This window comes from Geomonas sp. Red32, from assembly GCF_023652955.1.
In the GTDB taxonomy this organism is placed as follows: Bacteria; Desulfobacterota; Desulfuromonadia; order Geobacterales; family Geobacteraceae; genus Geomonas.
Genome location: NZ_JAKLOY010000012.1, coordinates 1 through 112089, shown reverse-complemented (window position 1 = coordinate 112089; position 112089 = coordinate 1). Strand labels below are relative to the sequence as shown.

The 112089-nt window shown below is 61.8% G+C and carries 116 protein-coding genes and 1 other annotated feature (1 of these 117 only partly in view); of the genes, 35 read left to right on the top strand and 81 right to left on the bottom strand.

Annotated features, from left to right (window positions below):
• The 4 genes from L4X63_RS22480 to L4X63_RS22465 all read left to right on the top strand — a co-directional run.
• On the top strand, positions 1 to 357 hold the 3' portion of the coding sequence (locus L4X63_RS22480; RefSeq protein ID WP_250680913.1) for a cytochrome c3 family protein. It extends 120 nt beyond the left edge of the window; 357 of the gene's 477 nt are visible here — the last part of the coding sequence; its start codon lies beyond the left edge, outside the window; the stop codon is at positions 355 to 357.
• Positions 354 to 1139: a 4Fe-4S dicluster domain-containing protein gene (locus L4X63_RS22475; RefSeq protein ID WP_250680912.1), complete on the top strand. Its 786-nt coding sequence runs from the start codon at positions 354 to 356 to the stop codon at positions 1137 to 1139. Before L4X63_RS22480 ends, L4X63_RS22475 begins: the two co-directional genes overlap by 4 nt.
• A 2-nt stretch (positions 1140 to 1141) precedes the next feature.
• On the top strand, positions 1142 to 2395 hold the full coding sequence (gene nrfD, locus L4X63_RS22470) for an NrfD/PsrC family molybdoenzyme membrane anchor subunit (RefSeq protein WP_250680911.1): 1254 nt from the start codon (positions 1142 to 1144) through the stop codon (positions 2393 to 2395).
• Positions 2396 to 2589: 194 nt separating this feature from the next.
• Positions 2590 to 4422 (top strand): hypothetical protein, encoded by a 1833-nt coding sequence (locus tag L4X63_RS22465; RefSeq protein ID WP_250680910.1) that lies wholly within the window; start codon positions 2590 to 2592, stop codon positions 4420 to 4422.
• A 183-nt stretch (positions 4423 to 4605) separates the two neighbouring features.
• On the opposite strand, the gene L4X63_RS22460 is transcribed toward L4X63_RS22465, so the two are convergent.
• The 6 genes from L4X63_RS22460 to rnc all read right to left on the bottom strand — a co-directional run bounded on the left by L4X63_RS22460 (position 4606) and on the right by rnc (position 12109).
• Positions 4606 to 6609 (bottom strand): proton-conducting transporter transmembrane domain-containing protein, encoded by a 2004-nt coding sequence (locus L4X63_RS22460; RefSeq protein WP_250680909.1) that lies wholly within the window; start codon positions 6607 to 6609, stop codon positions 4606 to 4608.
• Between the two features lie 2 nt (positions 6610 to 6611).
• A complete protein-coding gene (locus tag L4X63_RS22455; protein ID WP_250680908.1) occupies positions 6612 to 7286 on the bottom strand; it encodes a PTS sugar transporter subunit IIA in 675 nt (224 codons plus the stop codon).
• 258 nt (positions 7287 to 7544) lie between these two features.
• Entirely contained in the window at positions 7545 to 9077 is a 1533-nt protein-coding gene (locus tag L4X63_RS22450; protein WP_250680907.1) for a NapC/NirT family cytochrome c, read from the bottom strand.
• A gap of 302 nt (positions 9078 to 9379) precedes the next feature.
• The gene (gene era, locus L4X63_RS22445) at positions 9380 to 10273 is read right to left on the bottom strand and encodes a GTPase Era (RefSeq protein ID WP_250680906.1); all 894 of its coding nucleotides are present in this window, start codon (positions 10271 to 10273) and stop codon (positions 9380 to 9382) included.
• Positions 10274 to 10385: 112 nt separating this feature from the next.
• Positions 10386 to 11411, bottom strand: coding sequence for an elongator complex protein 3 (locus L4X63_RS22440; protein ID WP_250680905.1), 1026 nt, complete (start codon positions 11409 to 11411; stop codon positions 10386 to 10388).
• Positions 11408 to 12109: a ribonuclease III gene (gene rnc, locus L4X63_RS22435; RefSeq protein ID WP_250680904.1), complete on the bottom strand. Its 702-nt coding sequence runs from the start codon at positions 12107 to 12109 to the stop codon at positions 11408 to 11410. Before rnc ends, L4X63_RS22440 begins: the two co-directional genes overlap by 4 nt.
• Positions 12110 to 12262: 153 nt before the next feature.
• On the opposite strand from rnc, the gene tmk reads away from it, so the two are divergent.
• The 6 genes from tmk (at position 12263) to L4X63_RS22405 (ending at position 17827) form a co-directional block, all read left to right on the top strand.
• Positions 12263 to 12937, top strand: coding sequence for a dTMP kinase (tmk, locus tag L4X63_RS22430; protein ID WP_250680903.1), 675 nt, complete (start codon positions 12263 to 12265; stop codon positions 12935 to 12937).
• A complete protein-coding gene (holB, locus tag L4X63_RS22425) occupies positions 12938 to 13909 on the top strand; it encodes a DNA polymerase III subunit delta' (protein WP_250680902.1) in 972 nt (323 codons plus the stop codon).
• A gap of 73 nt (positions 13910 to 13982) precedes the next feature.
• Entirely contained in the window at positions 13983 to 14930 is a 948-nt protein-coding gene (locus tag L4X63_RS22420; RefSeq protein ID WP_250680901.1) for a PSP1 domain-containing protein, read from the top strand.
• Entirely contained in the window at positions 14927 to 16456 is a 1530-nt protein-coding gene (metG, locus tag L4X63_RS22415; RefSeq protein ID WP_250680900.1) for a methionine--tRNA ligase, read from the top strand. Before L4X63_RS22420 ends, metG begins: the two co-directional genes overlap by 4 nt.
• Before the next feature lie 252 nt (positions 16457 to 16708).
• Positions 16709 to 17032, top strand: coding sequence for a hypothetical protein (locus L4X63_RS22410; RefSeq protein WP_250680899.1), 324 nt, complete (start codon positions 16709 to 16711; stop codon positions 17030 to 17032).
• A 210-nt stretch (positions 17033 to 17242) separates the two neighbouring features.
• Positions 17243 to 17827, top strand: coding sequence for a hypothetical protein (locus tag L4X63_RS22405; protein WP_250680898.1), 585 nt, complete (start codon positions 17243 to 17245; stop codon positions 17825 to 17827).
• 193 nt (positions 17828 to 18020) lie between these two features.
• Here L4X63_RS22405 and L4X63_RS22400 read toward each other — a convergent pair whose 3' ends face one another.
• Positions 18021 to 18911, bottom strand: coding sequence for an SDR family oxidoreductase (locus L4X63_RS22400; RefSeq protein ID WP_250680897.1), 891 nt, complete (start codon positions 18909 to 18911; stop codon positions 18021 to 18023).
• Positions 18912 to 19066: 155 nt separating this feature from the next.
• Between L4X63_RS22400 and L4X63_RS22395 the strand changes: the two genes are divergently transcribed.
• Positions 19067 to 19885: a helix-turn-helix transcriptional regulator gene (locus L4X63_RS22395; protein WP_250680896.1), complete on the top strand. Its 819-nt coding sequence runs from the start codon at positions 19067 to 19069 to the stop codon at positions 19883 to 19885.
• An 18-nt stretch (positions 19886 to 19903) separates the two neighbouring features.
• On the opposite strand, the gene L4X63_RS22390 is transcribed toward L4X63_RS22395, so the two are convergent.
• Positions 19904 to 20494 (bottom strand): YdcF family protein, encoded by a 591-nt coding sequence (locus L4X63_RS22390; protein WP_250680895.1) that lies wholly within the window; start codon positions 20492 to 20494, stop codon positions 19904 to 19906.
• A gap of 111 nt (positions 20495 to 20605) precedes the next feature.
• Between L4X63_RS22390 and rpmB the strand changes: the two genes are divergently transcribed.
• On the top strand, positions 20606 to 20797 hold the full coding sequence (gene rpmB / locus L4X63_RS22385) for a 50S ribosomal protein L28 (protein WP_250680894.1): 192 nt from the start codon (positions 20606 to 20608) through the stop codon (positions 20795 to 20797).
• A 92-nt stretch (positions 20798 to 20889) separates the two neighbouring features.
• Here rpmB and L4X63_RS22380 read toward each other — a convergent pair whose 3' ends face one another.
• From L4X63_RS22380 to L4X63_RS22350, 7 genes are all read right to left on the bottom strand, one after another.
• Positions 20890 to 21273: a RidA family protein gene (locus L4X63_RS22380; RefSeq protein WP_250680893.1), complete on the bottom strand. Its 384-nt coding sequence runs from the start codon at positions 21271 to 21273 to the stop codon at positions 20890 to 20892.
• Positions 21274 to 21288: 15 nt separating this feature from the next.
• Positions 21289 to 23439: a RelA/SpoT family protein gene (locus L4X63_RS22375; protein WP_250680892.1), complete on the bottom strand. Its 2151-nt coding sequence runs from the start codon at positions 23437 to 23439 to the stop codon at positions 21289 to 21291.
• A 264-nt stretch (positions 23440 to 23703) separates the two neighbouring features.
• Complete coding sequence (rpoZ, locus tag L4X63_RS22370; RefSeq protein ID WP_250680891.1) at positions 23704 to 23910, bottom strand: DNA-directed RNA polymerase subunit omega; 207 nt, start codon at positions 23908 to 23910, stop codon at positions 23704 to 23706.
• Between the two features lie 55 nt (positions 23911 to 23965).
• Complete coding sequence (gene gmk, locus L4X63_RS22365) at positions 23966 to 24574, bottom strand: guanylate kinase (protein WP_250680956.1); 609 nt, start codon at positions 24572 to 24574, stop codon at positions 23966 to 23968.
• A 23-nt stretch (positions 24575 to 24597) separates the two neighbouring features.
• Entirely contained in the window at positions 24598 to 25476 is an 879-nt protein-coding gene (locus L4X63_RS22360; RefSeq protein WP_250680890.1) for a YicC/YloC family endoribonuclease, read from the bottom strand.
• A gap of 17 nt (positions 25477 to 25493) precedes the next feature.
• A complete protein-coding gene (gene galE / locus L4X63_RS22355) occupies positions 25494 to 26486 on the bottom strand; it encodes a UDP-glucose 4-epimerase GalE (RefSeq protein WP_250680889.1) in 993 nt (330 codons plus the stop codon).
• Between the two features lie 257 nt (positions 26487 to 26743).
• Positions 26744 to 26953: a hypothetical protein gene (locus tag L4X63_RS22350; protein ID WP_250680888.1), complete on the bottom strand. Its 210-nt coding sequence runs from the start codon at positions 26951 to 26953 to the stop codon at positions 26744 to 26746.
• A gap of 62 nt (positions 26954 to 27015) precedes the next feature.
• Between L4X63_RS22350 and L4X63_RS22345 the strand changes: the two genes are divergently transcribed.
• Together L4X63_RS22345 and L4X63_RS22340 are read left to right on the top strand one after the other, a co-directional pair.
• Positions 27016 to 27171, top strand: a complete 156-nt coding sequence (locus L4X63_RS22345; RefSeq protein WP_250680887.1) for a hypothetical protein — start codon at positions 27016 to 27018, stop codon at positions 27169 to 27171.
• Positions 27172 to 27399: 228 nt separating this feature from the next.
• Positions 27400 to 28326 carry a CHAD domain-containing protein gene (locus L4X63_RS22340; RefSeq protein WP_250680886.1) on the top strand — a complete coding sequence of 309 codons (927 nt, stop codon included), beginning with the start codon at positions 27400 to 27402 and terminating at the stop codon, positions 28324 to 28326.
• Here L4X63_RS22340 and L4X63_RS22335 read toward each other — a convergent pair.
• The 7 genes from L4X63_RS22335 to L4X63_RS22305 all read right to left on the bottom strand — a co-directional run bounded on the left by L4X63_RS22335 (position 28319) and on the right by L4X63_RS22305 (position 35486).
• The gene (locus L4X63_RS22335) at positions 28319 to 29218 is read right to left on the bottom strand and encodes a M28 family peptidase (RefSeq protein WP_284694776.1); all 900 of its coding nucleotides are present in this window, start codon (positions 29216 to 29218) and stop codon (positions 28319 to 28321) included. The two genes, L4X63_RS22340 and L4X63_RS22335, sit on opposite strands and share 8 nt — an antisense overlap.
• 76 nt (positions 29219 to 29294) lie before the next feature.
• Positions 29295 to 31358 (bottom strand): elongation factor G, encoded by a 2064-nt coding sequence (fusA, locus tag L4X63_RS22330; RefSeq protein WP_250680885.1) that lies wholly within the window; start codon positions 31356 to 31358, stop codon positions 29295 to 29297.
• 200 nt (positions 31359 to 31558) lie between these two features.
• On the bottom strand, positions 31559 to 32965 hold the full coding sequence (locus L4X63_RS22325) for a DHA2 family efflux MFS transporter permease subunit (RefSeq protein ID WP_250680884.1): 1407 nt from the start codon (positions 32963 to 32965) through the stop codon (positions 31559 to 31561).
• Complete coding sequence (locus L4X63_RS22320; protein WP_250680883.1) at positions 32966 to 33532, bottom strand: cysteine hydrolase family protein; 567 nt, start codon at positions 33530 to 33532, stop codon at positions 32966 to 32968. It lies immediately after the preceding gene.
• A 57-nt stretch (positions 33533 to 33589) separates the two neighbouring features.
• Positions 33590 to 33931, bottom strand: coding sequence for a hypothetical protein (locus tag L4X63_RS22315; RefSeq protein WP_250680882.1), 342 nt, complete (start codon positions 33929 to 33931; stop codon positions 33590 to 33592).
• Positions 33932 to 33940: 9 nt separating this feature from the next.
• A complete protein-coding gene (locus tag L4X63_RS22310; protein ID WP_250680881.1) occupies positions 33941 to 34381 on the bottom strand; it encodes a MarR family winged helix-turn-helix transcriptional regulator in 441 nt (146 codons plus the stop codon).
• 148 nt (positions 34382 to 34529) lie between these two features.
• On the bottom strand, positions 34530 to 35486 hold the full coding sequence (locus L4X63_RS22305; protein WP_250680880.1) for a YbgA family protein: 957 nt from the start codon (positions 35484 to 35486) through the stop codon (positions 34530 to 34532).
• A gap of 268 nt (positions 35487 to 35754) precedes the next feature.
• Here L4X63_RS22305 and L4X63_RS22300 point away from each other — a divergent pair, with 268 nt between their 5' ends.
• Positions 35755 to 37632, top strand: coding sequence for an aldehyde ferredoxin oxidoreductase N-terminal domain-containing protein (locus L4X63_RS22300; protein WP_250680879.1), 1878 nt, complete (start codon positions 35755 to 35757; stop codon positions 37630 to 37632).
• Here L4X63_RS22300 and L4X63_RS22295 read toward each other — a convergent pair.
• Positions 37604 to 39001: a C13 family peptidase gene (locus L4X63_RS22295; protein WP_250680878.1), complete on the bottom strand. Its 1398-nt coding sequence runs from the start codon at positions 38999 to 39001 to the stop codon at positions 37604 to 37606. The two genes, L4X63_RS22300 and L4X63_RS22295, sit on opposite strands and share 29 nt — an antisense overlap.
• 142 nt (positions 39002 to 39143) lie before the next feature.
• Between L4X63_RS22295 and L4X63_RS22290 the strand changes: the two genes are divergently transcribed.
• The 8 genes from L4X63_RS22290 (at position 39144) to L4X63_RS22260 (ending at position 45750) form a co-directional block, all read left to right on the top strand.
• Positions 39144 to 40499, top strand: a complete 1356-nt coding sequence (locus L4X63_RS22290; RefSeq protein WP_250680877.1) for a class II 3-deoxy-7-phosphoheptulonate synthase — start codon at positions 39144 to 39146, stop codon at positions 40497 to 40499.
• A 127-nt stretch (positions 40500 to 40626) separates the two neighbouring features.
• Positions 40627 to 41088 carry a pyridoxamine 5'-phosphate oxidase family protein gene (locus tag L4X63_RS22285; RefSeq protein ID WP_250680876.1) on the top strand — a complete coding sequence of 154 codons (462 nt, stop codon included), beginning with the start codon at positions 40627 to 40629 and terminating at the stop codon, positions 41086 to 41088.
• Between the two features lie 21 nt (positions 41089 to 41109).
• A complete protein-coding gene (locus L4X63_RS22280; RefSeq protein WP_250680875.1) occupies positions 41110 to 41922 on the top strand; it encodes a substrate-binding domain-containing protein in 813 nt (270 codons plus the stop codon).
• 129 nt (positions 41923 to 42051) lie between these two features.
• Positions 42052 to 43296 (top strand): MFS transporter, encoded by a 1245-nt coding sequence (locus tag L4X63_RS22275; protein ID WP_250680874.1) that lies wholly within the window; start codon positions 42052 to 42054, stop codon positions 43294 to 43296.
• 262 nt (positions 43297 to 43558) lie between these two features.
• Positions 43559 to 43831 carry a hypothetical protein gene (locus L4X63_RS22270; protein ID WP_250680873.1) on the top strand — a complete coding sequence of 91 codons (273 nt, stop codon included), beginning with the start codon at positions 43559 to 43561 and terminating at the stop codon, positions 43829 to 43831.
• A 64-nt stretch (positions 43832 to 43895) separates the two neighbouring features.
• Positions 43896 to 44105, top strand: coding sequence for a hypothetical protein (locus L4X63_RS22265; RefSeq protein ID WP_250680872.1), 210 nt, complete (start codon positions 43896 to 43898; stop codon positions 44103 to 44105).
• A gap of 228 nt (positions 44106 to 44333) precedes the next feature.
• Positions 44334 to 44711 carry a lipase maturation factor family protein gene (locus L4X63_RS24040; protein WP_502799941.1) on the top strand — a complete coding sequence of 126 codons (378 nt, stop codon included), beginning with the start codon at positions 44334 to 44336 and terminating at the stop codon, positions 44709 to 44711.
• 184 nt (positions 44712 to 44895) lie between these two features.
• Entirely contained in the window at positions 44896 to 45750 is an 855-nt protein-coding gene (locus L4X63_RS22260; RefSeq protein ID WP_250680871.1) for a protoglobin domain-containing protein, read from the top strand.
• Between the two features lie 108 nt (positions 45751 to 45858).
• Here L4X63_RS22260 and L4X63_RS22255 read toward each other — a convergent pair whose 3' ends face one another.
• From L4X63_RS22255 to L4X63_RS22215, 9 genes are all read right to left on the bottom strand, one after another.
• Complete coding sequence (locus tag L4X63_RS22255; RefSeq protein WP_250680870.1) at positions 45859 to 47127, bottom strand: M16 family metallopeptidase; 1269 nt, start codon at positions 47125 to 47127, stop codon at positions 45859 to 45861.
• Between the two features lie 234 nt (positions 47128 to 47361).
• A complete protein-coding gene (locus L4X63_RS22250; RefSeq protein WP_250680869.1) occupies positions 47362 to 47838 on the bottom strand; it encodes a cytochrome P460 family protein in 477 nt (158 codons plus the stop codon).
• A 29-nt stretch (positions 47839 to 47867) separates the two neighbouring features.
• Positions 47868 to 48284 (bottom strand): HI0074 family nucleotidyltransferase substrate-binding subunit, encoded by a 417-nt coding sequence (locus tag L4X63_RS22245; protein ID WP_250680868.1) that lies wholly within the window; start codon positions 48282 to 48284, stop codon positions 47868 to 47870.
• A 60-nt stretch (positions 48285 to 48344) separates the two neighbouring features.
• Positions 48345 to 49229 carry a carotenoid biosynthesis protein gene (locus tag L4X63_RS22240; protein ID WP_250680867.1) on the bottom strand — a complete coding sequence of 295 codons (885 nt, stop codon included), beginning with the start codon at positions 49227 to 49229 and terminating at the stop codon, positions 48345 to 48347.
• Positions 49230 to 49467: 238 nt separating this feature from the next.
• Entirely contained in the window at positions 49468 to 50538 is a 1071-nt protein-coding gene (locus tag L4X63_RS22235; RefSeq protein ID WP_250680866.1) for an MlaD family protein, read from the bottom strand.
• A gap of 79 nt (positions 50539 to 50617) precedes the next feature.
• The gene (locus L4X63_RS22230) at positions 50618 to 51394 is read right to left on the bottom strand and encodes an MlaE family ABC transporter permease (protein ID WP_250680865.1); all 777 of its coding nucleotides are present in this window, start codon (positions 51392 to 51394) and stop codon (positions 50618 to 50620) included.
• Positions 51391 to 52878: a hypothetical protein gene (locus L4X63_RS22225; protein ID WP_250680864.1), complete on the bottom strand. Its 1488-nt coding sequence runs from the start codon at positions 52876 to 52878 to the stop codon at positions 51391 to 51393. The genes L4X63_RS22230 and L4X63_RS22225 overlap by 4 nt, the downstream gene beginning before the upstream one ends.
• Positions 52879 to 53166: 288 nt before the next feature.
• Positions 53167 to 53694, bottom strand: coding sequence for a 3-isopropylmalate dehydratase small subunit (locus tag L4X63_RS22220; protein ID WP_250680863.1), 528 nt, complete (start codon positions 53692 to 53694; stop codon positions 53167 to 53169).
• Positions 53695 to 53713: 19 nt separating this feature from the next.
• On the bottom strand, positions 53714 to 54997 hold the full coding sequence (locus tag L4X63_RS22215) for a 3-isopropylmalate dehydratase large subunit (protein ID WP_250680862.1): 1284 nt from the start codon (positions 54995 to 54997) through the stop codon (positions 53714 to 53716).
• Between the two features lie 166 nt (positions 54998 to 55163).
• Between L4X63_RS22215 and L4X63_RS22210 the strand changes: the two genes are divergently transcribed.
• Both L4X63_RS22210 and L4X63_RS22205 read left to right on the top strand, forming a co-directional pair.
• Positions 55164 to 56192 carry an LOG family protein gene (locus L4X63_RS22210; protein WP_250680861.1) on the top strand — a complete coding sequence of 343 codons (1029 nt, stop codon included), beginning with the start codon at positions 55164 to 55166 and terminating at the stop codon, positions 56190 to 56192.
• Positions 56193 to 56424: 232 nt separating this feature from the next.
• On the top strand, positions 56425 to 56628 hold the full coding sequence (locus L4X63_RS22205; RefSeq protein WP_199393895.1) for a cold-shock protein: 204 nt from the start codon (positions 56425 to 56427) through the stop codon (positions 56626 to 56628).
• 444 nt (positions 56629 to 57072) lie between these two features.
• Here L4X63_RS22205 and L4X63_RS22200 read toward each other — a convergent pair whose 3' ends face one another.
• The 16 genes from L4X63_RS22200 to ilvY form a co-directional block, all read right to left on the bottom strand.
• A complete protein-coding gene (locus L4X63_RS22200) occupies positions 57073 to 58617 on the bottom strand; it encodes a 2-isopropylmalate synthase (RefSeq protein ID WP_250680860.1) in 1545 nt (514 codons plus the stop codon).
• A 136-nt stretch (positions 58618 to 58753) separates the two neighbouring features.
• Positions 58754 to 58985 (bottom strand) — a binding site (T-box leader).
• 110 nt (positions 58986 to 59095) lie between these two features.
• A complete protein-coding gene (gene pssA / locus L4X63_RS22195; RefSeq protein ID WP_250680955.1) occupies positions 59096 to 59860 on the bottom strand; it encodes a CDP-diacylglycerol--serine O-phosphatidyltransferase in 765 nt (254 codons plus the stop codon).
• Between the two features lie 32 nt (positions 59861 to 59892).
• Complete coding sequence (locus tag L4X63_RS22190; protein ID WP_250680859.1) at positions 59893 to 60552, bottom strand: phosphatidylserine decarboxylase family protein; 660 nt, start codon at positions 60550 to 60552, stop codon at positions 59893 to 59895.
• A gap of 34 nt (positions 60553 to 60586) precedes the next feature.
• Complete coding sequence (ilvN, locus tag L4X63_RS22185) at positions 60587 to 61078, bottom strand: acetolactate synthase small subunit (protein ID WP_250680858.1); 492 nt, start codon at positions 61076 to 61078, stop codon at positions 60587 to 60589.
• Positions 61079 to 61115: 37 nt separating this feature from the next.
• On the bottom strand, positions 61116 to 62816 hold the full coding sequence (gene ilvB / locus L4X63_RS22180) for a biosynthetic-type acetolactate synthase large subunit (RefSeq protein ID WP_250680857.1): 1701 nt from the start codon (positions 62814 to 62816) through the stop codon (positions 61116 to 61118).
• Between the two features lie 163 nt (positions 62817 to 62979).
• The gene (gene ilvD, locus L4X63_RS22175) at positions 62980 to 64641 is read right to left on the bottom strand and encodes a dihydroxy-acid dehydratase (RefSeq protein WP_250680856.1); all 1662 of its coding nucleotides are present in this window, start codon (positions 64639 to 64641) and stop codon (positions 62980 to 62982) included.
• A 430-nt stretch (positions 64642 to 65071) separates the two neighbouring features.
• Positions 65072 to 65773, bottom strand: coding sequence for a tRNA (adenosine(37)-N6)-threonylcarbamoyltransferase complex dimerization subunit type 1 TsaB (tsaB, locus tag L4X63_RS22170; RefSeq protein ID WP_250680855.1), 702 nt, complete (start codon positions 65771 to 65773; stop codon positions 65072 to 65074).
• A 52-nt stretch (positions 65774 to 65825) separates the two neighbouring features.
• On the bottom strand, positions 65826 to 66893 hold the full coding sequence (rseP, locus tag L4X63_RS22165; RefSeq protein ID WP_250680854.1) for an RIP metalloprotease RseP: 1068 nt from the start codon (positions 66891 to 66893) through the stop codon (positions 65826 to 65828).
• Between the two features lie 104 nt (positions 66894 to 66997).
• Entirely contained in the window at positions 66998 to 68152 is a 1155-nt protein-coding gene (locus L4X63_RS22160) for a 1-deoxy-D-xylulose-5-phosphate reductoisomerase (RefSeq protein ID WP_250680853.1), read from the bottom strand.
• Positions 68153 to 68336: 184 nt separating this feature from the next.
• Entirely contained in the window at positions 68337 to 69125 is a 789-nt protein-coding gene (locus tag L4X63_RS22155) for a phosphatidate cytidylyltransferase (protein ID WP_350339212.1), read from the bottom strand.
• 95 nt (positions 69126 to 69220) lie between these two features.
• The gene (gene uppS / locus L4X63_RS22150) at positions 69221 to 69964 is read right to left on the bottom strand and encodes an undecaprenyl pyrophosphate synthase (protein WP_250680852.1); all 744 of its coding nucleotides are present in this window, start codon (positions 69962 to 69964) and stop codon (positions 69221 to 69223) included.
• 115 nt (positions 69965 to 70079) lie between these two features.
• Positions 70080 to 70637, bottom strand: a complete 558-nt coding sequence (gene frr / locus L4X63_RS22145) for a ribosome recycling factor (protein WP_250680851.1) — start codon at positions 70635 to 70637, stop codon at positions 70080 to 70082.
• A gap of 2 nt (positions 70638 to 70639) precedes the next feature.
• Entirely contained in the window at positions 70640 to 71362 is a 723-nt protein-coding gene (gene pyrH / locus L4X63_RS22140; RefSeq protein ID WP_250680850.1) for a UMP kinase, read from the bottom strand.
• A gap of 101 nt (positions 71363 to 71463) precedes the next feature.
• On the bottom strand, positions 71464 to 72114 hold the full coding sequence (gene tsf, locus L4X63_RS22135; protein ID WP_250680849.1) for a translation elongation factor Ts: 651 nt from the start codon (positions 72112 to 72114) through the stop codon (positions 71464 to 71466).
• A gap of 89 nt (positions 72115 to 72203) precedes the next feature.
• Positions 72204 to 72971 (bottom strand): 30S ribosomal protein S2, encoded by a 768-nt coding sequence (gene rpsB, locus L4X63_RS22130; RefSeq protein WP_250680848.1) that lies wholly within the window; start codon positions 72969 to 72971, stop codon positions 72204 to 72206.
• 288 nt (positions 72972 to 73259) lie between these two features.
• Positions 73260 to 74153, bottom strand: coding sequence for an HTH-type transcriptional activator IlvY (gene ilvY, locus L4X63_RS22125; RefSeq protein WP_284694773.1), 894 nt, complete (start codon positions 74151 to 74153; stop codon positions 73260 to 73262).
• A 280-nt stretch (positions 74154 to 74433) separates the two neighbouring features.
• Between ilvY and ilvC the strand changes: the two genes are divergently transcribed.
• Positions 74434 to 75906: a ketol-acid reductoisomerase gene (gene ilvC / locus L4X63_RS22120; protein ID WP_250680846.1), complete on the top strand. Its 1473-nt coding sequence runs from the start codon at positions 74434 to 74436 to the stop codon at positions 75904 to 75906.
• Positions 75907 to 76065: 159 nt separating this feature from the next.
• Here the strand turns inward: ilvC and L4X63_RS22115 are convergent, their stop codons facing one another.
• A complete protein-coding gene (locus tag L4X63_RS22115) occupies positions 76066 to 76893 on the bottom strand; it encodes a hypothetical protein (RefSeq protein ID WP_250680845.1) in 828 nt (275 codons plus the stop codon).
• A 381-nt stretch (positions 76894 to 77274) separates the two neighbouring features.
• On the opposite strand from L4X63_RS22115, the gene L4X63_RS22110 reads away from it, so the two are divergent.
• Entirely contained in the window at positions 77275 to 78081 is an 807-nt protein-coding gene (locus L4X63_RS22110; RefSeq protein ID WP_250680844.1) for a DNA-binding protein, read from the top strand.
• Here L4X63_RS22110 and L4X63_RS22105 read toward each other — a convergent pair.
• The 9 genes from L4X63_RS22105 to L4X63_RS22065 all read right to left on the bottom strand — a co-directional run bounded on the left by L4X63_RS22105 (position 78071) and on the right by L4X63_RS22065 (position 84234).
• Entirely contained in the window at positions 78071 to 78460 is a 390-nt protein-coding gene (locus tag L4X63_RS22105; RefSeq protein WP_250680843.1) for a hypothetical protein, read from the bottom strand. The two genes, L4X63_RS22110 and L4X63_RS22105, sit on opposite strands and share 11 nt — an antisense overlap.
• Before the next feature lie 137 nt (positions 78461 to 78597).
• Positions 78598 to 79041: a 50S ribosomal protein L9 gene (rplI, locus tag L4X63_RS22100; protein ID WP_250680842.1), complete on the bottom strand. Its 444-nt coding sequence runs from the start codon at positions 79039 to 79041 to the stop codon at positions 78598 to 78600.
• Between the two features lie 24 nt (positions 79042 to 79065).
• Complete coding sequence (locus L4X63_RS22095) at positions 79066 to 80013, bottom strand: YybS family protein (protein WP_250680841.1); 948 nt, start codon at positions 80011 to 80013, stop codon at positions 79066 to 79068.
• A 15-nt stretch (positions 80014 to 80028) separates the two neighbouring features.
• Positions 80029 to 80310, bottom strand: a complete 282-nt coding sequence (gene rpsR, locus L4X63_RS22090) for a 30S ribosomal protein S18 (RefSeq protein WP_250680840.1) — start codon at positions 80308 to 80310, stop codon at positions 80029 to 80031.
• Positions 80311 to 80313: 3 nt separating this feature from the next.
• Positions 80314 to 80703 carry a 30S ribosomal protein S6 gene (gene rpsF, locus L4X63_RS22085; protein WP_250680839.1) on the bottom strand — a complete coding sequence of 130 codons (390 nt, stop codon included), beginning with the start codon at positions 80701 to 80703 and terminating at the stop codon, positions 80314 to 80316.
• A gap of 188 nt (positions 80704 to 80891) precedes the next feature.
• Positions 80892 to 81986 (bottom strand): redox-regulated ATPase YchF, encoded by a 1095-nt coding sequence (ychF, locus tag L4X63_RS22080; RefSeq protein WP_250680838.1) that lies wholly within the window; start codon positions 81984 to 81986, stop codon positions 80892 to 80894.
• 65 nt (positions 81987 to 82051) lie between these two features.
• Positions 82052 to 82615: an aminoacyl-tRNA hydrolase gene (pth, locus tag L4X63_RS22075; RefSeq protein ID WP_250680837.1), complete on the bottom strand. Its 564-nt coding sequence runs from the start codon at positions 82613 to 82615 to the stop codon at positions 82052 to 82054.
• Positions 82616 to 82636: 21 nt separating this feature from the next.
• Entirely contained in the window at positions 82637 to 83215 is a 579-nt protein-coding gene (locus L4X63_RS22070; protein ID WP_250680836.1) for a 50S ribosomal protein L25, read from the bottom strand.
• Between the two features lie 68 nt (positions 83216 to 83283).
• Positions 83284 to 84234, bottom strand: coding sequence for a ribose-phosphate pyrophosphokinase (locus L4X63_RS22065; RefSeq protein ID WP_250680835.1), 951 nt, complete (start codon positions 84232 to 84234; stop codon positions 83284 to 83286).
• Positions 84235 to 84453: 219 nt separating this feature from the next.
• On the opposite strand from L4X63_RS22065, the gene L4X63_RS22060 reads away from it, so the two are divergent.
• Complete coding sequence (locus tag L4X63_RS22060) at positions 84454 to 84837, top strand: PilZ domain-containing protein (protein ID WP_250680834.1); 384 nt, start codon at positions 84454 to 84456, stop codon at positions 84835 to 84837.
• Between the two features lie 179 nt (positions 84838 to 85016).
• Here the strand turns inward: L4X63_RS22060 and L4X63_RS22055 are convergent, their stop codons facing one another.
• The 8 genes from L4X63_RS22055 to L4X63_RS22020 form a co-directional block, all read right to left on the bottom strand.
• The gene (locus L4X63_RS22055; protein WP_250680833.1) at positions 85017 to 85154 is read right to left on the bottom strand and encodes a hypothetical protein; all 138 of its coding nucleotides are present in this window, start codon (positions 85152 to 85154) and stop codon (positions 85017 to 85019) included.
• Positions 85155 to 85364: a hypothetical protein gene (locus tag L4X63_RS22050; RefSeq protein WP_250680832.1), complete on the bottom strand. Its 210-nt coding sequence runs from the start codon at positions 85362 to 85364 to the stop codon at positions 85155 to 85157. It lies immediately after the preceding gene.
• A 643-nt stretch (positions 85365 to 86007) separates the two neighbouring features.
• A complete protein-coding gene (locus L4X63_RS22045; RefSeq protein WP_250680831.1) occupies positions 86008 to 86652 on the bottom strand; it encodes a hypothetical protein in 645 nt (214 codons plus the stop codon).
• Between the two features lie 632 nt (positions 86653 to 87284).
• A complete protein-coding gene (locus tag L4X63_RS22040) occupies positions 87285 to 88439 on the bottom strand; it encodes a glycosyltransferase family 2 protein (RefSeq protein ID WP_250680830.1) in 1155 nt (384 codons plus the stop codon).
• A 59-nt stretch (positions 88440 to 88498) separates the two neighbouring features.
• Positions 88499 to 88966 carry a hypothetical protein gene (locus L4X63_RS22035; protein WP_250680829.1) on the bottom strand — a complete coding sequence of 156 codons (468 nt, stop codon included), beginning with the start codon at positions 88964 to 88966 and terminating at the stop codon, positions 88499 to 88501.
• Positions 88959 to 90221: a TraB/GumN family protein gene (locus L4X63_RS22030; protein WP_250680828.1), complete on the bottom strand. Its 1263-nt coding sequence runs from the start codon at positions 90219 to 90221 to the stop codon at positions 88959 to 88961. The genes L4X63_RS22035 and L4X63_RS22030 overlap by 8 nt, the downstream gene beginning before the upstream one ends.
• A 257-nt stretch (positions 90222 to 90478) precedes the next feature.
• Positions 90479 to 90901 carry a cytochrome c3 family protein gene (locus L4X63_RS22025; RefSeq protein ID WP_250680827.1) on the bottom strand — a complete coding sequence of 141 codons (423 nt, stop codon included), beginning with the start codon at positions 90899 to 90901 and terminating at the stop codon, positions 90479 to 90481.
• 220 nt (positions 90902 to 91121) lie between these two features.
• Positions 91122 to 91412, bottom strand: coding sequence for a hypothetical protein (locus tag L4X63_RS22020; protein WP_250680826.1), 291 nt, complete (start codon positions 91410 to 91412; stop codon positions 91122 to 91124).
• 221 nt (positions 91413 to 91633) lie between these two features.
• Here L4X63_RS22020 and L4X63_RS22015 point away from each other — a divergent pair, with 221 nt between their 5' ends.
• Together L4X63_RS22015 and L4X63_RS22010 are read left to right on the top strand one after the other, a co-directional pair.
• Entirely contained in the window at positions 91634 to 92053 is a 420-nt protein-coding gene (locus tag L4X63_RS22015) for a DUF309 domain-containing protein (RefSeq protein ID WP_250680825.1), read from the top strand.
• A gap of 514 nt (positions 92054 to 92567) precedes the next feature.
• A complete protein-coding gene (locus tag L4X63_RS22010; RefSeq protein ID WP_250680824.1) occupies positions 92568 to 93119 on the top strand; it encodes a hypothetical protein in 552 nt (183 codons plus the stop codon).
• A gap of 65 nt (positions 93120 to 93184) precedes the next feature.
• Here the strand turns inward: L4X63_RS22010 and L4X63_RS22005 are convergent, their stop codons facing one another.
• Positions 93185 to 94132 (bottom strand): DMT family transporter, encoded by a 948-nt coding sequence (locus tag L4X63_RS22005; protein WP_250680823.1) that lies wholly within the window; start codon positions 94130 to 94132, stop codon positions 93185 to 93187.
• A gap of 217 nt (positions 94133 to 94349) precedes the next feature.
• Positions 94350 to 95282, bottom strand: coding sequence for a hypothetical protein (locus L4X63_RS22000; protein ID WP_250680822.1), 933 nt, complete (start codon positions 95280 to 95282; stop codon positions 94350 to 94352).
• Between the two features lie 210 nt (positions 95283 to 95492).
• On the opposite strand from L4X63_RS22000, the gene L4X63_RS21995 reads away from it, so the two are divergent.
• The 3 genes from L4X63_RS21995 (at position 95493) to L4X63_RS21985 (ending at position 100763) form a co-directional block, all read left to right on the top strand.
• Positions 95493 to 96869 carry a PAS domain-containing protein gene (locus L4X63_RS21995; RefSeq protein WP_250680821.1) on the top strand — a complete coding sequence of 459 codons (1377 nt, stop codon included), beginning with the start codon at positions 95493 to 95495 and terminating at the stop codon, positions 96867 to 96869.
• A complete protein-coding gene (locus tag L4X63_RS21990; protein WP_250680820.1) occupies positions 96866 to 100252 on the top strand; it encodes a PAS domain S-box protein in 3387 nt (1128 codons plus the stop codon). Before L4X63_RS21995 ends, L4X63_RS21990 begins: the two co-directional genes overlap by 4 nt.
• A 70-nt stretch (positions 100253 to 100322) precedes the next feature.
• Complete coding sequence (locus L4X63_RS21985) at positions 100323 to 100763, top strand: response regulator (protein ID WP_250680819.1); 441 nt, start codon at positions 100323 to 100325, stop codon at positions 100761 to 100763.
• A 10-nt stretch (positions 100764 to 100773) separates the two neighbouring features.
• Here the strand turns inward: L4X63_RS21985 and L4X63_RS21980 are convergent, their stop codons facing one another.
• Positions 100774 to 101229 (bottom strand): bacteriohemerythrin, encoded by a 456-nt coding sequence (locus L4X63_RS21980; protein WP_250680818.1) that lies wholly within the window; start codon positions 101227 to 101229, stop codon positions 100774 to 100776.
• Positions 101230 to 101703: 474 nt separating this feature from the next.
• Between L4X63_RS21980 and L4X63_RS21975 the strand changes: the two genes are divergently transcribed.
• Positions 101704 to 102123, top strand: a complete 420-nt coding sequence (locus L4X63_RS21975; RefSeq protein ID WP_250680817.1) for a bacteriohemerythrin — start codon at positions 101704 to 101706, stop codon at positions 102121 to 102123.
• A 28-nt stretch (positions 102124 to 102151) separates the two neighbouring features.
• Here the strand turns inward: L4X63_RS21975 and L4X63_RS21970 are convergent, their stop codons facing one another.
• Together L4X63_RS21970 and L4X63_RS21965 are read right to left on the bottom strand one after the other, a co-directional pair.
• Positions 102152 to 102421, bottom strand: a complete 270-nt coding sequence (locus L4X63_RS21970) for a hypothetical protein (RefSeq protein ID WP_250680816.1) — start codon at positions 102419 to 102421, stop codon at positions 102152 to 102154.
• A gap of 289 nt (positions 102422 to 102710) precedes the next feature.
• Complete coding sequence (locus L4X63_RS21965; protein WP_250680815.1) at positions 102711 to 103037, bottom strand: hypothetical protein; 327 nt, start codon at positions 103035 to 103037, stop codon at positions 102711 to 102713.
• A gap of 361 nt (positions 103038 to 103398) precedes the next feature.
• Between L4X63_RS21965 and L4X63_RS21960 the strand changes: the two genes are divergently transcribed.
• Positions 103399 to 103755: a hypothetical protein gene (locus L4X63_RS21960; RefSeq protein WP_250680814.1), complete on the top strand. Its 357-nt coding sequence runs from the start codon at positions 103399 to 103401 to the stop codon at positions 103753 to 103755.
• Between the two features lie 61 nt (positions 103756 to 103816).
• Here the strand turns inward: L4X63_RS21960 and L4X63_RS21955 are convergent, their stop codons facing one another.
• From L4X63_RS21955 to L4X63_RS21910, 10 genes are all read right to left on the bottom strand, one after another.
• Positions 103817 to 104224, bottom strand: coding sequence for a hypothetical protein (locus tag L4X63_RS21955; protein ID WP_250680813.1), 408 nt, complete (start codon positions 104222 to 104224; stop codon positions 103817 to 103819).
• Positions 104225 to 104507: 283 nt separating this feature from the next.
• Positions 104508 to 105104 carry an ANTAR domain-containing response regulator gene (locus tag L4X63_RS21950; RefSeq protein WP_250680812.1) on the bottom strand — a complete coding sequence of 199 codons (597 nt, stop codon included), beginning with the start codon at positions 105102 to 105104 and terminating at the stop codon, positions 104508 to 104510.
• A gap of 70 nt (positions 105105 to 105174) precedes the next feature.
• A complete protein-coding gene (locus L4X63_RS21945) occupies positions 105175 to 105492 on the bottom strand; it encodes a hypothetical protein (RefSeq protein ID WP_250680811.1) in 318 nt (105 codons plus the stop codon).
• Between the two features lie 145 nt (positions 105493 to 105637).
• On the bottom strand, positions 105638 to 106009 hold the full coding sequence (locus L4X63_RS21940) for a P-II family nitrogen regulator (RefSeq protein ID WP_250680810.1): 372 nt from the start codon (positions 106007 to 106009) through the stop codon (positions 105638 to 105640).
• A gap of 317 nt (positions 106010 to 106326) precedes the next feature.
• Positions 106327 to 107133 carry a hypothetical protein gene (locus L4X63_RS21935; protein ID WP_250680809.1) on the bottom strand — a complete coding sequence of 269 codons (807 nt, stop codon included), beginning with the start codon at positions 107131 to 107133 and terminating at the stop codon, positions 106327 to 106329.
• 163 nt (positions 107134 to 107296) lie between these two features.
• Positions 107297 to 107686: a hypothetical protein gene (locus L4X63_RS21930; RefSeq protein ID WP_250680808.1), complete on the bottom strand. Its 390-nt coding sequence runs from the start codon at positions 107684 to 107686 to the stop codon at positions 107297 to 107299.
• 34 nt (positions 107687 to 107720) lie between these two features.
• On the bottom strand, positions 107721 to 108425 hold the full coding sequence (locus L4X63_RS21925) for a response regulator (protein WP_250680807.1): 705 nt from the start codon (positions 108423 to 108425) through the stop codon (positions 107721 to 107723).
• Position 108426: 1 nt separating this feature from the next.
• The gene (locus L4X63_RS21920) at positions 108427 to 111111 is read right to left on the bottom strand and encodes a DUF4118 domain-containing protein (RefSeq protein ID WP_250680806.1); all 2685 of its coding nucleotides are present in this window, start codon (positions 111109 to 111111) and stop codon (positions 108427 to 108429) included.
• Between the two features lie 197 nt (positions 111112 to 111308).
• Complete coding sequence (gene kdpC / locus L4X63_RS21915) at positions 111309 to 111875, bottom strand: potassium-transporting ATPase subunit KdpC (protein ID WP_250680805.1); 567 nt, start codon at positions 111873 to 111875, stop codon at positions 111309 to 111311.
• Positions 111876 to 111892: 17 nt separating this feature from the next.
• Positions 111893 to 112089 (bottom strand): hypothetical protein (locus L4X63_RS21910; protein ID WP_250680804.1); only part of this gene is annotated, 197 nt, incomplete at its 5' end.

Sequence of the window (112089 nt, the reverse complement as noted above, 5' to 3'; positions counted from 1 at the left end):
GGCTGGCACCGTCCCAGCAATGAACAGGAATGGAAGGAGGTAAGCGTCAAGTACCGCACCGCCGAGTACTGCAAACAGTGCCATCCCGAGAAGTACAACGAGATCAAGCAATCCCCCCATGCCAACATCAACTGCGAGAACTGCCACGGCCCTGCCCTCAACCATCCCGACGACCCGAAAGTTTTGACCGTCGACCGCCGGCGCGAGCTCTGCGCCCGCTGCCACTTCCGGCTGGAGTATCCCACCAGCGGACGGGGAAAGATCCGCGGGATCAACCCGAAGACCCACCACCCCGAGCTGGAATGCGTAACCTGCCACTGGCCGCACGACCCGAGAAAGGAGGGGCATAAGATATGATTTCCCGTCGATCCTTTTGCAAAAAATCCCTGTTGATCGCCGGCGGCCTGGCCATCCCCTTCTCCTCCCTCGAGCTCTTCGATCCCAGGCGCCTGGAGGCCGAGAAGAACGACGGCAAGAAGGTGCGCTGGGTCTTCCTGGTGGATACCAACAAGTGCGTCGGCTGCGGCTTCTGCGTGAAGGCGTGCAAGACCGAGAACGAGGTCCCCTACGACGCCAACGTGACCCGGACCTGGGTCGAGCGCTACGTGGTGACCAAAGACGGCAAGACCCACATCGACTCCCCCAAGGGGGCGCGGGACGGCTTCGAGACCACCGCCATCGACATCGGGGAGGGTAAGTTCGAGGAGATCAGGAACGAGGATATCGACAAGGCCTTCTTCGTGCCGAAACTCTGCAACCAGTGTGACAACCCGCCCTGCGTCCAGGTCTGCCCGGTGGGGGCCACCTACCAGACCGAGGACGGGGTGGTGCTGGTGGACAGGAAGTGGTGCATCGGCTGCGGCTACTGCGTGATGGGATGCCCCTACGGCGTCCGCTTCTTCCACCCGGTCTACCACGTGGCGGAGAAGTGCAACTTCTGCTACCACCGGATCAGCAAGGGGATGAAGACCGCCTGCGTGGACGCCTGCGCCTTCGGAGCCCGCCGGATCGGCAACATCAAGGATCCCGACGACCCGGTGACCAAGATCATCATGACCGAACGGGTCAACGTGCTGAAGGAAGAGTATGGGACCAAGCCCCAGGTCTTTTACCTCGGGCTCACCAAGGAGGTGAGATAGCCATGGTGCATGGAGAAGCCTGGACCCTCAAGGAGTTTTTCGTCTATCCCAACGAGTACATCTACTGGACCATCCAGATCGTGATGTACCCGTTCATGACCGGTCTGGTGGCCGGTGCCTTCGTCCTCTCTTCGCTCTACCACGTCTTCGGCGTGAAGGCCCTGAAGGGGATCGCCCGTTTCTCGCTGGTCTTCTCGTTCGCGCTGTTGCCGGTGGCCATGCTCCCCTTGATGCTCCACCTGCAGCAGCCGCAGCGCGGCATCGAGGTCATGATGACGCCGCACTTCACCTCGGCCATCGCCGCCTTCGGCATCGTCTTTTCCACCTACGGCATGATCGTCGCCTCCGAGCTCTGGTTCGTCTACCGCAAGCATTTCGTGGAGACCGTGGAGGAGATCCGCCGGGTGCCGGCCGGCGACCGCTCGCCGCTTACGCAGCTTCGCTACTATTTCTTCTCCGCCCTCACCCTGGGGGCCCAGGACATCGGCCACGAGGCGCTGGAGGCTGACGAGCGCGCGGTGAAAAAGCTCGCCGCCGCCGGTATCCCGGTCGCCTGCTTCCTGCACGGCTACGCGGGCTTCATCTTCGGTTCGGTCAAGGCCAACGCCCTCTGGATGACCCCGCTCATGCCGGTCATCTTCATCTGCTCGGCGGTGGTCTCCGGGGTGGCGCTCTGCATGCTCACCTACATCCTCACCATGGAGATCAGGAAGGTGCTCGCCAGGAGAAAGGCGCAGCAGTATCCGGAGCTCCCTTCCCACCACGAATTGAAGAGCGCCGAGGCACACGTCGTTACCATGACCGCCAAGTACCTGTTGATGTTCATGGTAGCGGCCATCACCCTGGAGCTCCTCGACCTGATCTTCCGCGGCTATACCGCAGTCAAATCCTGGGACATCCTGCGGAGCGTCATCTACGAGCGGGACTTCGTCAACATCTTCGTGATCCAGTACGGGCTGGGGAACCTCCTCCCCTTCGTGCTCTTCCTGATCCCCGGCCTTACCGTCCGGCGCGCCGCCATCGGCAGCATGCTGGTGCTCCTCGGCGTCTTCATGATGCGGTGGAACGTCGTCATCGGCGGCCAGGCGTTCTCCTCTTCGCTCTCCGGCTTCATGCACTACCGCCTCCCGATCTGGCCCGGCACCTTCGAGGAGGCCAAGGAGGGGCTCTTCGGCGCGGTGGTGGTCGCCGTGATTCCGTTCTGCATCTTCTACGTCCTCAACAAGGTTATGCCGGTTTTCAAGGAGACCCACTGACCCGGAAATCTCCCCGCCCTCCCCTCTCCTTCAATAAGAAGGACAGGATAAGGGTTCCGTCTTGAAGGAGAGGGAGCCGCGGGAAGATGACCGGCCTTAAAAAAATAGGCGGGAAAGCGAACACGGGCGGGGGGCCTCCCCCGCCTGGTGACGGTCTTCCATAGCGAGGGGGCTCGAAGGGACGGGAGGTAGTCATGGCGGTCAGCGAAGCGGATCACGGTGGTCATGCAAACAAGGTTAACCAGGTCAACGAGGTCAACGAAGAGCTCAGGGCGCTGAAGGCACGGCTCGCGCAGCTCGAGTCGTCGATGGCGGGAGCGGGACCTCCCCCGGCGGCCGAAGCTCCCCCCGAGCCCCAAACGAAGAACATCCTCCTGGAGGAGCCGGAGGAGATCTCCGAGGAAATCCTCAACTGGGCCGAGCGGACCCACCTCCTGACGCGGCTCTCCACCCTCTGTTTCCTGCTGGTCGTGGCACTCATCCTCCGGACCCTCACCGACAACAACCTCATCAACACCCTGCTCGGATCGGGGATCGGGATGACCTACGCGGCGTTCCTCATGATCTGGGGCGGCTACGGGTACGAGAAAAAAAGCGCCCTCGCCCCGGTCTTCGCCTGCTGCGGCGCCGCCCTCATGAGCACCATCGTGGTGGAGACCCATGCCCGCTTCGCATCGCTGCCGCTCATCCCCGCCTACCTGACCCTGATCTGCACCGGGGGGTGGATGACCTTCGTGAGCTACCGCCACCGGGCCTTTCTCCCCATCTCGGTGGGAACCCTCGGCATGTGCCTGGCCGGGGCCGCCATCGATTATCCGCACCCCTTCTTCCCGTACCTCGCCATGATCCTCTTCGCCGCCAACATCCTCGGCTACTTCGCCGCTAGGCTGAAGAGCTGCTCGTGGCTTAGGTGGATCGTGCTGGCGGTCACCATCGCCATGCTGCAGCTTTGGGCGGTGAGACTGGGAATCGCCGTCGGAGGGCAGGAGACCCCGGCACCGGAGCTCGCCCCCGCCTGGTTCCTCCCCACCCTGGCCGCCTTCTGCCTCCTCTTCCTTTCGCTCGCCTGGGCGGGGATCCTGAGATCGAGCGGGGAACGGATCTCCCGTTTCGACTTCGCCCTTCCCACCGTCAACGTCGTGTGGGGATTTCTGGCCGCCTACTACGTGGTGAAGGCGTCGGGGGGGAGCCTGATGCTCTTGGGAACGATCGGCCTCCTGATCGCGGGCGGGCATCTGTGGGTCACCTTCTGGCTGACCGAACGGAAGGTCGAGGGGGCTCCCGGGACCAACTCCTTCGCCTTCGCCGGGGCGGCACTGGCGGCGGCCGCCCTCCCCGCCCTGCTCGGGAAATTCCTCATCGCGCTCCCGGCCTTGGCGGTGGTCTCGGTTTTCATGAGCTTTCTTTCCAGGGAGTGGAAAAACGGCGGCATCCGCCTGACCTCGTACGTGGTGCAGATCTACGCATCGCTGGCCCTGGCGATGGCGATGCTGATGAACCCGCGGGCGGCCTCCGACGTGGTGGCGACCATCCCGGCGGGACTGCTGACCCTCATCACCCTCTACCAGTACCAGTGGTGCCGGCGCTACCCGCCTCCCTCGCCGTCGGTCTTCTCGCGCTACGACCGGCTCGACCGCAGCGCGGTGCTGCTTCTGCTGGCGGCGCTTTTGAACGGCTTTTTCATGGTCAAGGTCGCCATGTGGCAGGTGATGTCCCTTTCCATGCCGGCCAGGGACGTCGCCAACGCCCTGCGTTGCGCGACCTCGGTGGCCATCAACGGATCGGCGGCGGCGATCATGGTGCTCGCCTATTTCAGGTCCAACAAGGAGTGGAGAAACGTGGCCATCCTGGTCACGCTGATCGGCGGGGCCAAGGTCTTCGTGCATGACCTCCTGGGCGCCCACGGCGTCCCGCTGGTAGCGAGCGTCTTCTCCTTCGGGCTGGCCGCGGCCATCGAGTCGCTGGCGCTGGGGAAATGGAAGAAGGGGGGAGAGCTCCCGGAGGGGACGCCGCCCCCGCAGGAGTGACCGGCACCGTCGCCGGCAGAATTTGACCCCTCTCCGCCGGACCCGGCGCGAGAGAGGTCGTCTACCCCTTGAGGATGGGATCGCTTCTCCGCCTCAAGGGTTTTTTTTGCGCGCTCGCCCATCGCTGAAGTGCGCTCGCTGCAAGGAGGGTCAGGGTGAGCATGGGGATGGCTGAAGCCCGCGCTACCTGGTGGTGAGTGCCATCAGGACGACGAGGGTGATGAAGGTGTAGAAGATGTAGAGGTTCAGCTTGCCGTGCTGCAGATGGCGGATGGGGGAGCTCTTGCGGTAGAGATACTCGAGCCCCGGGAGATAGGCCTGCTCGAGCACCGTCTCCGGAACGTGGCTCTCGAAATGCCCGGCAGAGGGGAACGGTCCGTCCGGCTCGCGGCGATGCTCCTCGGGACGCAGCAGAAGCCGGAACATGCGGACCAGCATGGCGGCGAAGGAGGAGGAGCTGTACTGCATCCGGGAAGTGGGGGCGAGGTATCCGCACCCCCAGGTAACCGCGCTCTCTCTCGGCAGCGTAGCCCCCCGCATCCTGAAAAGAAGGGCGATGAGAACGGTGACCGCCAGGAGCCCGACGGCAAGCGCCGAGATCCATCCGAAGGGGACCAGGTCGCCCAGCGGCTGATGGGGGGGCTGATTCCCGAGGTAGCTCGTCAGGGCGCCGTCCAGGGGGCGGATGGCGATGAAGGGAAAGAGACCGATGGCGGCGCAGCATGCGGCCAGAAGCCCCATGGCCCAGAGCATCGAGGGAGGCGCCTCGTGCCCGGCGGCGTGGGGGGCGGAGCGAGGGGCCCCGAGGAAGACGACGCCGAAGACCTTGACGAAGCAGGCGACGGCCAGCCCGCCGATCAGGGCCAGCGCGGGAGCGGCCAGCGCGGAGAGCACCCCGTCCAGCCCGTCGGAGATCCGTATGGCCGAGAAGGAGGCGAGGTAGACGAGAAGCTCGCTGACGAAACCGTTGAGCGGCGGGAGTCCGCAGATGGCGACGGCCCCTACCAGGAAGTAGAGGGAGGTCTTGGGGAGCCGGCGGGCCACCCCTCCCATCAGGTCGATCTCCCGGGTGCCGGTGGCGTGGATCACCGCACCGGCGGAGAGAAAGAGCAGCGATTTGAAGAGGGCGTGGTTGACCACGTGCAGGAGCGCTCCTCCCAGCCCGAGCACGACCAGGACCGGGACACCCATGCTCTGCCCCAAAAGCGCCACGCCGATCCCCAACAGGATGATCCCGATGTTCTCGATGCTGTGGTAGGCCAGAAGCCTTTTCAGGTCGTGCTGCCCGATGGCGAAGGCGACCCCGACCACCCCCGAGACCGCGCCGAGGACCAGGATAGTCACCCCCCACCAGGCCGGGGGATCGGCAAAGAAGGAGAAGGTCCGGATGAGCCCGTAGATCCCGGTCTTCAGGACGATGCCGGAGAGGAGGGCAGAGATGTGGCTCGGGGCGTTGGCGTGGGCGGAGGGGAGCCAGACGTGGAGCGGCATGGCGCCGGCCTTGAGGCCAAAGCCGAGGAGGGCGGTGAGGAAGATGGCGGTGGCCAGCAGGCTATGCCCCGGGAGGCTCCCGGGGGCCGGGAAAAGGAAGTCGCCGGTGGCCCGGTTGAAGAGCGAGAACATGGCGAAGAGCGCGAGAGTCCCGATGTGGGTGGTGATGAGGTAGAGGGTCCCGGCGTCGCGCACCGCCTCCTTTTCGTCGTCGGTAACGAGGGCGAAGTAGGCGGAGAGCGCCATCACTTCCCAGGCAGCGAGGAAGAGCGCGCCGTTTCTGACCAGGAACAGGGTGGCGAGGGAGGCGGCAAGGGTGCCGGTGAAAAAGGCCAGCCGCCCCGCGTTTCTCGGGTGCTCCGAAACCGGGCGGTAGCCGATGCCGTAGAGGGCGCTGGCGCCGGTGACCAGGAACACCGGGAGCAGGAAGAGCGCGGACAGCGGATCGGCCGCGACGCGGGCGGTGCCGAAGGGGAGCCCCCAGGGGAGGGAGACCTCGAACGAGGCGGAAGAAAGGAGCACCAGGAGAGCGGCGGCGGCTCCGGCCAGCGACCCCGCCATCAGGAGGACAGTGGAGATCCGCTGGGCGCTCCGGGAGCCGCGGTCGATGAGCAGCGGTACCCCGGAGACCGCCTGCAAGGCGGCGGCGAGCGAGAACAGCAGTAACGTGATCGTCGACTCGCCGGATAGCTGCATGGCTAGCTCCTCAGTCCCTTCTCGAAGCGCCGGGCGGCCTCCAGGATCGACGGGGGATCGCAGGCGTTGAGGGTGCCCCGGAATTGCGGGTCGTGGAGCGCGTAGGCCAGCCGGGAGAGGAGGTGCAGGTGGATCCTGACGGTCGGGCTGGTCAGCAGGAAAAGGATCCGTACCGGCTGCCCGTCGAGCGCGCCGAAATCGATGGGATGATCCAGGAAACAGAGGGTGATGGCCGGCTGGGGGCGGTTTTGCAGGAGGATGGGGTTGCGGGCATGCGGAATGGCGATGCCGTCGCCGACGGCGGTGGTCCCCATCGCTTCCCGCGCCAGCAGGACCTGGAGCAGGTAGTCGGGGTCCATCTGGGGGGGGAGTTTCAGGAGCGAGACCACGTTTTTGAGAACGGTGTACTTGTCGTCGCCGGCCACTCCGCAGTGCACCCCGCCGGCCTCGAGGGCCTCCACCAGGGTCGGGAGCTTGAGGTCGTTTTCGGCGGCGGCGAAGAGCTCGGAGGGGACGGTCACGCCGTGCTCGGTCGCCCACTCGAGGAGATCGACACGGTTGATGCGGTAGGTTCCCCGCACCATGGTCGCCGGCAGTTTCTCCTTTTTGATCCACTTGACGACGGCGCTCTCGTCCTTTTTGAGCAGCGCGGCCACCTCGGAAGCTTTCATGAGCATAGTAGGACTCCGGATCTAAAGGCTTAGAGCCTTATAACACCAACGAGTAAAGGAAATCAAGGCATTAGGTGAGGGCCGCACGATTCCCCTCAAACCTCCCTCCCCCCTGGTATTTCTATAATCCTTCGCCCTTCAGGGGAGAGGATGGCCGGAGGCCGGGCGAGGGGAAATTCGAAGGGGGGGGAGCGGCGGGGATAAAAAAAGCCCCCGGCTTTTGGCCGGGGGCTTCGAGTGATGCGTGATGCGCAGGGTGAAACCCTACTCTTTCTTGTCGTGGTGCTCGCCGCCCGGGACGTCCTGGCCGCCGGCGGAGTGGCACTCGCTGCAGTTGGTCTTCATGATCTCGTCGCCGATGTCGACCGGGTGGACGAAGGAGTTGACCTGGGTACCGGCCGGGATGTTCTCCTGCTTCTGGCCGAGCACCTTGTGGCAGAGGTTGCAGTCCTTGGAGATCACGCGCCCGTCGGCAGACTTGTGCTTGCCGTCGTGGCAGCGGAAGCAACCCGGGGTGTAGAAGTGACCGATGTAGTTCGGGTAGGTGTTCCAGTTGATGTGCATGTTGGGGAAGAAGTTACGATCGTAGATGTCGGTAACCACTTCCACGGCCTGCTTGATCTGGGCTGCCTTGGCCTGGGCCACAGCCGGGTAGTTCTGGTTGTAGTAGGCCGGGATCTCCTTGGCGATGGTCGCCTTGGCGCTCTCCTTGTCCTTGTACGGCCTGGTCAGCACTTCGACGGCGACCTTCTTGAAGTACGGAAGCGAGGAGTCGATCCGCTTGTGGACGAAGCTGTCGTCGATCTCGACGCCCGGGGCGCGGTAGATGTGGGCCGGACGGTTGTGGCAGTCGAGGCAGTCCATCTGGCGTTTCTCGGCCTTCTCGACCTCGGCCCTGGAGAGAGCCTTCTCGGTGTCGAAGTACTCGGTGATCTTCCCGTCCTTCTCCTTGACGGAGATGTACGGGATGTTCAGGCGCCTGCGGTCGGTGGCGATGTAGTTGACCTCGGTGCCGATGTGCCAGTGGATACCCTTGGCATTCGGGGTGTTGGGGTCGCCGCCGATGTTGATCAGGAGGTCAACCTCACGCGGGGTGTTCTGCTCGTTGGGTGCGAAGTGATAGAACACCTTCTGGCGGCCGAAGTAGAATTTCTCCGGCCAATGGCACTCTTCGCAGGTATCGCGGGCCGGGCGGAGGTTCTCGATCGGGGTGGCGATGGTAGCCGGGTAGGTGTGGAAGAGGACCGCATACAGCTGCCTCATGCCGGAGATCTTCGCCTTCACGTACCAGGCGGCACCGGGGCCGACGTGGCACTCGACGCACTTGACCTTGGCGTGCGGGGAGTTGGCCCAGGCGGTGTGCTCGGGACCCATGACCTGGTGGCAGAGTTCGCCGCAGAAGGTGGTCGACTCGGTGAACTCGAACCCTTTGAGGGAGGCGACCGAAACGATCAGCACGAAGCCGATGGAGGCCACGATGAAGAAGATGAATACGTGCCGCTTGTGCGGCTCGTTGAAGTCGACCCGCGGATACGGAGGAATGGTATGGCCTTCCTTGTCGAACCGGCGGCGCTTCTCCCTGACCAGGAAGGCGCCGAGCGGAACCAGCACCAGACCGGCGATGAGCATCCCGGGGAACAGGAAGTAGGTCATCAGGCCGAGGTAAGGCTTTTCGATACCGGTGATACCCTCGTACGCGAGGAAGCCGATGTCGAGACCGGCGGCAGTCACCGCAAGGACCATACCGGCGAGACTGATCAAGTTCCAAGCGTAGCCGGCATACTTTCTTATTGCCATTCCGTTTTCTCCTCCAATATCCGTGTGTGGTCGAGCGAAAAATCGTGCAACTCTACTATCCAGTAAACGCAAAGTCAAAAAAAAGTAAATTAATAGGCCGAGGCCAACTATATAATGCTAATTTAAAAAAATTAAACAGCAAATCAAGCACCTACGCCGTTTGACATATGACTTATTGAATATTTAAGAACGGTGTCACATCTTTAATGAAACGTTTTCCAGGCAGCCGGAGCGAGCCGCCCAACGTGAGGTTTAACGAGAAGGGGCCAATGCGGCGGGGCTGACAGCCCCACCCTACGGGGCTACTGGTAGCCGAACTCCTTGAGCATCCTGGTATTGTCGCTCCACTCCGGGCTCACCCGGACGAAGAGCTCCAGGAAGACCTTGGTGTCGAGAAGCTGCTCGATCTCCTGGCGGGCCTGGGTCCCGATCCGCTTCAGCATGTCACCGCGCCTCCCGATGACGATCCCCTTCTGGGAATCGCGTTCGACGTTGATGGTCGCCGAGATGGCTACCGTCCCGTTTTCCCGCTCCTTGAAGCTGTCCACCACGACCGCCACCGAATAGGGGACCTCGTCGTGGGTGAGGCGGAAGATCTTCTCGCGGATGATTTCGGCCACCACGAAGCGCTCCGGGACGTCGGTCAGGATGTCTTCGGGGAAGTAGCAGGGGCCTTCCGGAAGGAGGCCATGGACGAGCTGCACGAGCTGATCGACGCCGTCGCCGCTCATGGCGGAAATGGGGATGATCTCCTTGAACGGGAAGCACTCGCCGTAGCAGAGCATCCTTTCCAGGAGGTCCCCCTTGGGGATCAGGTCGATCTTGTTCAGTACCAGGATGACCGGGACGGCGACTCCGGAGAGTACCTCCTTGATCATGCCGGCTTCCTTGGCCGGATCGGCGCCGCCGTCGACCAGGAAGAGGATCAGGTCCACCCCTTCGACGGCGGAGAGGGCCTCTTCCACCATGAACTTGTTGAGGCGGCTCTTGGCGCGATGGATGCCGGGGGTGTCGATGAAGACGATCTGACCGCCGGTAACGTTATGGATTCCCTGGATGCGGTTTCTGGTAGTCTGGGGTTTGTCCGAGGTGATAACGATCTTCTCGCCGAGGATCCTGTTCAGCAGGGTGGACTTGCCAACGTTCGGGCGTCCCACGATGGAGACGAACCCGGAACGGAATGTTTCTTGAGACATAGATTTTCCTCCAATATAGATACGGGCCGACTGGCCGGGCCCGTTCTCCTTCAATTTCACAGCATTATCGGGATTAACGGCACTACTCAGTATACACCGAAGCGCCCCTTGTTCACATTCGTTCGCTCTCACGTGCGGTCAAGGAAACCTCCCCTTCGGCCAGCGCGTCATCCTCTCTAACGCCAGCCACCCGGATCCCGAACCGTTCCGTAAGCCGCTTTACGTTAAGCCGCCGCTGCCCCACCAGGTCGGAAACCTTTCCGCGCGAAACGGCGAAAGTAACCTCCGATCCCGCCGGGAGCCCGGCGGCGAGCTCACAGGCTCGATCGTACATCAGCTCCCCCTCCACCAACTGCCGGAAGGCGGGGTGATACGGCCCGGCCAGGATCACTCCCGGCGCCTCCAGCTCCGCCGTCGGCTGCAGCCCCATCCGCACGACCGGGACGCCAGCCTTCCTGGCCGCGGTCAGCATCTTCTTCGAGACCGAGACCGCCTCGTCCAGGGAGAGCGGACGGTACTCCCCCCGGAGGTAGAGATCGGCCAGCTCGGTGCCGTCGATGACCAGGGCGGGATAGATCCTGAGAAAGGAGGGGGAAAGGGCCAGCACCCGGCGAAGCGAAGCGAGCGAGCGCTCCTCGCTGTCTCCCGGGAGTCCCGGCATGAGCTGGATCCCGACCGAGACACCGCCCTCGGCAAGGAGAGAAACGGCCCGCTCCACGTCGGCCGCAGTGTGCCCCCGGCGGGAGCGCGTAAGGACCTGGCCGTCCATCGACTGCACCCCGAGCTCCACGGTGGTAACCCCCATGGAAAGGAGGAAGGAGACCGTGCCGGGATCGATGGCGTCCGGCCTGGTGGAAAGCCGCACCGACTGCACCTCGCGGCAGGCGATTAGCGGCTGCAGAGGCTCCAGCAACCGGCGCTGGTCTTCGATAGGAAGCGCGGTGAACGTCCCGCCGTAGAAGGCAACCTCCAGCGCCCTTCCCGGTGCGGCGCTCCGGTACTCGGCGATCCGGCCCCGCAGTTCGGCGGGATCGGGGAGTACGCTCCGGGCACCGGCGATCTTCACCTGGTCACAAAATATGCAGCGATGGGGGCATCCCAGGTGCGGGATGAAGAAGGGAACCAGGACCGGTTTCAACCTTCCCCCTTCATCATGGCGAGCGCGGCCCGGGCGGCGGCCTGCTCGGCCTCCTTCTTGCTCCTTCCGGTCCCCTCCCCCATCCGCTGGTCGCCGAGATAGACCTCCACCGTGAAGCGCCGGTCGTGGTCGGGACCGCTGATCTCCTTCAGGCGGTAGCTCGGGAGCTCGTGCCGCACGATGCGGGCCCGCTCCTGGAGGTCGGTCTTGAAGTCGCGGCCGGAGAGCGTCTCGTGGGAATCCAAGAGCGGCAGGAAACAGCCGTTCACCACGCTGCGGGCGGACTCGATCCCCCCGTCCAGGTAAACGGCGGCCAGCACCGCCTCGAAGGCGTCGGCCAAAAGGGAGCGCTTCTCCCGCCCTCCCCCTTTATCCTCGCCGCGCCCAAGCCTCAGGCCGGAGCCGATGCCGAGGGCCGCCGAGATCCGGCCGAGACTCACCTCGTCCACCAGCGCCGCCCTCATACGGGTCAGCTCACCTTCCCGGCAGCCGGGGAAACGGGTCAGGAGGATCTCCGAGAGCAGGAAGTCGAGCACCGAGTCCCCGAAGAACTCGAGCCGCTGGTTGTCCCGCCCTCCCCCCGCCTCGTTGACGTAAGTCCGGTGGGTCAGCGCCTCCTGCAACAGGGTGCGCGTCTTGAAGCGGTAGCCGAGCTTCTCCTCGATTCCCGATAGGTTGTCGTGCTCCGAATTGTCCATGAGAAATACCGCTCCCCCCGTGTTTGCGCCACTATAGCCAAAGGGCCCCGCCATGGCAATAGTCATGCGGCTTTGCGTCGATTTAAATCTTGCATTGTGCACCCCCCTCTCCTATAATTTACCGATTTTCACCGTAATCATGAGAGCGTCGATATGGCCTTTTTCATTACATTCGAAGGTGTCGAAGGATGCGGTAAGACGACCCAGCTGAAGCGTCTCAAGGAGCGGATCGAGGAGGCCGGGGAACGGGTGACCGCGACCCGCGAGCCGGGGGGAAGCCCGGTGGCCGACAAGATCCGGGCGATCCTTTTGGACGCCGAGAACCGGGACATGGTCCCACTGGCCGAACTCCTCCTGTATGCTGCGGCACGCGCCCAGCACGTGCAGGAGGTGATCGCGCCGGCACTGGAGCGCGGCGACATCGTCCTTTGCGACCGTTTCACCGATGCGACCATGGCCTACCAGGGGTACGGGCGGGAGCTTAACCTGGAGACCATCGGGCAGTTGAACGAGCTTGCCACCGGCGGCCTCCAGCCGCAGCTCACCGTCTTGATCGATTGTCCGGTCGAGGTCGGTCTCACCCGTGCCCTGGCCCGCATCGAGAGCACCACGGGGGCCCGCGAGGAGCGCTTCGAGCTGGAGTCGGTCCGCTTCCACGAGCGGGTCCGGGACGGTTACCTGAGGCTCGCCGCCACCTATCCCGACCGTTTCGTGGTGGTGGACGGTTCCGGCAGCGTGGAGCAGACCGAGGTGGTGCTGGTCTCCGCCATCGCCTCCCGTCTCCCCGACAAGCTCCGGGCCGCCTTCGGCGGAGGCCGGGTCCGCTAGATGGCCTTCTCCGACGTCACCGGCCAGGACGCCGCCATCTCCATCCTGAAGCGCTCGATCTCCATGGGGAGGGTCTCGCACGCCTACCTCTTCTCCGGAATCGAGGGGTGCGGGAAGCGAAAGACGGCCCTCGCCTTCGTGCAGGCGGTCTTCTGCGGCAAGGAGGACGGCTGCGGAGTCTGCCCCTCCTGCAAAAAGCTGGCAAGCGGCCACCACCCCGACCTCCATATCCTGGAGCCGGAGGGGGCCTTCATCAAGATCGACCAGATCCGGGAGCTGCAAAAGGAGCTCGCCTACCGCCCCTTCGAGGCACCCAAGAAGGTCTGCATCATCGACGGTGCCGAGAAGCTGAATCAGGCCTCGGGGAACGCGCTTTTGAAGACCCTCGAGGAGCCCCCGGGCGACGCGCTGATGATCCTCATCACGCCCGAGCGCTCGGCGGTCATGCAGACCATCCAGTCGCGCTGCCAGTCGCTGGCGTTCCAGCCGCTGCCGGTCGAGCTCGTTGAGGAGCGGCTGGTGCGGGAAGGATTCCCGGCCGAGGCCGCGCGGGTGGCGGCCACCTTGTGCGGGGGAAGCCTCAAGCGCGCCAAGGAGATCGGGGCCGACGGGGTGCTGGAGGGAAGGGTCGCCTTCCTCAACCGGGTCCTCGCCCTGAACACCCGCGACATCCAGGCGCTCTTCCAGACGGCCGAGGAGATGGCCGCCGACAAGGAGGGGCTCCCGGGGTTCCTGGAACTGCTCCTGTCGTTTCTGCGCGACATCCTGATCTACCGCTCGATCCCCGAGGGGCTCGCCAACTCCGACCTGGAGCACCTGGTTGCCTTCGAGGCGTCGCGGAGATCGGAGGGGAGCGTGATGGAACTGATCGAACAGCTGGTCCACTTGAGATCGCTTCTCTCCCGCAACGTCAACGCACGGCTCGCCCTCGAGGTCTTCTTCATGCACCTCGCCAGCGGCGTGCGCGGCTAGCACCGGCCGCTTTCACGGCCACAACCGGCTGCCAGGCGGCCGGTAAAAGCAGCAGCAGTACCATGGAGGATTTTTGGCAAAGATAGCACGGATACAATTCACCGCGGCGGGCAAGCTCTACGACTTCCTGATCGGCAAGTTTCAGGTGAAACCGGGGGACCGGGTCATCGTGGAGACCGAGCGCGGCAAAAGCATAGGCCACGTGGTGGCCGGCCCCATCGAGATCGACGACTCGCTGCTGCCGGAAGGGGCCAAGACGCTCCAGCGGATGGCGGAGGCGGCCGATTTCGCCGCCCTGGCCACCAACGCCGCCAAGGAAAAGGAAGCCCACAAGTTCTGCCTGACCCGCATCAAGGAACGCGGGATGGACATGAAGCTCGTCAAGGTGGAATACCTCTTCGACGGGAGCAAGGCCATCTTCTACTTCACCGCCGACGGCCGGGTCGACTTCCGCGAGCTGGTCAAGGACCTCGCCCACGCCTTCCATACGAGGATCGAGATGCGCCAGATCGGGGTGCGCGACGAATCCAAGATGGTGGGGGGGATCGGGATCTGCGGCAGGGAGCTTTGCTGCTCCTCCTACCTGAGGGAATTCGAGCCGGTCTCGGTCAAGATGGCCAAGGAGCAGAATCTCGCCCTCAACCCGAGCAAGATCTCCGGCCAGTGCGGGAGGCTTCTCTGCTGCCTCTCTTACGAGTTCGACACCTACTGCAGCCTGAGAAAGGGGCTTCCCAAGTGCGGCAAGAGGGTCCAGTGCGGCCATGTGGACGGCGAAGTGGTCAAGGTCAACGTCCTGCAGGGGACGGTCACCCTCAAAACCACCGACGACAGCATGGTCATCCTGAACGGCGACGAGATCACTCCGGACCAGGTCAGCGATAAAGTGAAGAAGCCGCAGCCGGGCAAGGGCGAGGGTCAGGGGCAGCAGGACAAGGGCAAGGCCGCCCAGGCCGCCAAGCAGCAGCGCCGCGACCGGCGCCCGCAGGACGTCAAGGAACGCAAAAAGGAGAAACCATCATGAAACCGGCCTTCTACGTTACCACCCCCATCTACTACGTCAACGACGTCCCCCATATCGGCCACGCCTACACCACGCTGGCCGCGGACGTTTTGGCGCGCTACAAACGGCTCATGGGTTTCGACGTCTTCTTCCTCACCGGCACCGACGAACATGGCCAGAAGGTCGAAAAGGCCGCCACCGCCGCCGGCGAGACCCCGCTGGAGCTGGCCGACCGCGTCATGAAGCGCTTCCAGTCGCTGTGGGAGAAGCTGGAGATCTCCAACACCGACTTCATCCGCACCACCCAGGAGCGCCACAAGAAGGGCGTCGCCACCATGTTCGAGCGGGTGATGGAGAAGGGCGACATCTACCTCGGCGAGTACGAGGACTGGTACTGCACCCCGTGCGAGACCTTCTGGACCGAGACCCAGCTGATCGACTTCAAGTGCCCGGACTGCAACCGCCCGACCGAGAAGCTCAAGGAAGAGTCGTACTTCTTCAGGATGAGCAAGTACCAGGAGCAGCTCCTCGCCCACATCGAGGCGAACCCGGACTTCATCCAGCCCAAGAGCCGCCGTAACGAGATCGTCTCCTTCGTCAAAGAGGGGCTTCGCGACCTGTCGATCTCCCGCACCACCTTCCAGTGGGGGATCCCGGTCCCGGGCAACGACAAGCACGTGGTCTACGTCTGGTTCGACGCGCTGACCAACTACATCACCGCCCTCGGCTACCCCAACGAGGGGGGGGACTTCGAGAAGTACTGGCCGTGCGACGTACACCTGATCGGCAAGGACATCCTCCGCTTCCACACCGTCTACTGGCCGACCTTCCTGATGGCGGCCGGGCTCCCGGTGCCGAAGAAGGTCTTCGCCCATGGCTGGTGGACCATCGAAGGGCAGAAGATGAGCAAGAGCCTGCAGAACGTGGTGGAGCCGAACATGCTGATCGAGAAATACGGCGTGGACGCGGTCCGTTACTTCCTCCTGCGCGAGGTCCCCTTCGGACTGGACGGCGATTTCTCCCACGGGGCCCTGATCGCCCGCATCAACTCCGACCTGGCCAACGACCTCGGTAACCTTTTGAACCGCTCGACCGCCATGCTCGGCAAGTACTTCGGCGGCGTCCTGCAGCAGCCGGGCGCCGAGGCCGAGGTCGATACCGCCTACCGCGAGAAGACCGTCGCCATGATCGAGCAGGTGGACGGCCACCTCGAGGACCTGGCCTTCTCGAAGGCGCTGCAGTCCATCTGGGAGGTCATCTCGGCAGGCAACAAGTACATCGACGAAACGGCCCCCTGGACCATGGCCAAGGACCCGGCCCAGAAGGAGCGGCTGGGAACCGTCATGTACTACATGCTGGAGTCGCAGAGGATCGTCTACACGCTCCTCTCCCCCTTCATGCCGAAGACCTCCGAGAAGGGGCTGAGCTACCTCAGCGTCACCGAGCCCCCGGCCAAAGAAGACCTCGCCTGGGGCGGCCTCAAACCCGGCTCCCTCATCAAGAAAGCCGAGGCCCTCTTCCCGAGGATCGAGGAAAAAGCGGAATAGCCGAACTCCTCATCAAGCACAAAAAAGGGACGCCAGACCGGCGTCCCTTTTCATTTGCTGCCACCCTGATTCCCCATGAGTCTCCTCCCCCTCCCCCGGTCACAACGGCCCAAGGGATCCCTTGCGAAGGGGGATTTCCCCACCCCATCTGCGGGGGATTTTTGTTCCGGCGGCTTTCCGATCGTCTCATCGCGCTCAGGACTCCGCTCTTTCCTTTGACGGAAAAACGTGCTACTAAGGTGGCGAGTTACAATGATGACTACCCGCCTCAATCAACGTCTGCAGATCCAGATCATTTTCCTGGTCGCCCTCAGCCTCCTGATGGCAGGGGTGCATGTCCCCGACCTGTCACGCCCCCACCGTCCTAAAGCAACCAACCGGACAGTAGTCGAAAGCCAGCAGAAAACCGTCGCAAACTGCCAGAAGCAGCAAAACGACGTCGTCACGGTTGAGCCGGCGCTGGTAGCTGCAACCAACTTTTTCTTCTATAAAATCTCCGACGTGGTACCGCCACGGTACGCGTCCCCGCCTACACCCTCTACCGTTGGCCGTTCGCCCCCCACATCCATAAGCTGATCATACACGCCGCACTGCGCATCCACCGGTACTGCACCATCAGACCGGTGTGATTGGCGTATAGGGTGCTGGCCCGGAACCCGCGTGGAATCACCAGCGGTTTCGTGGCTATCGCCCTGTCTTCGCGCGCAACGAATTTGGCGCTGGCGATCCTGCTTTGGATCATTGCGGCCGGAGAGCTGTCCGGCGGTCACGTTTTGGGGGTTAGAAGTGAAGGTTTTTGCGATAATCGTACTGGCTGCGCTACTTAGCGCCGCCGACACCTGCTGTTATGCCGTCAGCTGTAACTGTGGCGACTGGATAGGAAAACACGGCTATTGCGTGGACTATGTAAAAGAGCGCATCCCCTCGTTTCCCTTACCTACTAAAGACGACATGCCCGCACTGAAAAACACCGGCATTGCCGACATCACGGAGGGAGATGTCGCCATATTCACCATCAAGAACTTCTGGCATGTCGCTTACGTGGAAAAGGTGCATCGGGACCAATTAGGGGGGGCAACGGCGATCGACGTGAGTGAAATGAACTTCGGAGACAGCCCCACGTTTCACGAGTTCAATGCAAAGTGGCTGTCCGGCAGCAAGGATGAATGGAACAGGGCGGTGTGCTGCGGAATAACGGAAAACTACGACCGGGTCTCGCGGCGGGAATGGATCCCTTTAAGCACGGTCAAGCAGGTCTGGTCTCCCGACGACGCCGCGTCTGAAGCCCGCCACCGCCGTTTCAGCGAAGCGCTCTCCAGGATCAAAGAGGTGGTCAATCGCTTTATCGATTTCACCGATAGAGATCTTTGACATCACCATCCCGAAAGAAAACAAGCAACCGGCCGCTCTTCCCGGCGAAATCCCACCATGGTGGCCCAGCTCCCTGCCGGGCCCTGACACTGGCACCTCCCCATGATTCGGCCTAGCCGCCCCTGGCTGCGACTGACACAGCCAGGGGCGTTCCTATGCCAATGGAGAAGAGCGCCAGATTGACATGCGGCCGTTAAAGGGTGGTGAGATCCATACGCTCCAGATCTTCGATCAGTCCCGGGCCCACAGGACTCCATCCCAGTCTTTCCCGGGTCAACAGGCTCGAGGCCATAAGGTCGTGGCTGGCGAACATGGTCAGCCAGCCGAAATGGGCCTGGGCCTCATCCCCGGACAGAGAAACCACCGGTACCTGCAATCCCCGGCCGATGGCTTCGGCCACCTCCCGCATCCGGACACCTTCTTCGGCAACCGCGTGATACCTGGCCCCCGGTTGATGCTTCTCCAGCGCCAGCCGGTACAGGCGGGCGACGTCGAGAACATGCGCCGCGGACCAGCGGTTTCCCCCCTCTCCCACGTAGGCAGACACGACTTTCTCCTTCGCTATCGCGACGGCGTAGCTGACAAGCCCCTGCCTCACGGTATCGTGAACCTGGGGCAAACGTACGACTGCGGAGCTCACGCCCTTCGGCAGCAATGCGAGAGCGGCTTGCTCCGAAACGCGCGGGAAGGGGAAATCCGGCGGCACGGTGTCGTTTTCGGTGGCAACTTGCCCGGGCCCCGCCAATCCCGCAGTCCCGGCGGTAACGATTAAAGGCCGGGCCGACCCGGCAAGTACGGAGCCTAAAGCTTCGATGGCACGCCGGTCGATTTCGCAGTTTTCTTGGAACCGGGAGAAATCGTGAACGAAGGCCAGGTGAATGACGGCATCGGAAGCCGAGGCACCGCTGCGCAAGCTGTCGAGATCTTCGAGCGAGCCCCGGTGAGCATCCGCTCCGGCATCGGCCAGGGAGTGTGCCCCCGCATCCGAGCGGGCAAGGCCGAGGACTTCATGGCCGGCAGAGACAAGCTCTCTCACTACGGCTATACCAATAAATCCTGTTGCACCAGTAACGAATACACGCATGTTGCATCTCCTTTCGGGTAATCTTTTGACCTGCTCATTCTCGTTGAGAACTTCCCTGTTGCGGAATCAATTAAGTGGCAGGACCATAGTATCTTCGTGCTATATTCTGGTAAAGTAGTGACTTTATACTGGTATAGCTGGTAATAGGATAAAGGATGACAACGGACAAAGAGAAGGCTCTGGGAACATATCTGAAGGACCGCCGCACCAAGATGGATGCTGCGGCTTTGGGGTATTCTACGACTCGCCGGCGGACTCCCGGGTTGCGGCGAGAGGAAGTTGCCCAGCGCGCGAACGTGAGCGCCACCTGGTACACCTGGCTCGAGCAAGGGCGCGGGGGCGCTCCTTCGGCAAGTGCCCTGGATGGCATCGCTCGCGCGCTGCTGCTGACCGATGCCGAGCGCGAGCACCTTTACCTGCTCGCCCTGGGGCGACCGCCCGAGGTTCGCTACAAGCGTGTCGAGGGGATCACGCCGCGCCTGCAACGCATTCTCGATGCTCTGGAGTACAGTCCGGCGTTCGTGAGGACTTCGGTTTGGGACATCGTGGGGTGGAATAAGGCAGCATCTTTGGTGCTGGGAAACTACAACGCGCTCGAAACATCCCAGCGCAACATCCTGAGGCTGTTCTTTACCAGCCCCGAGGTGCGGTCCGTTCAGACCGATTGGGAAAGGGTCGCCCGTTCCGTGGTTGCCGCTTTCCGGGCCGACATTGCCCGCACGGGAGCGACAGGAGACGTAAAGCTCCTGATTGAAGAACTGCGCCTGTCCAGTCCGGAGTTCGACTCCATGTGGCGCGACCATGACATCCTGTCACACGGTGAAGGAATCAAACAACTCCATCATCCGGTGGCCGGGACCTTGACGCTGGAATATTCCTCTTTCGCCGTTGACGGCCGTCCCGACCTGACTCTCGTCGTTTACACCCCGGCAACCCCAGAGGATACCAAACGCGTCCGTTCGCTGCTGGAGTAGATTCAGCTGGAGGCAACGCTAGCCCCCCAGCGGCAGGGGACGGAGCTCGCCGGGGGCGAACATGAAGAAGAGGCGGAAGCCGCAGTACTTGTAGAACTCGGAGAAGAGGAGCTTGAAGCTGCCGCCATGTACCCACCAGTCTTCCTTCAAATTCCGGCTGTCCACCGGGTGGGGATAGATGGCGATGTCCTTCGGGAGGGAGTTTCTGAATATCAGGGTGGCCCGCTTCATGTGGTAGCGGGAGGTGATCAGCTTGATCGAGGTGATCTTGTGCTTCACGATCAGGTCCCGGGCGTAGATGGCGTTCTCCACGGTGTTCCTCGATTCCTTCTCCAAGAAGACGCTCTCGGACCTAGGGCCGCGGAAGAGTTCGTGCTTTTTCACCATGGGATCGACGCCGATCAGCAGCAGTTGCCGCCCCTGCCCGGCCCGGAAAAGCTTCACCCCTTCCTCGATACGCCCTTTTCCGCCCGCCAGCACGACGATGGCGTCGGCCTGAACGTCGCGCGGGGTGAGAGAGAAGGTTTTGTAGACGAAATCGACGAACAGCACGCCGACGATCAGCAGCAACAGGATGAACAGCGAGATAAGACCCTTCAAAACAGCCATTATTTGCACCTTCTATGTGGAACCCAAGGAAAGAGAAAGATTTCCTCTTGCATCCCCGGGATTCATCTGCTATAACTTACGACTTCAGTAAACACCGGAGGGTAGAAAGATATGTCCAGAATTTGCGAAATTTGCGGTAAAGGCCCTAGCTTCGGGAATAACGTCAGCCACGCCAACAACAAAACCAGCAAGATTTGGCGCCCGAACCTGCAGAAGGTCAAGGCTGTGAGGAACGGCACCGTCAGGAGCATCAAGGTCTGCACCCGCTGCATTCGCTCCGGGCACGTGACCAAAGCCCTCTAGTCCCGACTCTGCCAGGAAACCTAAAGCCGCGGCGCTCAATGCGTCCGCGGCTTTATTTTTGCCACCCGGCAGCCGGCGGGAAACGGCGAAGCCTACCCGCAAACCGCGGTCACCTCGATCTCCACCAGGGCGCCACGCGGCAGTCCCTTGACCTCGACGGTCACCCGGGCCGGCGGTTCGCTCTCGAAATAGCGGCCGTAGATGCCGTTGACGGTGGCGAAGTCGCCCATGCTGGCGAGGTAGATGACGGTCTTGACGACGTCGCCGAAGCCGACGCCTGCGGCGGCCAAAAGCGCCTCGATGTTCTTCATGACCCGCTCGGTCTCGGCCTCGATCCCGCCCCCCACCATTTCACCGGTGGCCGGGTCGAGCGCGATGGCGCCGGACAGAAACAGGAAGCCCCCCGCCTTTACTCCCTGGCTGTAGGGACCTATGGCCTTGGGGGCCTGTTCGGTTGCGATGATCTGTTTTTTCATATCCCCCTCCGTTTCTTAGCTCTTCAGGCGCTCGACCTTCAAGACACCCTTCACTTTCATGATGGCCCCGAACACCTTCTTCAGGTGATCGAGATCGGTCACGTCCACCTCGAAGAGGTTTTCCCCCTTCTTGTCCACCGTGCTCTGAATGGAGGCGCTGGAGATGTTCGCCTCGCAGTTGGTGATCGCGGTGGCGATGTTGGCCAGGATCCCCTTCTCGTCGTTGCAGACCACCCGGATACGGACCGGCAGCGCGCTCTTTTTCCCCTTGTTCCAGGCCACGTCGATGCGCCGCTCCGGCTCGAGCGCGGCCGCGAACGGGCAGTCGGCCGTGTGCACGGTAACCCCGCGGCCGCGGGTGATGAAGCCGGTGATCTCGTCGCCGGGAAGCGGATTGCAGCACTTCCCGAAGCGGACCAGGACGTCCTCGACGCCGCTGATCTGGATGGCGCTGGAGGATTTCCCCTTGAGCCGTTCGATCACCTTGCCGATCCGGGTTTCCTTCCGCTCCTGGGCGGCCTCCAGCTTCTCGGCCGGCAGGAGTTTGCCGAGGATCTGGTGGGAGGAGAGCTTCCCGTACCCCACCGCCGCCATCAGGTCGTCCTCGGTTTGGAAGCCGAACTCGACGGCCGCCTTCTTCAGCTCGCCGGTCTTCTGGAATCTGCTGAGGTTGGCGGAGAAGCGGCGGAAGTCCTTCTCGCAGATCTCGCGGCCGAGGGTGATGCTTTTCAGGCGCTCCTCGGTCTTGACCCAGGCGCGGATCTTGTTGCGGGCCCGCGAGCTCTTGACGATCTTCAGCCAGTCCTTGCTCGGGGTGTGGTGCGGTGAGGTGATGACCTCGACGATGTCGCCGGTCTTCAGCTCATACTTCAGCGGAACCAGCTTGCCGTTGACCTTGGCGCCGACGCAGCGGTGGCCGACGTCGGTGTGGACCGAGTAGGCGAAGTCGATCGGGGTCGATCCCTTCGGAAACCCCTTCACGTCCCCCTTGGGAGTGAAGATGAAGACGTCCTCCGGGAAGAGCTCCACCTTGACGGTGTCCATGAACTCCTTGGAGTCGTCGAGCTCCGACTGCCACTCGAGAAGCTGGCGGATCCAGGTGAAGCGGCGGACCTCCTTCTCGTCGTACCCCTTCCCTTCCTTGTAGCTCCAGTGGGCCGCGATCCCCGACTCCGCCACCCGGTGCATATCGAAGGTCCTGATCTGGACCTCCATCCGCTCGCCCAGGGGCCCGATCACCGTGGTGTGCAGCGACTGGTACATGTTCCCCTTGGGCATGGCGATGTAATCTTTGAAGCGGCCCGGAATCGGCTTCCAGGTGGAGTGGATGATCCCCAGCACCTCGTAGCACTCGCGGATGTCGTCCACCGAGACGCGGATGGCGATCAGGTCGTAGATCTCGTCGATGTCGACGTTGCGGCTTTGCATCTTGCGCCAGATCGAGTAGAGGTGCTTGGAGCGCCCGGAGACGTCCCCCTTGATCCCGTGCTCGGCCAGCTGCTTCTTGATGATCTCCTTGACCGTGGCGACGTAGGATTCCCGCTCCTGCTTCTTTTTGGCCACCTTGGAGGCGAGATCGTAGTAGAGCTGCGGCTCGAGGTAGCGGAAGGAGAGATCTTCCAGTTCGCCCTTCACCCACGAAATCCCCAGCCGGTTGGCGATCGGGGCGTAGATGTCGAGGGTCTCCTTGGCGATGGTCCGCTGCTTGGCCTCCGGCTGGTACTGCAGGGTCCGCATGTTGTGCAGGCGGTCGGCGAGCTTCACCAGGATGACCCGGATGTCGGTGGCCATGGCGAGGAGCATCTTGCGGAAGTTCTCGGCCTGGCTCTCCTCGCGGGTCTTGAAGTGGATCTTGCCGATCTTGGTGACGCCGTCGACGAGCCTCGCCACCTCGGCGCCGAACATCGACTCCAGCTCCTCGTGGGTGGCCAGGGTATCCTCGACGGTGTCGTGGAGAAGGCCGGTGACCACGGCGGCGACATCCAGGCGCAACTCGGCCAGGATACCGGCCACCTCCATGGGATGGATCAGGTACGGCTCGCCGGAGAGGCGCGTCTGACCCTGGTGGACCTTGGCGCAGAAGACGTACGCCTTCCGCAGCAGGTCCAGGTCGGCCCCCGGGTTATAGGCGGCTACTTTCTCGAGTATGTCGTTCAGTCGGATCATGTAGGTACGTTGGTAACCAACAGCAGGGACAACGGGATCACGGATAAAATCTGAAGGCACGGATAACGGCGGATCAAGCCATGGGTTACCCTTTTCTCAAGGTTTATCCGCGTAAATCCGTCCCATCCGCGTCATCCGCGTTCTATTGCCTTGGCCTCTTGCCGATGTTTTCGAAAAAGAAAGGGCCAACGACCACGGGGCGATCCCCCCTCTGCCGTCAGCCCCAGGCGAGCGAGAAAAGGGGACGAGTCCCCCCCTCTTCTATCAACGACCTTTCTTGCCGAGCTCGCAGCCGATTTTTCCAGCGGCGATCTCCCTCAGGGAGACGACCACGTTCTTGTTGGCGCCCCTGTTGTCGATCAGCGGCTTGGCCCCTTTGAAAAGCTGCTTCACCCGCTTGGAGGCGAGCATCACGAGGAGAAAGCGGTTATCCACCTTCTCGAGACAATCTTCGACGGTTACCCTGGCCATTGTTCACACTCCTTGGTATCTGAAAGTAAGAGTTATCGTTGGTAGCGCCCCGCCCTCAGATGTCGAAGGTGGCGGCGAGAGAAGCCAAGAGCCGGGAGGTCCGGCACTGCTCGGCGATCAACACACTTTTCAACTGCTCCGCCGCGACCTCGAAATCGTCGTTCACGATGATGTAGTCGTACCAGCGGGATTCCTTGATCTCGCCGGCGGCGTTATTGATCCTGCGCTCGATGACCTCGGCGGTATCGAGGCTGCGGGTATCGAGCCGGCGGCGGAGTTCGGCGATGCTCGGGGGAAGTACGAAGATGTAGACGCCACCCTCGAAACGGCTCTTCAACTGCCGGGCACCCTGGCAGTCGATGTCGAGGATCAGGTCGATCCCCTGGGAGCGGCACTCCTTCAAGGTTGCCAGCGAGGTGCCGTAGAAGTTGCCGTGGACCTCGGCCCACTCGGCGAATTCTCCGGCATCGACCATCCGTTTGAATTCTTCCTTACCCACAAAAAAATAATCACGCCCATGCACCTCGCCGCTACGTGGGGTGCGCGTCGTGTAGCTTACAGAATGCCGCAAGTTAGGGAATTTGTCAATAATTTCCTTACAGAGCGTGGTCTTACCGGCTCCAGACGGGGCCGAGATCACATACAGTACACCCTCTCGATTGATCAGATTCTCCAAGCCTTTCTCCGTTACTCTATGTTCTGGACCTGCTCGCGGATTTTCTCCAGTTCGGCCTTCAGCTCTACCACCGAGGCGGCGATCTTCGCGTCATTGGCCTTGGAGCCGATAGTGTTGACCTCGCGGTTGATCTCCTGGAGGAGAAAGTCGAGCTTTCTCCCCACCGGCTCTGACTTCTCCAGTGTCTCGTCGAACTGCCGCAGGTGGCTCTCCAGCCTGACGAGCTCCTCGGTGATGTCACACTTATCGGCAAGAACCGCCACTTCTAGAGCGAGACGATCTTCGGGGACGTTGTTGTCGGAGCAAAGAAGCCCTACCCGCTCCTTGAGCTTGGCGGCGTACTCGCTCACCACCGAGGGAGCGCGCTCGGCCACCTGGGCGATCAGCTGCCTGAGCGTCGCGCGCCTTTTCACGAAGTCAGCCATGAGCGACTCTCCTTCGAACGTGCGCATGGTGTCCACCCTTCCGAGGGCGTCGTTGAGGGCGGCGGTCAGCTCCCCGGGAATTTCGGTCAGTTCGGCGTCGCTCTCGGAGGCCACCGTGATGACGTCGCGCTGGCCGGCAATCAGGGCAAGCTTCACCTCTTCCGCCATCCCGAGCGCCTCGCGGATGCTCCCGAATGCCTTGTAGTAGGCACGGGCCAGCGGGAGGTTGGCGGTCGGCATCCCGAGGGAGGTCCCCCCTTCCACCTGGATGTAGACCTCGATCTTGCCGCGGGAAAGCCGCTCGGCCACCCGCTTCTTCAGCTCGTTCTCGAACTGCATCAGGGCGCGCGGGAGCTTGATGGTGATCTCGCCGTAGCGGTGGTTCACGCAGCGGACCTCCACGGTGATCCTCCCCCCCGCGTAAGCCGCCTCCCCCTTGCCGTATCCTGTCATGCTTTTAATCACGTAATTCCTCCCAATCCCTATTTGCGGGACGATTCGTAAAGCTTCTTCTCCCAGCGCCAGGCGTCGGAAACGATGGTGGTGAGATCGTCGTAGCGCGGGCTCCAGCCGAGCACGTTGCGGATGCGGTCCGCCACCGCCACCAGGTTGGCCGGGTCACCCGGACGCCTCGGCGCCTCGGTCACCTTGAAGTCGATCCCGCTCACCTTCTTGACCACGTCGATCACCTCGCGGACGCTTTCGCCGCGGCCGTAGCCGACGTTGATGGTGGTGGAGGCCCCTCCCTTCTCCAGGTAGCCGAGGGCGTAGAGGTGGGCGGCGGCCAGGTCCTCGATGTGGATGTAGTCGCGGATGCCGGTCCCGTCAGGGGTCTCGTAGTCGGTGCCGAAGATGGACATCCCCTCGCGCATCCCCAGCGCCGCCTGGCAGGCGACCTTGATGAGGTGGGTGGCGTCGGGGGTGCGCTGCCCCATTCTCCCCTGGGGATCGGCCCCGGCCACGTTGAAGTAGCGAAGCGCGACGTAGGAGAACCCGTGAGCGAAAGATCCGTCCCGCAGCATCCACTCGCTCATGAGCTTTGAGGTCCCGTAGGGGTTGATGGGAACGGTGGCGCTCGTCTCGGCGGCGGCGCCCCCCTCGGGGATGCCGTAAACCGCGGCGGTGCTCGAGAAGATGAAGCGCTCGATCTCGTGCTGCACGCAGGTCTGCAGGAGGTTCAGCGTGTTCCTGGTGTTGTTCGAATAGTATTTGTAGGGGAGATGAACCGACTCCGGCGCGATGATGGCCGCGGCGAAGTGGAGCACCGACTTGAACTTGCACTCCTTGAACAGGGCGGAAAGCTTCTCCTGGTCGGCCAGGTCACCCACCACCAGCCGCTCGCCGTGGATGAGGGCATCCGCGGAGCCGGTAGAGAGGTTGTCGTAAACGACCACTTCGCGTCCCGCCTCGGTAAGCTGCCTTACCACATGGCTTCCGATATACCCTGCCCCGCCGGTAACCAGAATTGGACCCATAGTATCTCCTTATGACGGCATTAGATTAAAAACAAAAAAGGGCCTAGCTTTTGGACTAAACCCTCTGGGATGGCGTGAGGAAAAAAACAGGAACCGGGAGCATCGATGAACATCCGGAGGGCCATCCTGGCAGAAGTTTTAACGGTAAGGGTGTGAGGATTTACTTATAACACCGAGCCTACCCCGGTGCAACGATTAAATTTTACTAAACTTTTCACTAAAACAGACAAAGGCCACCTCCTGAGAGACGGCCTTTGTCACCTGCCGTGTTTCACTCTTTTCAGTACGAGCCACTTGGTGGAAGTTCCCCCGGTTGACTCAGTGCCGGTGGTACCCATAGTGCCGGTGGTGCCGGTTTCGGTGGTCCCGGTAGTCTGTTTCTTCGCTTTCTTTGCCTTCTCTTCGCAACCGCCCCGCTTCCCCGCGGTCTCACCCCGCTCCGGATGGCTGGCTTTTACCCTTGACATATTAAGCTATCGTTGATTATATTTTGCTAATCAAAGTTCACGTGAGGTGCAAATTGAAAAACATGAAACCGTTCGACCTGGCCTACGAGCAGTACCGACAACTAAAGGAGAAACTCAACCTGACCCGTGATGCCGAAGAAAAGAACCTCATCTTCAAAAGGCTGGTGAACCTGCTCGCCGTAATGGAATTCCTCATCTCCCTCAACAAAACGCCCTGACACACCTCTCCTTTCGTACCGGCAGTACCGCTCCCCTACATCGCAGTGAGACACCCCCATGAACCGGCGGCCCTTAGATGGCCGCCGTCAAGGGGGGATTTCAGCCTTCACGCCACATTGTGCTCCGCGCCGCTAGGCTGTCGTGCAGGGAGAAACTGTCTACACCCTGGCAAAAGAGAGTGACATCGGGGACAATGTCTATAGAGGTGCCGGCCGAAAGGATGAAGAGTGAGCGCTGATACAGACAACTACACGATCTCCCCCGATACTCCTTTGTGGATGGCCGCCCGCATACTGCTGGCGGACCACAAGATGCGTTTCTTCACTCAGTGGAAGAAGACGGCAAAGAACTTCGACGAGGAAGAGGTACACGACCTGCGGGTTGCCTCGCGCCGGCTCCGCGAGGGGCTTGCCCTCCTTGCCCCCTGCCTCCCCGGTCCCCGGACCAAATCCCTCAGAAAGAGACTGAAGCTGGTAACCGATCTGCTCGGCGATCTGCGTAACGCCGACGAAGCCCATCTTTTCTTCTCCGGGCTTACCGACAGCGCCGTTGCGCCGGGGGAGGAAGTTGGCAGGCTGCTGGAGTCTCTCCGGGAGGAACGGAAGGAGGAACACCGGAAGGTCAAAGCCGGGTTCGAGGCGCTGTCGCCGGATGGATTGAACAGCGCTTGCCGCACCCTCACGCACGAGCACAACCTATTCGTCCGCGGCAGCACCCCGTTCGTTTCGCTGGGGGACTTCCTTCCCGGCGCCATCGACCGGCGGGACTCGGTGCTCAGGCAGCATCTCCCGCTGGCGCTCGGCGAAGACCAGGGCCCCGTGCAGCACCGCCTGCGGATCGCTATCAAGAAGCTCCGCTACCGGCTGGAGATCGTCGAGCAGGTCTTTGGCGAGGGCTTTGACCGGCTGCACGACGACCTGAAGGGGTACCAGGAAATCCTGGGCAAACTCCACGACATGGACGTATTCGAGGAACTGGTGCGGGTGCGGATGGCGGCGGGAAACGAGCGGGAGGCGGTACAGGAAACCATCGGACGCCGCAGGAGGGAGCTCTTTCTCTCTTTCATCGAGATGACGGGAAAAACTCCGCCGGATCAACTGGGGAAGCGGGCGAAGGAGCTGTTGGGGCAACGGGTACGGCAGCGGCTCAGCTGACCTCCCCTTCGGCGAGAGCCATCACCGCGGCGAGCGTAGCCCGGCAGACTTCGGTGGCGAAGGGGATGTTGAGGGTGCCGATGGTGTCGGTCGGCGCGTGGTAGTTGGGGTTTCTGAGATCGGCGGTGTCGGTCAGCATAAGGGCCGGATACCCCAGATCCCAGAATGGGGCGTGATCGGACCTCCGGCTGTCGGGAAGGATTTCCCCATTGCCGGGGACCGCGAGCGGAAAGAGGGGGAGAGAGATGCCGAGCCTCTTCACCTCCCCGCAGAAGAGTTGGAGCACCTTCGCAGAGGCCTCGTTGGCCACCACCGCCAGGAAATCCCCCACCGTGGGGGCCGCTACCGGCAAGGGAGGCGCCGCCTGCGGGACATCGCCCGCAAAACCCACCGACTCAAGCACCAGCACCCCCTCGATCTCCCATCCCTCCTCCCGGGCCCGCCGGGCCAGCGCAGCACTCCCCTTGAGCGCGAAGCCGTCATGGAGGGAAGGTTCCTCCAGGTTGACCGCCACCAGCTCCACCCTCCGCTTAAACCGGACCGCCTCCAATACCCGTGCGAGCTCCAGGAGGACCGCCACTCCGCTCGCATTGTCGTCGGCCCCCGGCGAGACCGATACCGAGTCGAAGTGGGCCACCACCAGGACACGGCCGCCGGTTTCCGGGGAGCCCGGACGGGAAGCAATCAGGTTGTGATAGGTCTCCCCGTGGTCGGTAAAGGGATGCCTCTCCACCTGGTAGCCGAGCCGGCGGAATTCGCCCTCGATGTAGCTCTCGGCGGCCAACAGGGCTTGCGGCGCGACGACCGGATGGCGAATCCCTTCCAGGGCGGCGACATGCCCGCGAATGGCATCGCCGGAGACGGCATCGAGCAGATCCTGCACCATCATCATCACCTCCTCCCACACTCCCACACTCCCACACTCCCACACTCCCACACTCCCGGACCATCGACAACTCACCCCGCCACTAGAGTCCGAACTGTTCCTGGACCTGCGGCGGCGCCTCCTCGAAGCGCTGGAACTCCATGGTATAGCTGCCGCGCCCCTTGGTGGCACTTCTCAGGTCGGTCATGTAGCCGAACATCTCGGCCAGCGGCACCGTCGCCCGCACCACCTCCACCTCGCCACGCTTGTCGAGCCCTTCCACCCTCCCCCGCTTCTGCTGGAGGGTCCCGAGCACCTTGCCGAGGCTCTCCACCGGCAGCTCCAGTTCCAGCGACATGATCGGCTCCAGGAGCATCGGGGCACCCTCCCGCGCCGCCATCACCACCCCGCGCCGGGCCGCCGCCCGGAAGGTCGCCTCGGAAGGAAACGGGGTACCCGGCTCGAGCGGGACCTCCACGATCCTCACTTCGAGATCGGTGAGGGGATACCCGGTGCGGCAGCTGGATTGGCAGGCCTCCAGCGCGCTCTGCTCCAGGGCGGCCAAAAGCTCCCGGGAAACCGGAGGAGCCGGCGGGGGCACGGCGACCCGGATCCCGCTGCCGCGGGGAAGCGGGGTTAGCCTGATGAGGAGCTCGGCGATCTCCGGCCGCTTCTCCCCTTCCCTCTGGAAATACTCCCGGCGCTCCACGGGGCGCCTCAAGGCCTCCCGGTAGACGACCCGCGGCCGCCCGGTCTTGACTTGCACGCCGTACTCGCGGCGCAGGCGGTCGATGACGATCTCGAGGTGCAATTCCCCCATCCCGGTGAGGATGGTCTGGCCGGTCTCCTTGTCCTCATGGACCTTGAAGGTGGGATCTTCCCATTGGAAGTACTGGAGAACCGTGTCCAGCCGCTCGCGGTCCTCGCCCCCCTTGGCCTCCACCGCCAGCGACACCACGGACTCGGGAACCGTGACACCTTCCAGCACCAGCGGCTTGGCCGGGTCGCACAGGGTATCGCCGGTCAGGGCGGCCTGAAAACCGGTGACGGCGACGATATCCCCCGCCTCGGCCTGCTGGATCTCCTCGCGGCGGTGGGAATGCATGTGAAAGAGGTGCCGGACTTTCTCGTAGGCGCCCCGGGCCGGGTTCAGCAGAGATGCCCCACCCTTGAGCGTTCCGCTGTAGATACGGAGGTAGGTCAGGCGGCGCCCCTCCTCGGACATGACCTTGAAGGCCAAGGCAGCCAACGGGCCATTGGGGTCGCAGGAGAGGCGTTCTTCGCCACCGCCGCTGGGATGGTGCCCCGGGATGGGGGGAATGTCGAGCGGCGACGGGAGGTAGAAACAGACCGCATCCAGCAGGGGCTGGACCCCCTTGTTGCGGAGCGCCGTCCCGAGCAGCACGGGAAAGATCTCTCCCGCCAGGGTCCCCCGCCTGAGCGCCCTTCTCAGCACCTCGGCCGGGACCTTCTTCCCGTCCAGAAAGGCCGCCATCACCTCGTCGTCGAAGTCGGCCGCCGCCTCCGTCACCTTCAGCCGCACCTCCTCGATCTCCGGGATCATCGCCTCCGGGACCTTCCCCCGGATCACGCTCTTTCCCAAGTCGTGCTCGTCGAAGGTCACCATCTCCTCGGTCAGGAGATCGACCACGCCGGAGAAGGAAGCCTCCTCCCCCACCGGGAGCTGGATGAGCACCGGCCGGGCCTTCAGCCGTCCCACGATCTGGGCCAGGGTCTGCCGGTAGTCGGCGCCCGCGCGGTCCATCTTGTTGATGAAGCAGACCCGCGGCACCCGGTTGCGCTCCGCCTGGCGCCAGACCAGCTCGCTCTGCGGCTGGACCCCCTCGACCGCACTGAAGATGGCGATCGCCCCGTCCAGCACCCGCACGCTCCGCTCCACCTCGATGGTGAAGTCGATATGTCCCGGAGTGTCGATGAGGTTCAGCCGGTAGTCGCCCCAGCGACAGGTGGTGGCGGAAGCGGTAATGGTGATGCCCCGTTCCTGCTCCTGCGGCATCCAATCCATGACCGCCAGCCCATCGTGAACCTCTCCCATCTTGTAGGTCTCGCCGCTGTAAAAGAGGATGCGCTCTGAAACAGTAGTCTTGCCGGCGTCGATGTGGGAGATGATCCCGATGTTCCGTATGGCGCTACTGTCAGAGGGCACGGAGGTTCTCCCGGTTCAAAGAGTAGGGTCGCGCTGCTTTAGGCGCTAAGTTTACCCTCAAAATGGGGCAGTGCCAACTTGAGGGGGGCGGAAGCTGTCATAGGGAGTGCGGCTGAGCGGAAATCCGCCATGGGGAGACTGGATGAGGGGATGTACTGTTGTGGGCCATAGCCGCTGCTTATAACGAGGGCCGGTCAGATCTATTGTCGGATTCTTACCGGGAGCCTGGTAGCTGATCCAATTATCAGCAGCTGCAGAAGTAGAATCGCTGCGAATGGAATTAAAAACGAGTGAGATCCGGGGACGGGATTAGCCTTCTCCGAAAGCGATATGACTATGGCAAGGGTGGTAGTCGCTATAGGGCCGCCGAGTCTCTGCACTATGTTGATGGCTGTCGCTGCAAGACTTAGCTTGTTCTGGGGAACTGATGCGTATGCGGCCGCAAGCGATGGTATCCCGGTAGCACCTTGACCTACGCCTCGAAGATACAGGCCCGCAACGGAAAGCGGCATCGAAAATCCCGCATGCGCCATCCAAAGAAACGGGAGCGTTCCGGCCAGGTTGATGAACACCCCGCCTGAAGCTACCGCCCGGCATCCGAACCTCTCCGTCAGAAACCCCATGAGCGGATAGCTGCACATCATTCCGATTCCCATGGCTGTGAGCACCCATCCCGCACGAGCCGGAGAAAGTCCCGCTCCCGAGACGAGGTAAAGCGGTATGAGAAGCTGCCCGGCGAACATAATGCCATTCGAGAGAAACTGGGTGATCGCCGCGGTCGAGAAGGTACGGATTCTAAAAAGCTCAAGGTCGATCAGCGCCTTCTCTTTCATTCGCAAAGCCAGCCAGATGAACGTGCCGAGTAAGAGAATCCCTAACAACAGAAAAGACGGAGATTGACGATGGGCGAACTGCTCCAGGCCATAGAGGGTGCAGGATAGTCCCGGCGATAGCAGCAGAAATCCCGGGAGATCGAAGGGGCGCTTCCGGATCATGGTGCCGTCATGGGGAATGAGCAACGCCGCTAGTGCAACTGCCAGGACTCCGACCGGCAGGTTGACGTAGAAGAGCCAGGGCCACCCGGCGTATCTAAGGATTGCTCCGGCGAGCGGAGGCCCTACCAGCGGCGCGAGTAGGACCGGCGCCGAGGCGTAGCCGACAACCCTCGCCATCTGCTTGCCTGCAACGCGGGCCATCATAAGTTGCGTGAGCGGCGCCAACAGCCCCCCAGCCAATCCCTGTACGATGCGAGCAGCGATAAGCTGCTCCATTGTGCGGGCCGCACCGCACAGAAACGACGCCGCCGTAAATGAGGAAAAGCAGAAAAGGTACAGTCTTTTGGTTCCAAAGCGGTCCACCAGCCAGCCGTTGAGAGGGAGCATGAGGGCCAGTGCCAGGAGGTAACCGCTGATGATCCACTGAGCTGAGGAAATGGGAGCATGCAGATTTTCCCCGATGGATGAAAGCGATACGTTCACAATGGTCGCATCCATCTGGGTCATGAACGGAGCGAGGATCACAACTGCAATCGTTTGCCACGCTTTTGGATCAAGCTTCTCCGGCGAAGAAACCGCGTCACTTACCACGGTAGCGGATTCCGTCTCCATTTAAACGTCTTGCCCTATCAACTCCGCTACCGTCGTAACGATGGCTTGTCTTGGAAAAACTTTTTCGCAGAGAACCCGATGAACTTCCGGGTCGGCATCAAAGCAGGCATCTTTGAGGACGATACTTCTGTAATCCAGATCAAATGCACGCCTGAGAGTGGAAAGAACTATTCCGCTGGTGGCAACCCCGAAAAGAACCAAGTGTTCGATGCCACGAGCGCGGAGCATGAGGTTGAGATGATTTTCGGAGAAGGCACTGACTCTCTGCTTATAGACCACGAGATCGCCTGGCTTCCGGATCGCGCTGTGGAACTCGGCAGAAGCACTGCCCTTCACGAACAGATTGTTCTGCTTCACCATCAAGAAGCGGGATTCGAAATCGGCAATTTCCGGGTGACCTTCAGAGAAACCGAGGCCGGCGTGGATCACGAGGAATCCATTTTCCCTTGCGAAATCGACCGCCTTCGAAGCGGCCTGAACCGTAGCCTCGGCGTCGGGATAACTTGCCAGGATGCCCTTTTGGAAATCGAGGGTGAGAAACGCTGTCTTTTGCGGATCGAGCTTCATCTTTTCTCCTAATCTCGGCAGCGAGAATGTGAACATGAACCACGTTAGTGAAATTTATCAGTCATGGGTTGGGGATGAATTGGGAGAGTTACCGCCGTGAAACTCGCCAAAATGGCGAGCGGAGAAAAGGGAGATCAATATTCCTCCCAGTCCGAAGGGAGCCACGTCGGCTAGGGAACGCACATCGAAATGCCCAACATGCAAAGTGAGGGCGTACCCCAGGCCGACGTTGAACCATCCCCACAAGACGTTGACGGTTGACGACGAGAGGCCTTTCCCCGAAGGCTTGGCAAACGGGCTTTGGAAAGCCCTTCCCATTAATCCGCTAACAGTATGCGGAATAGCATTGGCGAGAAACAGGCCACCAAAGAAATAAGAGATAGAGTGTGCCGCGTTCATGTGACTCTCCTATAAACCTTCTACCATCCGTTTCATGATCTCTCCGGCCTGGAAAAGCACCGTCTGCTCTTCCTCGTCAAGGGTGGAGATGGCCTGAGACAGCCAGTGTTGCTTGGCCTCTCTGAGGCTTCTTCGCATCGCCGCTCCTTTTTCAGTCAGTGCGATATTGATCTGACGTCCATCCGTAGAGTGAGCCTTTCGTTCCACCAGCCCCATCTTTTCAAGCAATGCTATGGCTGTGCTCATCGACTGCGGCTTAACTCCCTCTGCGCGGGCGAGAGCGGCTGTGGTCGCAGGGCCATCTTTTTCCAGACGCGAAAGAACTGCTTTCTGCGTCCAGGAAAATTCCCGGAATTCCCGTGGGGCGTCCGCTCGAATTCGCCGCACAACAAGACCAATGGCCAGAACAAAATCTTCGATCACGTTTTCCGTTATTTCTTTAGTGGTCATGAACATGACAGTAAAACTTATCAGTTAAACTGTCAATAAAAGAAATCCTAAGGGAAGCGGAGAACATTCCTGGCGGGACTGCATCCAAACTGGCGCTCAACCACGCCCAGGTGATTGCCGGGGACAAGAAGAAGCGGCGGGCGGCAGGTCAGGCGTGATTTCTCAGCATGAGCTCGGTGGGGTGAGGCGAGAGGTACCACTGGTTCTGCAGGTACTCCTGGCGGTACTTCATGACGTAGTGCTTGAGGAGGGTGACGGGGACGACGAGGGGGACCAGACGCTGGCGGTACTGCTCGATGACGCCGAGGAGCTCTTCCTTCTCGGCGGGGGTCAACTCCCTCTTGAAGTACCCCATGATGTGCTGCAGCACGTTGGTGTTCTTCTTCACGGTGGCCTGCAGCTCGAGGGCCTTCATGAAGAGCTCCTGGTAGCGGTCCAGCAACTCCGACAGGGATACCTCCCGCCCATGGGCGACGAGCGCCCCTATCTCCCGGTAGAGCGTGACACTGTGGGCCATAATGAGGAGTTTATGCCGGGTGTGGAACTCGACCAGGCTCCCGAGGTCCGGGTTGGCGGCGAGGAGGTCTTTCCAGCGGCGGTAGGCGAAAACCCGCTCGATGAAATTCTCCCTCAACTCGGGATCGTTGAGCCTCCCCTCCTCCTCGACCGGAAGGAGCGGGAAATGCCCGGCGACGGCGGCGGCGAAGAGTCCGCGGCCCGCAAGGGAGGGCATCCCCTCCCGGTAGACCTTCACCCGGTGGAGGCCGGAACTGGGCGAGTTCTTCTTGAAGATGAAGCCACAGAGATCCTCCCCCTCCAGCTCGCGCACCTTCTTTTCGCAGAAGCTTAGCATCTGGGCGGTCTTGTCGATCCTGGTCTTGTTGGTGACCAGCCGCGGATGGCCGGGGTCGGCCGGGTTTTCCTCCAGGCGCATCGATTCCCGCGGCACCGGCATGCCGCACTCTACCTCGGGGCAGACCGGCACGAAGGTGAAGAACCTCCCGAGGGTATCGGTCACGTAGTGGTCGAGCTTGTGACCGCCGTCGTAGCGGACCTTTTCTCCCAACAGGCAGGAACTGACTCCTATCTTGATGGATGCAGACATCTTCACTCCAGGGAACACTGCCGTTTTTCTTGCCGGGACAAGAGGGACCGCTACATCGTGCAGCTACAAGTAGTATCAGAGAGTGGCTCGCTCCGCCACTGACAATCATTACGGTGAGCCTCGCGGACCTCACGCTGTCCGGCTGCCCGCCCTGAGCACAAGGGCCCGCTCCTCCCCGGCGATTGACTACCCGGGCTAGTCATTTCTCCATTTTGTGATACCACTAAACCGTCTAAACCACACACACTGAGCAGCAGCGAGGGTTCTCATGCAGATGCACCAGAAGGTCCTGATCGTCGACACCGGCACCGGTTTTTACCGCACGCTGAAATACGGCTTCGACCGCTACTACGGCCCCGTCGATCTCGGCATCCATCTGGCCGACAAGCGAAAGAGCCTCAACTTCGGCGTCGGCGTCTTCGCCGGATCCATCTTTCCCGGATCCAACCGGCTGGTGGTGACCGGGCACTCACCCTGCTGGCAAGGGCTCTACATAAGCTCCATGGGAGGGGCGGGGCTCGTCTTCGACAACCTCGGCATCAACATGCTGAGCCTGGTCGGCAAGGCCCCCACCCCCTCCATCCTCTACCTGAACCGGAACCACGGCGAAGAGGTCGATCTCGAGGTGGTGCCGGTCAACGTGGAGGAGATCTGGAGAGGCGGACGCCGAGGGGTCTACGCCCTCACCGATCATGTCTACGAGCGCTTCGGAAAGCGCTTCGAGACCGACCCGCGCATCCTCGTCTGCGGCCCGGCCGCCCTCTCGAGCGATCTCGGCGGCATCATGTCGGTCCCGATCAACCGCGGGAAGATCAGCATGGTGGACACCTGGGCAGGGAGGGGAGGGTTCGGCAGCGCCATGCTGCAGGAATACGGCATCGCCGCCATCATCTACGGTGGGACGGTGATCGACGAGGACTTCCGCGACCGCAAGGTGGCCGACCAGTGGTTCCAGAACAAGTACGACCAGAAGCTCCACCAAAAGGACATAGAGGCGACCAGCAAGTACCGCTTCGACGAGAAACTCGGGACCGGCGGGACCTTCGGGGTGAACTACACCACCATGGGGGGCCGGGTCATGGCCTTCAACTACCGCACCATCTTCTCCAGCGAGGACGACCGCCTGGGCCTGCACCGGGAGCTGATCGCCGGCCACTACCTGAAACAGTTCAACGAGGAGACCATCGCCGGGAAGCAGCAGGCGAACTGCGGCGAGCCGTGCGTGGCCGCCTGCAAGAAGATGAACGGCCCCTTCAAGAAGGATTACGAACCGTACCAGACCATGGGGCCGCTCTGCGGGATCTTCGACCAGCGCGCCGCCGAGCTCCTCAACCACCACTGCGACGCGATGGGGTTCGACGCCATCTCGGGAGGCGGCGTGCTCGCCTGGCTGATGGATCTCCTCGACACCGGGGCGCTTACGCCGGAGGAACTGGGGGTGAGCGGGAAGCCGAGGTGGGAGCTGGCGGGATTCGATCCGGTCGAGGACTCGCGGCATAACGCCGAGCTCGGGGTGGAGCTCGTGGATGCCATCCTGCAGCGGCGGGGGATCCTGGATTTCAGGGAAGGGGTCAGGAAGTGGAGCAGGATTCATTCGGCGGGGCGGCCCGCTCCCTTGCACGACAACCTGGTCTACATCGCCTTCGGCAGGAGGGGGTGGATGGTCCCCAATCAGTACTGGGTGGCGGGGGCGCTGGCGCCGATGGCGGTGATGGGGAAGTACTACATGGTCTACGGGGCGGAGTTCATCCCCCCGCGGCAGCTGGGAAGGAAGTGCGCGGAGCGGCTGAAGGCGGAACTGGTGCTCGACAACCTGGGTATCTGCCGCTTCCACCGCGCCTGGGCCGAGGAGCTCCTGCCGGAGGTGATGGGGTCGCTCTACGGCTGCAAGGACGAGTTCCTGCGCGCCATCTCCGTTCTCGCCAGCCGGCTCAACAGCCATAACTGCCCGGTTTTCTGGGAGTCCACCAGGAACGTCGACTTCATCCATACCTTCTTGAAGAGGAAACGGGAAGTGGATGAAGATCTCTCGCCCGAGCTGGCGGCGTGGCTGGAAAGGTTCGACGCCGACGCCACCGAGGCGGCCAAGGATTTCTGGTACGACATGCTGAAGGGGATCAACGAGTCGCTGGGGGAGACGTTTTAAGGCTCTTCTCCAGCGCCTCCAGCTTGGGGGCGATCTCCTTCCCCACCCACATCTGCGGGTTCGACGGGGTCTCCCCCTGCTCCTCCTCCCACTGATGGATGGTCCCCCGCGCGTCCTCGAAGGCCTTGGTGAACGAAAAGGTCTTCCTCAGCGACTCGTCCACGTAGGCCTTCCCGAACCAGGTGAAATCCTCCCCGTACCCGCAGCCGAACGACTCGTGGGTGGCGTCGGCGGCCGTGATGATGACCGAGTCGTCATCTTTCAGCGGCTCGACGAATCCCCCGGAGAAGCAGGCCGAAACGACCACCACCTTCCAGCGGATCCCCGATTTCTTCAGTGCCCGCCGCAACCTCTCAGGGGAAAGATCGTTCAGCTCCAGCGGCCGGTTGTTCACCGTCAGCAGGTGGTCGCGGGTTCCATGCGAGGTGAGGTAGAGAAAGAGGACGTCGTTGTCGCGGTCCATGACCCGCCCGATCCGCCCGAGGGTCCGCTCCAGGTTTACGCCGGTCGCGAAGGGGAGCGAGGCGGCGGTCTGGGGGTTGTTGACCAGCACGATCGAACGCCCTTCGGTCCCGAACCGCTGGTCGAAGAGCCGGTCGGTGGCCAGGATCTCCTTGAGAAAGACATCCTGCGAGGCGTCCCCGGCAAAGCCGACGAAATAGAGGGCGGGAGTCCCGCGGGGGGCCGGGACCAGGGCATCGAGCTCCTCATCGAGCAGGCGGTCCTGGGCAGCGAGCACGTCCTCCGTCAGGCTCAACTCCCCGCTTTCGGACCCCTCGCTGGCACTCACCCAGAGATCCGGGCGCGGATAGTACCAAAGGGGAGGCACCACGAGGACGAGGAAGAGAAGCAGTACCGCCAGCCGCCGAAGCTCGCTCAGGGAACGAAGCCGCAGGAAGAAAAGGGCCGCAGCGCCGCACCACCACCAGAAGAAACGATAGTAGTGGGGCGAATCGAGGTAATCCTCCAGCGACCGGAAGCGGGGAAGCTGGGACATCCACTCAACCGCCGCATGAAAGCCCTCGACCGGGATGCTCAGAGCCACCAGCGCCACCGGAATGGCGGTGAGGACGGAGGAGCGGGAGGTCGTCCTGGCGGCCCAGAAGGCGAAGAAGAGAAGCAGCGGGAGGTGGAACAGGAACGATGGGACCGACGAGAAGGCGAAGAGGCCGCGGCGCCCGACCAGCAGGAAGCAGGTGGCGGCGTTGAAGAGGAGATCGAGCCAGGCGATGACCACCAGGTCGGCGGGGGCGCTGCTGAAATAGGAGAGATCGGTCGGGACCCCGAAAGCGAGGCGGACTCCTCCCAAAAGGTTGCATCCCATTCTCCGCAAGATGTGCATCCGCCGTTTAGGCTCTACGCTCTCCATGATGGAGGATGATAACACGCCGTGGCGATTTGGCAGAATGATTTCATGAGCTTTCCCGCCCAAGCGCCCACATTTTTAGTTTCTCATTGCGGACATTCCTGTTACCATGCCGTGATCGCCCAACCCAGCACGAGGTGAAACCATGCCAACCCATAAGTGGACCAAGAACAGCTGGCGGAAGTTTCCGGCCATGCAGCAGCCGGTCTGGCCGGCGGGTTCCGCGTTGGAAGATTCCTTGAAGCCCCTTTCCCAGCTCCCCCCGCTGGTCTTTGCCGGCGAGTGCAACACCTTGAAGGAGCAACTGGCCGAGGCCGTCGAGGGGCGCGCCTTCGTGCTGCAGTGCGGCGACTGTGCCGAGGATTTCTCCCGCTGCACCGGCCCGGACATCCGCGAACTGTTGAAGGTCATCCTGCAGATGTCGGTGGTCCTGGCCTACGCGGGGGAGAAGCGGGTGGTGAAGATCGGCAGGATCGCCGGCCAGTACGCCAAGCCCCGCTCCTCCGACACCGAGGTGGTCAACGGGGTGGAGATCGCGAGCTACCGCGGCGACATGGTGAACAGCCCCGAGGCCAACGCTGAGGCCCGCATGCCGGACCCGCGCCGGATGCTCGAGGGATACTACCGGGCCGCCGCCACCCTCAACCTGGTCCGCTCCTTCACCCTCGGCGGCTATGCCTCGCTCGACCGCGTGCAGGCGTGGCACCGCGCCTCGCTGGACGCGCTTCCCGCCGGGCAGAAGTACGAGGAACTGGTCAGGCAGATCTGGAAGACCATGAACTTCATGAACGCCATCGGCCTCGACCCCAAGCACAACCCGCAGCTCAACCAGACCACCCTCTACACCTCTCACGAGGCGCTCCTGCTCGACTACGAGGAGGCGCTTACCAGGATGGACTCCACCTCCGGCGGCTGGTACGACTGCAGCGCCCACATGCTCTGGATCGGCGACCGTACCCGGCAGCTGGACGGGGCCCACGTGGAGTTCCTGCGCGGGGTGAAGAACCCGCTGGGGATGAAGGTCGGGCCGAGCCACAACGCCGACGAGATCAAGAGGATCATCGAGCGCCTCAACCCGGAGAACGAGGCCGGGCGTCTCACCCTCATCACCCGCTTCGGCGCCGACCGCATCGATTCCTACCTCCCGCAACTCCTCAGGGAGATCAAGATCACCGGCCACAAGGTGGTCTGGACCTGCGATCCGATGCACGGCAACACCTACCAGAACGAGTACGGCCAGAAGTCCCGGAAGTTCGAGGACATCCTGCGGGAGATCCACTCCTTCTACGAGATTCACGAGGCGGAGGGGACGGTGCCCGGCGGCGTGCATCTGGAGTTGACCGGCGACCATGTCACCGAGTGTACCGGCGGGAGCCGTCAGCTGCTGGACAAGCACCTCCACCTCAACTACCAGACCAACTGCGACCCCAGGCTCAACGCCGAGCAGAGTGTCGAGCTCGCCTTCGAATTGGCCGAGATGCTCACTCCCCCGGCCCGTTAGCCCCGCCAGTATAAATAAAATCAGCCACTACGACCGAATATTCCCCTCCTCCCTCTCCCGTAACTCCCCCTCCCCTTCAAGGGGAGGGTAGGGGTGAGGATGGGTTTCCCTTACAGGAGTCAACCACATGCGCCCTATCCGCAGAAGCGAACGCCAGATCGCTACCGAAGACGCCCTCTCCGTTTTGGAAGGGGCCGAATACGGCATTCTCTCCACCGTTGGCGAGGACAACCAGCCCTACGGCATCCCCTTGAGCTTCGCCGTCATGGACGAAGCCATCTATTTCCACTGCGCCCTGGAAGGGCACAAGCTCGACAACATCACCCACAACGACAAGGTGTCGTTTTGCGTGGTCGGCAAGACCAAGGTACTCCCCAACAAATTCGCCACCGAGTACGAGTCCACGGTCGTCTTCGGCACCGCCTCCAAAGTCGAGGGTGCCGAGCGTCACAACGCCCTGCTGGCGCTCCTCGAAAAGTACTCGGCCGATTTCATGGAAGAAGGGAAGAAGTACATCGCGGCCAAAGGGAGCAAGACCGACGTCATCAAGATCACCATCACGCACGTCACCGGCAAGGCCCGCCGGTAGAGAAGGGGCGAGCTCCTCACCATGAAAGCGGCCTTTCCACTCCGCATAGCGATCCTCGCGTTATGCCTGATCGCGGGGTGTGCGACGAAACCCAAGACACCGCCACCTGCGGCCGACACCGCCTCGCTCTACGCGCCCCTTAAGCCCCGGGCGGCCATCCGGATCGGCGGCAGCGACGCCGCCTTCGCCGAAGTCATCGCCCCGGTGCAGGAAACCTTCGAGGATGAGAACCCGTCGCTACGCCTGGAAGCCGTACAGGGCAAGGCGGAAAGCGAACTGGCGGCACTGGGGAACGGCTCCCTCGATGCCATCGTATCGACCCTCCCGCTGGAAAGGCTTCTTTCCCGCACCACCGAAGGGGGGGAGCCGCTGAACCGGAACCTCTTCCGGGAGGTACCGATCGGCAAGAACCAGACGGTGATCTACCTGAATCGGGGGATCAAGGTCAAGAAGCTCACCAAGAAGCAGCTGAAGGGGATCTTCACCGGCAAGATAACCAACTGGAAGAAGGCCGGCGGGCCTAACCGGCACGTGGTGGTCGTCTGGTCCCCTGCCGACGCCGGGGAAGACGACGCCTTCATCCGGCAGGTGCTCGAGCGGGAACCGGTGGCGGCGAATTATGTTGCTGCCGCCAACGCCGAGGAGGTGCGCAAGAAGGTGATGGAGACCCCGGGGGCCATCGGCATCGGCCCCAATGCGCTGGTCACCCACGGCCTGCGCGTTCCCCACAGCCCGACCGTCGCCTCCTCGGTGGTGATGATCACCAAAGGCGAGCCCTCCCCCCAGGTCAAAAAGCTCCTCGATCTCATCGAGGAGGCAGCGTTTCTCCAGTGAGGTAAGCACCGGCTCTTGATATCGTAGTCTTGGCAACAACGGCCCGTAGACCGCTCGCGGCATATGAACCTCAGACGGTGCCGGTGGGCCACCTATGACATGGAGTGTTATCTAGTAGAGGAGGGAGCTATGGAGCGGGTTTCGACTGGGGAGGCTGGATGGGGAAAGATCCTCAGCCTGCCGGTCATCGTGGCGGCCTTGGGGTACTTCGTCGACATCTACGACCTCGTCCTATTCAGCATCGTCCGGGTCCCGAGCCTTAAAAGCCTGGGGCTCCAGGGACCGGAATTGATCAACCGCGGCGTCTTCATCCTCAACATGCAGATGATCGGCATGCTGGCCGGGGGGATCCTCTGGGGTGTCCTCGGTGACCGCAAGGGCCGCCTGAAGATCATGTTCGGCTCCATTCTGCTCTACTCCCTCGCCAACCTTGCCAACGGAATGATCACCTCACTCCCCGCATACGCCGCGCTCCGCTTCATCGCCGGGGTCGGGCTGGCCGGGGAGCTCGGCGCCGGAATCACGCTGGTCGCCGAAGTCCTCCACAAAAGCGCCCGCGGCTACGGCACCATGATCGTCGCCTCGGTCGGCGTCTCCGGCGCCATCCTGGCCAACTTCATCGCCGCCAACTTCGACTGGCGCAACGCCTTCTTCATCGGCGGTGCGCTGGGCCTTCTCCTCCTCATCCTCCGGATCAGCGTGGCGGAATCGGGCATGTTCAAGGGCATGGAAAAGAAGGAGGTTTCCAAAGGGAACTTCCTCGCCCTTTTCACCGACCGCAGCCGCTTCGGCCGCTATATCGACTCCATCGTCATCGGCATCCCCACCTGGTTCGTGGTCGGCATCCTGATCACCTTCTCCCCCGAATTCGCCAAAGCGCTGAAGGTCACCGGCCCAATCTCGGCGGGGAACTCCGTCATGTACTGCTACCTGGGGCTCGTCTTCGGCGACTTCGCCAGCGGCCTCTTGAGCCAGGTGCTGAAGAGCAGGAAAAAGGTGGTCATGATCTTCCTCGGGCTCACCACGCTCGGCGTGGTCTGGTACTTCCTGGCCGGCGGCGTCTCCGCCGCCACCTTCTACGCCATCTGCACCTTCCTCGGCTTCGCCAGCGGCTACTGGGCCATCTTCGTCACCGTCGCGGCCGAGCAGTTCGGGACCAACCTCCGCGCCACGGTCGCCACCACCGTCCCCAACTTCGTACGCGGCATGGTGGTCCCCATCACCCTCCTCTTCCAATGGGTCCGCGGCCAGCTCGGGCTGGAAGGAGGAGCCATCGCCGTCGGCGTCGTCTGCATGATCGTCGCCTTCATCTCGCTCTACCGGCTGGAGGAGACCTTCCACAAGGATCTGGACTACTTCGAGGAGTTTCTGTAGGGCTGGCACCTCACTTCATGGTAGCTTCCCCCCCCCCCTCGCCCCCTCCCTCCAGGGGAGGGGGAACGTGGGAGATACTTAGCCAGGTGATGCATGATGACCGGCAGCAGGGCGAACAGCGGCAAAAGCCCGAGTGCCAGCAGCACCTGCCACGACATCATACTTCCCCCGGTTCCGCCCCCAATGTCACCTCCCTGCTTTCAAACATATTGGCAGTGATCGTTGCGTTTCGTTCCTCAACGCAACCGACAGAACCTACCCCTTGGCAGGTCAGGGTGCATGTTGGGATTCAGGGGAGCTGAGCTATCCCCTGGACGGGCTCACCGACGACCATCGGGCGAGGTTGTGCCGTTACGCCCCCGATCCCAAGCTGGAGAAGAGCGATCTCCCGGAAGCTCCGGAACCGGTGGCGCGCATCGTCGACCCCGAGAAACCGGTGGATGGGGAATTCGTCTTCGAGACGCTCTCCAACTACGAAACGGGCGCCTTCGGGAAAGAGATACTGAAGTTGAGCCAGCTGGTGATCGGGATCTGACTACCTCGCTGACGGTAGCCGCGCCATGTTATAATGGAGCAAAAGCCAGAGAGGAGGACGCAGTATGGGAACCATCCAGAAAAATCCTATCGAAGAACCCGCTGACCGGTCCTGTGACATCAAGTCCTGGTCTTCATCCTGTGCCAAAGACGATGTCGAGGACTCCGGTGAGAAATACCTCTGCCCGACCTGCGGGAAGATCGGCAAGCTCGACCACGAAATCCACCACGAGCACTTCCCTCACCTGGCCGGCGACCCGGAGCTGATGCACTGACCTTTCCCCCCGACAACTGACCAAGGCCCGCCTGGCGCCCATTGCCATGCGGGCCTTTACCGTTTGCTACCCTCCATTACGCACTCCCCCTTTGCATACGGCGGAAGGTTCCCCCTCCCCTTGAGGGAGGGGGGCAGGGGGTGGGGGAACCCGCCACCGGAATGCCACAGCCGGACTCCCCCTCACCCCACCCCTCCCCATCAAGGGGGAGGGAGTTCCGCAACAGGGGTGGGCCGGGTGGGCCGGGTGGTCGGGGCATGCTATCATGAGCGCGAGGAGGCACTTCCGGTGATCCCTCAGCCCCAACAATTCCTCCCCTGGCTCTTCCCGCGTCTTCTGGGCGCCGTCTACTTCCTGCCCTTCGCCTCTTTGCTGGTCCAGGCCCGCGGGCTGTTCGGCACCGGGGGCATCCTTCCCATCTCCACCTATTTCTCCGCTCTTCGCAAGGAAGGCGGCGGGAGGATCGATCTCCTCCTCTGCCCGAGCATCTTCTGCCCACCTTCATCCGGGTCACCGTCTACCGCTACCGGTTCACCGGCCGGACGGCCAGGCGCCGCGAGGGGTTCTGGTGGGAGCGGACCCTGGTCGGCAGGTTTCCTCCAATGAGACTGTAGGCGCCACCGCATCCATGAATTATTTATCTTGAGGCGCGAGAGTCCGGTACGATACAATGGCTTGTAGTGCAGGCAAGCTATCCAGCAGTACTGCGCGGCGGCGTAGACTGTTTTTCATCAGGTACCGCAATGAACGGACAGTAGCGATGAACTGTTCTGGTTTCACTTAGGTAGCAATGATAAGGATCGTAAGCGACGCCATATTCAGTAAAATCTGTGTCACCGAATCCGAAATTGCACGGAGGAAACAACTGGTGCAGTTCGGCAGCGGCGACATGGCCCTCCTGGCAGGGTGCAGGCCCTGCATCGAGCGACAGCTGGAAGAGATCGTCGCCGAGTTTTTCGCCGTGGTAGGCTCCGACCATGAGGTCGCCGCCCTGATCGGTGACGGCGACACTTTCCAGCACCTCCACGCAACCCAGCGAAACTACATCCTGGAACTGTTCGACGGTGCCACCGGCCTCGCCTACGTCACCAACCGCCTACGGATCGGCCTTCTCCACCAGCAGGTGGGCGTGCAACCGAAGCTCTACCTTTCCGCGATGAGGGTTTTGAAAGAGATTCTCTTCCGGGCGCTGGAGAAAGGGATCGACGAGCCGGAGAGGGTGGTGGCCACCTGCCGCGCGCTGGACAAGCTCCTCTACTTCGACATCACGCTGGTCTTCGACACCTACACCCACAGCCTTTTGAGCGAGGTCGAGAGCGCACGCGACCGGCTGGCAGGCTACGCTGCCGACCTCGAGGCACAGGTCGAGGAGCGGACCCGCCAACTGGAGGGAAAAGTGAGCGAACTGGAGAGGGCGCTCGCCCTGGTGAAGCGGCTGGAGGGGGTCATCCCCATCTGCGGGATCTGCAAGAAGATTCGCAACGACCACGAAAGCTGGCAGCAGCTGGAACTGTACATCTCCGAACACTCGGAGGCACTCTTTAGCCACGGCCTTTGCCCGGATTGCTATCAGAAGGAGATGAACCAGTTGAAGGCCTTCAAAGAGGCGAAGACCAACAGGAAAGTCGAAAAGGAAGGAAAGTGAAAAGGGCGGCCTGGCAGGCCGCCCTCTTCGTTGGTACCGCATAGACGTATCCCCCCGCCCTTTGGGGAGAGGATCACCGGAGGCCGGGTGAGGGGACTTCCCCCCCGCCTACCTCGGCTCCTTCGGACCTTTCCCCGGACCGACCGATTCCACCCGGGGCACCACGTTGGCCAGGAGCTTTTGTGCCATCTCCCTGACCTCGTCGGCATTCACCGCCGCCAGGGCCTCAAGCGAATCGGCGATCGCCTCCGGCGCTCCCAAAAGGGACGTGGTATTGGAGATCCTTCTCACCTGGGTTTCCACGTCGTCCAGCGCCATCAGGCGGTTACTCCGGATCTGCTCCTTCGCCGCCTCCATCACATCGTCGGTCACCCTCTCCTCGCAGAACCTCATCACCTCGGCATGGCAGACGTCGACCGCCTCCTGCGCGCGCTCCGCACTGGTCCCGCAGTGGATCATGAGTCCGGCGGTGTCGGTATAGGTCGACATCATGGAGTAGACCGTGTAGGCGAGGCTCCTGCGCTCGCGGACCTCCCGGAACAGCCGCGAGTTCATGCCGCTGCCGAGGATCTGGTTGAAGACGGCCAGTTTGTGCCGGTGCTCGTTGCCGGCCGGGGGAAGCGGATACCCCATGTAGAAAAGGGTCTGCTCCATCGGCCGCTCGTAATGGGCGCTCTCCGCCACCGACGGCTGCCATCCCGGCTCCGCAACGCTGGACGCCGGGATGCCGGTCGGAAGGGAGGAGAGGAGGCGGTGCGCCAGGTCGGCGATCCGCTCGTGCTCCACGTCGCCTGCCACCGAGACGATGGTCCCGCCGGAGAGGTAGTTGGTAAACTTGTGCTCCAAAAGGCGGTCGCGCGGGATGGACGAGATAGTCTCGGCGGTGCCCAAAATCGGGGTCCCGAGGGGATGGTTGCGCCAGAACCCCTGGTGGAACTGGTTGTAGATGAAACGGCCGGGGGTGTCGCTGTTCATGGATATTTCCTGCAGCACCACCCCCCGCTCCTTCTCTACCTCGGCGTGCGGCATGGTGGCATTGAGGTACATGTCCGCCAGGATTTCGAAAGTCGGGGCTATCACCGAGGCGAGCGAGATGGCATAGAAGAAGACCTCCTCCTGGCTCGTGTAGGCATTGGCCCGCGCCCCGATCCTGTTAAAGTCGTCCATGATCTCGTCGGCACTGCGGGAAGGTGTCCCCTTGAAGAGTAGGTGCTCGATGAAATGGGAGGCTCCTCCGGAATCCCGGGTCTCGTTCCTGGTGCTGCTGTCAATACGGATCCCGATGGCGGCGCCTTGCATGTGCGGCACTCTCTGAGTCACCACACGAATCCCATTGGGGAGGGTGGTAAGATGAACGGCCGGCAGATTTTGATTCATTGTCACTCACTCCTGTTGGTATGCGGTTGGAAGTGCTCACAACGATTATAACATTGGGCGGTACTTCAGCTAGAACTTGAATGCTTAAGACATCCAAACGATGCGGGCTGCCGGTACGACGGGGAGAAAATGGAAGGCTCCCTCCTCTTCAAAGGGAGGGCCGGGGTGAGGACCGGTATTCCGGGAAAAAGGTAAGGCCCCACCCGGGAAGGGAGGGGCCCTGACAAGGGAGAACTACTTGAAGTTGGCGTAGGTGGAGATGACGAAGTTGCGGTCTTTGGCGTCTTTTTCGTGGCAGCCGAAGCAGTCGCGGACCGGGTCGAGACCGGAGGGCTTGCCATCGGGAGAGAAGCCGGCGAACTGCCAGCCGCCGGTGGCGGTCTGCTTCTTGTCCCTCTTCATCACCACGATCATGGTCTTCTTGCCGGGGACCTGCTTGCCCCCCTCGTTTTTGATCGAGTAGTTGACCGCCACGAACTGGCTCCCCTCGGGGTAGGTGCCGCCGGTCTTGTACCCTTTCATGGCTTTCTTGTCGACGTAGATGTAGTGGATGCCATAAAACATCGACTTCCTGTCCGGCTCAACCCTCGCCTTGCTCTTCGCCCATTTCTCGTATCCCTTGGGGAGCGAGACATTATCGGCGGCAAGGGCGGCACCGGCCGCACCGATGAGGGCTCCCACGGTCAACGCGATGGCCACTGTATGTTTCATGTTTCCTCCTGATGATGTTGTAAAGGCTATTAATTGCCCTGCATCTGTTCCCGCATGGTGGAGCGGAATTCGGAGAAGAGCGGGGCGTAGACCGCGACCACCGTTTCGCAGAGCTCGTCGGCCACCACCTTGAGGTAGCTGTTGCCCGCTTTTCTCCTGCTCCTGATCATCTCCAGCCATTTGTCCCCTGCGCTGATGAGCCCCCGTTCGAACGCCTCCCGGGTCACGTCCCGGAAGCCCACCAGTTCAGTACCCTCGTACTCGAAAAACTCCATCATGGCGTTCCAGGCGAGCTGGTGGGTGAACTCGAAGGTCTTGATGAGCCCCTGCAGCTCCACGGGGGTGAGCTCCCGCTGCTCCTTCAGTTTGATGGCCTCTTCGAGCTGGGACAGGGCATCGGTGAACTCCATGAAGGTGCGTTGCCAGCGTTGCTTCCCATCGTTCATAGCATCTCCAGTCGAGGCCTATTCCGGTGCAGCTGGATGGCCCACTCAATTGCAAGACAATCAGTCGCCCCAGCCGTGGCTTGCCCCACCCGAGGAGGCAGGAGACCAGGGGAACTCCCGCAGGTGATCGGCAAGCTCGTCCTTATGGTAGCGGTTGATCTTCTTGGCCAGAAGGACCACCGCCATCACGACCGGCAGGGTGAAGATATAGACACCGGTGACGGCCATCAGGTTTTCGCCGATGTACCAGGTGACCGACAGGTTGAAGGCGACCACGCAGAGGTAGAGGAAGGGGGCATAGAGGGCACGGTAGGGGGCCCGGACGATCCCGGCCGGTTTCTCCTTCCCCTTTCCCACCAGGCGGTCGATCAGCTGCAAGGCGGCGATCATCACCGCGCTCACCAGCCACCAGCCGAGGTAGTTGGAGAAGGGCACCCCGAAATGGACGCCGGCCTCCCGGTAGCCGTAGATCTGCCCCAGGAACCAGCGGTGCCCCTGCAGGGCCACCGGGTCGGTGATGATGTCGAGGAAAACCTGGAAGAGGGAACCGAGCAAAAGTGCCGACAGCGAACGGCGGATGCGGCCGGTTTCCAAAAGGACCAGGTCCCCCTTGACGCGCTTGACCGGTGCCAGCACCAGCAGTGCCGCGCAGTAGCTGCAGTAGCAGAGAAAGACGTAGGAAAGGGAGTCGAAGAAGGGGACGCCGGCGATCCAGAGCTCACGGCTCTTGGTGGTATCGATGTAGTAGTACCAGCCGTAGGGGAAACCGTTGTTGATGGAGGAGAACTCGGAGGCGAAGGCGATGAGGTAGCCGACCACCGTGAACCAGAGAGTCTTTCGCCACCCGAGGTGCAAAACCGCCGCCACGAGATAGCTCGCGAAAAACGCAAATACGTAGGGGCGCATGGTAAAGGTACCCACCGCCACGTTCAACCAATCAGCCATTACATCCTTCCACTTGCCCGCGCCCGATAAGCGTGAACCCAACCGGTCGCGCGTTCGAAATCAAAAGATCCAGCGTCTCCGCCAGCCCGAGCCCCTCGTTTGCGAAGGTGCTTCCGGGAATTCCAGAGTGAAGAGGGAAGCAGGTCCCCCCCTTGTCAAAGGGGGGACAGGGGGGATTTTAACCACCGTCGAGCCCCGCCCCCTCCCCTTCTCGAAGAGGAAGCCCCCGGCCCGTCCGTTAGAAGAGCGTCCCGACGATCGACCCCAGCACCGAGATCGGTCCGGTGTCCCCCAGCCCTTCCATGGCCCGCTCCGCCTTTTTGAGAGTGGCGGTGGTATCGCGGTAGAGCTGATCCTCGTTGACCAGCCGCCCGATGGTTCCCTGGCCGGAGTTGATCTTCTGGGTGACCTCTTTGACGTTCTTGGAGGCGTCGCGCAGATCGTTGTAGAGGGTATCGTCCTTCACAAGCTTGCCGAGAGTCCCCTCCCCGCGGTTGATCTGGCCGGTGATGTCCTTGAAGTCCTTGAAGCCCGCGTTGAGATCCTTCACGCCGGTCTTCAGGTCGGCAACCACCGACGACGCGTCGCGGTACATGGTGTCGTCGTTGACCAGCTTCCCGAGCGTCCCTTCGCCGTTGTCGATCCTGGTGGCGATGTGCTTGAAGCTCGTCATCGTGCTGCTGGCGTCCTGGTAGAGGGTCTTGTCGTTCAGCAGCAGGGCGAGCGAACCGTCACCCCGGTCGAACTTCCTCGTGATGCTCGCGATGTTGGAGAGGGACTCGGTGATACTGCCGCTGTTGGCGCCCAGGATGTCCGAGACCTGCTTCATTACCCGGTCCTGGTTCTTATTGAGGCTGTTGACCAGGTTCTTGGCGTCCTTCACCACGTCGCTCAGGTTATCGACGATGATGTCGATGTTGGCCACGTCCTTGCCCCGCACCGTCCCGCCCGGTTCCAGAGACGGCGCCTGCGGAGAGCCGAACGAGAGCCCGAGGAACTGGCCGCCGAGGAGGTTGGTGAGCCTCAGCCCCGCCACCGTGTCGGTCTTGATCTGGGTCCCCGGCTTCACCTCGAAATCGATCTCGATCTTGTCGGTCAGGATCTGGATATGGGTGATGCGGCCGACGTCCACCCCGGCCAAGCGGACAGGGTCGCCGACCTTGAGGCCGGTGATACTCGACAGGTAGGTCTTGTAGGGGACGTTCTTCTCGAAGGGGTTCCATTTTTCCCCCACCTCGAGAAGCACCCCGAGCACGACGAGGCCGAGGATGAAAAAGATCCCGACCTTCTTTTCTACCGAAATAGCCATAAGCAAAAACCCTCCGTACTACGGGCGGCACAGAAAAAATGCACCGAAAGGGGAAACAGGCGCCTTACCGGGCCCGCCCCTACATGAGCACCCTGGTCAGCACGTAATCGGCGACCAGGATCAGCATGAAAGAGAGTACCACACTCCTGGTGGTGGACTGGCCGATGCCGCGGGCGCCGCCCGAGGTGGCGAAGCCGACGTAGCAGGCGACCAGCGCTACGATGGAACCGAAGACCACCGCCTTGGTGAGACCGATCCCGATCTCCTTGATCTTCAACGCGGCGGTGAGACTGTCGTAATAGGTCGCGTAGGAGACGAAGATCTGCGGGTGCAGGTTGCTGATGAGCGCCCCTCCGACGATACCGATGCAGTCCGAGTAGATCACCAGGGCCGGCACGCAAATGATGCAGGCGATGAAGCGCGGCATGGCCAGGTAGCGGACCGGATCGATGTCCAGCGTCTTCAGGGCGTCGATCTCCTCGTACACCGTCATGACCCCGAGCTCGGCAGCCATGGCGGAGCCGACCCGGCCGGCCACCAGGAAACTGGTCATGACCGGCCCGAGCTCGCGCACCATGGAGTGGCCGACGATGGCGCCGATGATGTTCTGCCCGCCGTACTTCTGGAGCTCGACCCCGGTCTGCAGGGCCAGCACCATCCCGACGAAAAAGGCCATGACGGCCGCCACCGGGAGGGTGTCGTAGCCGATGATCGCCATCTGGGTCAGGATGCTCTGCACGTTTCTGGGGGCCTCGCGGAAGTAGTAAAGCGTCTTCCACAGGAGGATGAGCATCTCACCGAGTACCTGGTGAAAATAGAGTATCCTCTTCCCCAACGGCTCCAGGAACTTGGTCACTTCTTCCCCCATTTCAGCCCGTACGGGATCCAGAGCAGGGTCAGCTCCCGCTCGTCGCCGGTACGTTTCAGGCCGAACAGCCCCTTCAAGAGCTTGAACTCGCTCTCCGTCTTCAGCCCGCGGTAGGAGACCAGCGGGAAGAGCTCGTAAGCGAGCTCTTCTCCCCGGCGCTCCTTCCAGTATAGGTTCCACAGAAACGAGGTAGCGGAGTTGCCGTCCTCGTCCCAGCGGCTTTGGTACAGCCGCCAGAGCGGGGCCCAGTTCTTCTCGATCCCTTCCTTGTCGAAGAGCACCGGCTCGACCGGAGCGGGAAGCGAGATGGACGAGATGCCGCTCGGCGTCCTCTTGTAGAGGAACAGGGGCCAAAGCGCACGGCTCACCCGGTCGCGGCCGTCCTTGGGCCAGGTCTCGCGGCTCCCCCGGTACAGGAAGAAGAGGACACGGTCGGTCTCCCGGTCGAACTCCTTGGAGTGGAGCTCCTCGTGCCGGTACAGCGGCCAGAGGTACCAGCTCTTCTCCCCGTCCGTGTACTGGTCGTGCGAGTACAAAGGAAGGAAGTTGTTCGAGTTCCGCTTCTCTCCCCGGATGGTGGAGACGAAGGGCCAGAAGTAATCGACCTCCTCCTGCTTCTTCTCCCGATCCACCTTGTACCCCATGAACGGCCAGAGGTAGCTCCGCGAGCTTGCCTTGGGCGACTCCATCCGGGAGTACAGCGGGAAGAAGGTCACCTCCGACTTCGGGTTATCGGTGTTGAGCCCGGTATCCCCCCAGGTGAACAGCGGCCAGATGAGGTAGTGCTTGCGGTACACCCCTTCCTTGGCCGACTGCCCGTAGAGGGGGAAAAACTCGGAACCGCTCTCCTTCTCACCGGAGGTGGTTGAGAAGAGGGGCCAGAGATAATGCCGGGTGGTGGTCCCCTTCTTCACCGTGCTCCCGTAGAAGGGGAACATCACGAAGTGGTATTCGTCCCGCCAGAAGCGGTCGTAGATATCGCCGTAGAAGGGAAAGTAGGAGCGGTACTCCCCGTGGCTCTCCGAGCGCCCGGAGATGTAGAACGGGAACAGCATCGTCCCCTGCTCCTTCTTCCCGTCTTCGTCCTTACGGTAATCGGTCTTCTGAAAGAGCCGGAAGACCTCGTAGGTATCGGCCAGCGGCGTCGTCTCGAAAAACGCCGAGGGATACAGGAAATAGGTCGAGGTCGTCTCGTTCTTGAGATTATCGGTGCGGTAGAAGAAGGGACGAAAGGCGGTCTCTTTCTCCTCGCCTTTCGTCTCGATCTTGATCAGCGGGCCGAGGATGGAGAGGTTGCTGAACCCCTCGGCCGGGCTGGTCCGGTAATCGAGCAGCGGCCAGAGGGTGAAAATAGTTCCCCGATCAGCCGCTTCCGCCGCTTCGCAACGCGGGACAGGAAGGGACACGAGCGCCGCAATGGCCACTGCGACGACTGGCAGAAGAATCCTGGTAACCCGCTGGATGAAAGACATAAGGAGGAATACTAACGTCTGCAATTAGGCATAGTCAATAAAAAACGTGGTTTAGCTTACCGAAAGGTAAGCTTATCGCAGAGAAAAACAGAGGACCAGATACAATACCACAAAAAAACGAGGCAGAAGACTCATTGCCTTCTGCCTCGTAGATCTTTTCCGGCAGGGATCCCCCCCCCATCCTCTCCCCTGCCCTCCCCTTGAAGGGGAGGGAGAGTCGGCTCAAAAGTCCCCCTTGTTAAAGGGGGGACCTATTTCACCATGGGGGATTTTGGGTTCTGCGCGTTACTAGTACTTGCTGTCCGCGTAGTCGACCCAGCCGCCGGCCAGGACCAGCGCCTTGTCGAAGGGGGAGAGGTCGAACTGGATGATTTCGCTCTTCCCGCCGCCGGCAACGGTCAGCTTCTGGTTCTCGACATCAACGTCGATGGAGGCGTCCGCCGCACCGGCATAGCCGAACAGGCGCTCGATCTGATCGGCCGGAAGCTCGATGGCCGCCATACCGCAGTTGAACATGTTCTGCCGGAAGATGCGGGCAAAGGACTCGGCAATGACCACGTTCATGCCGTTCACTTCGAAGACCCACGGTGCGTGCTCCCGGGAGGAGCCGCAGCCGAAGTTGGCGCGGGAAACGACCACGCCCGATTTAAGGGTCTTTTCCGATTTCGGGTCGAAACCGGGGAGTTTCAGGTCTTCCAGGAGGTACGGCTTCAGATCCTCCTTGGTGATCTCGGTCAGGTACTTGGCCGGGATGATTTCGTCGGTGTTTATGTCGCTACGGTCCAGAAAGAGGGCCGGGCCGCCAAAGCTCTTCATATCTCGATCTCCTTGTCAGTTAGAGGTATTTGCGCGGGTCGGCAATCTTACCCTCGATGGCGCTGGCCGCGGCGGTGGCCGGCGACAGCAGGTGGACCATACCGCCTTTGCCCATGCGACCCATGAAGTTACGGTTGGTGGTGGAGGCACAGACTTCGCCCTCGGCCAGCACGCCGTTGCTCATCCCGAGGCAGGCGCCGCAGGTCGGGTTGGTGACGCAGAAACCGGCTTCCATGAAGATATCGATGAGCCCCTCGGCAGTAGCCTGCTTGAAGATCTGCGGGGTGGCCGGAGAGAGGATGCCGCGGACGTTGGGGGCGATCTTCTTCCCTTTCAGCACCTGGGCGGCGATCCTCAGGTCTTCGAGACGGCCGTTGGTGCAGGAGCCGACGTAGACCTGGTCGATGGGGGTCCCTTCCATCTCGGTCACGCTCTTCACCTGGTCCGGCTTGTAGCCGAAGGTGCAAAGCGGGGTGAGGTTGGAGAGGTCGAGGTCGATGACCTTTTCATACTGGGCATCGGCGTCGGAGCACCATGCGGAGTAGGCCTTGAGCGCTTCGTCCTTGGAAGCGAAGTCGCCGGAGATGAAGGGCCAGAGATATTCGACGGTAACCATGTCCGGCATGCAGATGCCGGAGGTGCCGCCCGCCTCGATGGCCATGTTGCAAAGGGTCATGCGGGATTCCATCGACATGGAGGAGACGATCGGGCCGCCGAACTCGATGACGCGGTCGGTGGCGCCATTCACGCCCAGCTCGCCGATCACGCGGAGGATGGCGTCCTTGGCGTAGACCCCCTTGGGGAGGGCCCCGTTCAGGTTGACCCTGATGGTCTTCGGCTCGCGGAAGGCGCAGACCCCCTTGAGGATACCGACTTCCAGGTCGGTGGTCCCGACCCCGGCAGCGAACGCACCGAAGGCGCCGTGGGTGCAGGTGTGGGAGTCGCCCATGATCACGGTGTTGCCCGGGCGGATGAACCCCTTTTCCGGGAAGATGGCGTGGCAGACGCCGTTGGCGCCGATGTCGAAGAAGTCCTTGATCTCGTGACGGCGGGCCCAGTCGCGGAGCATCTTCGCCTGGGTGGCGGTTTTGGAGTCTTTGGACGGGGTGACGTGGTCGATAACGGCCTTGATCCTGCCGGTGTTAAAGACACGGTCCTTGCCGCGGGCCATCAGGTCGGCGATGGCGATCGGGGTGGTGATTTCGTGACACATCACCACGTCGACCTTCAGCACCTTGGTCCCGGCAAACGGCTCATCGACAAGATGGGCCGCGAAAATCTTCTGTGCGGTTGTCATACCCATGGGTGGCGTTCCTTTTACGTTAGTGGAATAAAATTGTCATGGTTGCCACAATAACCGAAAGCAAAGCAACAAATCAAATTAATAATTGTTCAACGATATTAAACATTTGCCTTAAAGTTTCGGCATGTTATAATAGATCCCCATTCCAATACGGGAGCATTCCTATATGCAACTGCGCTTTACCAGAACCAACGACGAAATTGACAGACTGATCGACGAACTGCTCGACAAAGCAGGGGGAATTCATCACCCGGCACTGGCTCGGGAGATGATTATCTCCGCCCTCAAAGCCGGACAGGACACCGATTACCTTGCCGATTTAAAGCTCCTGAGCAACACCATGAAGGAGATGCGCTACACCACCTTGGTGTTCGCCCCATACCGTCACACCAAAAAAGTCACCATCTTCGGCTCGGCCCGCACCCTTCCCGAGGAGGAGATGTACCAAAAGTGCATGAGCTTCAGCAAGCTCCTCTCCGAGCGGGGGTACATGATCATCACCGGCGGCGGTGGCGGCATCATGCAGGCGGGCAACGAGGGGGCCGGGAGCGATCACTCCTTTGCCGCCAACATCAAGCTCCCCTTCGAGCAGTCGGCCAACCCGGTCATGGTCAAGAACCCGCGCCTTATCACCTACAAGTACTTCTTCAACCGCAAGGTCGCCTTCGTGAAGGAATCCGACGCCATCGCCGTCTTCCCCGGCGGGTTCGGTACCCTCGACGAGGCGATGGAGGTCTTCACCCTGGTCCAGACCGGCAAGACCTCGCCCAAGCCCCTGGTGCTGGTGGATGACGAGGAAGGCTACTGGGAGCATTGGTTCAGATTCATGAAGGAGCGACTGCTTCTCAAGGGGTTCATCTCCGCCGAGGACTTCTCGATCTTCACCATCACCAAGAGCTACGAAGAGGCCGTCCAGGTCATCGACGACTTCTACACCAACTACCACTCCATCCGTTTCGTCAACGGCGAGCTCATCATCAGGCTCACCAAGGAGCTCACCACCGACCAGATCGAGATGCTCGAAAACGAGTTCCCGGAACTGCGCCTTTCGGGGAGCCGCATCCAAGCCATAGCGCCTCGCCCGGAAGAGGCCGACGAGCCGGACCTGCTCTCCCTCCCCAGGCTCGGTTTCCGCTTCCACCACCAGCACTACGGGCTGCTGATCGCCTTCATACGGCGGCTTAACACCTTCTGACCCCGGTCTCCTTTCGAAAAACTAGATAGCGGTTATGAAGAAAATATTTTCTTGACAAGCTTATTATACGATGTTAATTTTTTCCCGACGCCGCTGGTTTCCGAGACGGATACGCCGAAAAGCCAAGGAGAGCACCTCCTTTGTGCCGTTTGAGGCACCTATATCTCCGGAAAACGCAGCAACCATCGTAGATCCGGCTGAGATCCGGAGGTAACAAAAGGAGGCAGGAAAAATGGCACAGGGCAAAGTAAAATGGTTCAACGACGCTAAGGGTTTCGGGTTCATCGAGCAGGAGAATGGTGAAGACGTGTTCGTTCACTTCTCCGCCATCACCGGCGAAGGCTTCAAATCCCTGGCCGAAGGGGAATCCGTCTCCTTCGACGTTACCAACGGGCCGAAAGGTCTGCAGGCTGCTAACGTCAAGAAGATCGGCTAAGTCTTAAGCCACCCAGTAGAAAAGCCCCGCCGGAACCTCCGGCGGGGCTTTTTTCGTTTCGGCCCCTCTCTTTGCCGAGGTAGCCAATCCGGCCGGCTCGGTGTTCCGCCGAGTGTTCCTTCTCCTTCGACGAGAGAGTCACTAAACTTATCCATTGGTCCAACTGGGCACAACGAAGCGGCAATCGAGTTTTTGGTCGGTCCAGTTGGGCATACGGAGTGGCAATTGGGCAAACGAACCGGCAAACAGTTTAGGGTGGTGCCGCCACGGGTCCCCTCCCCTTCAAGGGGAGGGACAAGGTGAGGATGGGGTTCTCTTGAAGGAGAGGAGGATTTGGTCCGCCCCGCCGGAGACAGACAAAAGGGGATTGGCACCTACGGAGCCAATCCCCTTCCGATTTTCAGCAGTTCAACCTGGAACCTAGAGCCTGGAACTTGTTTCGTTTCACAGCGGTTCGATGTCCCTGGCGGTGGCCACGGCCAGCCTGTTGAGCGCGTCGATGTACGCCTTGGCGGAGGCCTCGATGATGTCGGTGGAGGCGCCACGGCCGATCACGTTCTTCTCGCCTTCCGAAACCCTGACGGCAACCTCGCCCTGGGCATCGGTGCCGCCGGTGATGGAGCCGACGTTGTACTGGACCAGCTTCGGGTCCACCTTGGCGAGCTTCTTGATGGCCTTCAAGGTGGCGTCGACCGGGCCGTCGCCCAGCTCGGCGGTTCTCACCTGCAGCCCGTCGATCTCCATCTGAACGGTGGCGGTGGCCACGGCGAAGGATCCGCAAGTCACGGTGATGTGGGAGAGCTTGTACTTCTCTTTCACCCTCATCACCTCGTCGGCCACGATGGCCTCCAGGTCCTCGTCGTACACTTCCTTCTTGAGGTCGGCCAGGGCCTTGAAGCGGGTAAATGCCTTGTTCAGGTTGTCCTCGTCCAGGTCGTGACCGAGCTCTTCCAGCCGTTTCTTGAAGGCGTGGCGGCCGGAGTGCTTGCCGAGCACCAGGGCGCTCGCCTTGAGGCCGACCGATTCCGGGGTCATGATCTCGTAGGTCGATTTTTCCATCAGCATGCCGTGCTGGTGGATCCCCGCCTCGTGGGCGAAGGCGTTGGCACCGACGATGGCCTTGTTCTGCTGGACCACGATGCCGGTCACGGCAGTCAGCAGGCGGCTGGCCGGGGTCAGCTGGTCGGTCACCACGTTGGTCTTGAACGGAAGGATGTCGCCACGGGTCTTGATAGCCATGACGAACTCTTCCAGCGAGCAGTTACCGGCGCGCTCGCCGATGCCGTTGATGGTGCATTCGACCTGCCCCGCACCCGCCTGGACGGCGGCGATGGAGTTGGCCACCGAGAGGCCGAGGTCGTTGTGACAGTGGACGGAGATGATGGCATCGTCGATGTTCTTCACGTTGTCCTTGAGGTACTTGATGATATCGAAGTACTCGAAGGGGATGGTGTAACCGACGGTGTCGGGAATGTTGACCACCTTGGCGCCGGCGTCGATGACCGCGCCCACCACCTCGGCCAGGAACTTCCGGTCGGTCCTTACCGCGTCCTCGCAGGAGAACTCGACATTCTTGGTGTAGCCGCTGGCCCTTTTGACACCCTTGACGGCCGACTCCAGCACCTGGGCCGGGGTCATCTGCAGCTTGTACTTCATATGGATATCGGAGGTGGCGATGAAGGTGTGGATCCTTCCGCGCTCGCCTGCGTACTGCAATGCCTCCCAGGCACGGTCGATATCCTTGAAACCGGAGCGGCAAAGGCCGGCGATCTCAGGACCGGAGATGGTCTGGGCGATCTTCTTCACCGCCTCGAAGTCACCCTCCGAAGCGATCGGGAAGCCGGCCTCGATCACGTCCACGTTGAGTTTCTGCAGCTGCTTCGCGAGGCGGAGCTTCTCCTCGATATTCATGCTGGCGCCCGGGGACTGCTCCCCGTCTCTGAGTGTGGTGTCGAAGATCTTGATGGTCTTTGGTTCCGTTTTGTTCACAATCTTCCCCCTGTCGTATTATTAAACTGCTGTTGGAGAGAAACTCATTGATCTATCTCTCGATTATCCCAGATATCCGGTCAAAAGCCATCGGCCGCTGGCTTAAGGTCCGGAAACGAAAAAAGCCTCCGCCCCAGTAAGGGGCGAAGGCTTCGAAAGCTTCCGCGGTACCACCCTTGTTCGTCCACCATGACGGCGGACCTCGTTAGCCCTTTACGCGGGCGCACGGCCGAGGCTAAAGCCGATCTTACGGCTCTTCACCACGGCGGCTCGGAGGCGAGTTCGCCTTGCTTCCACACCGGTTCGCAGCGACCACCGGCTCTCTGGAGAGGAAGAGAAAGGCTACTACTCCTCGTCAATGCCTTTGACGATTTCGGCGATAATAGGAAAACCCCCGACGCGTGTCAAGGGTTTTCTACAAACGATGTTTCAATAATCGTGAAGACTCCCCCCTTTGACAAGGGGGGGGACGCGCTGCCTACTGCGGCCTTTTGCCCGAGTTGAGCATCTCCTCGTGCCTCTTGTGGAGCGCCTTCTCCAGCCGCCGCCTGCGCGGCCAGGTCATCACGAACCCCACCGGACCCGAGAGGATGTAGCACATGAATACGGTGAAGAACATGACGGCCGGCTCGGCGGCGATCACGATCAGCAAAAGCACCGCCAGCACCAGGAAGGCGAACGGCTGCCGCTTGATCAGGCTCGGGTCCTTGAAGCTGTAGTAGCGGACGTTGGAGACCATGAGCAGCGCCAGGAAGTAGATCAGGATGATGACCGGGAGCTTGTTGTAGGTGCTCGGCCAGTGCATGTGGAAGAAGAAGAGCACGGTGGCCGATACCATGCTGGCCGCGGCCGGAGTGGGAAGACCGACGAAGCGCTTGCTCTCCACGGTGTCCACCTGGACGTTGAAGCGGGCGAGCCGGAGCGCCGCGCAGGCCAGGAAGAGGAAGCCGGCCAGCCAGCCGAGCCTTCCGAAGGGCCTAAGCGCCCAGCAGTAGACCAGAAGCCCCGGGGCCGCCCCGAAGGAAACCACGTCGGCCAAGGAGTCGAACTCCACCCCGAACTTGGAGGCGGTACCGGTGAGCCGCGCCACCTTGCCGTCCAGCCCGTCGAAGACGGAGGAGGCCAGCACCCAGAGGGCGGCGGTCCGGTAGTCACCGTTGATGGTGGAGACCATACTGTAGAAGCCGGCGAAAAGACTTCCGGCGGTGAAGAGGTTGGGGAGAATATAGATCCCCTTGCGCATCCCCTCCCTCTCTATCGTGGCCTGCTCTTCGTTCACTGAAGTATCCCCAGGATGGTCTCCCCTGCGACGGTCTTCTGTCCCATGGCGACCTTGATGGCGGTTCCGGCCGGAAGGTACACGTCCAGCCGGGACCCGAAACGGATGAGCCCGTACCTGCGACCTTTAGCAAGCAGATCGCCAACCTTGGCGTAGCAAACGATGCGGCGGGCGATGAGGCCGGCCACCTGCACGACTACCATCCGTGCCCCGTTGGCGGTATCGATCACCAGCCCCTGCTGCTCGTTCTCGAACGTCGCCCGCGCGTCGCGGACGTCGTAGAACTTCCCCTTGGTGTAGAAAGCGTCCACCACCTTGCCGTCGATGGGCGCACGGTTGATGTGGACGTTAAAGACCGACATGAAGATGCTGACCTTCTCCATCTCCTTTTTGGTGTGCGGCTCGACCGCCTTGCCGAGGAAGATCACCACGCCGTCGGCAGGGGCGATGACCGCCTGCTCGTTGGCCGGGGTGGTGCGCTCGGGGTTACGGAAGAAGAAGACGGTGAAAAGGGTCAGCAGGGCTCCCAGGACGGCGGGAGCGTAGAAGGCCGGGTGAAGAAACTGGCCGGCCACCGCAAAAAGAACGGTGGCGGCCAGAAATCCCAGGATGAACGGGAACCCCTCGAAAGCTACCGGGGTGTTAGTATTGCGCATTCAATAACCTCATGTGTGAACTAGGCGGGAAGGTCTACCCTTTCCAGCCTTTGGCCCCGCGGCCGATGACGACCGGGCCGGTGGAGACCAGCTCTTTCAGGCCGAGCGGACGGAGCAGCTCGATCATGGCGCTTACCTTGGCGGGGGTGCCGGTGGCCTCCAGGGTGTACGACTTGGGGGTGACGTCGATAACCTTGGCGCGGAAGATGTCGGCGATCCTCAACACTTCGGCCCTGCTCTGCTCCTCGGCGTTCACCTTGACCAGAACCATCTCCCGCTCGATGGCGTTCTCCGCCTCGAAGTCGATGACCTTGATCACGTCGATCAGCTTGTTGAGCTGCTTGGTGATCTGCTCGATGATCTGCTCGTCCCCGCGGGTCACCACGGTGATCCGGGAAAGGGACTCGTCATTGGTAGGGGCGACGGTAAGAGAGTCTATGTTGAAGCCTCGCCCGGAAAAAAGTCCCACCACCCGGGAAAGGACGCCGAACTCGTTCTCGACCAGCACTGCAATGGTGTGTCTCATGTATTCCCTCCGTATCTGTCTGTAGAAGTGATCCCGATCAGGATGCCAGCACCATTTCGGTGAGCGAAGCGCCGGCCGGAACCATCGGCAGCACCTTCTCTTCGCGGGCAACTTTGAATTCCATCAGCACCGGTCCCTTGGTGGCGAAGCCCTTGGTGATGACTTCGTCGACCTCGTCGACCTTGGTGGCCCTGAGGCCGACCGCGCCGAACGCCTCGGCAAGCTTGATGAAATCGATGGGAAGCTCCATACAGGTGGAGGAGTAACGTTTGTCGAAGAACAGTTCCTGCCACTGACGCACCATCCCGAGGAAGTTGTTGTTGAGGATGACGATCTTCACGTCCAGGCGGTTCTGGACCATGGTGGCGAGTTCCTGCATGTTCATCTGGAAACCGCCGTCGCCGCAGATGGCGATCACCTGGCGGCCCGGGAAGGCGGCCTGGGCGCCCATGGCGGCAGGCAGACCGAACCCCATGGTGCCAAGGCCACCGGAGGAAAGCAGCGTGCGGGGGATGGTGAAACCGAAGAACTGGGCGGTCCACATCTGGTGCTGCCCGACGTCGGTGGCCACGATGGCGTCCGGGTCGGAGAGGGCCCTGAGCCTCTGGATCACGTACTGCGGCTTGATGGTGGAGCCGGTCTGCCGGTAGGTGATCGGGTGCTTGCTCTTCCACTCGTCGATTTCGGCCTTCCAGGAGGCGAACCCTTCCTTGGCGGCGGCAAGGTCCTTATTCTTGGCGTCGGTCACCTTGAGCATCTGGGTCAGCACCTCGCGCACGTCGCCGACGATCGGGAGGTCGACCCTCACGTTTTTCTTGATGGAGGTCGGGTCGACGTCGAGGTGGATGATCTTGGCATGCGGAGCAAAGGAGGCGATCTTGCCGGTCACGCGGTCGTCGAAGCGGGCAGCCACCGCGATCAGGAGGTCGCAGTGGGAGACCGCCATGTTGGCGTAGTAGGTCCCGTGCATCCCGAGGAGCCCCAGGGAGAGGGGATGGTCCTCAGGGAAGGAGCCAAGGCCCATGAGGGTGGTGGTGACCGGGATGTCGAGCTGTTTGGCCAGGGTGGTCAACTCTTCCGAGGCGTTACCGAGGATGACCCCGCCGCCGACGTAGATGACCGGCTTCTTGGCCTGGGCGATCATGGCGACCGCCTTCTCGATCTGCCTGGGATGACCTTCCACGGTCGGCTTGTAGCCGCGGATATCCACCGTTTCCGGGTACTCGAACTCGGTCTGGGCAATCTGGATGTCCTTGGGGAGGTCCACCACCACCGGACCGGGACGGCCGGTACGGGCGATGTAGAAGGCCTTCTTCATGATGACGGCGAGGTCTTTCACGTCCTTCACGAGGAAGTTGTGCTTGGTGCAGGGACGGGTGATGCCGATGATGTCGGCTTCCTGGAAGGCGTCGTTGCCGATCAGCGCGGTCGGCACCTGCCCGGTCAGGATCACCATCGGAATGGAGTCCATGTAGGCGGTGGCGATGCCGGTGATGGTGTTGGTGGCGCCGGGACCGGAGGTGGCCAGGGCGACGCCGACTTTGCCGGTGGCCCGGGCATAGCCGTCGGCGGCGTGAACGCCGGCCTGTTCGTGACGAGGAAGGATGTGCCTGATTTCCTTGAAGGAGAACAGCTCGTCATAGAGGTTGATGACGGTACCTCCGGGATAGCCGAAGATGGTGTCGACCCCCTCCCGTTTGAGGCACTCCAGTACGATTCGTGCTCCGTTCATTTTCATTGGTTTACCCCCATACTGCGGCAGTTGGTCTGCCGGCTATGTTAGATCCCGCGTCCGGTAAGACGAAAGACCACTTGAAAAACAACCAAGTCCCCTGAAGCCTGCCAGCCCTCGGTAAAGGGAGGCCAGCCTCTGCCCCTTCGGTAAAGGGGGTCGGGGTGTTTTACTCCGCCGTGGTAATGGCGCCAGTGTGGGCCGAGGTGACAACCTTGGCGTAGCGGGAGAGCCAGCCCTTCTTGATCTTCGGCTCGGGTGCGCTCCAGCGGGTCTTGCGATCCGCCAGGACTTCGTCGCTCACGAGCACTTTGAGAGTGCGGGCCGGGATGTCGAGCTCGATTTTGTCGCCGTCTTCGATGAGGGCGATGGGGCCACCCACCGCAGCCTCCGGAGAGATGTGGCCGATGCAGGGGCCGCGGGTGCCGCCGGAGAAGCGGCCGTCGGTGATGAGGGCAACGGAGTCGCCCAGGCCAAGGCCCATGAGCGCCGCGGTCGGGGCCAGCATCTCCCTCATCCCCGGGCCGCCTTTGGGGCCTTCGTAGCGGATCACCACCACCTCGCCGCCCTTCACCACGCCACCCATCATGGCGGCCATGGCGAGATCTTCGGAATCGAAGCAGCGGGCGGTGCCGGTGAATTTCATCATCTTCTCGCCGACGCCGGACTGCTTGACCACGGCACCTTTGGGGGCGATGTTGCCGAAGAGGACCGCGATCCCCCCCTCCTTCTTGACGGGAGCGGAGAGCGGATGGATGACGGTTTCGTCGACGGCCTGGAGGCTAGCGGCGATCTCTTTGGTGGTCATCCCGAACACGGTCGGGCAGTCGTGGATCTTGTCGCCCAGCTGCTTGAGCACACCGGCGACGCCGCCTGCCGCATCGAGGTCCTCCATGAAGTGCTCGCCGGCCGGGTTCATGGAAGCAAGCTGCGGGGTCTCCTTGGCCAGGATGTCGAAGGTCTCCAGCGGGAGCTCGACGCCCGCCTCGTGGGCGATGGCCAGAAGGTGCAGCACGGTGTTGGAGGAGCCGCCCAGCGCCAGGTCGACGCGGATGGCGTTTTCGAAGGCCTCGCGGGTCAGGATGGAGCGCGGGGTTACGTCGTTACGCACCATGTCGACGATCTTTTCGCCGGAGGCGAAGGCGATGCGGCGCTTCAAGGCGGAGACGGCCAGCGCGGTGCCGCAGCGCGGAAGGCTCATGCCGAGGGTCTCGGTCAGGATGGCCATGGTGTTGGCGGTGAAAAGCCCCTGGCAGGAGCCCATGCCGGGGCAGGCGTTCTCCTCGCAACGGGCAAGCTCCTGGTCGTCGATCACGCCGGCCTTGTAGCGGGCCATGGCCTCGAAGGTGTCGGTGACGAAGGAGTATTTCCTGCCGGCGTCGCCGCGGCCGCTCATCATGGGGCCGGCGGTAACGACGATGCAGGGGATGTCGAGGCGGGCGGCAGCCATCAGCATGCCCGGGGTGATCTTGTCGCAGTTGGTGAGGAGGACCAGGCCGTCGAGGCGGTGCGCCTCGGCCACCGACTCCACCATGTCGGCGATCAGTTCGCGGGTCGGCAGGGAGTAGTGCATCCCCTTGTGCCCCATGGAGATCCCGTCGCAAACGCCGGGGATACCGAAGAAGAAGGAGTAACCGCCGCCGGTGTGGACCCCTTTTTCGATGAAACGCTCAAGATCCCTCATCCCGACGTGGCCGGGGATCAGGTCGGTGAAGCTGGTGGCAATGCCGATGAAGGGTTTACCCATTTCGCTCTGGGGGAGGCCGGTCCCCTTGAGAAGAGCGCGGTGAGGAGTACGTTCCAGGCCCTGGGTAATAGTATCGCTACGCATTCTTTATCTCTCCCTGCTACAGTCGCGGCGCGCACGAGGCGGTGGACCGGCGGTTTGATGAGGCAAAAACGATGAAGTTCAGCGAACTTATCAGCTAATGAATCGAACGGACAAGATAATACATTAACGGCCACCTGTCAACAGCAAGTAGAACAGCGTTAATGGGGAACCGGTCTTATGTGGTCGTATTGGAAAGGGAATTCAGCGACGGCCCGCCACCCTTGGCGGCACGTCCCCCCCTTTGCGAAGGGGCCAGCCACCATTGGCGGGAGAACGTTCCCCCCTTTGCGAAGGGGGGACAGGGGGGATTTCAGCCGCAGCCGGCCACTCAGACCCAAGGCCAGGTTGCATTGACGCATCGATTACGATGACGTTGAAAACGTCGCGTTTCGTTCCTCAACACGACCTACCCTGCTCCTGGGATTCGAAATCAAGCCGCCTTTTCCGCGTCCCGCTTCCTCTTGGCGATCTCGGCCTCGGACGCGCGCAGATAGGCAGGGTTGAGGAGGGCCAGCGGGGTGAATTCCCCTCTGAGTCCTTTTTCGAGCGCGATGAGCGCACCGGCGGAGGCGCGGGGAAGATCGGCGCTCCAAGGGGCGAAGACGGCCTTCTCCCCCAGCGTGGAGTCGATCAGCGCGCGGTAACGCACCGATCCTTCCCCCAGGAAGATGGCGGGCGAGCCGATAGACGCCAGAAAGTCCGCCGGGGGAAGCACGGCGTCCGGCATCAGCGCGGTGGGAAGTCCATCGCACCGGTAGAGCCCGGCGTACACCTCGCTCTTGCGGGCGTCGAAGAGCGGGGCAACCGGCAGCGAGGCGTGGGGGAGGTTCATCGCCAGCATGGCGAGCGAGGAGAAGCCGATGGCGGGTTTTCCGGTGGCGAGCGAGAGCCCCTTGGCGGTGGCGATGCCAACCCTGACCCCGGTGAAGGAACCAGGGCCGAGGGAAACGGCGAACGCGTCGAGGGCGGCGGGTGTGAGTTTGGCAGCGGCCAGCAGGTCCGAGATCGACCCCATCAGGCGCCCGGAATTGCAGCGGTCCTCGCCGAGGATGCACTCCCCGAGGAGTTTGGTGCCGTCGCTCAACGCTACCGAGGAACAGTTACTGGAGGTATCGATTGTGAGTATTTTCATTGCAGCTACTTTCCGACAAAATCCGATCTAGTTGCCTATCCCTCGCGCCCTACTAAAGCTTCGCCCCGGTGAACATCCTTGCGATGTCGTTGTAGAAGGCGAGGATCATCAGGCTGATCAGGAGCACGAGCCCGATCTGCTGGGCGATCTCCCGGGTCTTCTTGCTGACCGGCCGCCCGATGACCACCTCGATCCCGAAGAAGACCAGGTGACCGCCATCCAGGATCGGTACCGGAAGCAGGTTCAGCACCCCGAGGTTGACGGAGAGAAGGGCCACGAAGGCGAGGAAGTTGACGCTGCCGGCCGCCGCCTGCTGGCCTGCCATCTTGACGATCATGATCGGCCCGCCGATGGTGTCCAGCGGGATCGCCCGCTGTACCAGCCTGACCATCGAGAGCACCGTCATCTTGATCATGGTCCAGCTCTGGGCGGTACCCCGGGAGAAAGCCTCGCTGACCGGGAACTTGTCGATTACCGTGTCGCCCGCCGCTACCACGCCGATGACGGGGCGGGTAACCTTGTCGCCGAGGATGGTCTTGGTGGTGCTGCTTTCGGGGGTCACCGTGAAGGTCATAGGAGTGGTGCCGCGCTTGACGGTAATCTGCAGGGGAGCGATCTTCCCTTCCGCGATGATCTTGGCGAATTCGTCCCAGCGGTTGACCGGCTTGCCGTCGATGGCCGCGATGAGGTCACCGGTCTTGAGGCCGGCCTTGGCGGCAGGCTTGTTGGCCATGACCTCGCCGACCTTGGTGGTTACCGCCGGCACCCCCATCATGAAGATGACGATGAAGATGAGCCAGGCCGAGAGGAGGTTGAATACCGGGCCGGCCGCCACGATGGCCATACGCTGGAGCGGGTGCTTGTGCGAGAACGAGCGCTTGATGTCCTCGTCGGAGAGCTCTACGTCCTCCCCCTCGCCGACCATCTTCACGTAGCCGCCGAGCGGCAGCGCGGAGAGGAGGTACTCGGTCTCACCCACCTTCTTGCCGAACACCTTCGGGCCGAAACCGAGGGAGAATTTCTCGACCCCGACGCCGAACAGTTTGGCGAACAGGAAGTGGCCGAATTCATGTACAAAAATGAGCGCCCCTAGGGCGATGATGGCGAAAAGCATGCTCATGGATTTTCCCTCTGCACCTTGTTGAGTGGAGAATGGGGACCGCAGGATCGCTATGCTCCAGATGCGTAGCTTACTTCATTGTACCCGGCAATTCCGCGTTCCCGCTACTGTACGCCGAGGACTTCCTTGGCCTTTGCCCGCCCCCAGCGGTCCGCCTCGAGCACTTCTTCGATCGACTTCAGCTGGTGAGCCTGGTGCAGGTCCATCACTTTCTCGATCGATTCCGGGATGGCCATGAAGCCGATGCGGCCGTTGAGGAACGCATCGACGGCAATCTCGTTGGCGGCGTTCATGACGGCAGGCATGCTCTCCCCCTCCCCCGCCGCGCGGTAAGCGAGCTTCAAGGCAGGGAAACGGTCGGTGTCGGGGTTGAAGAAGGTGAGCCCGGAAAGGGTGGTGAGATCGAGCGGCTTCACCCCGGACGGGACGCGGGCGGGATAGGTCAGCGCGTAGGCGATCGGCCCTTTCATGTCGGGCACCCCAAGCTGGGCCATGACGCTTCCGTCGATGTACTCCACCATGGAGTGAATGATGCTCTGCGGATGGATGTTGACGGCGATCCGCTCAACCGGGATGTCGAACAGCCAGCGGGCCTCGATGACCTCCAGCCCCTTGTTCATCATGGTGGCGGAGTCGACGGTGATCTTTCTCCCCATGCTCCAGTTGGGGTGGTTCAAAGCGTCGGCAACGGTCGCCTGGGCAAGCTGCTCCTTCCCCCATTTCAGGAAAGGGCCGCCCGAGGCGGTCAGGATGACACGGGCGATGTCCTGGTCGCGGTGTCCGCACATGGACTGGAAGACCGCGCAATGCTCGGAGTCGACGGGATAGAGCTTGACCCCTTTCTCCTTCACCAGATTCATCACCAGGTGGCCGGCGGTGACCAGGGTTTCCTTGTTGGCGAGCGCCACGTCCTTACCGGCCTTGATGGCGGCGTAGGTAGGAATGAGTCCGGCGGCGCCGACGATGGCGGCCACCACCATGTTGGTCCCGGTAGCGGTGGCCGCGGCGATCATCCCCTCCACGCCGTGCATGATCTCCGGCTTCTTGCCGGTCAGCATCCGGGAGAGCGTGCGGGCGTTGTTGGCGGTCAGCACCGAAACCAGTTCCGGCTGGTAAGCCTCGATCTGGCTCTTCAAGAGCTCCAGGTTGTTACCGGCGGTAAGCGCGATCACCTTGAACAGGTCGGGCTGGGCAGCCACGACGTCAAGGGTGCTTACTCCGATGGAACCGGTCGAGCCGAGAATGGTCAACTTTTTCATAGTGTCCCTCGAAATTCTAGGTTCTATGTCCTGCTGCAACCGCTTAATCCGGCACGAGTCGAACAGGGAGAACGAGAACAAAATCGTCGGTTGCGTTGAACAGCTTCACCGTGAAACGCAACAACCAACGTGACTGCGAAAAAACGTCGCGTTCCGTACCTCAACGCGACCTACCTTGCGGCAGCTAGAAATTGAAATAGGCGTAATAAAAGGCAGCGGGAGCGGCAAACAGGATGCTGTCCAGCCGGTCCAGCACGCCGCCGTGTCCCGGGAAGATGGTTCCGGAATCTTTCACGCCGCAGCTTCTCTTGATAAGCGATTCGAACAGGTCGCCCAATTGCCCAAGGAGCCCCAGCAGCAGCGCGGTCGCCACGCAGTCAAGCGGGGTCAGCTCGTGGAAATAGAGCGCCTTGAAGATAAAGGCACCCGCCACGCTCCCGGCCAGCCCGCCGGCGGAACCTTCCACGCTCTTCTTCGGGCTAACCGTCGGGTAAAGCTTGGTCTTACCCAGGGCCGATCCGACGTAGTAAGCCGCCGAGTCCCCGCTCATGACGATCACCATGATGAGGAAAAGCCAGGAGACACCGTGGGGAAGCTGCCGGATCAGGATGAGGTGGGAAAGAAGCAGCGGGACGTAAAGAAATCCCATCAGCACGATGGCCGCGTCCCCAGCCGCACGGGGGATCTCCCTGAACCTGAATAGCTCGATGAGACAGAACCCCAGCACCAGTACGGTGAGCGCCATCAGCGGGACGATCCGGTCGGGAGCGAAAAGGGAGAAGACGGAGAGAGCTCCCGCGACGGCGGCGAGCCTTCCCTCGGCGCGCCGCTGCGGAAGCGCCATCCGGTAGAACTCGTCCAGCCCCAGAAGGGAGAGGAGGAAGACCAGTACTGCGAATTGGACCACGCCGGCCTTCAGGATGAAGATGATCACCAGCGGCAAAAGTACGGCTGCGGTGGCTAGTCGTTTGATAGCGGACTCCTGTGGCTCCAGCCGTCAAGCTGAAGCGGCATGGCCGAATGATACGGCACAAGATGAGCCGATTACGGTGACCGGGGATGATCCTCTCAGGAGGGCTCTTTGCGGAGCTGGTCGCTGGTCATGCCGAACCTGCGCTCCCGGGACTGGTAGTCCCTGAAGGCCCTCGCCAATTCGTTTCTGTCGAAGTCCGGCCAGTTGACCTCGGTGAAGTAGAGCTCGGCATAGGCGAGCTGCCAGAGCAGGAAGTTACTGATGCGCATCTCCCCGCTGGTCCTGATCAGCAGGTCGGGGTCGGGCATCCCCGCCGTGTGCAGGGAGCTGCCGAACATCCGCTCGTCGATCTGCTCGGGGTCGAGCTTGCCGGCTGCCGCCTCGGCGGCGAGACTTTTGGCCGCACACACGATCTCCTGGCGGCCGCCATAGGAAAGCGCCAGGGTCAGCAGCATCCCGTTGTTGCCGGCGGTTTTCTCGATGGCCAGATCGATCTCGTTCTGGATGTCCGGGGGAAGGTCGGAACGGTTTCCGATCACGTTGAAGCGGATGCCGTTCAGCATCATCCTCTTGATCTCGGCGCGCAGGAACTTCTTCAATAGCGCCATCAGCGCCTTGACCTCGGTCTTGGGGCGAAGCCAGTTTTCGGCCGAGAAGGCGAACAGGGTCAGGTAGCGGATTCCCAGCCGCGAACATTCCTCGACAATTACCCGGACCGTCTCCACCCCTTTCTGGTGCCCGACGATCCGCTGCAGCATCCGTTTCTCAGCCCAGCGGCCGTTACCATCCATGATAACCGCTAGATGAACCGGGAGTCTCTCCGGCTTTAAACTATCCATAGTCACCCTAGAAACAAAAAATCCCCGTGGTACGGGGTTTTGCGCGGGCAGATACGGGCGAGCCGCGCTGGCGGTGGGGCTGGCGGGGGAGCTTCCCCCCGCCGCCAAGGCCTGGTTAGACCTCCAACACCTCTTTTTCCTTGTGAGCCACCACCTCGTCGATCTTGGCGACGTGGCTGTTGGTGGAGTCCTGCACATCCTTCTCCGCCCTCTTCAGGTCATCCTCGGAGATCTGCTTCTCCTTCTCGAGCTTTTTCAGCTGGTCGATGGCATCGCGGCGGATGTTCCTGAGCGCTACCTTGGAGTCCTCGGCATCGCGTTTCAACCCCTTGACGATGTCCTTGCGGCGCTCCTCGGTGAGCGGCGGGAGCGACAGGCGGATCAGCTTGCCGTCGTTGGCGGGGGTGAGGCCGAGGTTGGCGTTGAGGATGGCCTTCTCGATCGGCGCGATCATCTTGTTGTCCCACGGCTGGATGGTGATGGTCCTGGCCTCGGGAACCGCAAGAGTAGCCACCTGGCTCAAGGGGCTCGGGTTTCCGTAGAAATCGACCCTGACGTCGTCCAGCAGGGCGGTGGTGGCGCGGCCGGTGCGGATCTTCTGGAAGTCCTTCCGGAGGGCCTCAATGGTCTTGTCCATATGGACGTTCATACTGGCGATGACATCCTTGATCATTGCTATTCTCCTTCTTTAACCAGGGTGCCGATCGGCTCGCCGGACACCACCCGGAGGACGTTTCCTTCGGTGGTCAGGTCGAAGACGACGATGGGGAGATTGTTGTCCATGCAGAGCGAGATGGCGGTGGCATCCATCACCTGGAGCCCCTTCCTCAGCACCTCGAGGTAACTCAGGCTCTGATACTTGGTGGCGGTGGGATCCTTTTTGGGATCGGCCGAGTAGACGCCGTCGACCTTGGTCCCCTTGAGGATGACGTCGGCGCCGATCTCCATGGCCCGGAGGCTCGCGGCGGTGTCGGTGGTGAAGTACGGGTTGCCGGTCCCGGCCCCGAAAATGACCACCCTCCCCTTCTCCAGATGCCTGATGGCGCGCCTTCTGATGTACGGCTCGGCGACCTCGGCCATCCCGATGGCGGACTGCACCCGGGTGTCCACCCCGGCCTTCTCGAGGGCGTCCTGCATGGCAAGAGAGTTGATCATGGTGGCCAGCATCCCCATGTAGTCGGCGCTGGCGCGGTCCATTCCCTTGGAGGAGGCAGCCAGGCCGCGGAAGATGTTTCCTCCACCGATGACCAGGCAAAGCTCAACGCCGGCCTCCACCACGGCCTTCACCTCGCGGGCAATGGCGGTAATGGTCTGGGGATCGATACCGTACCCCTGCTCGCCTCCCAGGGCCTCTCCGGAAAGCTTCAGGAGCACTCTTTTGTAGTACGGTTCTGGCATGGTCGTCACCTTCGTTGGTAAACAAGAAAAATCCCCTGCCCTGTCGGTCAGCGGGTAAAAAAAGAGCCGCCCATTTTCATGGCCGGCTCTTCTGGGTCGTTCTAGACGCCGGCGGCCGCGGCAACTTCGGCCGCGAAGTCGCTTTCCTTCTTGGTGAGCCCTTCGCCCAGCACGAACTTGGCGAAGCGGCGGATGCTCATGTTCTCGCCGATGGAGGCGATGGTCTCGTTGAGGTAGGTCTGGACGGTCTTGTCCGGATCCTTCACGAAAGCCTGCTCGAGGAGGCAGATGTCGCCGTAGAACTTGTTGATCTGCCCTTCGAGGATCTTCTCGATGATCTTCTCCGGCTTGCCGCTTTCCTTGGCCTTTTCACGGTAGATGGCCTTCTCGCGCTCGAGGAGCTCGGCGGGAACTTCCTCGCGGCGGACGTAGAGCGGGCTGGCGGCGGCGATGTGCATGGCGATGTCGCGCACGAAAGCCTGGAAGTTGTCGTTCTTGGCAACGAAGTCGGTCTCGCAGTTCACTTCCACCAGGACGCCGATCTTGCCGCCAGCGTGGATGTAGGAACCGACCGAACCTTCGGTGGCGGCGCGGCCGGCCTTCTTGGAGGCGGCGGCGAGGCCCTTGGTGCGGAGGTAGTCGATGGCCTTCTCGTGGTCACCGGCGGTTTCGGTCAGCGCCTTCTTGCAGTCCATAAGGCCGGCGCCGGTTGCTTTCCTCAGTTCGTTTACCATTGCAGCGGTAATGCTCACGTTATCCTCCACAGCCTCCCGCGCCTCTTCGGCGCGGGGACTCATGATGTAATTATCGAAACGAGTGGGATGCTGCCGGGGAGAGGGGATTAGGCCTCGCCGGCAGCCTCTTCGGCGACTTCCTCGGCCGGAGCGGCGAGCTCCTCCTCGGCGCCGGTCTGGAGACGGGCGTTACGGGCCTGGGCACCTTCGAGGACGGCATCGGCCATCTTGCTGGTCAAAAGACGGATGGCGCGGATGGCGTCGTCGTTGCCCGGGATGACGTAGTTGATGTCGTCCGGATCGCAGTTGGTGTCGACGATGGCGACGACCGGGATGCCGAGCTTCTTGGCTTCGCAGACGGCGATCTCTTCGTTTTTGGGGTCGACCACGAACAGCACGCCCGGGGTTTTGCCCATCCCCTTGATACCGCCGAGGATCTTCTCAAGCTTCTCGCGCTCTTTACCGAGCTTGAGCTGCTCTTTCTTGGTGTAGGCTTCGATGGTGCCGTCGACGACCATGGCGTCGAGACGCTTGAGGCGGTCGATGCTCTGCTTGACGGTGGCGAAGTTGGTGAGCATGCCGCCCAGCCAACGCTCGTTGACGTAGAACATCCCGCAACGCTGTGCCTCTTCGGCCACCGAATCCTGGGCCTGCTTCTTGGTGCCGACGAAGAGGACGGTCTCGCCGGACTGGGCGGCGTCGGTCACGAAGCTGTAGGCGTTTTTGAAGAGACGGACGGTCTTCTGCAGGTCGATGATGTAGATACCGTTACGAGCGCCGAAGATGTACGGCTTCATTTTCGGGTTCCATCTCTTGGTCTGGTGACCGAAATGGACACCCGCTTCCAGCAGTTCTTTCATGGTGATGTTCGACATGTACTTTCTCCTTTGGTTTGGCCTCCGCCACCCGCATACCGGAACCTGCCGAAGCAGGCACCACCGGCACTTGATGACATGGCGTGCGAATTTAAAGCAGCAAAGGTATATATCACAGCAATCGTGGATTGGCAAGGGGTTTCCCTCACCCGGAGGCCGCCCGGGAAGGTCTTCCCCTTCCCCATTCTACGCCTCCCCAGCCCGGTACGCTCCTGCCGGACAACCGCATCGGATCTTCCCTGACCCGGCCTGCGGCCACCCTCTCCTAAAAGGGGGCGGCGGCAGTGATTATTCCGTCGCTGGCAAGCGCGACAGCCCCCGCTCGGCCAGCTCCCAAAAGGCCCGCACGCTCGGCCGCTGCAGGTTCTTCCCCGAGGTCGCCAGACCGACTTCGTAGGGATCGAGCCGCGGGGCGTTTTCCAGCACGGTGACCTCGTCCCGGAAGGGGCTTCGCTCCAGGACGAGCCGCGGTACCACCCCCACCCCGCACCCCAGGCGCACCATGGCGATGATCGCCTCGTTGCCGGAGACCTCCGAGGTGATGCTGGGGGCGATCCGGTGCTCCTTCAGCCACTGGTCGAGCCGCCGCCGGGAGAGCCCGGTCTGGGGAAGGACGAGCGGGGTGCGGGCCAGATCGATCGACTCGTCCTTGATGGCCAGGGCGAACCCTTCGGTGCGCGGCGCGATGAAGATGAGGGGGATGGTCACCATGGGGAGAAAGGCGAGCCCGCTCTTCGAGCCGTCCGGAAGCGGTGCCACGGCAAGGTCGATCTCCCCTCGCTGGATCTGCGGGATGGCCTGCTCCGCCGCCCCGGTCCTCAACTCGAGCTGCACCTCGGGGTACCGCCATCTGAAGTTCTCCAAAAGCTGCGGAAGAAGGCTGTAGACCGCGGTGATGGAGGCGTAGATGGAGAGCGTTCCCGCCACCGCCTGCTCGTTCTTGATGGCCAGCCGGAAGTTTCGCCACTCGTCCAGGGAGAGGCGGGCATAGCGCTTGAGCCGTTCCCCCGCCGGGGTCAGCAGCACCTTCCGGTTGTCCCGGATAAAGAGCGGCTGCTCCAGCTGCTCCTCCATCCGCTGGATGGTGCGGGAGAGCGCCGAGGGACTGAGGTTGCAGGCCTGGCTGGCCCGGCCGAAATGCAGCAGCTCCGCCAGGGTGAGGAAAACTTCCAGTTCGCGCATGTCCATTAGAACGCCCCGTGGTAAAATCTCATTGGTCTTGCCCCCATCCTCCGCCCCCCAAAGGGGAGTGGCTCCTGCCCGGCTCGACACCGCAACGCCAAAGGGGACAGGCACCTCCGGAGCCAGTCCCCTTGATGCGTACCGCTTGCCGGGGGCTTCGCCTTTCTTGCGTTTGACGCAACACAATATGCACAACAATTCACTTTACGCAATATTATATTTCCGGTACTGTCTGCACGCTATCAGATCTATAACCCACCAAACATAGAGGAGAGAAACGATGGGAGAGAACTACTTCAACACCCTGCCGCTGCGTCTTCAGCTGCAGGAACTCGGCTGCTGCCGCTTCATGGACGCCTCGGAATTTTCCGCCGGCTGCGAGTACGCCAAAGGCAAGAAGATCGTCATCGTCGGCTGCGGCGCCCAGGGGCTTAACCAGGGCCTCAACATGCGCGACAGCGGTCTGGACGTTTCCTATACCCTGCGCGCCGAAGCGATCGCCGAGAAGCGCCAGTCCTACCGTAACGCCACCGACAACGGCTTCAAGGTCGGCCCCTACGAAGAGATGCTTCCCACCGCCGACATCGTCATGAACCTCGCCCCGGACAAGCAGCACTCCAAGGTGGTCGAGACCGTCATTCCCTTCCTGAAACAGGGCGCCGTGTTCAGCTATGCCCACGGCTTCAACATCGTCGAGGAAGGGACCCAGATCCGCAAGGACCTCACCGTCATCATGGTGGCTCCGAAGTGCCCGGGCTCCGAGGTGCGTGAGGAGTACAAGCGCGGCTTCGGCGTGCCGACCCTGATCGCCGTTCACCGCGAGAACGATCCCAAAGGGGACGGCCTCGAACTCGCCAAGGCCCTGGCCTCCGCCCAGGGTGGCGACCGCGCCGGCGTGCTGGAATCCTCCTTCGTCGCCGAGGTCAAATCCGACCTCATGGGCGAACAGACCATCCTCTGCGGGATGCTGCAGACCGGCAGCATCCTCTGCTTCGACAAGATGGTGGCCAACGGCATCGCCGCCCCCTACGCCGCCAAACTGATCCAGTACGGCTGGGAGACCGTCACCGAGGCCCTCAAGCACGGCGGCGTCACCAACATGATGGACCGCCTCTCCAACCCCGCCAAGCTGGTGGCCTTCAAGCTGGCCGAGGAGCTCAAAGAGATCATGCGTCCGCTGTTCCAGAAGCACATGGACGACATCATGAGCGGCTACTTCTCCAAGACCATGATGGAGGACTGGGCCAATAACGACGTGAAGCTCCTCACCTGGCGCGAAGAGACCGGCAAGACCGCCTTCGAGAAGACCGAGGCTGCCGGCGAGATCACCGAGCAGGAGTATTTCGACAAGGGGATACTGATGGTCTCCATGGTCAAGGCCGGCGTCGAGCTCGCCTTCGAGACCATGGTCCAGACCGGGATCGAGCCGGAGTCCGCCTACTACGAGTCGCTCCACGAGACCCCGCTCATCGCCAACACCATCGCCAGGAAGAAGCTGTACGAGATGAACCGCATCATCTCCGACACCGCCGAGTACGGCTGCTACCTCTTCTCCCACGCCTGCGTGCCGCTGCTGAAAGACTTCATGTCCAAGGTGGGGACCGACGTGATCGGCAAAGGGTTCGATGCGAAGGACAACGGCGTGGACAACACCCTACTCGTCTCGGTGAACGCCGCCATCCGCAGCCACCTCGTCGAGGAAGTCGGCGCCGAGCTCCGCGCCGCCATGAAAGGCATGAAAAAGATCGTCTAGGCGGTCCTGCTCCAGACGCGAAAAGGCGTCCTCCAAACCGGAGGGCGCCTTTTTTTATTGCCCCCCCCTCCCCCTCGAGGGAGGGGGCTAGGGGGGGGGGAAGTTTCCACGGAGCACCGAAGCCAGCCCCGCAGTTGTCGTGTCGGGCCAGAAAAAGTTCTACCCTGCCTCCGCCTCGAAGATGGAGCCGATCAGGTAGGCGGCGGGCTTGATGACCTCGTCGTCGGTCCAGTAGGCGGCGTGGTTGGCCGGATTCCAGGCGGTGAGGATGTTGCCCACGCTCACCTCGATGTCCTCGCTGACCGCGTCCGCATAGCTCGGGCTGAGCGGTTTGAGCGGCCACCCGAGGACGTCGTCCGAATCGTACAGGTTCAGCCACTTGGCACGGCGCCTGACCTTTTCCGGGAGCGTGTTGGGGGGAAACTCGATGCTGACCACCGGGCTCTCCGTCATGGTGAAGAACGGGATATTGGTCCCGAGCGTTACCAGCCCCGCCAGGGTCTCCATCCGCTCAAAGGGGCTCGCACCGTAGCGGTCGACATCCTTCCCTTTCTGGCGGTCCCAGATGTAATTGGACATGATGACCGATCCCAAAGAATGAGCGATCACCACCAGGGGGCGGTCCTCCCCCCCCAGTTTCTCGTAGAGGGCCACGAGAGCTGCGTGCACCTGATCGTGGATTCTGTAATAGATGCTGTCCGGCCGGTCGTGGGCAGTCTGGTAAGCGGTGATGTTGCCGAAGGCGTTGATGAAGAACTTCCTGAGTTTCGCCCAGTTGAGATCATGGTCGGCCGAAAGATCCACCCAGAGCTGGTTCTCGCGGGCCGAAAGCAGCGGAGCCCAATAGACCGATTCCCAGGCGAGGTCCTCGCACTTGAGCCCCCGCCCGGATATCCTTTCCCTCAACTCATGAATGGGGTCATGGGCAAAATCGTCCATCGTTGTCCCCATTCCGTGTACCAGCAGCACCCCCACCTTTTTGTACATGACTCCCTCCCGTACCCCTATTCGCCATCGGCATGGCGTTAACCGCTGCAGCCTCTTCAGTCACAGACAGGTCCCGCACTCACTCAGACGGCCGACACAAATTAGCCATCGCTAACAAATATAACCTCGCGTTGCGCGCTGGCAAGCAGGAGCGGCATTTTCAGTGGACACTGCGGGAGAACTGCAGGTGAATGCGGCCGTTGTGAAAGGGAGAAACGATGACGACGGGCTCTGAGAGAGAGTGGCGACCAGTGAGCGCCCCCGGCATACTGGGAGTTGAAATGGGTGAGAAACTTCTTGTCAAAGAGGGGGTGAACAAAGTAGTCTGCCGGGTGGGCTTTCCCTCACCGGGCGGCCCTATTATCTGTCGAGGAGCACCCGATGAAACTGTCCCTTACGCACCTTCTGCTGCTGGCCTTTCTTGCCGTAACCACCGTATCCGTCCCGGCTGGCGCCGAAACCCCGGCAGGAGACAAAGCCCCGCAGCAGGTGAATATCTCCGGAAAAGTGCTGGAGACCATGAACGGGGGTGGATACACCTACCTCCTCATCGCCAACGGCAAGGAAAAGCTCTGGGTGGCCGCCCCCGAGATGAAGGCCACCGTCGGGCAGCAGCTGACCCTGGTCCCCGGGTACACCATCAACCATTTCACCAGCAAGGCGCTCCACCGCACCTTTGACCGCATCGTCTTCTCGGCGGGCCCCGCCAACACCCGGGTGAAACTCCCCGAAGCAGCGGTGAAAATGGCACACGAGAAAGCGGCCGCCAACGCACCTGCTCCCGCCGCCGCGCCCGCCAAGGCACAGGCGACCCCGACGGCCAAGCAGGAGAACAACTCCAGCAAGGTAGCCGCGGTGAAGGTCGGCCGGGTGGCCAAGGCCAAAGGGGCCAATGCCTACACCGTCGCGGAGCTCTACGCGAAGAAGGCCAAACTGGACAAGAAGCAGGTGGTGGTGAGGGGTAAGGTAGTCAAGGTCGCCGAACATATCATGAAACACACCTGGATCCACATCCAGGATGGGAGCGGGAGCAAGGCCAAGAAAAACTACGATCTGACCGCCACCATCAAGGGGACGGCGAAGGAAGGCGAAACGGTCACCGTCAAGGGGATCCTTTCCCAGAACGTCGACTTCGGTTCCGGCTACAAGTACGACCTGCTGATCCAGGACGCCCAGGTCAAGCGATAGCCGATTCCCGCTGACGGACTTCGCGGTCGAAGCGGGCCATGGAAGGGGTGACGGCGCCGGTCAGCTTCCGGTAGTCGTCGATGGATCTACCCAACAGGAAAATGGCCTCATGACGGGGATCGGTGTGGATGAATTCGCCGGTCTCTCCCAGCACCAGCGGCTCCTCCTCATTCCGCCGCTTCCCCGGCCGCAGGATCTCGAAAAGGGGCTTGAAGAAGCCCCGCTCCTCCCGGCTGGCCAAGAGCTGGCCGATCAGTTCCTCGGCGGCCCCGGCCAGGGTGACGACAGAGAAGAGGTCGCCTCCCCCGAAGTAGATCACCAGCGCGGTCTCAATCTGGTTGAGCGCAATGTCGCTCTTGGGGTACCGCTGAATGTCCATCGCTCCTCCTCTATTCCGTACTGTGCCGCAGCGGCACCCGCTTTTACCGAAAGTTGAATGATAACAAAAAGGGCCGCACTCGTTTGAGTGCCGGCCCTTTTTTACTTCCTGTGTGAACGGCCGAGCCGTCCTGAAGCTTACGCCTTGGTGATGGAGATCTTGAGGGTGGCGGAAACTTCCGGGTGGATCTTGACCTGAGCGGTGAAATCGCCGAGGTGCTTGATCGGCTCGTCCAGAACGATCTTCTTACGGTCGATTTCGAGGCCCTGGGCCTTGAGCAGCTCGGCCAGTTCCATGTTGGTAACGGCGCCGAAGAGCTTGTCGTCAGCACCGGCCTGGTGGGCGATGGAGAGGGACAGCCCCTCGATCTTGGCGGACAGCTGCTTGGCTGCTTCCAGGACGCGGTTCTTCTTGTACTCGAGCTGACGCTTGGCGTGCTCGAGAGCCTTGGCGTTCTTCTCGGTAGCCTCGATGGCGAACCCTTTGGGGAGGAGGTAGTTCCTGGCGTAGCCCGGAGCGACCTTGACGATGTCGCCGATGTGACCGAGGTTTTCGACGTTCTCTTTCAGAATGACCTTCATGCGTTGCCTCCTAGCCTGATTTTTTCACAGGTTTTGCGTTTTTTTGGGGGACCGGAAGTCGCCCCAGAGATCGAAAATGCCCAGCACCGCCACCACCAGCATCATGAACGGCTGGAAGAGGAGGAATAGGACGCCAATTACTTTCATGAAACCCGGAATCGCCATCCTGCGGAAGAAGTGGCTCATGACGGCGAAACCCTGCACGGCATAGAGGGCACCGACCACAATCAGCAGGTTGAGCGATACCAGGTGGACGGTCGGCTCGTCGAGAAGCAGGGCGAAGCCGGCCGCGATCAGCAGCCAGACCAGGTGCTCCGGGTTCCTGAACTGCCGGAAGTTCCCGAGGAATACCGGGATGTGCGAGCGCTGGGCCACCCGCGCCAGCACGCTCAGGTTCAGGCAGGCGATCAGCCCGAGCGCCACGGTGACCAGGGCCGGGTAGACCTGGACGACCTGGTCCCCCGCCTGGTGCATCGAATCCTGCAGAGCCTTCAGCTCATCGCCCTTGACCCCGGCCTTCTCGTAGAGCTGGGAGGTCTGGGCGATGCTCGTCTGCACCCCTTTGACGATCTTGGCGTGCAGAGGAGCGCCGGTCGCGGCGCCGTAGATGGCGGTAGCGGCCAGCAGGAAGACCAGGTTGATGGCGACCGAGTAAACGACGGAACGGGCGCCCCCTTTGAGGCGCATCAGGAACTCGGGGAGCGCCAGCGACATGATGCCGCCCTGCAGCAGGTAGATCGCGACCGTCGCCGGTTCGCGGGCGATGGCAGCCAGCAGCACGGAGGTTGCTACCACGATGGCGATTCCGGTTCCCCGCCCGCTCTTGAGGCGGTAGAAAACTGCCGGAAGCGGCGTGAAGAAGCCGGGGATAAGTCCCAGGACCGGAAGCATCATGAAAGCAAGGAAGAGCGCCGCCGTAGCGACGCTCCCCTTGATGACATCCAAAATCCGCCCCTGCAGTTGAGGGTTCATCTCGTTGGGCACAGATTACGGAGTAACGTGGCTGCCCGCGATCGGGAGCAGCGCGATGTTCCTCGCCCTCTTGATTGCCTCGGTGATCTCCCTCTGGTGCTTGGAGCAGTTGCCGGAGATGCGGCGCGGAATGATCTTGCCGCGCTCCGAAACGAAGTAGCGGAGGGTGCGGGGATCTTTGTAATCGATGGTTACCTGCTTGTCTGCGCAGAAACGGCAGACCTTACGGCGCTGGAACGGCCGCTTCTTCCTCGGGCCGCCGCTGGTGCTTCTCTGGGGGGTTCTCTCGTCAGCCATCTCTTATTCCTCCGTAGTAGTCGTTTCGGCCTGAGCCTCGGTACCGGCAGCTTCCTCGGTCCCTTCCTCGGCGGTCTTGGCAGCCACGGGGGCAGCCGGAACCACTTCCTGCTCGAGCTTGACGCTCTGGTACCTGATCACCTTGTCGTCAAGGCGCAGGCGGCGCTCCAGCTCGGCGATGAGTGCTGCGTCGCCGTCGAAGCGGAGGTAAAAGTAGCGGCCACGGGGATTCTTGTTGATCGCGTAGGCCAGTTTCCTGGTCCCCCAGTCTTCCAGCCTCTTGAAATCGCCATTCATGCTGGCGACCACGTCCTGAACCTTGGCGGAGAGGGCTTTGAGCTCCTCGTCACCGAGTTCCGGCTGGACGATGTAGATGGTCTCGTACATCCTCATTGTGTTGCCTCCTCACGGTTATTTAGCTCCGGGACCGGCCCGGAACAAGGAGATACGGCACTTGGTGCCGCTCTGTGGAACAGTATCCATTACTACAGAAAGGGCCCTTTGGCAAGCGCAAAAGGGCCCTCCCGGCATTTTTATCAGGGAAAACCAGGTCCCTCCCTTTGCGAAGGGGGGACAGAGGGTTAAACGTTGAACCGGAAGTGCATCACGTCGCCATCCTGCACCACGTACTCTTTCCCTTCCAGCCGCATGAGACCCTTCTCTTTGGCGCCCGCCTCGCCGCCAGCGCCGATGAAATCCAGGTAGGCGATGGTCTCGGCGCGGATGAACCCCTTCTCGAAGTCGGAGTGGATGACTCCGGCGGCGCCGGGGGCCTTGGTACCCTTGGTGATGGTCCAGGCACGAACCTCTTTTACCCCGGCGGTGAAGTAGGTGATGAGTCCCAGGAGCTCGTAGCCGGCGCGGATCAGGCGGTCGAGCCCGGACTCGGGAAGCCCCATCTCCTCCAGGAAGGCCTGCTTCTCCTCACCTTCCAGCTCGGAGATCTCCGCCTCGATGGACCCGCAGATGTAGACCACCCCGTTTCCCTCGCGCTCGGCCAGCTTCCTGACCTCGTCCACGTACGGGTGTTTCCCTTCCAGGTCGTCCTCGGCCACGTTGGCGACGTAGAGAACCGGCTTGGCGGTCATGAGGTGCATATCCCTCAAGATCAGCCGTTCGTCCTCGTTCTCCGCGAGGTTCCGGGGAGACTCCCCCTTCTCCAGGACCGCTTTCACTTTGATACAGAAGTCGACATCTTCCTTGGCCTTCTTGTCGCCGCTTCTCGCCTGTTTCTCGACCCGCTGCAGGCGCTTCTCGACGGTATCGAGGTCGGCCAGGGCTAGCTCGGTCTGGATCACCTCGATGTCCCGGACCGGCGACACGCTCCCGGAGACGTGCACCACGTTCTCGTTCTCGAAGCAGCGCACCACGTGCAGGATGGCATCAACCGAACGGATGTGCCCGAGGAACTTGTTGCCAAGCCCCTCCCCCTGGCTCGCCCCCTTCACCAGGCCGGCGATGTCGAGGATCTCGATGGTGGTCGGGAGGATCCTTTCGGGACGAACGATCTCGGCCAGCTTCTGGAGACGGGGATCGGGAACCGACACAATGCCGACGTTGGGATCGATGGTGCAGAAGGGATAGTTGGCGGACTCGGCCCCGGCCGAGGTGAGCGCGTTGAAGATGGTGGACTTCCCCACGTTGGGGAGCCCGACGATGCCGCAGTTGAAACCCATACGAATAATCCTCTTTTAGCGTGCGAGGCACCGCCCCGTCGAAAGGACGGATAGCGGCTGGTGGATCATCTACCGTTAAAGATGCTCATGGCCTTGGGCATCCCTTCCCGGATCATCATCTCCAGCGCGTCGACCCCCTCGTCGAGGATCCCCAAAAGCGACTCCATCTCGTCCTTGGAGAAGTTGGTCAGCACGTAGTTGACCACGTCGCCGTGCACCGGACGGCCGATGCCGACCCGGATCCTGGCCCAGGCGGTGGAGCCAAGCTCCTGTCCGAGCGAGCGAAGACCGTTGTGGCCGCCGTGGCCGCCACCTTCCTTGAGCCTGATCTTGCCGAAGGGGATGTCCAGTTCGTCGTGGATGACCACGAGGTCGGAAGGGGAGAGCTTGTAGAAGCGGAGCGCCTCGGCGACCGAGCGCCCCGACAAGTTCATGAAGGTCTGGGGCTTGAGGAGATAGACCCGCTCCCCGGCCCAGTTCCCGTCACCGATCAGGCCGGAGAAGGCCTTCTTGGTGACGGGAATATCGGCCAGACGGGATAAGCGGTCCAAAACCATGAAACCCGCGTTGTGGCGGGTCCATGAGTACTGTGGCCCGGGGTTGCCGAGCCCTACAACGAGTTTTGCCATGTTCTTTCCGGCGGAGAGAGCTTATTCAGCCTCTTCGGCGCCCTTTCTCCCGAGGACGCTGACCACCGGAGTCTTGGCGTCGCCCAGGATGACGATACCGACCGGAGCCGGGATCTCGCCCAGGTGAATGGAGTGGCCGATGACGAGCTCGGTGACGTCGACGTTGATGTGCCCGGGGATGTGGACCGGGAGGCACTCGACTTCGAGCTCGTGCATGGCGAGGTCGAGCATGCCGCCAGCCTTGACGCCGACTGCGGTACCGACCACGCGAACCGGAACGTGGACCTTCACCTTGTCGGAGAGGTTGATCTTGTGCAGGTCGACGTGACGCGGGGTGCGCTTGATGGCGTCCTGAAGGAGGTCGGCCACGATCACGGTCACGTCGTTGAGGGAGCCCTCGCACTTGAGGGTCAGGATGTGGTTACGGCCGCCTTCGCCGGCGATCGCCTCGGAAAACTGCCTCCGATCCAGCGAGATCGAAACGGGCTCAAGCCCTTTGCCGTAGACGACGCCCGGGATGCGACCTGCGCTACGCAGACGGCGGCAGACCCCCTTGCCGGTTTCTTCCCTCAGTTCAACATTCAGCACCTGCTTGCTCATACTTCCTCCGAAATCGCTTCGATATTTTGATGATTCATGACAGAAACTATTAAACCAGATAGCCGCCGTTAGACAAACAGCGAGCTTACAGATTCATCCTCGTGAATGCGGCGGATGGCCTCGGCCAGCAGATCGGCCACCGAGAGCACCCGGAGCTTGTCGGTCCGCTCGGCCTTCTCACCCAGCGGCACGGTGTCGGTGATGACGACCTTTTCGATCACCGAGTCGTTGATGCGGTCGATGGCCGGCCCGGAGAGCACGCCGTGGGTGGCGCAGGCGTACACGCTGGCGGCGCCGTGCTCCTTGAGCGCCAGGGCGGCCTGGGTCAGCGTGCCGGCGGTGTCGATCATGTCGTCCAGGATGATGGCGGACTTCCCTTTGACGTCACCGATAAGGTGCATGATCTCGGCCACGTTGGGACCGGTGCGGCGCTTGTCGATGACGGCCAGCGTGCAGCCGAGCCGCTTGGCGAAGGCCCTGGCACGCTCGGTGCCACCCGCGTCCGGGGAGACCATGACCAGGTTGTTGAGCTCGTCGGCGAAACGGGTCTTCAGATGGGCCAGGAGCACCGGAGCGGCGTAAAGGTTGTCCACCGGAATGTTGAAGAAGCCCTGGATCTGGCCTGCGTGCAGGTCAATGGTGACCACCCGGTCGGCCCCGGCGGTGGTGATCAGGTCGGCCACCAGCTTCGAGGTGATCGGGGTACGCGGAGCCGCCTTGCGGTCCTGACGCGCGTAACCGTAGTAGGGGATCACGGCGGTGATGGTTGCTGCCGAAGCCCTCTTCAGGGCGTCCATCATGATGAGCAGCTCCATCAGGTTGTTGTTGGTCGGGCAGCAGGTGGACTGAACGACGTAGATGTCGCGGCCACGCACGTTCTCACCGATCTCAACCATGATCTCGCCGTCGGAGAAGGTCTTGACCTTCGCCTTGCCCAGCGGCACCTTAAGACATTCGCAGATCTTCTCTGCCAGAACCGGATTCGAGTTACCGCTGAACACCCTGATCTTGTTTTCCATCTACCGCCAGCCCTCTTCGATTCTCAAATTTCTCGGCTCCCGCTTGAGTCGAAACGGGTGCCGGCGCCAAATCCCGGAAACGTCATCTAATACAATACTTGCCCATCGAAGTCAACCGTAAAAGCAGGTCCTGCCCCTGCCGTGACTTCGGCGGCATTTTCCTTACAGTTTGCCGCCATGGTGACGATAAGAGCCCAAACACCTCCGAAAGGAACCAGCATGGAACAGCGCCGATTTCACCGAGTGGAGTGCGACCAGCCAGCCAGCCTCACTCTTGGTGGACTGAACTACCCCGTCACTGTCAGAAACCTTTCCCTGCGCGGCGCCCTCTTGAGCTCCGACGAATGCTTCCTGGCCGCCGTCGACGAAATCTGCTCGCTCACCCTTTCCTTTGCGGAAGGACTCGCCCCTGCCACCATCAGCGTAAAGGTCGTGCACTCCTTTTTCTCGATGTCGGGGGTGAAATTCGTCGGCTTCGCCGAGGGGGCCGAGGAGCATCTGCTCGAGTTTCTCCGTAGTGTCACCCGCGAGCCCGAAAAACTCGCCGCCGAATGGCGGGTGCTCCACCCGGCCGAGCCCGCATCGATGATTCAAGCCATCTGACCGCAACGCCCTTTCCCACGCGCCCCGAGCCCGCAAGACGGGCCTCCCCTTATCAGCCACCCCCCTCTCTTTGAGCGGCCCCGCTGCCAATCAAGCGTGGAGCGGCCTCTCCATAATCGAAAAAAAGAGGGGCGGCCGAAAGAGCCGCCCCAGCCTTCACCGCCTGCCACTTGTCCTTGCTAGCCGTTGGGTTTGAGGACGATTTTGGTATATTCCGCCCCCTGCCCTTCGCCACGCTGCACGAACTTCCCGTAGGCCTCCAGACCGTTCTCCAGCCTGAGCCGGTGGCTCACCAATTTACCCGGCCGGGGCGCCATTCAGTAGTGGAGAGCGTTAGCGACCGCCACCGCCTCCGCCGCCGGCCCCACCTCCGCCGCCGGCCCCACCAGCGCCGCCAGTCCCTCCGGCACCGCCAGTTCCGGTGCCCATCGAGCCACCAGTACCCATTGAGCCACCAGTACCCATTGAGCCACCAGTACCCATTGAGCCACCAGTACCCATTGAGCCACCAGTACCCATTGAGCCACCAGTACCCATTGTCCCGCCGGGGCCAGTGCCCATTGTCCCGCCGGGGCCAGTGCCCATTGTCCCGCCGGTTCCGTTGTTGATTGTCCCGCCGGTGCCGTTATCGAGCGTCCCGCCGGTGCCGGTGCCCAGGGTTCCGCCCGATCCGGTGCCGAGGGTGCCTTGGTCAGTACCGGTCCCCATCGATCCGCCGGTGCCGGTACCGAAACTTCCGCCGGTCCCGGTCGTGGTGCCGCCAGCCCCGGTTCCAACGGTCCCGCCGGTGGTTGTGCTCATTGAGCCGTTGTTGAAGTTGGTTCCCGCCCCGGTGTCACCGGAGCCGACCGTTCCTCCGGCTCCTACACCCGCCGATCCGCCACCGGCCGCCGGTTCAGAGGTGAAGCCGGTAATGGTTCTCATCTGCACGCCAGTTCCTGGAGGCAGGTTGGAGTTGGTTGACATGTCAGCAGAGGAGCCTGTTGAGCCACTCCCCATGCTGGAGGTGGCAGAGAACCCCACCCCCGTCGTCAAACCCATCAATCCCACTATGGCAACGGTTGTGAGCAGTACTGTCCTGATTCTTGTCATGACGTACCTCCTTTCTCAGACCCGTTCGCCTCCCGAGAGCTGCCGCAGGAGGGGTGGTCTGAGGGGGTGCGAGGGAGCTTAGTCTTCCGGCAGGCTTTCGCCGGAGGAGTCACTACCGGTGCCGGTCGATCCGCCGCTACCGGTTCCACTGCTCCCGCCGCTTCCTTTTTCCATGCTGCCCCCCTGGTTCATGTCATAACGATCGCTCGACCCGCCGGTACCCCGCAGCATGTTGTTGTTGCCGCCAGGGTACCTGCTGCCGGTATCGGTGCCGGTAGCCCCGCCACTGCCCGAACCCATCGAACCGCCACGCTCCTGGTACTGCTGGTTGTACTGCTGATTCGACGGCTGGTTCCGATCCTGCTGGTCCTGCATCGTGCCGCTGGGCTGGTTGCTCCGGTACCTGTTGCCGGTATCGGTCGAACCGCCGCTGCCGGTCCCCATGGTTCCGCCCGTACCGCCCGGGGAGTTCTGCATGTTGCTCGTCCCGGTTTCGTTTTGACGGTACATGTTACTGCTGCCGCTTGTGGGCCCCGTGCTACCGTAGTCGCTGCCGCTGCGGTACCCCGTCGCGTTGGTCCCTGACATCGAACCGCCGGTCCCCGCGCCACTGGTGCTGGTGCTCTTCTTGGCAGCATGTTTGTGGTGTTTCTTGTGGTGCTTTTTGGCTTTCTTGTGAGTGGTTTTCGCCGCACCGGTCTCGGAGCCCGTGGTGCCACCCATGTTCGCCGTACCAGTGCTATTGCCCGGCTGGCTTGTGGTATCAGTGGTTGCACTTTGGGCTTCGCTCGTACCGGCTGAGAACGCCAGCAAGGCAGCCAGTGCTATTGTAGAGAACAATACTCTCCGAACACTCTTCATCGCCGAACCTCCTTAGCTTCTTGCGCCCGCTTACCCATGGGCATTGATTGTTTTCCGCAAACAGGTAAAGTACAAAACGATGAGGCTACACTGCAACAAAGAATAGCCTCCATAAAAATTATAGATAAGGATGCCACTTTAAACAACATTATTACCAATCATAGCAATTCATTATAGGTTGCATCTCATTTTATTCTTGATAATTAGCAATCACAATGAATGGCTGGTTTTCCAAGGCAAAAACAATAAGCAATACAATGCGTTAGACTTGCTAAACCTTTATTGAGATCAAAAACAAAGCTTCACATTAGATAGGCGGAGACACATTCATGTGCTCATTATCATCGCGATAAGGCAAAGAATGGAGGAGAGAAACTGCCGGCAAGAGAGGACGAGGCGGGCACAGCAAGGCAGCCGGCAAGGAGGGAGCGTGGCGAAAGGCAGGCCGGAAGGCCCGGCCGGGAAACGGCAGGCGTGGGTAAGCGGTGGGAGAGCTAGACCCGGTTGGCCCTGAGCTCCTTCAGGGAATAGAAAGTTCCCCGCCAGTAGATCCCCCCCTGGATCAGGTTGAGGGTCATGGTGCGCAGGAGAATGTAGACGAAGAAAGCCGAGGTGACCGGATACCCGATGGCGTACCAGGGGCGGGAACCGTGAAAGCGTGCGGTGTCCGCGGCGGCCAGCATGATGAGCGCCACCACCGCCAGGTTGATCCATTGGACGTAACCGGTGGTGACCCAGACCGCCACGAAGGGCCAGATGCTGCAAAGGGTATGGAAGACGACACCGGCAAGGACCAGCGGAATGCTGTAGTCGGCACCGGAGAAGGCATTCTTCTCCAGCCCCTTCACCACCGCGCGAAGGGAGTCGTACCACTCCACCGAGAGGTACTCGGGGGCATAGGCGACATCGGCGCGGAAACCGGCCAGCTTGAGCACCTTCCCGAGCTTGATGTCGTCGTCGGGACGCAGCCGGATCGCCTGGTGGCCCTCCACCCGCTGGTAGGCCTCGGCTGTCACCATATTGAAGGCGCCGATGCCGATATGGGAGCGGCTGTTGGGATCCTTCGCCTTCCAGGGGCGGGAAAAAAGCGAGAAGTAGATGGCGAACGCGGCGCCGAACATGGAGAGGAACAGGGTCGGCATCTGCAGGGAAGGGGTTACCGCCAGGTGACCGAGGCGACGTTCCTTAAGGAAGGCGACCGCCCGGGTCAGCACCGTCTTCTCCATGTAGATATCGGCGTCGGTGAAGAGAAAAATTTCCCCGGTGGCCCGCTGGCTCCCCACCCAGAGGGCGTGGTTCTTGCCGAGCCATCCGGCGGGAAGGGCGTCGATGTGGATCACCTTGAGCCGGGTGTGCCTGCGGGCAAGCTCGTTGAGGAGAGCGCCGGTCTGGTCGTCGGATCGGTCATCGACGGCGATGATCTCGTAGTTCGGGTAGCTCAGGCCCAGCATCGACTCGACCGCGGCGCGGATGTGCCGCTCCTCGTTCCTGGCCGCCACGATCAACGAGACACGCGGCGGATCCCCCGCGGCCTCCGGAGAGACGTCGCGCAGGGCCGGCACGGAACGGTTGCCGATCAGCAGGTCCACTGCTGCCAGCACGGTCAGAATCAGGGTTACCAGGGCGACCCAGAACAGCACGGAACTCATCGATAACACCATCCTTTGGCAGGTCAACTTGAGGCACCCGGGCCGGTACCTATCAAAGCTTATCTTTGCAACGCGGCGGGCAGGGCCTCGAGCCAGCCGAAGTGGAGTACCCCCCAGATGCCGATCACGATGGCTTCGGCGGCATCGTGCCGAAGCGAGGTCGGGCGAGGGGCCCCCGACCAGTCGATGATCCGGCGCGCCACCTCAGCGGCGTGCCTTTTGGCGTCGCCCCCGCTCCGCTGCTCGCGCGGAAAGAGCATCTGCTGGCGCCATGCCTCCGCCCCCACCCGGCGCACCTCTATCCCCAGTTGGGCGGCCTCCTTCTCCCAGACCAGGGCGAGGTTGCCGCCTCCTTCGATGACCATTGCGGTTACCTCCGGAGCACCTCTCAGTATACCGTGGGCGGCTCGCTTCAACCGCTCGGTGGTCCCGAAGTTGTGGGAGCGGTACCAGATAAGCTTTCCGTCTCCTCCGTACATTGCGAGCCCGGTCTTCAGGCCTAAGTCCACCGCAAGGAGGCTACTCATGCCGGACGCCCCCGCCTGGCACCTGCGCTTTGCCGGCCTCGCGAGGGGGAGCCGCGGCCCCCTTGCCGAACCTGATACTGACACGGTCGGTTACCCGCTGCAACTGGAACCCCTGCCTGCGGACCTCTTTCTCGATCTCCGCCATGTGGAGGGCCCCCCACGGGACCACCACGGTGTCGTACTGGGCCAGGGCCTTGTCCAGGTTCCCGATCAGGACCTGGTTGCGGCGATGAAGGATGTCGTCCATCACCGTGGACTGGATTTCGGGGGTGATGTTGTTCTGGGACCAGAGTATGGAGGAGAGGAGCTGCTGTGACAAGGTCCGGCTGTTCTTCATCTGCCTCCCCAGCTCGTTGAGAAACCAGATGGTGGCCGGACGGAAGGAACTGACGTCGACGTCGGCGCGCAGGATGTCGACGCCGCCCGGGTTCCCCTTGGCCGGAGCGGTATCAAGCTGGGACGGCTCGATCACCCTTCCCGCGAAATGCATCCGGTCCGCCTGAGAGGTAAGCCCGAGGTAGCCGGCAAGCTTGCTGTAGTCGGGACGGTCACGGAGCAGGTTGCGGTCGTCGGTTACCCCCTCCGCCAGCACGATGGTCCGCCCCGCGGACGGCAGGGACGCCACCCTCTGGTAGAACTCCTTCTCGCCGACGTGGATCATCCCGGCCAGCAGGATGGTGCGGTTTTGACGCCGGTAGACCTTCTCGTACATGTGGAGCCCGTCGGGGCCAAGGTGCATGAACCCCGCCGTGTAGCGCTGCATGAAGGCGTTGGCGGTGAAGCCCACCAGAAGGGCGAGGACGCAAGGAAGGATAACCAGGTTGGCCGCCGCGAACACCGCGCTGTTTTTGACGCTGTACGATGGGCCTTTAAAGAGCCCTTTCGGCAGGCTTACCGTCACCGGAGTCATCTGGCGGATGGGGGTGGTCGCCAGCTGGTAGACCAGCAGCTGCAGTACCGCGATGGCCAGCCCGAGCGCCGGGGTGCCGGCCAGCGACGGAACCAGCAGGGGAAGAAAGGGGGAGAAGATGGTGAAGAGCACGAGCGGTACGATGACCCGTTTCGGCAGCCGTTTATCGATACCGAGCAGCGCGTAGACGGTGACCGCCAGGATCACCACGAAGTTACCGAGGCCGGCGCGGAACAACGAAAGGGGAGCCAAGGGGTGGCCGAGCGAGACGAGTTCGTCGAGGAAGGAGATCCCCCCGTCGGCCAGGAACATGAGCAGGAACAGGTTAGCCAGGATGCGTGTCATGTGGTGCTCCTCTTGCTCCTTTACACCCGCCAGGACCGCGTAAATAGCGGGCGGAAGCGGGCGGGGACGAGTCTTCCGGTCCTCTTGCCGTCATCATACGGTTTCCCGGAACCAAAGTCCATACCCGCCCCCCGCCCCCGGAGGGCTCGGAAGGGAACCGGGGAATCCCGGTAACCACGGGACCTGAAGGGGCTCAGGGAGTCGAGGAGGAGCCTTTCAAGGGGGGAGAGGTGCGTGGCAAAGATGAAGGGACCTTGTCACAGCCCCTTCGGCTTGAAGGTCTTGTGGCAGATGTAGCAGAGTTCGTCGCCGTCCCGTATCAGGTGGGGGGGCGGCTTGGTGAGGTTATGGCAGGACAGGCAGGTGACCTTGCCATTTTCCAGTATGCAGCCGGCCGCCTCGATCTCCGCCCGGCTGGCATACTCCGCGGTTTTTCTCACCGGGGGATAAGGATGCAGGATGGAATGGTTCTGCAGATACAGACACTGGTCGCCCAGGCAGAGGGTTATCAAGCGGCCGGTGATGCCGTCATGACATTGAAGGCAATCGTCGACGGTCAGAATGCCGCTTGCCTGACTCTGGTGGTAGGTGTTCCCTACCACGAAACCGAAGGCTAAGAGAACGACAACGGAGATGACCACGACGCCGCTGAAGACGAGGTACAGATGTGAATTTTTCATACCGGACTCTGAGAAGGATAACCTTGTCCAGGCTGCAGACAGTCAACCACAGAGAAGTAGAACAAACTCACAGCTACTGCCGATGCGGCTAATTTTACCGCACTATTGTCAGGGATGCCTCCCCTCAATGAGCAAGAACCCCCGGGTATCGATGAGGGGAAAAGAACCCGGGGGAAAACAAAGACAGGAAAACGGAGATCCTTCCTGCGGCCGGATTACCTCAGGCGGCTCTAGCCGTGGCCGTCTGCCACGTGGTGGCGCCGGCCTTGGCCGGTGCCAAACCGAGATAAAACTCCACGGTTGCTAAATCAAGGCCGAGCTCGATGGAAATCTGCCTCGCGCTCAGGCCGGAGAGCTGCATCGATTTCACCCTTGCAGTAGTGCTGATCTCAACGAGATCACTGCCGATGGTGGCAGGTTTCGTGGTGACGGACCGTTTCCGGGAGGTTGCGGAGGAAATCGCCGAGATCTTCGGCATCCCTCCCGCGGCGGTAATCGCGGTGACTGCCATGGCATTCTCCTTCCCGGACAACTCTCACAAGGGAAGCCGGGAGCTGAGAGAGCTGCCCACCGTTCTGATCCTATGATAGCAACAGCGCCGGGAAGATGCATCCTTTTTAATCCTGAAAGCCCCATTTTTACTTTCTGTGCCGGATACGGTATCGTTACTGACAGTAAGGAACAGGAAAGGAAGATCGCACGATGAGCGTAGTGGCACCCCCTTTACCAACCATGTCTGAAACGGAAAGTACCCCCTGCCTGATGGAGGCCCCGGAGGAGCTGGTCAGGGCGGTCGGCGAGTTCAACCGGAGGGAGTGGTTCGAGTGCCATGAGAGTCTCGAAGAGCTCTGGGTGGGGTCGAAAGGAGAGATCCGCCACTTCTACCAGGGGCTGTTGCAGTTCGCCGTCGCCCTTTACCATTGGAGAGACGGAAATTACAGCGGAGCCGTTCTCTTGCTTGAGCGGGCCGCCGGGCATCTTCGCCACGTCCAGGCCGTCTGCCAGCAGGTCCCGGTGCAGGAGACGATGGAAGCCGCGGACCGGCTGCGGGAAGCTCTGGCCGCCCTGGGACCCGACCGCATGGACACGTTGCCCCCCCATCTGATCCCTCAGCTGCGCCTGCTGCCCCCCCGCGGAAACCGCGCCGCATGACGTCAGGTCCGCAGTATTTCCCTGTGATTTTCGTTAGTTTTCCACCTCCACTTTTTTGTTACAATCGCCCCGCCCAATTGCATACACTTTGCGGAACACCCGCAGAAAAAAAAGATATTGACACGCGAATACCAGCACTTACCGGACTGCGCAGAAATTGTGCAGCGAGCTAAACCCCCTCAAATTTCGTAACATTAGGGACAGATATCAACAGCTACAGCTCAGTTTTCCACATTTGGAGTGGAAACGCTGAAGGAACCTCGCGCATTCAAAGACTTAGCTCCCCCCTCACCCTCACACCGCAGGCTGAAGAAAATCCCGGCAAAAAGAAAGTTCGGGCCAATGACCGTATTCTCACCAGACTCTCCGGACGGTATGATTGTCTACATGGAGAGGAGGTCATGGTTATGACCTTCAGAGACGTTGGACGATTAGGCTTTCCGCGTTATTCGCTTGTCGGAGGTGGCAATTTGATATATACGGGCTGGTAAGTTTCAGAAAGAGAGGATTCGTAATGGGAAGGCAATGGAGCATTTTGGTGGTGGCGGCGGTAACCCTCGGGTTCATCGGACAGGTGCAAGCCGCAGACAGTAACGGCAGCGCACCGGCAGGCTCTGCGGGCAATCCAGCCCTGACTCAGCCCCCTACCCCATCCAACGGATCCCCGGCGGGTGACTCCTCGACCACGAGCACGACCAGCATCAGCTCCTACTATGAGAGTGCCATACACCGGTACAAGATGAAGGAGAAGAAAAAGCCGAAGAAGAAACTGCACGCCCGCAAAAGCAACAACGGCTACGACACGGGGATGTACGAGACCGGGATGTATGGGGCAGCCAACAACACTTCCCGGCGCTACCCTACCGCGACGTCACGCACCGTGACCTCGGGCACTGCCAGTCAGCAGGGGAGCCAAAGCAGCAGCGGCTCCGGCCTCTACGATACCGGAACCTATGGAACCGGCGGGTACGGTTCGGGCCAAGGAACCGGTCCCAAGATAGGCGGGTCCAACGGATCGATCGGCGGCGGACAGCCAGGGATAAGCAGCTGGAGCCAATCCCGTTAGCACCCACCCTTCTCCCAGCTTCCCCCCAACTCTCCGCAAAGGGCCGGCTTCATCCGGCCCTTTTTTTATTGCTCCCCCGCTGAAGATTGCGAGCGAATGTAAAGCACGAGGCCGGTTACGCAGAGGGTTATCCCCGCGCATCCTGCCGCTCCCGGCACGGCTCCCTGCAGAAAGACGATCTCTCCCAGCAGGGAAAAGAGCACCTCCGTCGACTGGGTGGCGTCCACCGCGGCAAGCTCCATCGGCGTCCTGGCCAGGTGGCGGGCGCGGAAGAAAAGCGTGGTGGCAATGACCCCGGAAAAGAGGGCGACCATCAGGGTGTTGACCAGCTGCCCCCGGCTGGGGACTCCCGGACGGGACAGCAGAATCAGCAGAATCCAGAAGGGGATCGAGCCGAGCACCATGAGGAGGACCCGGCCGACGCTGGAATCGGCCGCCGGATCGTCGATGCGGGGAATCAGGCGGCCGTCGCCGTGCCGCGCCTCCCAGACCAGCTGGTTGCCGAGCGGATAGGCGAAGGCGGCGGCGATCACCGGGACGATCCCGAGCAACAGGCCACGCCCGGAAACCGAGCCCGCCTGCTCTATGGTGACCGACACGATACCCGCGAAGATCAGGGCGGTGAAGCAAATCCCCCGGAGGGGGACCTTCCTGCCGAACACCAGCAGCACCACCGGAGTGGCCAGGATGGTGGCCTGCCAGGTGGTAGCGACCACCCACCCCGGCGCGTAGCAGGAGGAAAAGGTGAGCAGGGCGTAGAAGGTCCCGAACCCGACGCTTCCCGCCACGCACCAGAAGCGCCAGTGCCGCCGGAACGCGCCGAAGATGGCCCGCAGCTGCCCCCCCTGCCCCGTCACCAGGAGCCATCCTGCCAGAAGAAGGAGGGTGTCGAAATAGCGCAGGCTGGCGGTCCAGACCCAGCTTCCCCCTGCCAGGCTCATGGCGCGGTTGAAAACGAAGGTACTGCTGAAAAAGAATGCGGAGAGGATCCCGATACCGATGAGACGAATCATGAGGGAGAGCTTTAGCCGAATCGGCCGCAAAGGTAAAGGCCAAAACGGGTTGCGGAGGTGGCGAAGAGCAGGGGTTCCGGCCGGGCCGCTTTCGGCAGGGCTCATCTTCCGGGGGGGCCGTCGCCTTGACGACTAAGCCAGGCGGCTGAACAAGTAGCAGTGGCCGATAACGAAATGGCTACGGACAGGATCCGTAGCCATTTTCAATTCGCAGCGTTTAGCGGAACACCACCCGCAGTTCGTCGTTGAGATCCACCTTGAGGCCGGGGATTTTACTCATGGCAGCCAGCATTTTCTGTTTGTCGTCAGGAGGCACCGCCTGCTGCAGTTTCATCAGCTCCTCCGGCTTCTTCTTCAGCAACTCGCCCAAGTCCACCTCGACCAGGGTGATCTCAGGTCCGGTACGGAACAGGGCGTTCGATTCGATCACGGTCCCCTCGATCATGATCTTGTCGGAGAACCGCATCCCGTTGAACATCTGCTTGAGCATGTCCATGGCCTGCTGGGCCTGCGGGTTGTCCGCGCCTGCCGGAGACATCGCCGCTGCAGCCGGGGCACCCGCGGCCGGGGCATCCGCGGCCGGGGCATCCGCGGCCGGGGCATCGGCCACCGGGGGAGCTGCGGCAGCAGCGACCTGCTCCTTCGGCAGGGCCGCGCCGTTCTTCATGACCAGCACACTGTTGGCGCCCCGGGTGAAGTGGAAGGAAGTCGTCCTGCCCGAACCGGGCCCCTTGTCCACCGGAGTGGCGTCCGCCTCCAAGGTTAACTTGTTGATGTCCTTGAAGGCGTAGACCGCACGGTATCCCTCGAAGTCCCCCTTCTGGACCAAAGTCACGGAGACCAGCGACACCCCCTCCCCCATGCCGGCAACCTTGGCGCGGGCGGTCTTTTCCACCTCGGCCAGCTCGTCCTCTTTCTTCTTCGGCTCCGGCTTATTCCCCTCGGCGCCCGGCTCCTTCATATCGAACATGGAGGTGAGGGTCTTGCTGATCATCACCGTTTCCTCGACCGTTCCGCTCCCATCGGCCTTCAGATGCACCGTCCGGTCGATCTGGAAGCAGCCCGCCAAGAGTGCGGAAACCAGGACGACCACCCCGGCAGCGGCTATCCTTTTGATCCGGTTGATGCGGTTACTTATTCTTTCATCCACAGGGGCCTCCTCTGTTCGTTCGACGAACGGGTGTGAAGAACGCGGCCATGACACTTTTATTGAAACTGGAGACGGCATTTTACAGGGTGTGCCTCGCCCGCTACCAGAAAAAAAATGACACCGGCTTCATTTCTCAAGGTTTTCTGACAGAAAAGTGACAGAGCGCCTGCTATACATATAGCTTGTGCAAACTCCACAGAGGTCTTAGTAATGAATCGGAGCCGTCCCTCGAAACTGCTGGCGACCATTGCCATACTGCTGCCGCTCGTCACCACGCTCGTGCAGTGGCTGCTGTGGGAGTACATTCGCCCCTTCGTTTGGTTCCTCTTCTATCCCACGGTGTTCTTCACCTCGCGGATCGGCGGTAAGAGGGCCGGCATCGCGTCGACCGTCGTATCCGCCCTGCTGGTCACCTACGTCTTCATCCCTCCCCAACTCTCCTATTCCGGCAAGGCCTCCAACAACCTCCTTTCGGTCCTGGTCTTCACCTTGATGGGAGTGTGTTTCAGCTTCACTCACGACCGCCTGGCGAGGTCCGACCGCCAACGGGCCGAGGCCGAGGAAGAGGTACGTCAGGCCCGCGATGAGCTCCGGGCGGCCCAACTGGACCTCCTGGAGGCGGAGAAGCAGAAGAGCAACAGCGAGCTGCAGGCGAGCGAGGAGCGGCTGAGATTCGCGCTGGAAACCTGCGAGATCGGGGCCTGGGAGTTCGATACCACCGGCCGGGCCACCTTCCGTTCCCCCCTGCACCATCGCATCTTCGGCTACCACGCTCCCCCTTCCGTCTGGAACTACCAGAGCTTTATCGACCACGTCGTCCCCGATGACCGCCCGGTGGTGGAGGGACGGATCTGGAACTCTACGGCGGCCGCCAGCGGCTGGAGCCTGGAGTGCCGCATCCGCCGCGCCGACGGCGAGATCAGATGGATCTGGGTGGCGGGGAGGCCTCGCCAGGCTTCCGCCGTAAGTTCCGCCCGCTTCGCCGGTATCGTGCAGGACATCACCGATCGCAAACGGACGGAGGAAGCGCTGCGTGCCATCGAGATGGGGAGGGACGTGGCGCTCGATGCCGCCCAGGCGGGGACGTGGGAGTGGGAATTGCCCACCGGACGCATCGTCTGGTCCAAGCAGCTCTGGGGGCTCTACGGCCTTTCCGAGCAGGCCGAGCCGAGCTACGATACCTGGCTCGATACCGTTCATCCCCATCACCGCCCCTGCGTCGCCGAGGCGATAGAGGGGATCCGCCGCCGCGGGGGCGAGCTCAACATAGAGTGGCGGGTACACACGGCGGACGATTCGGAGCGCTGGCTCATGGCGCGAGGACGTCCGCTCGTCGCTTCCGACGGGAGCGTGGCCCGTTATCTCGGGGTGGTGATCGACATCACCCGGCAGAAATTGCCGGAGGAGCGGCTCAAGCGGCGCAACGACGAACTGGAGCGGTTCGGCCGGGCCGCGGAGGAGCGCGAACTGACCATGATCCGGCTGAAAAGACGGGTCAACGACCTCTGCGCCCAGCTTGGCCAGGATCCTCCCTACGACCTCGCCTTCCTGGCAGAGGCCGGGGTGAAGCCCGAGGAGCAGCCATGACCGCCCATCCCGTTCCGCCCCCAAGCGGTGAGACGACCGCCCCCCGCGTTCCACCTTCAAACGGTGCAAGCGGTGCAAGCGGTGGCACGACCGGGCCCGGCACCGCCGTTCCCCTCGTCGTCTTCCTCCGGCGCCTAGTGCTCTGCTGCATCCTCCCGCTGGTGTTGCTCGCCTGCTGGCTCGCCTGGCATTCGGTGGCCGACGACCGGAAACAGCAGGACCAGGAGGCCTCCCGTCTGGCCGGTCTCTTCGCCGTTTCCGTCGATCAATTCCTCGACGCACGCATCCGGGCCCTGAAGATGCTCGCGAGTTCGCCCTCGCTGGACCGGCCGGGCCAATGGAGTGCCCTGTACCAGGAGGCGCACGGCTTCCACGACAACTTCGGCAGCCATGTCGTCATGGTGGAGGCCGGGGACAAGATGGTCATGCGGCTCAACACCCGCCTGCCGTTCGGCGCCCCCATGCCCCTGGTTCCCCTGCCACGCGGACGTTCGGCGACGCTGCTGGCGATGGCCAGCGGCAAACCGGAGGTAGGGGACCTCTTCGTCGGCCCGGTGGCGGGACATCCCCTGGTAGCCATCGCCGTGCCCGTCGTGCGGCGCGGCAAGGTCACCTACGTCATGCTCGCCACCTTCGATGCGGCCGCCTTCCAAAGGCGGCTCGACCAAGTTCCGCTGCCGCAGGGATGGTCGCTCTCCCTTTTGGACAGCAGCGGCGAGCCGATCGCACAGCGGGGGAAACCGGACGGCACCGGGAGCCCCCACCGGGAGGTCGTCCACTCGCAGGTGGCGGGATGGCAGGTGACGCTGGAGATTCCGGGCTCGGAGTACCGCAGGCCCGTGGTGACCGCCGTGCTCACCCTGGCGGGGGGGATCCTGGCAGCCACCCTGGTGGCCCTCTTCACCGGGGCGATCGGAGCCAGGCGGCTGAGCATCGCAGTGGATGAATTGACCGGAGCGGCGGCGGGCGGTCCGCGGATCCGCGAGATCGACGCGGCCCGCCGCAAGCTCGACGACGCCGAGAGCGCTCAACGAGAAAGCGGCGAGCGCTTCCGGAGCCTTTTCCAGCAGGCGCCGCTCCCCCTTTGTCTGGTTACCGCCGACGGGCTCATACGGGACCGCAACGCCCTTTTCGAGGAGGTACTCGGGTACTCCGAAAACGAGTTGAGAACCGTCGACGACTGGTGGCAGCTCGCCTACCCCGACCCCGAATACCGGGAGCGGATGCGGGCCAACTGGATGGCGGCGCTGACCAGCGGCCCGGCCGATCCCGGCCAGGGGACGCGCGAGTGCCGGATAACCTGCAGGGACGGCAGCGAACGGGTGATGCTGATCTCCAGCATCGTCCTCTCCGTGGGGGTGCTCGTCAGCTTCTTCGACATCTCCCTGCAAAGAAAGGCCGAGGCAGGTCAGCGCCTCTGGGCCGAGCTCTTCGAGCAGGCCGACTTCGCCTTGGCCCTCACCGATCTCCGCCACAACCGCTTCATCGCCGTCAACCACGCCTTCGCGGCCGAACGGGGATACCGGCCGGAGGAGTTGGCGGGGCACCCGCTCATGACCGTCTTTCCGCCGGACCGGAGGGAGGAGATGCTGGCGGCCTTGGCCGTCGTGGACGGCACGGGACACGGCGTCTTCGAAAGCGAGCAGATTGCCAAGGATGGCAGGCGGTTTCCCGTCCTGCTCGATGTCACCGTATCCCGCCCACTGGACGACTCCCCTCCCAGCCGCATCGTCTATGCCATGGACCTCAGCGAGCGCAAAAGGGCCGAGCAGCTCACCCGGCAGGAGCAGGCCGAGGAGCGCGACCGGCACATCCGGGCCCGCTTGGCCGCCCTCAACCAGATGGAGGACGCCATCGCCGCCCGGGCCGGCGCCGAGAGGGTCCTGACATCGCTGCGGGAGAGCGAGATCCTTCTCAAGGCGATGGGACGGGCCGCCCACATCGGGGGATGGGACCTCGACCCGGCCACCCGGAAGGTACACTGGACCGAGGAGGTGGCCGAGATCTTCGACCTGGACGGGCCGGCGGAACCGGTGGGAACCTTCGGGCTCGCCTTCTTCCGGGAGGAGGCGCGGCAAAAGGGCGAGGAGGCGCTTCGGGAGGCGCTCACCGCCGGAGCCCCCTTCGACCTGGAGGCGGAGATCGAATCCGCCACCGGCGCCACCAAATGGGTGCGCACCATCTGCGAGCCTTCGGTCGAGGGAGGGAAGGTCGTCAAGTTGTACGGATCCATCCAGGACATAACCGAGCGGAAGGAGGGGCAAGCCGCCCTGCTCCGTTCCGAAGAGCGCTTCTCTCAGGCCTTTGCGGCCAACGCGGCGGCCATCGCCATTACGAGGCTGGAGGATGGCCTGGTGATCGACGTCAACGACACCTGGGTCGAGCTGCTCGGCTACCGCCGCGACGAGGTGGTCGGGCGCATCTCGAGGGCCATGGGGATGTGGCCCAACGAGGATGACCCGCGCCGCTTCGTCCAGCAGCTCAAGGAGACCGGTACCCTCCAAGGGTGGGTGCAGGAGTTCCACAACAAATACGGCGGGATCTTCACCGTCCGGCTCTCGGCCCGGCTTCTCTACATGCACGGGGAGCGGATCGTCCTCTCCACCCTGATCGACATCACCGATCTCAAGGAGGCGGAGCGGGAGATCCGCGCCCTGAACACCGAACTGGAGCGGCGGGTCGAGGAGCGGACGGCCGAACTGGTGGCGGCCAACAAGGAGCTCGACTCCTTCGCCTACGCGGTCTCGCACGACCTGCGGGCGCCTTTGCGGGCCATGATCGGGTTCAGCCAGGCGCTCATCGAGGATTACGGAAAGGATCTCAGGGGAGAGGCGGGCGATTACCTGGAGCAGATCACCCTCGCCAGTCAGCAGATGGGAAAACTGATCGACGGGATGCTGGCCCTTTCGCGCAGCACCCGCTACGAGCTGAGGCGGGAATCGGTCGACCTCACCACCCTGGCCCTCCACATCAGGACCAATCTCGAGCGGGCGGAACCGGAACGGAAGGTGGCGTGGGATATCGAGGAGGGGCTCAGGGCCGAGGGGGACGATCGCATGCTGGAGGTGGTGCTGCAAAACCTGCTGGGCAACGCCTGGAAGTACACCTCCCGCACCGAAGAGCCCCGGATCAGGTTCTACGCCGAGGAGCGGGACGGCAGGAGATTCTTCTGCATAAGCGACAACGGGGCCGGCTTCGATATGGCCCACGCGTCGAGGCTCTTCCAGCCGTTCCAGCGGCTGCACCGCCAGGACGAGTTCACCGGGATCGGGATCGGACTGGCCACCGTGCAGCGGATTGTAGTACGCCATGGCGGGGAGATCGAGGCCAGCGGCGAACCGGGCAAGGGCGCAACGTTCCGTTTCACCCTGCCGTCCCCCTGAGCGGACGGCCCCGCCGTCTCCGGAAGGTCACCATCCCGAGCCGATGAGAGCCGGCAGACAAGGAGAAACCATGACCGAGATAAAGACGATACTTCTCGTGGAAGACAACCGCCAGGACGAGATGCTGATCCTGCGCGCCCTCAAGAAGGTCAACCTGGCCAACCAGGTCGACGTGGTCCGCGACGGGCAGCAGGCGCTCGATTACCTTCTCAGGGAGGGGGAATTCTCCGAGCGGGGCGGCCCCGACCTGCCGACGGTGGTCCTTTTGGACATAAGCCTCCCCCGGGTCAACGGGCTCGACGTCCTGGAGAGGCTTCGGAGCACTCCGCGGACCAGTCTCGTCCCGGTGGTGATCCTCACCTCTTCCGACGAGGAACAGGACCGGCTGCGGAGCTACCGGGAAGGGGCCAACAGCTTCGTGAGAAAGCCGCTCAACTTCGCCGACTTCGCCGAGGCGGTGGCCAAGCTGGGGATCTACTGGCTGGCTATCAACTCCCCGTGCCGGGGATGACCGCAAAACCCTAGTGCCGGACCTTCCCCCGGCTCCTCGCGTACTGCACCATGTCCTGGTCCGCCTTGAAGATGTGCTCCTTCAGCCAGAAATAGGTGAGCTTGAGGGAGTTGGCGAGGACGGCGATGGTCCCGCCATCCTCCTGGAACTGCTTCTCCAGGTCGCGCAGCATGGAGAGGAGCGTGTCATGCTGCCCCTTGTGGGCCACCAGGGCCGGGAATTCGTTCCAGCGCTGGAATTTCTCCTCCTCCTCGAAGTGGTATTGGACGTAGGCGTTAAGAAAGACCATCATCCTTCCCACCTCCTCCTTCCCCTTCCCCTGCGAGCAAGCCATCAGCAGGGCGTCTATCTTACCGAGCAGTTCCCGGTGCTGCCGGTCAATGACCTGGTGTCCGGTCTCCAGCGACTCTTTCCATTTCGGGTTTGCGGCGTGCAGGCTCTCCATCAGCGAGGTATTGGTGGACATGGCTTTCGCTCCTTCGATAGTTGGCGGAGGTGAACGGCTTGTCCGGAGCAGGTTTCAATTTCCGTTCCAGGGGAGGGAGCGGCGTCTTGGCTCACGGGGGGAGATACCCGTCGACCCTTTACCAGCCTTTCTTTGCGGGGAGGTGGGTCCATAAAGAGTGCGCTTCAGGACGGGGATCGGGACGGGGATCGGGACGGGGCAACGTTGTGGCATGCCACACTTTTGTACCATCCGATGTGGGGCATGCCACAGTTTTGCCGGCGGCAGACAGAGAGAGGGAACTTCCGGGGAAAGGATACGGAACACCATGCGAGGAAGGGAACGTAAAGAGAGCCAGGACGGGGTAGGGGAATGGCGATGGATGAAACGAGGGGCGGATGCTGGTCACGTGCCGACGGGAAGGCTCAAGGATTCGCCGGTTCTGCCGAAACAGGATGAGAGCAGTATCTTCACCTGGTAGAGAGGATGAAAATCATGCCGCTTGTCAAATGGGGCCCGCTATATGCCCTTGGAATCGAGGAACTCGATGCCCACCACGAAAAATTGATCGGGCTTTTGAACCGGGCCTACGACTCGTTCGCCAGGGGCGCATCGGAGCAGGAGCTCAAGGAACTGGTCGATCAACTGGCCGATTATGCGACCTATCATTTCAGCTGCGAGGAGCGGCTGATGGAACGGGTGTCCTTCCCGAAGCTCGCCGAGCATAAGAAAGCACACCACTCGTATACCTGCAAGATCGCCGAAGTCCGAAGGAATTTCGACGCCAAGAAGAATTGGCTGACCTTGGAGATCCTGCGATTTTTACAGATCTGGCTTACCCAGCACATTCTCGGGGCCGATGCCGAGTTCGCACGCTTCGAACCCGATCTGGACGTGATGATTTCCGCCTCCTAGCCTCCGCCGGCCTCAGAGCGCCTGGGTCCTATTTTTTCGGCTCTTCCAGAGGCCCCTTCGTTTTTTTGAGGATGACTCCGAAGAGCCCCTTCAGCATCGCGCCGAACAGCAAGATGGCCGGGATGATCTGCACCACGATGACGGCACCGAGGAAGGAGATGAAGAGTTTCGACATGATACTCATCCTCGGCGGCAGGTCCGAAATCCTCCAGAACAACAGCGCCCCGGCAACCATCAGGCCCGCTATCAGCCAGTTGGTCATCCTTCCCGTAGACTTGGTTTCGAGCTCCTTAGTCATGGCGTCCTCCTTCCCATGAAGCCGGGCATCGAGCATCACACCTGCACTGGAAAAGAGCCATCAAAGGCCGGTGCCCTCACTCACTTAATCTACCCCTAGCAACATCATCTTGTGAAATATAGTTAATGTCAATTAAGGTATTGGCTGAGTCGTGCCTACGCCGTATGCGCAGTTGTTCCGTTTGCCATCCGGACTGTCCGGCGCGGCCCGGCCCAGCTCTCCGGGCACGAAAAAAGGCCAGCCTTATCAGCTGACCCTTCGTAAGAAACCGGTGTGAAAACGGATGCGGTTATTCGGCGGCGAGGTGTGAATCCTGGTCCACGAGGTACTGCAGGGTACGGAGAAGCTCCGCCGCCTGCTGGGTGCTCATGTTGATATCGGAGCGGCGCATCTTCTTGATGACAAAGGGCTTCAGATCCGCCCGCTTGAAGGACGAACCGCTTATCGTATAGCCGGTCTCGAGCGCGTTGAAAATACGGTCAAGGCTATGGCAGGATTCGCACTTGGTGTTGAGGATTGCCACCCCCGCCTTCATCTTGGCGGGAAATCGAGCCTCGTCGAAGGCGACCTTTCCATCCTTGGTCGCCACCGTCGGGATCTTTTCAGCGAACAGCAAAGCAGGCAGTAATAGGAGTAAACCAACAACAACGAACCACTTCATCCGATACAAGGCCCTTCTTGTGTGAATTTTTGAAGCGCAAAAAAAGACCAGCTCTTCAGACTGGCCTCAAACGGTAACCATATATACACAATACCCAACCAGCTGTAAACACAACATTTTTTAACATATCGATATTGCAATATTTCAGAACACTTATCGCAGACGCCTCTTGCCGAATCGGCCAAAGTCCGTGTCTGCTTCGAGTTTCTCCAGGAGTGGCTCCGGTCGAACGAGTGACCGCCCCGTCCCCAACTTCGCCAGTGGCCCAAGCCTTTGCCTCCCCGATAAATTATCCGACGCGGTTGATGTCTTATCCATGGCGGTAGATATCTTATCCGTCACGGTGGAGATCTTATTCATCGCGGTAGATATCTTATCCGTCACGGCAGATATTTTGTCCATCGCAGTAGATAACTTATCGGTCAGGGTAGATATTTTATCCATCGCGGCAGATAACTTATCTGCCGCGGGTAATAACCGGTGGGTAGCTGAAGATAATTTATCGGCAGCAGCGGATAACATTTCACGAGCGAAAGATAAGCTATCGGTCGCGTGCGATGAGATATCTATGGCAGGAGATAACTTATGGGTAGCAGGTGACGGGATAGGTATGGCGGGTGACCAATTAGGGATAGCGGGAGATAGCGGAAGAAGGGGTTACCCGCGAAGGTAACCCCTCGTGCTCGCGCTAACGAGTGGATTTGACAAGTCAACATTGTCGAAAGGAACGCGTATTACGTGCCGGAGGTTTCGGGAGGCGAACCCTTTCTGCTACGACTCTTACGTTCTTTACCGAGGTCGAAGCCGGAGGCGAGAAGCACATCCGGATTGCGCACGGCGGCAGCTTCCAAGGTGGAAGCCATCTCATCCAGATATTCGACGGTCTTCGCCTGGAGGACCTCTCGCTGGGAGATGAGGAGTCTGCTGCCGTCGAGTGCGCCGTGATACGTTAAATCGTGTTGGTCCGACGTTGCCAGGTAAGAGGGGATCAGGTCAGGATTCCCGGCCCAGACCGACTCGGGTATTATTTTACTCCCGATAATCGACTTCTTAATCCTCTGGTTAAGGGTATAGAACTTTGCTGGTGACAAGTTGCGGTAATTGCGCAAAATCTTGCAGCGGTCAATCTTTTTTTTAACCACGAGCACCTCCTTCGCTTCCGAGGGAAGCCGATGGATTTGCTGCAGCTACGCATCATACGTTAGCGCGAACACATTAACCAAGATACCAACTCCCGCCGACAATGCAAGCGCCGGAACAAAAACCTCTGTCGCCGCGCCCGGCGAGCGACATCAGAGGAACGGAAGCAGATGGCCGGAGGCGCTAGGCTCTCCATCCCTCCGCGATGCAGACGAACGGTTGAGATTGCAACTTTGCAAGGCTGCCCCGAGCCTTGTCCTCATTTACGATGCACTCGGCCTACCTTCATAGCCCCTCAGTAATGATGAAGGCCTCGGCGATTTTCCGCATGCTGGTCCGGTTCTCCACCGCCAGCCTTTTGATCCAGCTGAACGCCTCCAGCGGGTAAATGCCTTTGGTCCGAACCAGCAGATCCTTAGCCTTCGAGATGACCTTGCTGGTTTCAGCCGTTTCCTGGAGATCCTTGACGTTCTCTTTGAGAACCTCCAACTCCTCCGTGTGGGCGAAAGCCATCTCGACCCCAACCACCAGATCCTCTCCCCTGAAGGGCTTGACTAGGATGCCGGCGGCTCCAACCCGCCTAGCCACCCTGGTGACAGGCGGATCGCAAGAATCGACTAGCAAGAGAACCGGGATGCCAAGCCTCCTGATTTCGTAGGCGGCGCTTGAACGATCCTCGTCCCGCATGCCGATGTCCACGATGGCGATCTCGACCGTGTTGGCGCGGGCGGTGACGACCGCCGACCGTCCGTCACGGCATTCGAGAATGTCGAAGCCGATCTCCTGTAGTTCCTTCCTCATGGTTATCCTGACGGCGTGGTCAGGATCGCAGATAAGAGCAAGTCCCACCGGTGTCACCTCCTCTTTAATATCGATTCTCATTCACCGGTCCCGTTCAGCAAACATCACTTCTTCGCTAGGCATCGTTGCTGGCTCCCGAGTCGTGCCACTGTCAGGCGCCGTGCAACCGTGGCGCCTCCAAGACGGAAAATTTGCACTCACCGATGACGCGCACCGACTCCATGACGGCGCCGATCATCTCGTCGCTGACCAGGGTGGTGATCCTGACCCGGTTGAGCAGCAGGTTCAGCCAGGCGGTCCCGGGTCCGCTCTCCGCTTCGGGAAAAGGGGTGCGGGCGCCCGTCGGGCCGGTCACCCTAACGGGCTGGCGGTCGGAACCCGACTCGTTGACCACCAGTCCGGCCCCCTGAAGCGCCAGCGCGACCCGCCCGATCTCGCGCGTGTAGACGATCCCTTTCATGAGCTTCATAGACTGTCTCCCCGCCCTTGGGCATCCGAGGCGTGAGACGGCACGGCGCGACCCCACCCGCGGCGGCGGCCGACCGGCCAGCGGACCGCCGGGTGATGAAGGGCCCAGAAAAGCGTGAGGGCCGCCAGTTGGCAAAGCGCGGCGCTCATCTGGCGCTCCGGCAAGGCTCGGCGAAGGCGCGCTCGACCAGGTTGAAGGAGAGCACGGTGCTCAACTGGTAGGTGTCGACGGAGGAGAGGAGAAAGATTCGGCAATCCTGGCGCAAGCCGCCCCCGGCGAAGGTTCGGATGGTCTTCACCACCTTGCTCACCAGCTCCTCGGCCACCATCACCTCCAGCTTGGTTCTCCGCATGGAGTTGACGGCGCCCTCAACGCCGCGGTAACTCACCGTTTCACGATCTTTGCTGCCGTGGCTGACGATGTCGCTTTCCATGATCTCGTCGACCCCGATCGCCTCGAGGGCGGCCTTTACTTCCTCAAAATCCTTCCGTCCGATAATAGCTTGAATCAGTTTCATGATTACCTCCGAGCATGGCGCCTACTGTCCGTTTGGCCCCCCTCCCCTTCCGGGGGTGGGCCGGGGGAGGAAGCTGTCTCTTTCCCTTCCCTCCTCCAGGATCAAGGCTACCCCTTTGCGCCTTAATAAGGTGTTAAAAGAGGGCGGAAACCCGTAAACGGGACGTTAAAGACGAACGATTTATCGATCAGCGGGAAACGTGACCTTGGGAGTTACGGGGATCATGGAGATATGCCAGAGGGGCCAGGTGGGATTTGTCGTGAAGGAGGGCCGCACCCATCGGGATGCGGCCCAGGGGGCCGTTAAGGTGGCGGGAACTACGGGAAGTTGATGTCGAGTTGGGTGTTGAAGGTGTTGTTGCCGGCCAGGGACTTGTACAGGTAGACGTCATAGCCGAAGATGACCGAGACGTTTTTAGCGAAGTTCCAGGACGCGCCAAAGTTGACGGAGCTGTCGACGTTCTTGCCGCCCTGATAATCGACGGCCATCCAAAGTTTGTCGGAGATCTCGGTCATGGAGCGGTCCCAGGAGGCGAGCAGGCCGTGGTTCTCGGGGTTGCCGGAGGTCCCGACCAGGGCGCGCTCGGCGCCGCCGTAGTAGCCGACCGACAGACGCCCCAGTGAGGGAAGGCCACCGACGGCGGGAACGGTCTTGGCCACCAGGCCGTAGAGGATGTTCTGGCCGGACACTACCGCCGGGGCCACCGACTTGGAGAGGGAGGGCCCGAGGTTGTAGCCGCCGATGGCGATGGCCGGGGAGTACTTGAAGAGAGAATCCTCCGGGGTCCCGATCTTGAGGTTGGCGCTCCAGGGGTGGTTGTCGTTGGGCTCGGTGGAGGTGCCGAGATAGTCGAAACCGATCTCGCCCTTCAACTTGGCGAAGGGGAGAAAGCCGTAGACGGGGCCTATGTCGTAAACGTTCGGGTCACGCCTGGTCGGGTCTCCGGTGGCCTTGCCGACCCCGGAGGCGCGGATGTAGTTGTCGATCCCCAAGTGGAAGGTATTGAAGTCCTGGACGTCGGTGGACGGAATCCAGATTTGGGTGGACGGGGTCGCCAGTGCGACACCCGATGCGGCGATAGTCAGCGCCATTGCCGAAATCAGCCTTTTTGTGAATTTCCTCATTGCCAATCCTCCTCAGTGCGTTTGTCTGATGCACCGGCCTGGGCGGCCGGGTTAGAAGCAGGACCCAAGGTAGCATTTTGGACATTAAGCAGGCGTTAAAAGCTGCGTGGATCCCGTTAAGAAAGCGTGAAAACAGAGCTGGAAGAACGTCGAGGAAGGGTCCTTATCTCTTTTCTTTCAGTCGCGTAGTGATGATACACGCGACGTTGCCTTTCAGAGCCAGGCTACCCGGTTGCACGAAACCCTCCACCACCTCTCCCTCGAAGTAGTACGGCCCCAATATCGAAATGACCTTTACCTTGCCGGTCTGTTTGCTCACTGTCCAGAGGTCGGGAGGGTATTCCCGGTACACGACTAGAACATCGTTGATTTTGACAGCGCTGGTTACGTCGGGGGTGCCGCTGTGAAACATGTGCACCTTGAAGCCACGCGTCATCACATCCTCCTCCTTCAGGTAGGTGGGTTCCTGAACCGAGGGAGGGTAGGAAACAGCGTGCAGCGGGGAAGCCACCAGAAGCGGAATCGTCAGAAGAATCAGGGACAGCCTTTTCATGATTATCTCCTCTGCGTCTCTATGCCGGCGTTGGTCACTCGCTTTTCAGGCGATACCCTACGCCGGGCTCAGTGGTGATGTACTGCGGGCGGGAGGGGTCGGCTTCGATCTTCTGGCGGAGGTTGCGGATGTTCACGCGCAGGACATTCTGCTGCTCGACGTAGGTCACCCCCCAGATCCGCTTGAGGATCTGGCTGTGGGTAAGCACTCTCCCGGCATGGGAAACCATCAGGCGCAAAAGCTCGTACTCGGTCGGCGAGAGATGGACCTCCTCCCCCCGCACGGCGACCCTTCTCTTCACCAGGTCCACCGTCAGCTCCCCCACGCAGAAGACCGGCTCGGGGGCTTCCTGTAGGGAGCGCTTAAGGGCCACCTTTATCCTGGCGAACAGCTCGCGGGCGCCGAACGGCTTGGTCAGGTAGTCGTCGGCACCGGCATCGAAAGCCTTCACCTTCTCGTCCTCGGCCTCGCGGACCGAGAGCACGATGATGGGAACCTGAGACCATTCCCGGATCCTCTTGATTACCTCCACCCCGTCCAGGTCGGGGAGACCCAGGTCGAGCATGATCAGGTCCGGGCGGACCGTGGCGGCGGCAGCCAGGGCGGCGTGGCCGTTTTCAGCCTGGTAGAGGGTGTATTCTCCGTTACTGAGGATCGATTTGAGGAAACGGAGCACCGCCGCCTCGTCGTCCACCAATAGCAGGCGGGGGATGGATGAATCGGTCTTGTTTGGTGACACTTCAGACTCCTTTGTCGTTGGACCGCAAGGGAATGGTGACCCGCACGAGAAGCCCCCCGCCCTCGCGGTTCTGGGCCCTGATGGCGCCGCCGTGGGCATCCACCACCCCCTTGCAGATGGAGAGCCCAAGCCCGGTCCCCCCGGCACCCTCCGGCACCGGAATCCGGTAGAACTTCTCGAAGACCCGCCCCAGGTCGGACTCGGGGACCCCCGGCCCCCGGTCGGCGACTTCCAAGGTGAGCACGGTATCGTCCACCCGGGCGGAGACCTCGATGGGGGCCTCGGGAGGGGAGTACTTCAGTGCGTTGTCGATCAGGTTGACCAGCACCTGGGTCATCAGGATCTGATCCATCGCCACCAGCGGAAGCCCGGGCGGGATGCTCACCACGAGCTTCCTCTTGGCTAGCTGCGGTTCCAGGGGCGCCAGGGCACATCCCACCACGTCCTCGACGTCGGCCGGATTGCGCTTAAGCTTGAGGGCCCCCGATTCCAGGCGGGTCATGTCGAGGAGGTTGGCGACGAAGCGGTTCAACCGGGCGGCCTCCTCCCAGGCCGCGTCCATCAGGTCGCGGCGGGTATCCTCCTCCAGGATGCTCTCCTGATCGCGTAACGCGCCCAGCGCCCCGGTGATCGAGACCAGCGGAGTCCTGAGGTCGTGGGAGATCGAGTTCAACAAAGCGCGCTCCAGGGTCTCGCGGGCGTGCATCAGCTGGGCCTCCTCGGCCTGCTGCACCAGCCGCACCCGCTCGATAGCGAAGGCGGCCTGGGAGACGAAGGCCTGCAACAGACGCCTGCTCAGGGGGGAGTGGTACTCCACCTCATCCTGCAGCCGGACGGCCAGCACGCCGAAGGTGTCGCCGGTGGTCTGTAAGGGAAGGTGGAGAAGGGAGGCCGAGACCAGGGTATCGGTACCCCGCCCCGCGGGCTGCCCGTTCCTGAACGCCCAGTCCGCCACAGCCATCTCCTTGATATCCAGCCTCAGTTCCTCGCTCTCCTGAAGCACCTTCAGCCGGTTCTCCTCCGGCAACAGGACCGCCACCTTGGCGTTCAGGCTTTCCTCGATGTTCTTCAACAGCGCGCTCAGGATGCCGTCGAGGCCGGTGGAGGCGGAGAGCTCGCGGGTCAGGTAATAAAGGCTCGAGGTCTGCTGCTCACGCTCTCGAATCGCCTCGGCGCGCTCACGGGAGCGGGAGACCAGCGTGGAGATGACCACCCCGACGATGAAGAGCGCGGCGAAGGTGATGAAGTACTCGGTGTCGGTGACCGCGAAGGTGAAGCGCGGCGGGACGAAAAAGAAGTCGAAGGCCAAGACTCCGAGGAAGGCGGTCAGGATGGCGGGACGACGGCCCAGCCTGGTGGCCGCCAGCACCACGGCGAGGAGGTACATCATCACCAGGTTGGTGGGGGCCAGGTAGTGACGGGCCGGTTCGCAGACGAGCGAAGTGGTCATCACCAGGAGGAAGGCCTTCAGGTATCCGCCCCAGGGGACCTCCTTCCTCGGAGCGGGCGCGGCCGCGGTCACCTTGGCCTTCTCGCCCCCCGGGTCGATACTGACCACGTAGACGTCGATGGAACCGGAGATGCGGATGACCTGGTCGACCAGCGGCTGGCGCAGGAACTCCCGCCAGCGTGCCTTGGCGGGCTTCCCGACCACGATCTTGGTGATGTTGTTCTTGTGGGCGTAGTCGATGAGGGCCTGGGCCACCTGGGTGGCGGTCAGGGTCCCTACCTGGGCGCCCAGGCTCTCGGCGAGCCTTAAATCCCGCCAGACCCGCTCCCTGTTCTCCCGGACCTCCTTCCCCACTCCCGGGGTCTCGATGTAGACCGTGTGCCAGGGCGCCTTCATCTCGTCGGCCAGCCGCCGGGTGATCCGGATCAGCTTCTCCGAAAAGGGGCTACCGCTGATACAAACCAAAAGCTTCTCGGCCACGTGCCAGGGCCCCTCGATGGAGCGGGACTCCATGTAAGCCCGCATCTGGTCGTCCACCCGCGAGGCGGCCCTTCTAAGCGACAGCTCGCGAAGCGCCATCAGGTTCCCCGGCTTGAAGAACTTGTCGGCGGCCATGGCGGCGCGTTTGGGGAGGTACACCTTCCCTTCCTTGAGCCGCTGGAGAAGATCCTCGGGGGGAATGTCCACCAGCCGGATCTCGACGGCGAGGTCCAAAAGACGGTCGGGAACCGTCTCCCTCACGGTCACCCCGGTGATCTGCGCCACCAGGTCGTTGAGGCTCTCGAAGTGCTGGATGTTGACGGTGGTGTAGACGTCGATGCCAGCGGCCAACAGCTCCTCCACATCCTGCCAGCGTTTCTCGTGGCGGGAGCCGGGGGCGTTGGTGTGGGCGAGCTCGTCGACCAGGGCGATCTGGGGATGGCGGGCAAGCACCGCGTCGATGTCCATCTCGGGGAGCGATACCCCCTGGTAGTCGATCCCCTTCTTGGCGATCTGCTCCAGCCCCTCCAAAAGGAGGTCGGTCTCGCTTCTGCCGTGGGACTCCACGTAGGCGGCCGCCACGTCGCGGCCGTCGCGAACCCTCAACTGGGCGGCCTCCAGCATGGCGTAGGTCTTGCCGACGCCGGGGGCGTAACCCAGGAAGATCTTCAGCTTGGCCCGTTCCTTCTCCTCCTCGGCTTGGGCAACCCTCAGGAGGGTTTCGGGCGACGGGCGGAGGTCTTCGTCGTTTCTCATAATCGATCACCACCTAAGTCTAAGGCGATAGAACCAAAGTCAAATGCAATAGAACACGGATGACACGGATTGAACGGATAAAGGCGGATCAAGCCAAAGGCGTTTGGGTTACCCCATGACCCTTTAGGCTTAATCCGCTGTGTAAAGACGGGGACTGGCACCCATCAGATGCCTGTCCCCTTTCCGTTCAACCACTATTATTTGGACGCGTCCAGCGCCAGGTTCAGTTCCAGCACGTTCACCCTCGGCTCACCGATGAAGCCGATAGTGCGCGCCTTCGTGTGGCCGGCAACCGCCTTCTTGACGGCGTCCTCGCTCAAGCCCCTGGCCTTGGCCACCCGGGCCACCTGCAACGCCGCCGATTCCGGCGAGATGTCGGGGTCGAGACCGCTGGCCGAGGCCTCCACCAGGTCGGCGGGGATTTTCCCGGAGACGCCGGTATCCTTCAGCGCCTTCACCCGGTCCCCCACCGCCTTGATGAAGTCTGGGTTGGTCGGGCCGGAGTTGGAGCCGCCCGAGCCCATGGTGTTGTAGGCGAAGTCGGTGGCCGCGGACGGGCGCGGCCAGAAGTATTTGGCGTCCGAAAATGGCTGGCCGATCAGCTTCGAGCCAACCACCTTCTTCTGGCCGTCCTCGATGAAACTCCCCTTGGCCTCGCCGGGGAAGATGACGGTGGCGATCCCGGTCACCGCCGCCGGATAGATCCCGCCGCAGATGATGGTGAAAAGTATGAACAGTAACAGTGCCGGACGTAACTCTCTCATTGCCTCGCTCCTTTATGTCAGACGAACAGCCCGACCAGAAGGTCGATAGCCTTGATACCGATGAAGGGGGCGATAATCCCCCCGACTCCGTAGATCAGCAGGTTGTTGATCAACAGCTTCTCGGCCGGCATGGGGCGGAACTTGGTCCCCTTCAGGGCCAGCGGAACCAGGATCGGGATGATGATGGCGTTGAAGATGACCGCCGACAGGATGG

Bases quoted from the DNA above. Each gene is read 5' to 3' on its own strand.
- L4X63_RS22475 (WP_250680912.1), top strand. From the start codon at position 354: ATGATTTCCCGTCGATCCTTTTGCAAAAAATCCCTGTTGATCGCCGGC.
- nrfD (WP_250680911.1), top strand. From the start codon at position 1,142: ATGGTGCATGGAGAAGCCTGGACCCTCAAGGAGTTTTTCGTCTATCCC.
- L4X63_RS22465 (WP_250680910.1), top strand. From the start codon at position 2,590: ATGGCGGTCAGCGAAGCGGATCACGGTGGTCATGCAAACAAGGTTAAC.
- L4X63_RS22460 (WP_250680909.1), bottom strand. From the start codon at position 6,609: ATGCAGCTATCCGGCGAGTCGACGATCACGTTACTGCTGTTCTCGCTC.
- L4X63_RS22455 (WP_250680908.1), bottom strand. From the start codon at position 7,286: ATGCTCATGAAAGCTTCCGAGGTGGCCGCGCTGCTCAAAAAGGACGAG.
- L4X63_RS22450 (WP_250680907.1), bottom strand. From the start codon at position 9,077: ATGGCAATAAGAAAGTATGCCGGCTACGCTTGGAACTTGATCAGTCTC.
- era (WP_250680906.1), bottom strand. From the start codon at position 10,273: ATGTCTCAAGAAACATTCCGTTCCGGGTTCGTCTCCATCGTGGGACGC.
- rnc (WP_250680904.1), bottom strand. From the start codon at position 12,109: ATGGACAATTCGGAGCACGACAACCTATCGGGAATCGAGGAGAAGCTC.
- tmk (WP_250680903.1), top strand. From the start codon at position 12,263: ATGGCCTTTTTCATTACATTCGAAGGTGTCGAAGGATGCGGTAAGACG.
- holB (WP_250680902.1), top strand. From the start codon at position 12,938: ATGGCCTTCTCCGACGTCACCGGCCAGGACGCCGCCATCTCCATCCTG.
- metG (WP_250680900.1), top strand. From the start codon at position 14,927: ATGAAACCGGCCTTCTACGTTACCACCCCCATCTACTACGTCAACGAC.
- L4X63_RS22410 (WP_250680899.1), top strand. From the start codon at position 16,709: ATGATGACTACCCGCCTCAATCAACGTCTGCAGATCCAGATCATTTTC.
- L4X63_RS22400 (WP_250680897.1), bottom strand. From the start codon at position 18,911: ATGCGTGTATTCGTTACTGGTGCAACAGGATTTATTGGTATAGCCGTA.
- L4X63_RS22395 (WP_250680896.1), top strand. From the start codon at position 19,067: ATGACAACGGACAAAGAGAAGGCTCTGGGAACATATCTGAAGGACCGC.
- L4X63_RS22390 (WP_250680895.1), bottom strand. From the start codon at position 20,494: ATGGCTGTTTTGAAGGGTCTTATCTCGCTGTTCATCCTGTTGCTGCTG.
- rpmB (WP_250680894.1), top strand. From the start codon at position 20,606: ATGTCCAGAATTTGCGAAATTTGCGGTAAAGGCCCTAGCTTCGGGAAT.
- L4X63_RS22380 (WP_250680893.1), bottom strand. From the start codon at position 21,273: ATGAAAAAACAGATCATCGCAACCGAACAGGCCCCCAAGGCCATAGGT.
- L4X63_RS22375 (WP_250680892.1), bottom strand. From the start codon at position 23,439: ATGATCCGACTGAACGACATACTCGAGAAAGTAGCCGCCTATAACCCG.
- rpoZ (WP_250680891.1), bottom strand. From the start codon at position 23,910: ATGGCCAGGGTAACCGTCGAAGATTGTCTCGAGAAGGTGGATAACCGC.
- galE (WP_250680889.1), bottom strand. From the start codon at position 26,486: ATGGGTCCAATTCTGGTTACCGGCGGGGCAGGGTATATCGGAAGCCAT.
- L4X63_RS22350 (WP_250680888.1), bottom strand. From the start codon at position 26,953: ATGTCAAGGGTAAAAGCCAGCCATCCGGAGCGGGGTGAGACCGCGGGG.
- L4X63_RS22345 (WP_250680887.1), top strand. From the start codon at position 27,016: ATGAAACCGTTCGACCTGGCCTACGAGCAGTACCGACAACTAAAGGAG.
- L4X63_RS22335 (WP_284694776.1), bottom strand. From the start codon at position 29,218: ATGATGATGGTGCAGGATCTGCTCGATGCCGTCTCCGGCGATGCCATT.
- L4X63_RS22325 (WP_250680884.1), bottom strand. From the start codon at position 32,965: ATGGAGACGGAATCCGCTACCGTGGTAAGTGACGCGGTTTCTTCGCCG.
- L4X63_RS22320 (WP_250680883.1), bottom strand. From the start codon at position 33,532: ATGAAGCTCGATCCGCAAAAGACAGCGTTTCTCACCCTCGATTTCCAA.
- L4X63_RS22315 (WP_250680882.1), bottom strand. From the start codon at position 33,931: ATGAACGCGGCACACTCTATCTCTTATTTCTTTGGTGGCCTGTTTCTC.
- L4X63_RS22310 (WP_250680881.1), bottom strand. From the start codon at position 34,381: ATGACCACTAAAGAAATAACGGAAAACGTGATCGAAGATTTTGTTCTG.
- L4X63_RS22305 (WP_250680880.1), bottom strand. From the start codon at position 35,486: ATGTCTGCATCCATCAAGATAGGAGTCAGTTCCTGCCTGTTGGGAGAA.
- L4X63_RS22300 (WP_250680879.1), top strand. From the start codon at position 35,755: ATGCAGATGCACCAGAAGGTCCTGATCGTCGACACCGGCACCGGTTTT.
- L4X63_RS22295 (WP_250680878.1), bottom strand. From the start codon at position 39,001: ATGGAGAGCGTAGAGCCTAAACGGCGGATGCACATCTTGCGGAGAATG.
- L4X63_RS22290 (WP_250680877.1), top strand. From the start codon at position 39,144: ATGCCAACCCATAAGTGGACCAAGAACAGCTGGCGGAAGTTTCCGGCC.
- L4X63_RS22285 (WP_250680876.1), top strand. From the start codon at position 40,627: ATGCGCCCTATCCGCAGAAGCGAACGCCAGATCGCTACCGAAGACGCC.
- L4X63_RS22280 (WP_250680875.1), top strand. From the start codon at position 41,110: ATGAAAGCGGCCTTTCCACTCCGCATAGCGATCCTCGCGTTATGCCTG.
- L4X63_RS22275 (WP_250680874.1), top strand. From the start codon at position 42,052: ATGGAGCGGGTTTCGACTGGGGAGGCTGGATGGGGAAAGATCCTCAGC.
- L4X63_RS22265 (WP_250680872.1), top strand. From the start codon at position 43,896: ATGGGAACCATCCAGAAAAATCCTATCGAAGAACCCGCTGACCGGTCC.
- L4X63_RS22260 (WP_250680871.1), top strand. From the start codon at position 44,896: ATGATAAGGATCGTAAGCGACGCCATATTCAGTAAAATCTGTGTCACC.
- L4X63_RS22255 (WP_250680870.1), bottom strand. From the start codon at position 47,127: ATGAATCAAAATCTGCCGGCCGTTCATCTTACCACCCTCCCCAATGGG.
- L4X63_RS22250 (WP_250680869.1), bottom strand. From the start codon at position 47,838: ATGAAACATACAGTGGCCATCGCGTTGACCGTGGGAGCCCTCATCGGT.
- L4X63_RS22245 (WP_250680868.1), bottom strand. From the start codon at position 48,284: ATGAACGATGGGAAGCAACGCTGGCAACGCACCTTCATGGAGTTCACC.
- L4X63_RS22240 (WP_250680867.1), bottom strand. From the start codon at position 49,229: ATGGCTGATTGGTTGAACGTGGCGGTGGGTACCTTTACCATGCGCCCC.
- L4X63_RS22235 (WP_250680866.1), bottom strand. From the start codon at position 50,538: ATGGCTATTTCGGTAGAAAAGAAGGTCGGGATCTTTTTCATCCTCGGC.
- L4X63_RS22225 (WP_250680864.1), bottom strand. From the start codon at position 52,878: ATGTCTTTCATCCAGCGGGTTACCAGGATTCTTCTGCCAGTCGTCGCA.
- L4X63_RS22220 (WP_250680863.1), bottom strand. From the start codon at position 53,694: ATGAAGAGCTTTGGCGGCCCGGCCCTCTTTCTGGACCGTAGCGACATA.
- L4X63_RS22215 (WP_250680862.1), bottom strand. From the start codon at position 54,997: ATGGGTATGACAACCGCACAGAAGATTTTCGCGGCCCATCTTGTCGAT.
- L4X63_RS22210 (WP_250680861.1), top strand. From the start codon at position 55,164: ATGCAACTGCGCTTTACCAGAACCAACGACGAAATTGACAGACTGATC.
- L4X63_RS22205 (WP_199393895.1), top strand. From the start codon at position 56,425: ATGGCACAGGGCAAAGTAAAATGGTTCAACGACGCTAAGGGTTTCGGG.
- pssA (WP_250680955.1), bottom strand. From the start codon at position 59,860: ATGCGCAAGGGGATCTATATTCTCCCCAACCTCTTCACCGCCGGAAGT.
- L4X63_RS22190 (WP_250680859.1), bottom strand. From the start codon at position 60,552: ATGCGCAATACTAACACCCCGGTAGCTTTCGAGGGGTTCCCGTTCATC.
- ilvN (WP_250680858.1), bottom strand. From the start codon at position 61,078: ATGAGACACACCATTGCAGTGCTGGTCGAGAACGAGTTCGGCGTCCTT.
- ilvB (WP_250680857.1), bottom strand. From the start codon at position 62,816: ATGAAAATGAACGGAGCACGAATCGTACTGGAGTGCCTCAAACGGGAG.
- ilvD (WP_250680856.1), bottom strand. From the start codon at position 64,641: ATGCGTAGCGATACTATTACCCAGGGCCTGGAACGTACTCCTCACCGC.
- tsaB (WP_250680855.1), bottom strand. From the start codon at position 65,773: ATGAAAATACTCACAATCGATACCTCCAGTAACTGTTCCTCGGTAGCG.
- rseP (WP_250680854.1), bottom strand. From the start codon at position 66,893: ATGAGCATGCTTTTCGCCATCATCGCCCTAGGGGCGCTCATTTTTGTA.
- L4X63_RS22160 (WP_250680853.1), bottom strand. From the start codon at position 68,152: ATGAAAAAGTTGACCATTCTCGGCTCGACCGGTTCCATCGGAGTAAGC.
- uppS (WP_250680852.1), bottom strand. From the start codon at position 69,964: ATGGATAGTTTAAAGCCGGAGAGACTCCCGGTTCATCTAGCGGTTATC.
- frr (WP_250680851.1), bottom strand. From the start codon at position 70,637: ATGATCAAGGATGTCATCGCCAGTATGAACGTCCATATGGACAAGACC.
- pyrH (WP_250680850.1), bottom strand. From the start codon at position 71,362: ATGCCAGAACCGTACTACAAAAGAGTGCTCCTGAAGCTTTCCGGAGAG.
- rpsB (WP_250680848.1), bottom strand. From the start codon at position 72,971: ATGTCGAACATCACCATGAAAGAACTGCTGGAAGCGGGTGTCCATTTC.
- ilvY (WP_284694773.1), bottom strand. From the start codon at position 74,153: ATGCGCGAACTGGAAGTTTTCCTCACCCTGGCGGAGCTGCTGCATTTC.
- ilvC (WP_250680846.1), top strand. From the start codon at position 74,434: ATGGGAGAGAACTACTTCAACACCCTGCCGCTGCGTCTTCAGCTGCAG.
- L4X63_RS22115 (WP_250680845.1), bottom strand. From the start codon at position 76,893: ATGTACAAAAAGGTGGGGGTGCTGCTGGTACACGGAATGGGGACAACG.
- L4X63_RS22110 (WP_250680844.1), top strand. From the start codon at position 77,275: ATGAAACTGTCCCTTACGCACCTTCTGCTGCTGGCCTTTCTTGCCGTA.
- L4X63_RS22105 (WP_250680843.1), bottom strand. From the start codon at position 78,460: ATGGACATTCAGCGGTACCCCAAGAGCGACATTGCGCTCAACCAGATT.
- rplI (WP_250680842.1), bottom strand. From the start codon at position 79,041: ATGAAGGTCATTCTGAAAGAGAACGTCGAAAACCTCGGTCACATCGGC.
- L4X63_RS22095 (WP_250680841.1), bottom strand. From the start codon at position 80,013: ATGAACCCTCAACTGCAGGGGCGGATTTTGGATGTCATCAAGGGGAGC.
- rpsR (WP_250680840.1), bottom strand. From the start codon at position 80,310: ATGGCTGACGAGAGAACCCCCCAGAGAAGCACCAGCGGCGGCCCGAGG.
- rpsF (WP_250680839.1), bottom strand. From the start codon at position 80,703: ATGAGGATGTACGAGACCATCTACATCGTCCAGCCGGAACTCGGTGAC.
- ychF (WP_250680838.1), bottom strand. From the start codon at position 81,986: ATGGGTTTCAACTGCGGCATCGTCGGGCTCCCCAACGTGGGGAAGTCC.
- pth (WP_250680837.1), bottom strand. From the start codon at position 82,615: ATGGCAAAACTCGTTGTAGGGCTCGGCAACCCCGGGCCACAGTACTCA.
- L4X63_RS22070 (WP_250680836.1), bottom strand. From the start codon at position 83,215: ATGAGCAAGCAGGTGCTGAATGTTGAACTGAGGGAAGAAACCGGCAAG.
- L4X63_RS22065 (WP_250680835.1), bottom strand. From the start codon at position 84,234: ATGGAAAACAAGATCAGGGTGTTCAGCGGTAACTCGAATCCGGTTCTG.
- L4X63_RS22060 (WP_250680834.1), top strand. From the start codon at position 84,454: ATGGAACAGCGCCGATTTCACCGAGTGGAGTGCGACCAGCCAGCCAGC.
- L4X63_RS22055 (WP_250680833.1), bottom strand. From the start codon at position 85,154: ATGGCGCCCCGGCCGGGTAAATTGGTGAGCCACCGGCTCAGGCTGGAG.
- L4X63_RS22045 (WP_250680831.1), bottom strand. From the start codon at position 86,652: ATGGGTGGCACCACGGGCTCCGAGACCGGTGCGGCGAAAACCACTCAC.
- L4X63_RS22040 (WP_250680830.1), bottom strand. From the start codon at position 88,439: ATGAGTTCCGTGCTGTTCTGGGTCGCCCTGGTAACCCTGATTCTGACC.
- L4X63_RS22035 (WP_250680829.1), bottom strand. From the start codon at position 88,966: ATGAGTAGCCTCCTTGCGGTGGACTTAGGCCTGAAGACCGGGCTCGCA.
- L4X63_RS22030 (WP_250680828.1), bottom strand. From the start codon at position 90,221: ATGACACGCATCCTGGCTAACCTGTTCCTGCTCATGTTCCTGGCCGAC.
- L4X63_RS22025 (WP_250680827.1), bottom strand. From the start codon at position 90,901: ATGAAAAATTCACATCTGTACCTCGTCTTCAGCGGCGTCGTGGTCATC.
- L4X63_RS22020 (WP_250680826.1), bottom strand. From the start codon at position 91,412: ATGGCAGTCACCGCGATTACCGCCGCGGGAGGGATGCCGAAGATCTCG.
- L4X63_RS22015 (WP_250680825.1), top strand. From the start codon at position 91,634: ATGTCTGAAACGGAAAGTACCCCCTGCCTGATGGAGGCCCCGGAGGAG.
- L4X63_RS22010 (WP_250680824.1), top strand. From the start codon at position 92,568: ATGGGAAGGCAATGGAGCATTTTGGTGGTGGCGGCGGTAACCCTCGGG.
- L4X63_RS22005 (WP_250680823.1), bottom strand. From the start codon at position 94,132: ATGATTCGTCTCATCGGTATCGGGATCCTCTCCGCATTCTTTTTCAGC.
- L4X63_RS21995 (WP_250680821.1), top strand. From the start codon at position 95,493: ATGAATCGGAGCCGTCCCTCGAAACTGCTGGCGACCATTGCCATACTG.
- L4X63_RS21990 (WP_250680820.1), top strand. From the start codon at position 96,866: ATGACCGCCCATCCCGTTCCGCCCCCAAGCGGTGAGACGACCGCCCCC.
- L4X63_RS21985 (WP_250680819.1), top strand. From the start codon at position 100,323: ATGACCGAGATAAAGACGATACTTCTCGTGGAAGACAACCGCCAGGAC.
- L4X63_RS21980 (WP_250680818.1), bottom strand. From the start codon at position 101,229: ATGTCCACCAATACCTCGCTGATGGAGAGCCTGCACGCCGCAAACCCG.
- L4X63_RS21975 (WP_250680817.1), top strand. From the start codon at position 101,704: ATGCCGCTTGTCAAATGGGGCCCGCTATATGCCCTTGGAATCGAGGAA.
- L4X63_RS21970 (WP_250680816.1), bottom strand. From the start codon at position 102,421: ATGACTAAGGAGCTCGAAACCAAGTCTACGGGAAGGATGACCAACTGG.
- L4X63_RS21960 (WP_250680814.1), top strand. From the start codon at position 103,399: ATGGCGGTAGATATCTTATCCGTCACGGTGGAGATCTTATTCATCGCG.
- L4X63_RS21950 (WP_250680812.1), bottom strand. From the start codon at position 105,104: ATGAGAATCGATATTAAAGAGGAGGTGACACCGGTGGGACTTGCTCTT.
- L4X63_RS21945 (WP_250680811.1), bottom strand. From the start codon at position 105,492: ATGAAGCTCATGAAAGGGATCGTCTACACGCGCGAGATCGGGCGGGTC.
- L4X63_RS21940 (WP_250680810.1), bottom strand. From the start codon at position 106,009: ATGAAACTGATTCAAGCTATTATCGGACGGAAGGATTTTGAGGAAGTA.
- L4X63_RS21935 (WP_250680809.1), bottom strand. From the start codon at position 107,133: ATGAGGAAATTCACAAAAAGGCTGATTTCGGCAATGGCGCTGACTATC.
- L4X63_RS21930 (WP_250680808.1), bottom strand. From the start codon at position 107,686: ATGAAAAGGCTGTCCCTGATTCTTCTGACGATTCCGCTTCTGGTGGCT.
- L4X63_RS21920 (WP_250680806.1), bottom strand. From the start codon at position 111,111: ATGAGAAACGACGAAGACCTCCGCCCGTCGCCCGAAACCCTCCTGAGG.
- kdpC (WP_250680805.1), bottom strand. From the start codon at position 111,875: ATGAGAGAGTTACGTCCGGCACTGTTACTGTTCATACTTTTCACCATC.